A 113,045-nucleotide genomic window follows, 5' to 3' on the forward strand; every position below is an offset into this window, starting at 1 on the left:
ACAAGCTCTACGCGCTGTTCCTCGACAAGGACCGGCAATATAGCTGCGCCTACTTTACCGACCCCGATGCAGTGAGCCTGGAGCAGGCGCAGATCGACAAGAAGGCGCATATCGCCGCCAAGCTCGATCTGAAGCCCGGTCAGCAGGTGCTGGATATCGGCTGTGGCTGGGGCGGCATGGCCCTTTATCTCAACCGCGTGGCGGATGTGGACGTGCTCGGCGTCACCTTGTCCGAGGAGCAGCTCAAGGTCGCGCGGCGCAGAGCGCAGGAGGCGGGCGTCGCCGATCGCGTCCGGTTCGAGCTGATCGATTATCGCGATGTGAACGGCACGTTCGATCGCATCGTTTCGGTCGGCATGTTCGAGCATGTCGGCGTGCGCCATTATCGCGAGTTCTTCCGCACCTGCCATAACCTGCTGAAGCCGGACGGGGTGATGCTGCTGCACACCATCGGCCGCCTCAATGGCCCGTCATCGACGGATGGCTTCATGCGCAAATATATCTTCCCCGGCGGTTACGCCCCGGCGTTGTCGGAGATCATGGAAGGCAGCGAGCCCAACCGCCTGCTGCTGACCGACATCGAAGTGCTGCGCATGCATTATTACTATACGCTCGAGCATTGGTATCAGCGCACGCTTGCGGCGAAGACGGAGATCGTCGCCCTGTATGACGAGCGCTTCTTCCGCATGTGGACTTTCTATCTGGCGGCGGCAGCGTCCGGCTTCCTCTATGGCAGCCAGACGATCTACCAACTCCAGTTCGTCCGCAATCGCCACACCCTGCCGATCACGCGGGACTATATGGCGCAGGCCGAGGCGCGCTATCGCGCCAAGGGCTGATCCTTGATCGAAAATCTAGCTTTCAATAACGAAGTTTAATCGCTGTTTCAGGCGGCCAGTGTTCGATAATCTCCCCTCAATGAATTTTGATCGGGAAGGATATTGAAATGGACGCGAAAACAAGTGGTTCGCCGTCGGGTTGCCCGATGAAGACGTCCGCAGCGATGCGCTCGCTGCTGGGCCGCACCAACCGGGACTGGTGGCCCAACCAGCTCTCGCTCGAAATTCTCCAGCGAAACGGTCTCTCCACCGACCCGATGGGGGACGATTTCGACTATGCCGCAGCGTTCAAGATGCTGGATTATGAGGCCGTCAAACGCGACCTCCATGCGTTGATGACGGACAGCCAGCCCTGGTGGCCGGCGGATTACGGCCATTATGGCCCATTCTTCATCCGCATGGCGTGGCACTCGGCGGGTACCTATCGCACCGGTGACGGTCGCGGTGGCGCCAATAGCGGGCAGCAGCGCTTCGCCCCGCTCAACAGCTGGCCGGACAACGCCAATCTGGACAAGGCTCGCCGGCTGCTCTGGCCAATCAAGCAGAAATATGGCGCCAAGCTGAGCTGGGCGGACCTGATGATCCTCGCCGGCAATGTCGCGATCGAATCGATGGGCGGGCCGGTGTTTGGCTTCGGCGGCGGCCGGGCCGACGTGTTCGAGCCGGAGAAGGACATCTACTGGGGCACCGAGGAGCAGTGGGTGGGCCAGGAAGGCAACCTCACCCGCATTGACGAGGCCGAGGGCCGCGCGCTGGAAGACCCGCTCGCCGCGATCCAGATGGGCCTCATCTACGTCAACCCGGAAGGGCCGGGCGGCAATCCCGATCCGCTCCAGTCCGCACGGGACATTCGCGAGACGTTCAAGCGCATGGGCATGGACGATGAAGAGACAGCTGCCCTGACGGCCGGTGGCCACACCTTCGGCAAGGCGCACGGCGCGGGCGATGCCTCCAAGATCGGCGCCGAGCCGGAAGGCGCAGACATCGCGCAGCAGGGCCTGGGCTGGCAGTCGAGTCATGAGAGCGGCATCGGCGATCATACGATCACCAGCGGCATCGAAGGCGCGTGGACGCCGACGCCGATCAGCTGGGACATGAGCTATTTCGACATGTTGCTCGACCATGAGTATGAGCTGGTGCGCAGTCCCGCCGGCGCGAAGCAGTGGCAGCCGGTCGGCAATCCGCCCGAGACGCTGGCCCCGGCCGCGCACAATCCTGCCAAGCATGTGCCGACGATGATGACCACGGCGGACATGGCGTTCAAGATGGACCCCGCCTATCGGGTGATCATGGAGAAATTCCGGGCGAATCCGGACTATTTCGCGGATTGCTTCGCACGGGCCTGGTTCAAGCTGTGTCACCGCGACATGGGGCCGAAGGCGCGCTATCTCGGCCCGGAGGTGCCGGCGGAAGACCTGATCTGGCAGGACCCGATCCCCAAGGCCGACCATGCGCCGATCGACGCCGCCGATGTCACCGCGCTCAAGGAGAAGATCGCGGCATCGGGCCTGTCCGTGGCTGAGCTGGTCACCACCGCCTGGGCCTCGGCCTCCACCTATCGCGGCTCGGACCATCGGGGCGGCGCCAATGGCGCGCGCATCCGCCTTGCGCCGCAGAAGGACTGGGAGGTCAATGAGCCCGCGCAACTGGCCCGCGTCCTGAATGTCTACGAGGGCATAAAGGCGGACTTCGATGCGGCGGCACCGGGCGGGAAGAAGGTGAGCATTGCCGATCTGATCGTGCTGGGCGGCAGCGTCGGCATCGAGCAGGCCGCCAAGGCAGCGGGGCGCGCAGTGACCGTGCCGTTCATCCCCGGTCGTACCGATGCCGTGCAGGACTGGACCGATGCCGAGAGCTTCGCCGTGCTGGAGCCCAAGGCAGACGGCTTCCGCAACTATCTGCAGGTGCGCTTCAGCGTGCCGACCGAGGAGCTGATGATCGACCGCGCCCAGCTTCTGCGGCTGAGCGCGCCGGAGATGACGGTGCTGGTCGGCGGGCTGCGCGTGCTCGGTGCCAATCACAATGGTCGCAAGGAAGGCGTGCTGACGGATCGTCCCGGCCAGCTGACCAACGACTTCTTCGTCAACCTGCTCGACATGGGCACGGCGTGGAAGGAAGTCGATGATCGCGGGGACGAGGTGTTCGTCGGCACCTGCCGCAAGACGGACACGGAGAAATGGACCGCGACCCGCACCGATCTGGTGTTCGGATCGAACTCCCAGCTGCGGGCGCTGTCAGAGGTCTACGCGTCGTCCGACGCTGCCGACAAGTTCGTGGCCGACTTCATCGCGGCCTGGGTGAAGGTGATGAACGCCGACCGGTTCGATCTCGCGGCATAATCCCTCTTCCATGACGGATGCTTCGCCGCCCGGCTCCAGAGATGGGGCCGGGCGGTTTGATTTAGGCCAGCGCAAAGCTGCCGTGGTCTTGCTGGATGCTGGGGAATGTCGGGAGGCGATAGCTGCCCCGGCAGGAGGGGGGTGCCGGGGCAGCAGGTGCCCGCGCGGCCGTGGGGAACCGGCGAGCAATGGACGCAGGCTGCAGGCTGCGTTCCAAGGCTGACAATAATGCCACCCGTTCAAGAACGAAAATCGATTAAAGTCGTCTCAATGATCGATCTTGCCGATGACTAGTGGCGGGCTGCCAGCGGATTGGCGCGCCCGGCGTCCCTCACAGGTTGCGCGTTTTGAGCGACGCTGATAGGCGACCGGCCTGATCCTCGACCTCCAGTTCGAAAGACCCCTGTCGCCATGTCCGACACCATCAAGCGCGTTGTTCTCGCCTATTCCGGTGGCCTCGATACCAGCGTCATCCTCAAGTGGCTGCAAATCCATTATGGCTGCGAGGTCGTGACCTTCACGGCCGATCTGGGACAGGGCGAGGAGCTGGAGCCGGCCCGGCAGAAGGCGCTGAATGCCGGCGTGAAGCCCGAGCACATCTTCATCGACGATCTGCGCCAGGAATTCGTGCGGGATTATGTCTTCCCGATGATGCGCGCCAACGCCATGTATGAGGGGCTGTATCTGCTTGGCACCTCCATCGCGCGGCCGCTGATCGCCAAGCGCCAGATCGAGATCGCCAAGATGGTCGGGGCCGATGCCGTGTCCCACGGCGCGACCGGCAAGGGCAATGACCAGGTGCGGTTCGAGCTTGGCTATTATGCGCTCCAGCCGGATATCAAGGTCATTGCGCCGTGGCGCGAGTGGGATCTGACCTCGCGCACCAAGCTCATCGAATGGGCCGAGCAGCACCAGATCATGGTGCCCAAGGACAAGCGCGGCGAAGCGCCGTTCTCCACCGACGCCAACATGCTGCACACCTCCTCGGAGGGCAAAGTGCTGGAAGATCCGTGGGAGGAGGTGCCGGACTATGTCTATTCGCGCACCGTCAATCCCCAGGATGCGCCGGACACGCCGGAATATATCACCGTCGATTTCGAAAAGGGTGACGGCACGGCCCTCAATGGCCAGGCGATGAGCCCCGCGACGCTGCTCGAGGCGCTCAACGAACTGGGCCGCAAGCACGGCATTGGCCGGCTCGATCTGGTCGAGAACCGCTTCGTCGGCATGAAGTCGCGCGGCATGTACGAGACGCCGGGCGGCACGATCTATGCGCTGGCCCATCGCGGCATCGAGCAGTTGACGCTGGATCGCGGCGCCGCCCATCTCAAGGACGAACTGGCGCCGCGCTATGCGGAACTGGTCTATAACGGCTTCTGGTTCTCACCCGAGCGCGAGATGCTGCAGGCAGCAATCGACCACAGCCAGCTGAAGGTCGCGGGCACGGTCCGCCTCAAGCTCTATAAGGGCAGCTGCATCGTCGTGGGCCGCAAGTCGCCCAATTCGCTCTACAGCGAGAAGGTCGTGACGTTCGAGGATGATGCGGGCGCCTATGATCAGCGGGATGCGGCTGGCTTCATCAAGCTCAACGCCCTGCGTCTGCGCTTGCTCGGGCGCCGCGATATTTAAGGAATGTGGGCCGGCCGCGTCCGGCCCCACTTTTTTGCGCGCAAAAGCGCGTTCAGGCCGGCGTCAGCTCTGGGCCGAGCCCCAGAACAGAACGACCGCCATCACAATCACCGCAAGCACGAGCGAGATGCTCAGCACATAACGGACGATGTGCGGCGTCTGGCCGGCACGGGCGTCTTCGGTGGTCTTGTGAACCTCATCTTCCATCTGAGAACTCCTTTCAATTGAGCCAACGCGCGATGTTGGAGGGTCGTTCCTGAGCATCGGTCGCCCCGGAGTTCCCAAAAGGGCAATGCGCTGGCGCTGAGCCCCTCAAAATGCGTCGCTGCGCACCCACACGCTCACGCTTCCGCCATTCACCCGCGCGGTCAGCCGTCCCTCGTCGTCCGACCAGATTTCTTCCTCGCAATGCCCGAGATAATCGCGGAAGCCCGCGCCGGCATGGTCCGGGCCGAGATCGAAGACCTTGGTGGCATCGCCCGCATTGGTGAGCAGCACGACGCAGCCCGGCGCATCCCCGGTGCCGTGGCGGATGAAGCCGATGGCATGGGGGTCGTCGAACAGGTCGGTCTGCGGGCCATGCGCGAAACGCTGCCGCGCTTCGATCAGCTTCTCGAGGCCGTCAATCGGCGGCATCTCGACCTCATGAGTCTCGCCATCGCCGCCCGTATCCTTGTACCGCGCGCCATAGAGATCGGGATAGAACACGCACGGCACCCCGGCGTCGCGCAGCAGGATCAGCGCATAAGCCAGCGGACGGAACCAGGTCTCGACGGGTGCTTCCATGGCCTGCAGCGCCTGGGTGTCGTGGTTTGCCACGATCGTCACCGCCCGGTCCGGGGCCACCGCCACCAGCGAGCCGTCGAAGATCGTCCGCATGTCGAACGCGTCGCCCGCGCACGAGGCCTCGTGAAAGCGGTGATGCAGGGCGACGTCGAACAGGGCGAGCTGATGATCGACCCGGTCGAGATAGGTTTGCAGGGCGGTCATGTCCGGGTGCCAATATTCGGCGACCACGAACAGATCGTCCGCCACGCTCTCCCGCATATGCCCTACCCAGTCGCGGAAGAACCAGGCCGGGATATGCTTGGCGGCATCGAGGCGGAAGCCATCGACCGGAAGCTGCTCGGCCAGCCAGCGGCCCCAATATTTCAGCTCTTCATAGACGGCGTTGTTGCGGAACTCGATGTCCGATCCCATCAGATAGTCGAAGTTGCCGAGTTCCTCGTCCACCTCGGCGTTCCACTCGCCATCGCCATAGTCGTTGACGAGCTTGAAGACGCCATTTTCATTGGGCTCGTCGAGATGGTCCACGCCGCTGAAGCAGCGGGCATCCCAGATGAACTTGGAATAGGCGCCATTGCGCCCCGGGAAGGTGAAGCGCGTATAGGCGCGCGCCTCGAAAGCTTCGTCCTCGATCTCGGTGCGGTTATCCGGATTGACCCGGCGCACGCGCACCTGCTCCGTCTCATCCCCGCCCATCTTGTGATTGAAGACAACGTCGTGGATCACCCGCAATCCGGCATCGCGCAGGGCAGCGCAGGCCCGTTCGAGCGCGGCGCGATCGCCATATTTGGTCGCCACCGTGCCCTTCTGGTCGAACTCGCCGAGGTCGAACAGGTCATAGGCATCGTACCCAACCGAATAGCCGCCCGCCGCCCCCTTGCCGGCCGGTGGCAGCCAGACATCGGTGATGCCGATGCCCGCCAGGCTGGCGCTCCTGTCAGCCACCTCATCCCAATGCAGCCCTCCATCCTGCGTGTACCAATGGAAGAACTGGATCAGGGTGCGTGGCGGCATAACAGTCCGATCTTTGGCTAACGAGCCCAGGATCGGCTCCACGCCGTAACGAAGGTTGGCGGCGGACGTTCCAGCCGGCGTAAAACCGGGCGCTATGGGGCTAACGCGAACAGCAGCCCGGAGGCGCGAAAGCCTAACCCCGCGCCCGCTCCGCCGCATCGCTGGCGAGGCGGTCGGCGCGCTCGTTTTCCGGGTGGCCGGAGTGGCCCTTTACCCATTGCCAGTCGATCCGGTGGGGCGCGACGGCGGCGAGCAGTTCTTGCCAGAGGTCGGCATTCTTGACCGGTTTCTTGTCGGCGGTGCGCCAGCCATTGCGCTGCCAGCCGTGAATCCAGCGGGTGATGCCGTCCTTCACATAGTTGCTGTCCGTGGACAGGATCACATGGCACGGCCCCTTGAGGGCGTTGAGGCCGGCGATTGCGGCCATCAGCTCCATCCGGTTGTTGGTGGTGTGCGCTTCCCCGCCGGAAAGCTCCTTCTCATGGCCGTTGAAGCGCAGCACCACGCCCCAGCCGCCCGGTCCGGGATTGCCCTTGCAGGCGCCGTCGGTGAATAGCTGGACGGTTTTCACGAGGCCGAGCCGAACAGCGCCGCTGCGTCCGTTTCGGCATAAAAGTCGAGGCGCCGCAGATAGGCCAGCGGGTCCTTGCGCGTCACCAGCGCATTGGCGGGCGTGTTGATCCAGTCATAGGCGCGGGTCAGCAGGAAGCGCAGCGCGGCGCCGCGTGCGAGGACAGGCAGCGCGGCATATTCCTCCGCGGTCAGCCCATGCGTCGCGCGATATCCCGCGATCAGCGCCAAAGCCACGGCGCTGTCGAAGTCCCGCCCGTCGGGCCCGAAGCACCAGGCGCCATGCATGATGGCGAGATCATAGGCGCGGATGTCCGTGCAGCTGAAGTAGAAGTCGATCAGTCCGCCGACCTCATCGCCGCGCATCAGCACATTGTCCGGAAACAGATCGGCATGGATGACGCCACGCGCCAGCGCCTGCGGCCAATGCGCGTCGAGATAGGCGAGTTCGGTCCGTACGCGCTGTTCCAGCCCCGGCTGGATGGTATCCAGCGCGCCGCCGCACTCATTGGCGAGGCGGTGCCATCCTTCCGGGCCGAGCGTGTTGGGGCGCTCGCCGGAAAAGCCCTCGGCGGCGCGGTGAAACTGCCCCAGCGCCGCGCCTGCAGACCGGGCCTGCGGCGGGGTCGGATGCGTCACCGACACGCCGTTCAGAAACTCGATGAGGGCGGCGGGCCGCTCGCGCAGCGTCTGCAGTGCCTTGCCCTCGCGATCGTGGATGAAGCGCGGCACCGGGCAGCCGCGCGCGCCGACATGATCGAGCAGATCCATGAAGAAGGGCAGGTCCGCCACATCCACGCGCTTTTCGTAGAGCGTCAGGATGAAGCGGGCGCCGTTGCCGTCCGCGCCGGTCGTGTCGACCAGATAGTTGCTGTTCTCGACGCCCTCGGCGATGCCCTTGGCGGCGAGCAGGGTGCCGACATCGTAGCGTTCGAGGAAGAGCGCCAGCGTCTCGGCCGGCACCTGCGTGTAGACAGCCATGGCTCAGGCCGCTTCCAGGCCGCGCGGCAGCTTGAAGGTGATCGATTCGGTGGTGGTGAGCACTTCCTCCTCGGTCACGTCGAAGCGGGTGGCGAGCTTGTCGATCACGCTGCGCACCAGCACTTCGGGCGCGCTGGCCCCGGCGGTCACGCCCAGCGTCTCGACGCCGGCCAGCCAGTCGAAGTCGATTTCGTCGGCGGTTTCGATCAGGCGGGCGCGCGCGCCGCTGCGGTCGGCGACCTCGACCAACCGCATGGAGTTGGAGCTGTTCGGCGCGCCGATGACCATCACCGCCTGCGCACGACGGGCGATTTCCTTGGTCGCGGCCTGGCGGTTGGAGGTCGCATAGCAGATGTCCTCGCCCTTCGGCGCGGCAATGTCCGGAAAGCGCCGCTCCAGCGTCGCGACGATCTCCGCGGTATCGTCAACGGACAGGGTGGTCTGGGTGAGGAAGGCCAGCGACACGCCGGGGGCGGGCTGGAAGGCCTCGGCATCCGCCTGCGTCTCGATCAGCGTCATCGCGCCGTCCGGCACCTGGCCGAACGTGCCGATCACCTCGGGATGGTTGGCATGGCCGATGAACAGGATGTGGCGCCCGGCCTCCACCTGCCGCTCGGCCTGTCGATGGACCTTGGAGACCAGCGGGCAGGTCGCATCGAGATAATCGAGACCGCGCGCCTCGGCATTGGCGGGCACGACCTTGGGCACGCCATGGGCGGAAAAGACGACTGGCCGCCCATCGGGCACCTGATCCAGCTCGTCCACGAAGATGGCGCCCTTGGCGCGCAGCCCATCGACGACGAAGCGGTTGTGGACGATCTCGTGCCGGACATAGACTGGCGCGCCGAACTTCTCGAGCGCCCGCTCCACGATCATGATCGCGCGGTCGACACCGGCGCAGAAGCCGCGCGGTGCGGCGACCAGAACGGTGAGGGCGGGGCGCTGGCGAGAGGCAGGCATGTCGGGCATATGTGTCGATCCATCCATCCAGTCCCATTAGGGGCATGGCCGCCTGAGGGAAAGCCGGAAGAATGGGTAAGGGCGCAACGGTCATCTGGTTCATCCTGCGGTCATCTGGTCCGGGCGAGGTCTTTGCAGCCCGTCCGGGCGACGTGCCCTTTCGGTTGCGCGCCCGTGGGAGCGCGACTAAGAAGCGCGGACCCGATTGTGCGTGGGATATCCCGCGCGCGCCAGAATGAAGGAATTGGAGCCATCGTGCGGATCGCCGCTCTCTCGAAACCCGCCGTTCTGGCAGCTCTTGTCGCCCTGATGGCCGGCTGCGCGAAGCGCGGCGACATCGACTCCGCCGGACAAGGCATCATCCAGTTCCGCACCGCATGCCCGACCGTGGCCGTGGCCGCGCACACCGGCGACGTTACCCTGTTCGACCCGGCCGACAGCCGCGACGCGCGCGCGATCGACGTGGTCGCGACGCTCACCGATGTGCGGCCGGCTTGCACCACGGGCGAGACCGACATTTATTCCCAGGTCGGCTACAAGGTTGTTGCGGTGCGCCGCGATGCCGGCCCGGCGCGGACGGTCGATCTGCCCGTCTTCGCGGCAGTCGTGCGCGGCGCGACGGCGGTGACCGCCAAGCGCGTCACGATGGTGCGACTGAATTTCGCTGAGGGCGCGCTGCGTGCCGAGGCGACCGGCAGCACCTCTGCCTATATCGATCGCAGTGCGGCGACCCTGCCGCCCGAGATCGAGCGCATGATTACCCGCCCGCGCAAGACGGGCGACCAGGACGCCGCGCTCGATCCGCTGGCCCGCCCGGAAGTGCGCGAGGCGATCCAGCGAAGCAGCTTCGAGCTGCTCCTGGGTTTCAACCTGGCCACCGACCAGCTCCGCTATAACGTGACCCGCTGATATTTTCCGGCGGCCGGACGACCGCAGCATCCTGCAGCCGCGCCGCCGATGCTGACAGGACCGCTGACCCGATGAATATCTTCGCTCGTATTGCCGCCGCGCTGGACGGCCTTCTGGACGACATGGTGCAGGCTGGCGAATTGCCCGCCGGCCTCAATCGCGCCGCCGTGACCGTCGAGCCGCCGCGCGACCCGTCGCATGGCGACATGGCGACCAATGCCGCGATGGTGCTGGCCAAGCCCGCCGGCACCAATCCCCGCGCCCTTGCCGAGCTGATCGCCGGCCGGCTGCGGACGCTCGCGGATGTCGACGGCGTGGAGATCGCCGGCCCCGGCTTCATCAACCTGCGTCTTGTCCGCACTGCCTGGGAAGACGAGCTGGCCGCCATCCATGCAGCCGGCGCCGACTATGGCCGCTCGACCATGGGCAAGGGCGTGCGCGTCAACATCGAATATGTCTCGGCCAATCCGACCGGGCCAATGCACATGGGCCACTGCCGGGGCGCGGTCGTCGGCGATGCCCTGGCGGCGCTGCTCGAATATGCCGGACACAGCGTCATCCGCGAATATTATATCAACGATGCCGGCGCGCAGGTGCAGACGCTCGGTCGTTCGGTGCATCTGCGCTACCGGGAGGCGCTGGGCGAGGCGATCGCGATCCCCGAAGGCTTCTATCCGGGCGAATATCTGATCCCCATCGGTCAGGCGCTGGCGGCGGAATTCGGTGACCGCTACGTCGGAGCCCCGGAAGCCGACTGGCTCGACCTGTTCCGCGAGCGCGCCGTCGCCGCGATGATGGACATGATCCGCGCCGATCTGGCGCTGCTCGGCATTCATCATGATGTCTTCGCCTCCGAAGCGGCCGTGCAGCAGGCCGGCCGCGTCGATGCGGCGCTGGCCCGGCTGGAGGCGGAGGGCCTCATCTATCAGGGCGTGCTGGAGCCGCCGAAGGGTGAACTGCCTGACGATTGGGAGCCGACCGAAATGACGCTCTTCCGTGCGACGCAGTTCGGTGACGATAGCGACCGGCCGGTGCGCAAGTCCGATGGCGGTCTGACCTATTTCGGCACCGACCTCGCATATCATGCCCAGAAGGCCGAGAATGCCGACCAGCTGATCGACATCTGGGGCGCCGACCATGCCGGCACCGTCAAGCGGATCAAGGCCGCCGTGGCTGCGCTGACCGGCGGCAAGGTCCAGTTCGACGTCAAGCTGGTGCAGATGGTCCGCCTGATGCGCAGTGGCGAGCTGGTCCGCATGGGCAAGCGGCTCGGCAATTTCGTCACGCTGGCAGACGTCGTCGAGGAAGTCGGCAAGGATGTGGTGCGCTTCACCATGCTGACGCGCAAGGCCGATGCGCAGATGGATTTCGACTTCGCCAAGGTGGTGGAAGCCAGCAAGGACAATCCGGTCTTCTACGTGCAATATGCCCATGCGCGGATTTCCTCGCTGGCGCGCCGGGTGCAGGAGAGCTTCCCGGACGGTCTGCCCGCGGCGGACAGCGCGCTGTTCGGCCCGGAGGAGCTGGATCTGGTCAAGCAACTGGCCACCTTCCCCCGCGTAGTCGAGGCTGCCGCCAATGCGCGTGAGCCGCATCGCATCGCTTTCTATCTCTACGATCTTGCCGCCAGCTTCCATGGCTGGTGGAACCTCGGCAATGATCAGCCCGAGCGGCGCGTGATCGTCGCGGGCGATGCGGGCCTCACTGCGGCGCGACTGCACTTGAGCGCCGGAATCGGTCAGGTTATCAACAACGGCCTGGCCCTGATGGGCGTCAGCGCGCTTGAGGAGATGAACTGATGTCAGCCGGGGAGCCGAACAACGGTCTCAATCTTGATGACGAGGACCGGCTGCCCTGGCTGGAGCCCGCAGGAATCGAGGAAGAGACCGAAAGGGTGTCCCCGATCCGCATTGTCGGTCTGGCGGTGCTGGGCCTGGTTCTGCTCGGGGTGATTGTCGCCGGCGGCTATCTGTTCAGCAATCGTGATCGCAGCGGCAGCGATGGCTCGGCACCGCTGATCGCGGCGGAGAACAAGGATTACAAGGTTCCGGCCAACGCGTCGGACGCGCGCACCTTCGATGGGGAAGGGGACGAAGCCTTTGCAGCCAGCGAGGGCCGGGAGGCTTCGGGCCGCATCGATGCGAGCCGCGTGCCGGAAGCACCGCGTGACGATTTGAAGCAGACCGGCCCGACCGCGCCGGCTCTGGCTGTCCCGGCGGAGCGTCCGGCGGCAAAGCCCACCGTCATCGCGCCGGTCAAGACGGCCGCCACGCCCAAGCCGGCGGCGCCGGCTCCGGCGAAGGTCGAGGATGTCGATACCTTGACCGGGCCGCGCGTCCAGCTCGGCGCCTTTGCCTCGCGCGCCATCGCCGAGGAAGTCTGGAAGAAGCAGTCCGGCCGATTCGATTATCTCTCGGCCCTCAAACACAGCGTCGAGCCGGTCGAGACGGGCGGACGCACCCTGTATCGCCTGCGCGCCAGCGTCGCCTCCCCGGCGGATGCCACCGCCACCTGCGGCCGGCTGCGCGTGGCGGGCGAAAATTGCATCGTCGTCCGGTGATCTCCGCGCGATGAAGCCGGTCATCTTCGGCCTTGCCGGCGAGCGTGTCAGCGCAGACGAGCGGGCGCTGTTCCGCGCCTGCGACCCGGCAGGCTACATCCTGTTCGGCCGCAACATCGCCGACCGCGCCCAGTTGCGCGCGCTCACCGATGAGTTGCGCGAGATCGCCGGGCGGGACGATCTGTACATCATGATCGATCAGGAAGGCGGCCGCGTCGCCCGGATGCGCCCGCCGCACTGGCCGGACTGTCCCCCCGCCGCGCGCTTCGATGCCCTTTATGATCTCGCGCCCTCAAGCGCCATGGAGGCGGCGCGCTGCAACGCCCGTCTGCTCGGCACGATGCTCTCGGAAGTCGGGATCACCGCCAATGCCGCGCCTGTGCTCGATCTGCGCTATCCCGGCGCGAGCGACATTGTTGGGGATCGGTCCTTCGGCGCTGAGCCGATGCGGGTCGCGGCGCTGGGCCGGGCGACGCTGGAGGGGCTGAGGGATGGCGGCGTCGCCGGCATCGTCAAGCATATGCCGGGCCATGGTCGCGCGCTGGTCGACAGCCATCTCGCTTTGCCCACGGTTTCGGCCAGTGCCGATGAGATGGAGCGCGACCTCGCGCCATTCCGTGCACTGCGTCACGCCCCGGCGGGCATGACCGCGCATATCGTCTACACCGTCTGGGATGCGGATCGGCCGGCCAGCCTGTCGCCTTATGTGATTCGAGAGATTATTCGCGGCGCCATTGGCTTTGATGGCCTGCTGATGTCCGACGATCTCGACATGAAGGCGCTGAACGGTCCCGCCGATGAACTGGCCGAGGCGGTGGTCGCGGCCGGTTGCGATCTCGCGCTCAACTGCTGGGGGCGGATGGACGAGATGACAGCCATCGCCGCGCGCTTGCCGGACATGTCCGACGCGGCGCGTGAGCGGCTGGACCGGGCGATGGCGAGCATCGCCGCCGGCGCCGATCCGGCCTGGCCGGGCGAGAAGGCGATGGCAACGCGCGACGCGTTATTGGCGCTCGCGCCGGCATGAGCGCCAGCCCGCCCGTCCAGCCTGCCAATCAGGCGCCGACCGGGCTGTTCGATGGCGAGTGGATGGAGCCTGTCCGCCGCCTGCCGGGCGATGCCATCCTCACCGTCTCGGTGGAAAGCTGGGAGGGGCCGCTCGACCTTCTGCTGGCGCTGGCGCGGACGCAGAAGGTGGATCTGCGCGAGATTTCCATCCTCGCCCTTGTCGAGCAATATCTGCGCTTCATCGAGGAAGCCGCAGAACTGCGGCTGGAACTGGCCGCCGATTATCTGGTGATGGCGGCGTGGCTCGCCTATCTCAAATCCGGCCTGCTGCTGCCCAAGGAAGCGCAGCCCGAGCCCTCGCCCGAGGAACTGGCGCTGCGCCTGCATCTGCGGTTGCAGCGGCTGGAGGCGATGCGCGAGGCGGGCGCCCGCCTGATGGCGCGGGATCGGCTGGGCCGGGATGTCTTCCCCCGCGCGGCGCCGGAAGGATTGCACCGGCCGCGCGCAATCGTGTGGCAGGCCAGCCTGTTCGACATCATTCAGGCTTATGGGCAGGTGAAGGCGCGGACGGCGCCGCGCATCCACATCGTCCATCGCCGGCCGGTCATGACGCTGGATGAAGCCATTGAGCGGGTGTCGCGGCTGATCGGCATGGAGCTGGACTGGGCCGAGCTGGGCCGGTTCCTGCCCGAGACGGCCGATCCGCAGCTGCGCCGCTCGGCGCTGGCCAGCAGTTTCGTCGCAGCGCTGGAGCTGGCGCGGCTGGGGCGCGTCGAACTGCGGCAGGAAGAGACATTCGCGCCGCTGTACCTGCGCGCGCCAGCGGTGCCGTTATGAGCGCGCCGGCGTCCCATGCTGCGAGCGAGATGGAGCGTCTCGTGGAAGCCGTGCTGTTCGCGGCCGAGGCCCCGCTGACCGTCGCCGAGATCCAGCGGCATAGCGGGCTGGACGGCGATATCCGGGGCTGCCTGTCGGCTTTGGCCGCGCATTATGCCGGTCGCGGGATCGAACTGGTCGAGCGGGGCGGGCGCTGGCATTTCCAGACGGCGGCCGATCTCAGCCATATCCTGCGCCGCGAGCGGGAGGAGCCGCGCAAGCTCAGCCGGGCGGCGGTGGAGACGCTGGCGATCATCGCTTATCACGAACCGGTCAGCCGCGCCGAGATCGAGGCGATTCGCGGCGTGCAGGTCGGCAAGGGGACGCTGGACGTGCTGATGGAGGCGGGCTGGGTGCGCCCGGCGGGGCGGCGAGAGGTGCCGGGACGCCCGCTCACTTATGCGACGACCCCTGATTTTCTCAGCCACTTCGGCCTCTCCAGCCGGCGCGATCTGCCCGGGATCGACGATCTGCGCGCTGCCGGCCTGCTTGATCCGGTCGATCTGGCGATGGAATCGCTGGATTTGCAGGGGAGTCTTGAAAATGACCCACAAGATGAAGAAGATGAGGACTGATCGCCTTATTCGATGAGGCAAGGGCTGATGCCGGGATGGCCATTGCGCTATGGACCCGCAGGGCTTAGTTAGGGCGCATTCACAGGAGATTTCTGATGGGTTTCGGTTCCCCGATTCACTGGGTCGTACTGGTGCTGGTGATCGTGCTGCTGTTCGGCGGCGGACGTATCTCCAGCCTGATGGGCGATGTCGCCAAGGGTATTAAGAGCTTCAAGAAGGGCCTTGCGGATGATGACGGCGATACGGCGAGCGCGGCGAAGCCTGCGCAGCGCATCGATCGCCAGTCCGCAGCCGGCGAGAGCAGCGCGACGCGCGAAGAGCAGAAGCTCGAAAGCTGATCCGGGCGGTCTGATCAGGCCAACCTGGCATGTTTGACATTGCGTCCACAGAGCTGCTGCTGATCGCGGTGGTGGCGGTCCTCGTGATCGGCCCCAAGGATCTGCCGCGCGCGCTCTATAAATTCGGTCAGATCGTCGGCAAGGCGCGCGGCATGGCGCGCCATTTCCGCAGCGGCATCGACGCCATGGTGCGCGAAGCCGAGCTTGAGGAACTGCAGAAGCAGTGGGCCAAGCAGAACCAGAAGATCATGGACGAAACGCGCAATACGGAGTTCAGCGATCCGGCGAGCACACCCGCCCTGCAGGATCATAGCGCGCCGGAACTGCTGGGGGATCGTGACGATAAGGTCGCGACCGATGACGTGCCGTCCCATACCGGCGAGACGGTCGAGGATGCCGGCCCGGCGCACAAGCCCGACGCGCCCGCGAGCGAAAGCATGGCGCAGTCCAGCCTGCCGCTTGGCACTCCCGACGAGTCGAACGGACCGCGTACCGCATGAAGGACATTGACGATACCAAGGCGCCGCTGCTCGATCATCTCATCGAGCTGAGAAAGCGCCTGTTGCGCTGCGTCGCCGCGCTCTTCATTTCCGGCGCAGTCTGCTATTATTTCGCGGGCGACATTCTCGGTTTTCTCGTCGAGCCGCTCAAGCAGGGTTTCGGCAACTCCGTAGGGAAGCTCGTCTATACAAAGCTTTATGAGGCGTTCTTCGTGGAATTGAAGGTTGCCATGTTCGGCGCCTTCTTCATCTCCTTCCCGATCACCGCCAACCAGCTCTGGGCGTTCATCGCGCCGGGCCTTTATGCCAAGGAAAAGCGGGCGCTGCTGCCCTTCCTGCTGGCAACGCCGATCCTGTTCGTCGGCGGCGCGGCCTTTGCTTATTATCTGGTGATGCCGACCGCATTTCACTTCTTCCTGCGCTTTCAGGGTGATGCAGGCGGGATGCAGCTGGAAGCGCTGCCCAGCGTGGACAGCTATCTCAGCCTCGTCATGCAGTTCATCCTGGCCTTTGGCATCAGCTTCCTGCTGCCGGTGCTGGTGATGCTGCTCAATCGCGCCGGCATCGTCTCGCGCGCGCAATTGGTGGGTGCGCGGCGCTACTTCATCGTCGGTGCGGTGGCGGTGGCTGCGGTTCTCACGCCGCCCGATGTGGTCTCGCAGCTCATGCTCGCCATTCCGCTCATCATCCTCTACGAAATGACGCTGATCTTCATCTGGTTTACGGATCGGCGCGCGGCCCGCGAACAGGGCGAGGACGAGCAGGCGCTCGTCCGGTCCGAATAAGCGCGTTCCGGCCGCCTCGGGCGACAAGCTGGGCTTGCGGCGGCCATGCAATCTCCTGCCTTGCCCAGCGCGCTTCGTCGTCCTAGTCAGTCGCTATGACCGTCCATCCCAACACGATCTCCCTCATCGGTAATACGCCTCTTGTCCGGCTGGCCGGGCCGTCCGAGGCCAGCGGCGCCGAAATCTACGGCAAATGCGAGTTCATGAACCCGGGCGCCTCGGTCAAGGACCGCGCCGCCCTGTTCATCGTGGAAGATGCCGAGGAAAAGGGCTTGCTGCAGCCCGGCGGCACCATCGTCGAAGGGACGGCCGGCAACACCGGCATCGGCCTGGCGCTGGTCGCGAATGCCAAGGGCTATCGCACGATCATCGTCATGCCCGAGACGCAGAGCCGCGAGAAGATGGACACGTTGCGCGCGCTTGGTGCCGAGCTGGTGCTCGTCCCCGCTGCGCCTTATGCCAATCCCGGTCACTTCGTGCACACCTCGCGCCGTCTCGCTGAGGAAACGCCGAACGCGATCTGGGCCAATCAGTTCGACAATATCGCCAATCGCAAGGCCCATATCGTCGGCACGTCCGAGGAAATCTGGGCGCAGATGGAAGGGCGGATCGACGGCTTCACCTGCGCGGCCGGGACGGGCGGCACGCTCGCGGGCGTCGGCCTCGGCCTCAAGCAGAAGAGCGAGGCGATCACCATCGCGCTGACCGACCCTTATGGCGCGGCGCTGTATAATTATTACGCCCGTGGGGAGTTGAAGGCGGAAGGCTCCTCGGTCGCCGAGGGGATCGGGCAAGGGCGCATCACCGCCAATCTGGAAGGCGCGCCCATCGACACGCAGTTCCGCATGTCTGACGAAGAAGGCATGATGTGGGTCGAGAAGCTGATGGGCGAGGGGCTGTGCGTTGGCCTTTCCACCGGCATCAATGTGGCGGGTGCCGTGGCGCTGGGGCGCAAGCTCGGGCCGGGCAGCCGCATCGTCACCATCCTATGCGACACGGGCCTTCGCTATCTTTCCACGCTTTACAATCGGGACTGGCTGGTTTCCAAGGGATTGACGCCTTTCCCATGGTTGGCGGACTAGGGAGCGCAAGATGGCGGACAGTCGGCCCGAACGGGAAGCAGTGAGCCGCAAGAGCGACGTTCGCGCCCATCGTGAGGAACTGCAGCGCGTGCAGATCGGCCTAGTCGGGCTGGCCGCGGTTCTGCTGGTCGTTACGCTGGCGAACCTCATCGTCGATGCCGTCCGTCAGGATGGGACGAGCGATACCGCGACGATGTCGAGCGATGCGTCGTCCGCCGCCGCACAGACCGGTGGCGCCAATACGACCGGCACCCCGGCGCCGACCAACAATGAACCGCTGGCGGATCTGGGCGTCACCCCGACCACATCGGACAGCGCCGCGCCCATCCTGCCGTCACCCGTACCCGATCTGGAGCCCGATCCGCAATTGCGTCAGCGCATGGATCAGGACCGCGATCAGGCCCAATCGCAGCGCCCCGCCCAGCAGCAGACGCCCTGAGCCGTCGCCCGGTTGCCGCGATGCCCCGCACTGCCTTGCTGCTGGCGGCGACGCTTGCCCCTGCCGTCCTGTCGCTTCTGCTCGGGCTGACCGGCACCAGCCTGCGGACCGGACGGCTCGATCCGCTCGATTGGCTGTGGCCGGGAACGGCGGGGATCATTCTGGGCGCAATTCTGCTGACGCGCGCCGCCCGCGCCGGGCAGGGTGACCGCGCCGAGGCTGCTCCTGCGAGGCTGCGCTGGCCGACGGTTGCGGCTCTGTGGGTCGTTGTCCTGCTGCCGCCGTTGTGCCTGATCGGGTTGGCATCTGTTCGCCTGCCCTGGGCCGGCATGATCGCGCTCGCGGCCGGGCTGGCCATCGTCGGCAGTCTGTGGGCCTTGGTCGCAGGCCGCTCCCGCCGGGTAAGGCTGGGTTCGGCGCTGGCGCTGTGCGCAGGGGTTGTGCTTGTCGCGAACTGGGCCGTACCGGCCATGCGCAATGCTTCCCAATCGGCCGCCGCCGGGGATCGGCCCAGCGTCGCTTTGTTCTCGGCCTTGCCCTTGCATGATGTCGCCATGGGCGCCGTTCACGGATTGCCGGCGACGCAGTCGATCGGCCTGCGCTCGCCCTTGTTGCGCGCGCTTGACCTCCATGTCGCCCTGCACCCTCTGGATGCGCTCAATGACCAGAGCCTTGTCGGGCACGCGGCGGTGCTGCTGGCCCAGCCGCGCGCGATGGCGCCGGAAGAACTGGTCGCGCTGGACCGCTGGGTGCGCGCGGGTGGACGCGCGGTGGTGCTGGCCGATCCGCTATTGCTCTGGCCGGACCCGCGCCCGCTCGTCCATCCTGGGCGGCCGCCGCTCACGAGTCTGCTCGATCCGCTGCTGGCCCATTGGGGCGTGCGACTGGAGGCTGCGGAATTCAGCGCGCAATCCCATGGCGATGGCCATGGGGGCGAGGCGTCGGATCGGCGCACCTTGGCGTCAGGCGCGTTACTGCAGGTGGCAGGCGCCTCGCGCTTCGTGGTGCGCGAGCCGACGGCCGGCTGCACGCCCGCCGAGCAGGGATTCCTCGCGACCTGTCGATTGGGCAGGGGGCAGGCGTTGCTGGTGGCGGATGCGGACTGGATCGATGACCGCCTCTGGACGCTGGCCTCGCAGGATGGGGCCGACCGCGCGCTGCGCACCAGCGATGCGCCGGACGTTCTCGCCGCGTGGCTGCGCGACGAGCCGCTCTCGACCGGCACTTTCACGAGTTGGGTGAAGGACGAGGCCGCTCTGGTGCGGGGTCTCCGCTTCGCGCTGGCCGCTGCGCTTGTCCTTTCCCTCCTGCTGGCCCTGGTGGTGCGCAATCCCCGCTATTCCCAGCCCATGTTTCGGACAAATATGGGCCATAATGAGAACATAAGAAAAACGGAGGGCGTTTCTCCCTAATCTGCCCAAGATTTTCCCATCATTTCCCACTTTATCCAAGATTCTCCCTTTTCTCCCCGGGGGCGGACTGCTAATACCGCAGGCCTAGGGGCACTCGTATCTTCGCGAGTCTATCAACCGGTCAGCTTGGTGCTTTCCGGAGCGGGAAGGCCTGTGCCCCGCGCAGGGAGTTCGTTGGGGTGTCATCGGCTTATTTCATGGGGAACGGGGCCAGTGCCCTGGACGGCAAGGGGCGCTTCGCGCTGCCGATGTCGTTCCGCTCCGTCCTGAATGAGCACAGCACCCAGCCCGGCACCATGCTTGTTCGGGCAGACCCCACCCGCAAATATGTGTCGCTTTTCGGCAGCAAACAGCTCGATTTCTTTCAGAACAAGTTCGACGAGGCCGCCCGCATCGCCATGACCCGTGGCGAGGATTTCGACGCGGAAATGGCGGACGCGAACTTCTGGAGCACCATCAAGACCGTTACCATCGACTCCGGCGGCAGGTTCACCCTGCCGCCGGCTTTTCGGCGGTTGTACGGCATCACCGACGCGCTCTTCATTGTGGGGGGCGGTCGCCTCGTCCAGCTTTGGAGCCCCGAGCGCTTCCTCGCCGAGAATTCGGCGAACCTGCTTGCCATAGAGGAATGCGAAACCTTCCTCGATGAGCTCAAGGCCAAACGGGAGGAGCGCTGATGAGCGCGGCTTCCCTTGCGAACCCGCCGGCCGAGCCGCACCGCCCCGTGCTGCTCGACGAAGTGCTGGACGCGCTTGCCATTGCCCCTGGCGAGCGTCATGTCGACGGCACATTCGGTGCCGGCGGGTACAGCCGCGCCATGGCCGCGCGCGGTGCGCGGGTCTTCGCGATCGATCAGGATCCTGATGCCATTGCAGAAGGGCAGGCGGTCGTCGCAGCCAGCGAGGGCGCGATTACGCTTCTCGCCGGCAATTTCGCGCAGATGGAACGGCTGCTGGCTGAGGCCGGTGTCGACAGCGTGGATGGCGTGACGCTGGATATCGGCGTCTCCTCGATGCAGCTCGATCGCGAGCGGCGCGGCTTCTCGTTCCGCTTTCCGGACGCCCCTCTGGATATGCGGATGAGCCAGTCCGGCGAAACGGCAGCCGAATTTCTCAATCGCGTCGATGAGACCGAGCTGGCCGACATCCTCTATCATTATGGCGAGGAGCGGCAGTCGCGCCGTGTCGCGCGTGCCGTCGTGGCGGCGCGCCCGCTGGCGACCATCGGCGATCTCGTCGGCGCGGTCCACAAGGCGCTCGGCAAGCGGCCCGGCGACAAGACCGATCCGGCGACACGGACTTTCCAGGCGATCCGCATTCACCTCAATGGCGAGCTGGATGCGCTGGAGCGTGGTCTGGATGCCGCCGAGGCCGTGCTGCGCCCGGGCGGCCGGCTGGCGGTGGTGACCTTCCACAGCCTGGAAGATCGCATCGTGAAGAATTTTCTCCGTACGCGCAGCGGGCAGGAGGGTGCCGGCTCGCGCCACCGGCCGGAAGTCAAATCCGCCGTGCGTCCGACCTTCCAGAAGCCCGCGCGCGCTGTTCGCCCCGGCGATGCTGAGCTCAAGTCCAACCCCCGTGCGCGCTCCGCAACGCTGCGCAGCGCCATCCGAACTGAAGCCCCTGCCATGCACCAATCTGTGGGAGCACGATCATGATCGCCATCAAGCGCTTGCAAAGCATCATGTGGATTCTCGTGGTCGCCATGGGGGCGCTCGCCGCCTATCTGATCAGCCTGCAGGTGGCGACGGAGCGGAACGCGGTGCGGCATACGATCGACCAGATCCGCTGGACCCGCGCCGACATCCGCTATTTGGAGGCAGAATTCGGTGCGCGGGCAACCATGCGTCAGCTCCATGCTTGGAACACCAGCGATCTGCGCCTGTATGTGCCGGCGCCCGCGCAATATCTGCCCAATGAGCGCGCGCTCGCCAATCTGGACCGCATGGCGCCGGTGACCGGCGGCTACAGCCCGCCGCCCGTCATGACCGCGATGGCCCAGAATACCCCGCCTGCGCCGGTCGCGGCAGTGGTCGAAAAGCCGGCAGCGCGAAGCGGCGCTGATGTCGCTTCGGAATTTGCGTTCATTCGCACTGCCTCGGCTGCCGAGCCGCGGCCGCCCGTGGCGGAGGTTAAGGCGAAGCCGGCAACGCGCGCGCCGGCAGAAGCTGCGGCGCGCCGCACTGTCGAGCCTGATCCGGCCTCCCGTAAGGCAGCCCGGCTGGCCCTGCTCGACAAGAAGCTGCTGGGCGGCCCAGCTCTAAGTGAAGCTATGGTGCCCTGATGGCCACCATTTTGGCGCGGCCGGAGCCGCGTTCCGAGACCCGGAAACCGACAGATTTGGTCACGGTGGCCCACGGCCGCATCATGCTCCTCCTGCTTATTTTCGCCGCGATCACAATGGTGATGGCGGCGAAAATGGTCTGGATGGGCATCGACGCCGGCACCCAGGCGGAGCGCATGGCCAGCCCAATCCCGATTCCCGGTCGCGCTGACATTGTCGACCGCAATGGCGTGCCGCTGGCGCGCGATATCGATGGCTACGCCATTGCCGTGCGCCGCGACCGCCTGCTCGGCGATCCGCGCGATCTGGCCAAAAAGCTCCACGCGATCTTCCCCGATCAGTCCGAAGCGGATTTCTACGCCAAGCTGACCTCGGGCGGGCAGTGGAACTACCTCCGCACCCGTGCCGTCCCGCGCGACGTCGCCGCGGTAAATGCGCTGGGCGAGATCGGCATCGAGTTTCCGCGTGAGGCGGAGCGTCTGTATCCGCAGCGCACGCTGGCCGCGCACCTTATCGGTTTCGTCAATCGGGACGGGTTCGGTGCCATGGGTGTCGAGCGCGCGTTCGATGACCGGCTGACTGACGAAAAGACGCGCGGGCAGCCGCTGCAGCTCTCCATCGATAGCCGCGTTCAGGCCGCGCTGGAGGAAGAGCTTTCGCTCGGCATGGCGGAGCAGAGCGCCAAGGGCGCCGTTGGCATCGTGCTGGATTCGCGCAATGGCGAAGTGATCGCGATGGCGTCTCTGCCCACGTTTAATCCCAACCGCCTGGTGCCGGTCGAGGCGCCGATGGTGATGGGCCCGGACGGCCAAATGCGCCGGGGCCAGATCACCTGCGACATGTCGCCGCGCTGCAATCGCGTGGTTCAGGCGCGCTACGAGTTGGGATCGACGTTCAAGCCGCTGTCCTTCGCCATCGCCATGGATGCGGGCGTCATCGTCAGCATGAGCAAGCGCTATGATGCCACGGCGCCGCTGCCGGTCGGGCGCTTCACCATCAAGGATGACCATCCCCTGGGCCGCTGGCTGACGGTGCCGGAGGCGCTGGTCCACTCCAGCAACATTGTCACGGCCCGCATCGCCGATGAAATGGGGCAAAAGCCGCTTGAGGCTGCCTATCGCTCGCTTGAGTTCGATCGTCCGGCCACCGTGGAGCTCCGCGAACAGGCCGGCACGCTGTTCCCGTCGCGCTGGTATCGCACGACCATCATGACGACGGCCTATGGCCACGGCATCGCCGTGACGCCGATGCATCTGGCGAGCGCATATGCCGCTCTGGTGAATGGCGGCATCTGGCACCCCACCACCGTTCTCAAGCGCAAGCCGAATGAACAAGTGGCCGCCCGCCGGGTGTTCTCCGAGCAGACCAGCGCGAAGATGCGCCAGTTGCTGCGGATGATCGTGCAGACCGGCACCGGGCGCAATGCGGATGCCGAAGGCTATCGCGTCGGCGGCAAGACGGGCACGGCCGAGAAGCCCAAGGATGGCGGCTATGCCCGTCGCTCGCTGGTCTCCACCTTCGCTGCGGCTTTCCCGATGGAAGCGCCGCGCTACGTCGTCATCGTGATGATGGACGAGCCGCAGGGTAGTGCGCGCTACCCGGGCATCCGCACGGCCGCTTATACGGCGGCCCCGGTGGTGAAGTCCTTCGTGTCGCGCGCCGCGCCGCTGCTGGGCGTCTATCCCGAGGCGTTCCGCGACGTCGACATTTCTGAGCTGACCCCGTTGGTCAAAGACGAAGAGGTGGCCGAATGATGCGCCTTTCCACGCTCGTGCCCGATTCGATTGATCCGGCCAAGGATGCCGAGGTGAGCGGCTTCGCGCTGGACCATCGCAAGGTGGCGCCCGGCGCGGTGTTCGGCGCGTTTCGCGGCGCGCGGGTGAACGGCGAGGACTTCATCGACGCCGCCATCGCTGCGGGCGCCGTGGCTATCGTCGCGGCGCCGGATGCGCGCGTGGCCGGCGTCCCTCACATTGCCGCCGAGGAACCGCGCCGCCTGTTCGCGAGCCTCGCGGCGCGCTATTACGCGCCTTATCCGCAGACGCTGGTCGCGGTCACCGGCACCAACGGCAAGACCTCGACGGTCGAGCTCACCCGGCAGCTTTGGCGCATGATGGGCCATGGCGCCGCGTCCATCGGCACGCTGGGCGTGACGACCGCCGTGGATCAGGTTTCGACCGGCCTCACGACCCCGGACGTGGTGACCTTCCTCTCCAATCTCGCCGGGCTCGCCAAGGAAGGCATCGACCATGTCGCCTATGAGGCGTCGAGCCATGGGCTGGCCCAATATCGCGCCGAGGGGCCGCGCGTCGCGGCGGGCGCCTTCACCAATCTGAGCCGCGATCATCTCGATTATCACGGCACCATGGATATGTATTTCGCGGCCAAGATGCGGCTGTTCGACGAGGTTGTCGCCCACGACGGCGTCGCTGTCATCTGGGCCGATGACGAGCGCTCTGCCGAAGTGATCGAGCATGTGCGTCGCCGGGGCTTGCAGTTGATGACCGTCGGTTCGGCCGGCGAGACGCTGCGGCTGGTGACGCAAACGCCGACACATCTCGGGCAGACGCTTATGATCGAGGCCGAGGGCGGCACGCACAAGGTCGATCTGCCGCTCATCGGCGCCTATCAGGCCGCCAATGCGCTGGTTTCCGCCGGATTGGTCCTCGCAACCGGCGGCGCGCTGAAGACGGTGCTGGGCTTGCTCTCGCGCGTGCAGCCGGTGCGCGGTCGGCTGGAACGCGCCGTCATCACCACTGCCGGTGCGCCGGTTTATGTCGATTATGCCCATACGCCCGACGGGCTGCGGGCGGCCATCGAAGCGCTGCGCCCGCATGTGCGCGGTCGGCTCATCACGGTGTTCGGCGCCGGCGGGGATCGCGATGCCGGCAAGCGCCCGCTGATGGGCGGCGTTGCCAGCGACCTGAGCGATGTCGTGATCGTCACCGATGACAATCCGCGCGGGGAAGACCCACAGGTGATCCGCGCCGCGATCATGGCCGGCGCGCCGGGCGCGCGGGAGATTGGCGGGCGACGGGCTGCCATCGCTGCCGCCATCGCCGAGGCCGGGCCGGACGATATCGTGCTGCTGGCCGGCAAGGGGCATGAGCAGGGTCAGATCATCGGCGATCGCGTGCTTCCGTTCGACGATGTCACCGTGGCGCGGGAATGCGCTGCATGAGCTTGTGGACCTCCGACGAGATCGCCGCAGCGACCGGCGGGGCAGCCTCCACGGCCTTCGCGGTGAGCGGCGTCGCGTTCGACAGCCGGGAGGTCGCGCCCGGCGATCTCTTCGTCGCGCTGCATGGCGAGAGCGCGGATGGTCACGCCTATATTCCTGGGGCGCTGGCGTCCGGCGCATCGGGGCTGCTGGTGGATCGGGCGGTCGAAGGCCCCTGCGTCCGCGTCGCCGACACCGCGAAGGGCCTCGATGACCTTGGCCGTGCCTCGCGCGAACGGACGTCGGCAAAGATCATCGGCGTCACCGGCTCCGTGGGCAAGACCGGCGTCAAGGAAGCGCTGTTCGCCGCCTTCGACCGGATGAGCCAGGGCGCCGCCCATCGTTCGCTCAAGAGCTATAACAATCATGTCGGTGTGCCGCTCTCGCTGGCGCGGATGCCGCGCGAGGCGCGTTATGGCGTGTTCGAGATGGGCATGAATCACGAGGGCGAGCTGCGCGCGCTGACCGCGCTCGTCCGCCCGCATGTCGCCATCGTCACGACGATTGCGCCCGCGCACATCGAGTATTTCGGGACGGAAGAGAAGATCGCGCTGGCCAAGGCGGAGATCTTCGAAGGCCTTGTCGAAGGCGGCACGGCGGTTATCCCCGCCGACTCGCCCCATGCGCCGCTGCTGACAGACCACGCCCGTCGTCACGCCGGGCAAGTTGTCACCTTCGGGCGCGATTCCGGGGCGGATGTCCGACTGATCGACGAAATGTCCGTGGGCGCTGCCGGCACCCGCATCACCGTGCAGACCCGCGCGGCGCGCCTCAGTCTGGTGGTCGGAATGCCCGGTCGCCACTGGGTCAGCAATGCGCTGGGCGTGCTGGCCGTGGTCGAGGCGGCCGGTGGCGATCTGGCGCAGGCTGGGCTCGCGCTGGCGGAAATGACCGGGCTGCCGGGCCGGGGCGCGCGCCGCCCCATCGCAACCGCGGACGGTGGCGAGGCCTTGATCATCGATGAAGCCTATAACGCCAATCCCGCCTCCATGGCCGCCACATTGGCCCAGCTTGGCGAGGAGCGCGCGCAGCGGCGGATCGCGATACTGGGCGCGATGAAGGAGCTTGGCGACCAGTCCGCGCCGCTTCACGCGGGGCTGGCGCAGGCCATCCGCGATGCGAGGGTGGATGTGGCGCTTCTGGTCGGCGAGGAAATGGCACCGCTCGCCGATGCTCTGGCCGGCGAAATTTCCGTCGAGCATGTCGCAAATGTCGATCAGGCCGTTGAATTCGCACGCTTAACGGTCAAAAGCGGTGATGTCGTGCTGGTCAAGGGGTCCAACAGTGTCGGACTTTCGCGACTTGTCGAACAGCTCGCAGCAAGCGAGGTGGCCTGATGCTTTATTGGCTCGCTGAACAACTGAATTTCCCAGGCATCTTCAACCTGGTCCGCTACCTCACATTCCGGGCCGGCGCCGCGATCATGACGGCGCTGATCATCGGGCTGGTGATCGGTCCCCGCTTCATTGGCTGGCTGCGTGTCCGCCAGGGCAAGGGGCAGCCGATCCGTGAGGATGGGCCGCAGACGCACTTCGTCAAGCGCGGCACGCCGACCATGGGCGGGTTGATGATCCTCGCCGCCATGGCGAGCGCGGTGCTGCTGTGGATGAACGTCACCTCGGTCTATATCTGGGCCTGCCTCATCGTCACGCTGGGCTTTGGCGCCATCGGTTTCATGGACGATTATGACAAGGTGACCAAGGCGAGCCACAAGGGCCTCTCCGCCCGGGCGCGCCTGCTGGCGGAATTCGGCATCGCCGGTTTCGCCACCTGGCTGATCGTCAGCCAGAACGGCACCTTGCTGTATCTGCCTTTCTGGAGTGGCGGCGCGCTGGATCTCGGGCCGCTTTATTATCTGTTCGGCGCCTTCGTCATCGTCGCCTTCGGCAATGCGGTGAACCTCACCGACGGGCTGGACGGGCTGGCCTCCATGCCGGTGATCGTGGCGTCGATGGCCTTCATGCTCATCGTCTATCTCGTCGGCCGCGCCGATTATGCGGCCTATCTCGGCATTCCCCATGTGCCGGGCGCGGGCGATCTGGTGATCCTCTGCGGCGCGATTGTCGGGGCATGCCTTGCCTTCCTGTGGTTCAACGCGCCGCCGGCGGCGGTGTTCATGGGCGATACCGGCAGCCTCGCGCTGGGCGGCACCATCGGCGTGATCGCGGTCGCGGCCCATCACGAGATCGTGCTGGCGGTCATCGGCGGCATCTTCGTGGTGGAGGCGATGTCGGTCGTCATTCAGGTGTTCTTCTACAAGCGCACCGGCAAAAGGGTGTTCCGCATGGCGCCCATCCATCATCATTTCGAGCAGCTTGGCTGGCCCGAATCCACGGTGGTGATCCGCTTCTGGATCGTCTCCTTCGTCCTCGCGCTCGCGGGCCTAGCGACTCTGAAGCTGCGATGATCATTTCCCCCGCCTTTGCCGGCAAGCGCTATGCCGTTCTGGGGCTGGCCCGCTCCGGCCTCGCCACGGTCGATGCGCTGGCCGCCAGCGGTGCTCATGTCATCGCCTGGGACCAGCGCGAGGATGCGCGGGCACTGGTGGCCGACAAGGCTGAGCTGGGCGATCCGATGGAGATGGACCTGACCGGGCTGGACGCGCTGGTCGTATCGCCGGGCGTGCCGCTCAACCGTCATCCGGTCACATGCCGCGCGCGCGCCGCCGGCGTGCCGATCATCGGCGACATCGAGCTGTTCGCGCTGGCACGGTCGAGCCTGCCGGCGCATCGCGTGGTCGGCATCACCGGCACCAATGGCAAATCAACCACCACGGCGCTGATCGATCACATCGTGCGCACGGCGGGGCTGCCCTCGCGCATGGGCGGGAATATCGGCCTGCCCATTCTCGCGCAGGCACCGCTGCCGGAGGGCGGCGTCTATGTGCTGGAGCTTTCCAGCTATCAGATCGATCTGACCTTCAGCCTCGATTGCGACGTGGCGGTGCTGCTCAACATCACGCCCGATCATCTCGATCGCTATGATGGCTTTGAGGGTTATGTCGCGTCCAAGCAGCGCCTCTTTGCCATGCAGTCGCCCGATCATCCGGCGATCATTGCGGTGGATGACGCGGTGACGCGGCGGATCGCCGATGCTCTGCCGCAGACCGTGCCGGTGACAGCCCAGTCGATTGCGGCCGAGGACCAGTCGCGCTGGCCGGCCTTGCAGGGGCCGCACAATGCGCAGAATGTCGCGGTCGCCAAGGCCGTGGCCGATGCGCTGGGCATTGCGCCCGAGACGACGGCGCAGGCACTGGCCAGCTATGTCAGCCTGCCGCACCGCATGCAGCGCGTGGCCGAGATCGACGGCGTGCTGTTCGTCAACGACAGCAAAGCCACCAACGCCGCCTCGACCGCGCCGGCACTCGCTGCCTGGCCGCCGGTGGATGGGCGGCCGCGCATCCACTGGATATTGGGCGGTCTCGCCAAGTCGGATTCGCTCGATGAGTGCGCGGCGGGCTTCCCCAACATCGCGCGGGGCTACACCATTGGCGAGGCGGGGCCGCTGTTCGCGCGGCTGCTGGGCGAGGCATCCGTGCCCGTCACCGAATGTGAGCTGATGGTGACAGCGGTCGCCGAGGCGGCCGCGCATGCGCAGCCGGGCGATATTGTCTTGCTGTCGCCAGCCTGCGCGTCTTTCGATCAATTCCGGGATTTCGAGGCGCGGGGCGATGCCTTTGCGGCCGCCGTGGCCGCGCTTCGTGAGAAAGCGGGGGCAGTCACATGAGCGAGCGCGGGGACGAAGGCGTGGTCTTGGTCGAAGGCGAGGCGGCGAAGCCCGTTACCGCGCCGCCGCTGGATGTCGCCTTGTCCCCCTTGAGGGCGCGCCCTGGCAAGCCCATGCCGCGCGAGCGGACCGCGCTGGCGATCTGGTTCTGGGAGATCGACCGGGTGCTGCTCGGGCTGATCGTGGTGCTGATCGCGATCGGGCTGGTGGCAGTCGCGGCGGCCTCGCCCGTGGCGGCGGCCAAGCTTTCGACCCATTCGGCCTCCCTCTCGCCCCTCTATTTCTTCTACCGCCAGCTCATGTGGATCGGCCTCGGTCTGCCGCTGATGATCGTGATTTCCATGCTCCCACGCACGCAGGCCCGCCGCCTGGCCGTGGGTCTGGCGGCGCTGTTCGCGGTGATGCTGGTGCTCGTGCCGATCATCGGGACGAGCGTGAACGGCGCTTCGCGCTGGCTGGGCAGCGGCGCCTTCCGCTTCCAGCCGTCCGAGTTTCTCAAGCCCTTCTTCGTCGTTGCGATTGCGTGGCTTCTTTCCCTGCGCGCACGTGATGCGTCGCTGCCGGTCATCCCGCTGACGGGCTTGCTGACCGGCATCGTGGCGCTGCTACTCATGCGGCAACCGGACTTCGGCCAGACCGTAATTTTCGTAGCCTGCTGGGGCGCGCTGCTGCTGGTGGGCGGCGCCTCGATCAAGCTGCTCTCGGGCTTTGCGTGCGGTGGCCTCGGCCTGTTCGTGCTCACCTATCTCTTCTACGACAATGGTCGCGAGCGCATCGATTCCTTCCTCAACCCGGTTGTTGACCCGGCGGCGGGGCCGGATCAGGTGCAGCTGGCTTATGCGACGATCACGCGTGGCGGACTGACTGGCGTCGGCCCCGGCGGCGGCACCGCCAAGTTCAATCTGCCCGAGGCCCACACCGACTATATCTTCTCGGTGATCGGTGAGGAGTTCGGCCTGATCGCCTGCATCGCCATCGCGCTCGTCTATCTCGCCATCATCGTGCGGGTGCTGTTGCGGCTGCTGGATGAGGACGATCCGTTCATTGTCATGGCGACCTCCGGCCTTGTCTTCGTGATGGGCGTGCAGGCGGTCATCAACATGGGCGTGAACATTCACATCTTCCCCTCCAAGGGGATGACGCTGCCGTTCATCAGCTATGGCGGGTCCTCGATGATCGCCTTGTGCTCGGGCATCGGTCTGCTGCTGGCCTTCACCCGGCGGAACCCGTATATGTCGCGCTCCCCCTACGTCGTCACATGGAGCGGGCGATGAGCCTTTTTCGGCATTATGTTCTGGCTGCCGGCGGCACGGGCGGGCACATGGTCCCCGCCCACGCCATCGCGCAGGAGCTTATGGCGCGGGGCCACCGCGTCGCCTTGATAACTGACGAGCGTGGCGCCAAGATTCCTGGCCTGTTCGAGGATGTGCAGACGCACGTGCTGCCGGCCGGCCGCATGTCCGGCGGTATTTCCGGCTGGATCAGGGGCTTCAAGGCCATTCTTGAGGGGCGCGCCATGGCGCGGCAGCTTTACTCGACCTTCGAGCCGGCCGCCGTGGTGGGCTTTGGTGGCTATCCCGCGCTGCCGGCGATGCTCGGCGCCTTTGCGGAAGGCATACCGGCGATCGTGCATGAGCAGAATGCGGTGCTCGGCCGCGTCAACCGGCTGGTGGCCCGCAAGGTGGCCGCCATCGCGACCGCCTATCCCGATGTGAGGCGCCTCGCCAAACGCCATGCGGACAAGACCTATCTCGTCGGCAATCCGGTGCGGGAGTCCGTTCTGGCCCTGCGCGACGAGCCGTTCCCGGTGTTCTCCGATGAAAGCGTGCTGCGCCTGCTGGTCACCGGCGGCAGTCAGGGCGCGTCGATCCTCTCGCAAGTGGTGCCGGCCGGGCTCGGCATGTTGCCGATCAGCCTGCGGCGGCGGCTGCAGGTCACCCAGCAATGCCGGCCCGAGGACATCGAGCAGGTCCGCGCGCTCTATGCCGAGATGGAAATTCCCGCCGATCTGGCGACCTATATCGAGGACATGCCGACCAAGCTGGCCTGGTCGCACCTCGTGATCGGGCGCGCCGGCGCCTCGACCATTGCCGAACTTACCGCCGCGGGGCGCCCCGCCATCCTCATACCTTTGCCGAGTGCCATGGATAACCACCAAGCCTATAATGTCCTCGAGATGGTGAAGGCGGGCGGCGCCCGCGCGATCGACCAGAGCAAGTTCACGCCCGCCGAACTGGCCCGCCAGATGCAGAAGCTGGCAATGGAACCGGGCGCTCTCCAGAACGCCGCCAAGCGCGCGCATCGCTGCGGCCGCCCGGATGCGGTGAAGGACATGTGCGATCTCATCGAAAGCTTTGGCCCCGCGCCGCAGACCATCGACACCGTGCGGGCGGAAGCGCCGCGCATGGCTGGCCTCGCGGGAGCGGGCGCATGAAGGGCGTCGGCACGGATATCGGCACGATCCATTTCATTGGCATTGGCGGCATCGGCATGTCCGGCATTGCCGAGGTGATGCACAATATGGGTTACAGCGTGCAGGGCAGTGACATGTCGGAAGGCTATGTCATCCAGCATCTGCGCGATCTCGGCATCAATGTGATGATCGGCCACAAGGCCGAGAATCTCGGCGATGCCGCCGTGGTGGTGACCTCCACCGCGATCAAGCGCGGCAATCCCGAGGTGGAGCTGGCACTGGAGAACCGCGTTCCGGTCATCCGCCGCGCCGAGATGCTGGCCGAGCTGATGCGGCTCAAGTCGACCGTCGCGGTGGCCGGCACGCACGGCAAGACGACGACGACCTCGATGATCGCGGCGCTGCTCGATGCCGGCGGGATCGACCCCACCGTCATCAATGGCGGCATTATCAACAGCTATGGCTCCAATGCGCGCCTCGGCAACAGCGACTGGATGGTGGTCGAGGCCGATGAGAGCGATGGCAGCTTCCTGCGGCTGGACGGTACCTATGCCGTCGTCACCAACATCGATCCCGAGCATCTCGATCATTATGGCTCGTTCGATGCGGTGAAGGACGCGTTCGTCGAGTTTGTCGAGAATGTGCCCTTCTACGGTGCGGCCATGCTCTGTCTGGATCACCCGGAAGTGCAGGCGATCCTGCCGCGCGTGCAGGACCGGCGGATCGTGACCTATGGCTTTTCCGCACAGGCCGACCTGCGCGGCGAGAATGTCCGGCCCGTTCCCGGTGGCAATATGTTCGACGTGCAGATTCGCGAGCGTGATGGCTCGACGCGACGCATTGCCGACATCACCATGCCGATGCCGGGCCGGCACAATGTGCTGAATGCCATGGCTGCCATTGGCGTCGCCCTGCAGATGGGTATTGACGATGCAACGATCCAGACCGGCTTCGCCAGCTTCGGGGGCGTCAAGCGGCGCTTCACCAAGGTAGGCGAGATCGAGACGGGCGGCGGCAAGGCCGTCGTCATCGATGATTATGGCCACCACCCGGTCGAAATCCGCGCGGTCCTCGCAGCGGCCCGCGAGGGGGCGCAGGGGAGGGTGATCGCCGTGGTGCAGCCCCACCGCTTCACGCGGCTGCGCGATCTGATGGACGAGTTCCAGCAATCCTTCAACGATGCCGACATGGTCTATGTCTCGCCCGTCTACCCGGCAGGCGAGCAGCCGATCGAGGGCGTGGATGCCGATGCGCTGGTCGCCGGCCTCAAGCGTCGCGGCCATCGCGCGGCGCAGACCATCGGCGATGCCGATGCGCTGGCCGCAGCGCTCGCCGCGGATCTGAAGGCCGATGACATGATCGTCTGCCTCGGCGCAGGCGACATCACCAAATGGGCGGCTGGTCTGGCGCCGGCCATCGCGGCATCGGGCGAGGGGCGCGGCTGATGTGGGAGCTGATGCGCATTGGCCTGGAGATGCAGGAGCGCATGATCGAGGTGCATGGCAAGAGCCTCGACATGGCGCGCGAGATGATCGACGCCGTCGAGAGCCATGCCGCCATGGGGCCGAAGGGCATGGGGCAGGCCGCGCTCGACATGGGTGAAGCTATGAACCGCGCCGGCAAGGCACAGGCCGATCTGATCGGGCGTTGGTCCAGCTGGTGGAGCGGTCGCTCCTGATGAATCCTGCCGCTTCCGTGAACGTCGATCGACAGCTGAGCCCGGACGGCATTGCCGTGCGGGGCAAGCTGACGCGCGGTGCGCCGCTCGCGCCTTTGGTGTGGTTCAAGGCGGGCGGTGCGGCGGATTGGTTGTTCGAGCCGGCGGATGCGGATGACCTCGCGCAGTTCCTCTCGGCGCTGGATCTCTCGGTGCCGGTGATGGCGCTCGGCCTTGGGTCCAACATGATCGTTCGCGATGGCGGCGTGCCCGGCGTGGTGGTGCGGTTGGGCAAGGCCTTCGCGCGCGTCGAGCAGAGCGCGCCGCAGACGCTGCGGTGCGGCGGGGGCGCCTCCGGCATTCTGGTCTCCTCCACGGCACGCGACGCGGGTATTGGCGGGCTTGAGTTTCTCCGCTCCATCCCCGGCACAGTCGGGGGCTTCGTGCGCATGAATGGCGGGGCTTATGGCCGTGAGGTGAAGGACATCCTCGTCGAGGCCGAGGTCATTCTGCGGTCCGGCGAGCGTGTTGTGCTGCCGCTGGATGCGCTCGGCTTCACCTATCGGCATTCCACGCTGCCCGAAGGGGCGGTGGTGATTGCGGCGACATTCCGGGGCGTGCCGGCCGAGCCGGCCGCCATTCAGTCGGAGATGGACCGGATCGCGACCGCGCGGGAAGAATCGCAGCCGCTGCGCAGCAAGACGGGCGGATCGACCTTCAAGAACCCGCCGGGCGAAAAGGCCTGGGCGCTGGTCGACCGGGCCGGCTGCCGGGGCCTCAGCCTCGGCGGCGCGCAAGTGAGCGAGAAGCACACCAATTTCCTCATCAACACTGGCGGCGCGACCAGTGCGGACATCGAGTCCCTTGGCGAAGAGGTGCGCCGGCGCGTGCAGGCAGAGAGTGGCATAACCCTCGAATGGGAGATTCAGCGCGTGGGCCGTTCGGCGCAGGAGCAGGGACAATGAGCATCAAGCGTCTCAAGGTCGCCGTGCTCATGGGGGGCTGGGCCGCCGAGCGGCATGTCTCGCTGTCGAGCGCGAAAGGCATCATCCAGGCGCTGGAAGAGCGCGGCCATGAGGTCGTGCCCATCGATCTGGGCGCGACCCGAGCGGAGGGCCGTGATTTTCCGGCCAAGCTCATCGCGGCCAATCCCGACATCGTGTTCAATGCCCTGCATGGCGTGCCGGGCGAGGATGGCACCGTGCAGGGACTCATGGACATCATGGGCTTCGCCTACACGCATAGCGGTCTGGCAACCTCGGTCATCGCCATCGACAAGCAGCTCACCAAGCAGCATCTCGTGCCCCATGGCATCCCGATGCCCGGCGGTCATATCGTCGAATGCGAGAGCCTGTTCGCCGGCGATCCCTTGCCGCGCCCCTATGTGCTCAAGCCGGTCAATGAAGGCTCGTCGGTCGGCGTCGCCATCGTCACGGAAGAGGGCAATTACGGCAACCCGATCGCGCGCGATGCGGTGGGGCCGTGGCAGGATTTCGACCAACTGCTGGCCGAGCCGTTCATTCGCGGCCGTGAGCTGACCGTCGCCGTGCTCGGCGACCGGGCGCTTGCGGTGACGGAGCTGCGCCCCAAAAGCGGCTTCTACGATTATGACGCGAAATATACCGATGGCCTGACTGACCATATCTGCCCGGCGCCCGTTCCGGCCGAGATGGCCGCCGCGATGATGGACATCGCGCTGCGGGCGCATCGTCTGCTGGGCTGCAAGGGCACATCGCGCTCGGACTTCCGCTGGGATGACGAGCGCGGGCTCGATGGCCTGTATCTGCTGGAAGTGAATACGCAGCCCGGCATGACGGCGTTGAGCCTGGTGCCGGAGCAGGCGAAATATTTGGGCATGAGCTACGGCGAACTCGTAGAGAGTATCATCGCCGAGGCTCTGGCGGACCGTGGGGGGAAGCAATGAACAGCGCGACGATCAAGCGCGGATCGGCGAGCGGCGCGCGGAGCGGCCGGGCCGGCCGCAAGCCGCGGCGGGCGAAGAGCAATCTCGACAAGTTGCTCGACTATGTTCCGCTCAGTCCGGCGCAGATCAATCGGTTGATGACCTGGGGGATCGGCCTGGTCCTCTTCATCCTGCTGTGGGTCACCGCCAGCTTCATGGGCTTGCCGGCGATGCTGCGCGCCGAGGTGAACGATCTCGCCGGGCGCGCAGGCTTTGCCGTCGCCAAGATCGAGGTGCGCGGGCTCGAGCGCATGGACGAGATGCAGGTCTCCGACATCGCCGTGAAGTATGTCGAGCGTTCGATGCTGGCGGTCGATCTCGACAATCTGCGCAATGAGGTCATGCGGCTGGGCTGGGTGAAGGAGGCGCGGATTTCCCGCCGCCTGCCCGATGCGCTGATCGTCGATGTGGTCGAGCGGCAACCGGCTGCGGTCTGGCAGAATGGCGGGCAATTAATGCTGGTGGACGCCGCAGGCGTCGCGCTCGGCCCGGTCGAGGCCAATGCCTTGCCCGATCTGCCCCTGGTGGTGGGGCCGGATGCCAACAAGCGGACCAAAGCACTGGCCGAACTGATGAACGCCGCGCCGGCGCTCAAACCGATGCTCGCCGGCGCGACCTGGGTTGGCGGGCGCCGCTGGGATCTGCGCTTTCAGTCGGGTGAGCAACTGATGCTCCCCGAGGGCGATGCGGATGCTGCGGCCGCTCTGGTCAATTTCGCGCGCATGGATGGCGTGGACCGGCTGCTCGGGCGCGGCGTGCTGCGGTTCGACATGCGCGATCCCGCGCGCTTCGTGCTGCGCCTGCCGCCGGGCAAGAAAGAGGACGAAGCGCCGGCGGTGACGTCGGCGAAGGATTCGGCGGTCGTGACGTCCGGCGAGAAGGATCGATCGACGACCTCTGCATCGGGTGGGGAGGGCTAAGCATGGCAGCGCGCAATGATGGGCTGATTACCGCGATCGACATCGGCACCTGGAAGGTGTCGGCGCTGATCGCGCGCAAGCAGGAGGATGGCACGCTGGCGGTGCTGGGCACCGGTCAACGCGAGAGCCGGGGCGTGCGCCGGGGCTTCGTGGTCGACATGGAGCGCACCGAACTGGCCGTGCGCGAGACGGTCGAGCAGGCCGAGAAGGTCGCCGGCACCAACATCGAGAAGGTCATTCTGAGCTTCTCCGGCGGCAGCATCGAGAGCAAGGTCGAGCCGGTCGAGATCAATGTCGGCGGTCGGCGGATCGAGCAGGCCGATATCGAGAGCCTGTACGATCAGGCGCGCGAGCGGATCGATCCGGGCGGCCGGGTCATCCTGCAGGCGCAGCCGACGCTCTACACCATCGACGGGATGCGCGGCGTCGCGCGGCCGATGGGGCTTCATGCCGATCAGCTTGGCGTGGATATCCATGTGGTGCTGGCCGATGGCGCGCCACTGCGCAACCTCGAAACCAGCGTGCGCGGGGCCTATCTTGATGTGCAGAGCATCATCGCCGCGCCGGTCGCCACCGCGGCGGCCTGCCTGTCCGATGAAGAGCGCGATCTTGGCGTTGCGCTGGTTGAGCTCGGGGCGGGCGTCACCAATGTGTCGCTGCACATCGGCGGCATGCTGGTGGGCTTCAAATCCATTCCCATCGGCGCGGCCGACGTGACGGACGATATCGCCTCGGCCTTCGGCATTCGCCGCAGCCAGGCCGAGCGCATGAAGTGCTTTTACGGCTCGGCCATGCAGTCGCGCCGGGACTTTCGGGAGATCATCGAGATCGCGCCCGCCGCCAGCAGCGCAGAGCAGACCGAAGCGCGCCGCGTGACTCGCGCCGAGCTGGTCGGCGTCATCTGCGAGCGGCTGAACCGGCTGATGGCTGAGGTCAACAAGGCGCTGGGCGAGATGGGCTTCCACTCGCCGGTCGGGCGCCAGGTGGTGCTGACCGGCGGTGGCGCGGAGCTCAAGGGCATGGCGGACTACGCCCAGACCGCGCTGGGCCGCGCCGTTCGGATCGGCCGCCCCAAGCTGCTTGATGCCATGCCCGAGGCGCATCGTGGCCCGGCTTTCGCGACGCTCGCCGGCCTCGCGCTCTATGCGTCGAAGGAGCGACAGGATTTGCTGCAACGGCCTTTGCGCGAGCAGCGCGTCCACACGACGCGCGGCGGAGCGGTCGTCCAGCGGCTGATCGCGGCGTTGCGCGCAGGCTATTAGGGCCAGGCCGCAACATATTGTGGATGAGCGGTTAAAAAGAACGTGAATTGGCGGCTCATCTGGTGCATGAATCCCGACAAGGTGACGGTGCGGTTTGCACCCGGAGGAGATAGTTGATGAGCATTGAAATCGGTCCGCCCCATGTGGACGAGCTGAAGCCGCGGATTACCGTTATCGGCGTCGGCGGGGCGGGCGGAAATGCGATTGCCAACATGATTGGCGCGTCTGTGGATGGGGTCGACTTCATCGTCGCCAACACGGATGCTCAAGCGCTCAATGCCTCTCCCGCGGAACGTCGTATCCAGCTGGGCCCCCGCATTACCGAGGGTCTCGGCGCCGGTTCGCGCCCCGACATCGGCCGTGCCGCTGCAGAAGAAACCATTGCGGAAGTGCAGGAGGCGCTTGAGGGCGTCCACATGTGCTTCATCGCTGCCGGCATGGGCGGCGGCACCGGCACCGGCGCAGCGCCGGTCATCGCCAAGGCTGCGCGTGAAAAGGGCATTCTCACGGTCGGCGTGGTCACCAAGCCGTTTACCTTTGAAGGCTCGCGCCGCATGCGTTCGGCAGACTCGGGCATCGAGGAGCTGCAGAAGCACGTCGATACGCTGATCGTCATTCCGAACCAGAATCTGTTCCTGATCGCCAACCCGAACACGACCTTCAAGGAAGCGTTCGAGATGGCCGACGAAGTGCTCCAGCAGGGCGTGCGCGGCATTACCGATCTCATGGTCATGCCCGGCCTCATCAACCTCGACTTTGCCGACGTCCGCTCCGTGATGGAAGAGATGGGCAAGGCGATGATGGGTACCGGCGAGGCCGAAGGCGACGGGCGTGCGCTCGAAGCTGCGGAGAAGGCGATTGCCAATCCGCTGCTCGATGGCGTCTCGATGCGTGGTGCCAAGGGCGTCATCGTCTCCATCGTGGGTGGCGAAGACATGCGCCTGATGGAAGTGGACGAGGCGGCCAACCACATTCGCGAGCTGGTCGATCCCGATGCGAACATCATCTGGGGTTCGGCATTCAACGAGCAGTTGAACGGCAAGATCCGCGTCTCCGTCGTCGCGACGGGCATCGACAATGAAGCGAGTGCTGCTGCGCAGGCCCGCAGCCAGCCGTTCAAGCTGGGCGATGTGGGTGTCGCCGCCGCGCCGCGTCAGGCCGCACCTGCCGTGTCGGCCCCGGCCAATCTCGTCCGCCCGGAGGCTGCCCCCGCGCCGCGTTATGAGGAAGGGCTGGACCTTGGTGGCGTCGCGCCGGCGCGCAACGAGTCGTTCACACCGGCCCCGACCAGCGAGGCGCCTGCCAGCTTCCAGGCGCCCAAGCCGGAAGAGCCCAAGCCGGCCCCGCGTTTCGCGGCGTCGACTTTCGATGACATCACCGGCGAGGATGAGCTGGTGCTCGACAACAGCGTCTCGCCGGAGCCGCCGCTTCGGGTAGAGCCGCCGCAGCCCGCCGAGGAGCCGGCCAGCAAGGGTACGAGCGGCGGCACGCTGTTCGAGCGCATGTCGCAGCTGGCCCGTGGGCAGGCTCGGCAGGGCAATGCCGAGGAAAGCGAGAGCGAGCGGGATCGCACCGAATTCGAGGTGCCACGCTTCCTCAATCGCCAGAACAACCAGTAAAACTGTGCACGGCGGGGCGCAGCCCGTCCCGCCGGACAGAAGAGGTGTATCCGTGAAGTCGACCAGCTGCATTCTGGCCCTTTCTCTGGCCATCGCAGCGCCTGTGTTCGCGCAAAGCGGCGGAATGGTTCAGGCCACGCCACCAGCCGAGGCGGTAGCCGCGCTCAACCGCCATCTCGCGTCGCTCTCCCGTAATCCTCAGGATGTGAATGCCCTGCTCGGGGCCGGCCAGGCCGCGCTCGATCTGGGGGACATTCAGGCGGCCAATGGCTTCTTCACGCGGGCCAATATGGTGGACGGGCGCAATGGCCGCGCCCGGCTGGGGCTTGCGGTCGTGCAAATCGCCTTGAAGCAGCCGGCCGATGCCGCCGCGAACTTCGATGCTGCCTCGGCCTTGGGTGTCAGCGCCCAGGCGCATCTGCCCGAGCGCGCGCTGGCTTATGATCTCACCGGGCAGCAGGCCAAGGCGCAGCAGGATTATCGCGCCGTCCTGCAGGCCAATCCCAATGATAACACCGCACGACTCAATTATGCGGTCTCGCTGGGCGTCTCCGGCAATCTCGCGGAAGCCGAGCAGCAGCTGAAGCCCGCCCTGACCAGCGGCGACCGTGAGGCGTGGCGCATCCGGGCCTTCGTTCTCGCGATGAACGGCCAGATGGCCGAGGCGCGCTCCATTGCGCAGACAACGCTGCCGAAGGGCCTTGCCGACGCGCTCGAACCCTATCTGCAGCGCCTGCCGCTGCTGACCGCGAGCCAGAAGGTGTCTGCGGTCCATTATGGCGAGTATCCGGCGGATGTCCTCCGCTTGGCTGCACCCGAGCCGGCGCGGAACCGCGATACGCAGGTTGCTGCTACCACCGAGCGGGAGCGGGGCGGCCGACGCCAGACGGCGGCAGAACGACGGGCCGCCCAGCAGGCCGCGCGCCGCGCGTCGCAGGCTCAGGCCCAGCAACCAGCACCCGCTGCGGCAGTGGCCCAGCCGCTTCCACCGCCGCCACCGCCTGCTCCGGCAGCATCCCCACCGCCGCAACAGCCGGTGCAGACCGCCGCGCGCACCCCTGCGCCGCAGCCGACGCGCCCGGCTCCTTCACCGGCTCCGGCGACACAGCCGGCCAGTCGCGTGACCAACCCCGCGCCGACGGCCGTCGCTGCCGTGGCGCCGGCGGCACCCAGCACGCCTGCCCCGGCGGCGTCTGCGTCGCCGACACCGGCACCCGCACCTGCGCCCGTGCCGCAGCCGGTGCGGTCCCTTGGCGACACGCTGCAGGCGCTCGAAGTGCCGGAAGGCGAGCGCCGGCAGGTCGCCGTCGCGGATCTGAGCGCTGTCGCGCGGATCCAGGAGCAGCGCCGGCTCGCGGCAGCCGCGCAGCAGGCCAAGGCCAAGGCGGATGCCGAGGCGCGCGCCAAGGCGGAGGCGGAACGCAAGGCCGAGGCCGAGCGCAAGGCCAAGCTGGCGGCCAATCCTTCGCGCAACTGGGTGCAATTGGCAGCGGGGCGTGATCCGGCTGCGCTGGCCTTCGATCTGCGCCGTTTGCGCCGGACCTATGGCGATACGATTGCCGGGCAGGATGGCTGGACGGCCACCTGGGGCGAGACGCGCCGCCTGCTGATCGGCCCCTTCCGTCGCCCTGAGGATGCGCGGGCGGTGGTGACCGAATTGCGCAAGGCGGGAGGCGATGCGTTCTTCTGGCAAAGCGAAGCCGGCGAGGAAGTCAGCAAGATCGGCACGCAGTGAGCGTGCTCGCCCCCTATGCCTGTGACCCGGCGCGCAGCCAGGGTCGTCAACATGCCGAGCCGGGTGGCGAGGCGCGGGGCCCCCGCGACATTTTCCAGCGCGACCGCGACCGGATCATTCACTCGATCAGCTTTCGTCGCCTGCGCCACAAGACGCAGGTGTTCGTCGCACCCGATGGCGACCATTATCGCGTCCGCCTGACGCACAGCCTTGAGGTCGCGCAGATCGGCCGGACGATCGCCCGGGTGCTGGGGCTCAATGAAGATCTGACCGAGGCACTGTGCCTCGCCCATGATATCGGTCATCCCCCGTTCGGCCATGCTGGCGAGGATGCGCTGGAAGAGGCGCTGGCCGGGCAGGGCGGCTTCGATCACAACGCCCATTGTCTGCGCACGCTGGCTTTGCTGGAAAATGCCTATCCCCGCTTCCCCGGCCTCAATCTGAGCTGGGAGATGATGGAAGGGCTGGCCAAGCATAACGGCCCGGTGCTGGCGCCGAACTGGGCAATGCAGCAGATCGATGCCGCCTTTCCGCTGGAGCTGGAAAGCTGGCCGTCGCTGGAAGCGCAAGTCGCGGCCCTTGCCGACGATATCGCCTATGACAATCATGATATCGACGATGGCCTGCGCGCCGGCATTCTGACGCTCGAACAGCTTCTGGAAGTCCCGTTCGTCCGCCGCTGCTGGGAGCAGGTCACCGCGCGCTATCCCGATCTGCCGGCCGAGCAGCTGTTGCGGGAACTGATCCGCGACCAGATTGGCATCATGGTCAACGATCTCATCATGACCACGCGCGAAAACCTGCGCCTGCACGGGTTGGAGCAAGCCGACGTCTCAGCCGTGCGGGGCGCGGGACAGGCCATGGTCGCCTTCTCGGATGCGATGCGGGAGGACGAGCGCCAGCTCAAGCGCTTCATGTATGCCAATCTCTATCACCATCCGACCCAGCTTGCCGCCGCCGGGCGGGCGCGGGTGATCGTGACCGACCTGTTTCGCGCCTATCAGGCCGATCCTGCGCTGATGGGGACCGCCTGGGATGCCAGTTGCGGCGCCGCCGAGCCCGAGCGCAGCCGCCATATCGCGGACTATATCGCAGGCATGACCGACCGGTTCGCCGAGCGCGCGCATCAGGAGATTTTCGGGGTCTCCTAAGCGAGGACAGAGTTCGTGAGGGCGTTGTCCACTATCGATTTGGTCAGAGCGCGCGACCATCGGCTCATGTGGGGGGAAGCCGACTTCGCCACCCTCCACCATTCGTGCTGAGTAGGGTCTGATTAGGGCCGCAGGCGCGTAGCGAAGGCCCGTATCGAAGCATCTCAGTCATGGACTGCACCTTCGATACGCCGCTTCGACAGGCTCAGCAGCTACTCAGGACGAACGGAGGGGGCAGCAATAATGCCGTGTCTGAAAAGTCCGCTTGCGGGAAACGGCGTAATAGCCGCGCTTCGCCCACACCGGTTGATCACCCCGTGATCACCTGCCCCGCTTCCACCCGCAAATAGGTCGCCTGATCCAGCCCGTTGAACAGATCGGCCTCAGTCCCGGTCATCCACACCTGCCCGCCGCTGGCGCGCAACCGTTCGAACAGGGCATGGCGGCGCGTCGGATCGAGATGGGCGGCCACCTCGTCCAGCAGGATGATGAGCGGTCGCCCGCTCTGTGTGCCGACCAATTGGGCGTGGGCGAGCATGATGCTGAGCAGCAGCGCCTTTTGCTCCCCTGTCGAGCACAGCGCCGCATCCTGCTGCTTGGCTTCATGCGTGATCAGCAGGTCGGCGCGATGGGGGCCCACAAGCGTCCGCCCCGCCGCCCGGTCTCCCGTCCGCGCCGAGCGCAGCCGAGCGGCAAGGGCGCCTTCCTCAAATGGCTCGCCGGTCAGCCTCAAGGTTGGCCGGGCGAAGAGATGCTGCGCGCTGCGGGCGATCTCCTCTTCCAGTTCGGCGATCAGCGCCCGCCGTGCGGCGTCGATTGCTGCGCCATGCTCCGCCATGCGGGCTTCCAGCGCAGCGAGCCAGTCCGGGTCTGCCGGCCCCTCTTCTCCGAGCAGAGCATTGCGCGCGCGCATCGCGGCCTCATAGCGCGCGCTGTGATGGGCGTGCGACGGCGCCTGAGCGAGCACCAGCCGATCCAGGAACCGGCGCCGCCCACCGGGGCTATCGAGGAACAGGCGGTCCATCGCCGGCGTCAGCCAGCTCAGCGACACACGCGCCGAAAGCGCATTGGCCGGGGAGGCGCGCCCGTCGATCCGCACTTGCCGCTTGTCCGGCGCGTCAGGGTCCGTGCCGGTCCCCAAGGCGGCATCGCCCAATCGCGCGGCGACGGCAAAGCCACCCGGTCCGCTCTGCCGCGCCATGTCTCGCAGGGCAGCGCCGCGCAGGCCGCGCCCCGGCGCCAGCAGCGAAATCGCTTCGAGGATGTTCGTCTTCCCCGCGCCATTCTCGCCGGTCAGGACGATCATCGGCGCGTCGGGCACAATCAGGGCGTCGGCATGATTGCGGAAATTGGTGAGGGCAAGGCGGTCTATCGCCATGGCTGCTCGTAACCGGTGAGGGCTGGCACGCCAAGGGCTTCTATGGCAGATTGTGCGGATCGTGAGTCACCAGACAGGAATGCGCATATGTTCGGCAAAGCATCGAAGACAATCATGATTGCGATGCTGGGCAGCGCCCTGCTCGGCAGCGGCGCGCAGGCGGCGCTGCCGGTCGGTGCCAAGGCGCCGGATTTCGAGACGCGCGGCGCGCTCGCCGGCAAGGTGTTCAGCGTCAAGCTTTCTGATGCGCTGAAGAAAGGGCCGGTCGTGCTCTACTTCTTCCCCGCGGCCTTCACCAAGGGCTGCACGGCGGAAACCAAGGAGTTTGCCGATCAGGCGGATGCGTTCAAGAAGGCCGGTGCGACGGTGATCGGCATGTCGGCCGACCCGGTCGACGTCCTGCAGCGTTTCTCCACCGAGGCGTGCGGCAGCAAGTTCGCGGTGGCCTCGGCCGGGCCGCGTCTCATCACCAATTATGATGTGGCGCTCAAGGCCGACAATCCGGCCTTTGCGGGCAAGACGGACCGCACCTCCTATGTCATCAGCCCGGCGGGCCGGATCGTCTATGTGCATAGCGCGCTCGACTATCGCGACCATGTGAAGAACACGCTCGCCGCCGTGCAGTCCATGGCCAGCGACCACAAGCACTGATCATCCGCACCAGACCTGCCCGACGGCGCAGGGGTTTCCAGGGATTAGCCGGCAGGCCGGGCCGACGATGGCTTGCGCGGCTTGGTTCGCTGGCTCTTCTGGCGTTTCTGCTGATCGTGCTGGCCCTGCTTCGCGCGCCGCCGGAGCGGATCGAGGCCGTCGATGGGGCGCGCGTGCATGTCATGGATGGCGACAGCCTGCGGATCGGCCCGCGGATCGTGCGCATCGCGGACATCGACGCGGTCGAACTGAACCAGCGTTGCCAGGATGCGACCGGCCAGCCCTGGGACTGCGGCACGCAGGCGCGCGACGCCCTGCTGGCGCTGGTGCGTGGCGGTGGGCTCATCTGCGAGTCCCGGACGACGGACCAATATGGCCGCGCCGTGGCGACCTGCGCTACCGCCCGGATCGCGGACATCGGCGCGATGATGGTGGCGCGGGGCTGGGCGATCAGCAAGCTCGGGCGCGGCCCCGGCACCTATCGGCAGGAAGAGGAGGCCGCCCGGTCCGCGCGGCGCGGCATCTGGCGTGGCACGTTCGAGACACCCTCGGTCTGGCGCGCCGCGCATCCGCGATCCTGACGGGCCATGATCACGCGACAGCCGCTGTTGACTCTGTCCGGATTTGCTGGATGAGATTGGAGGAGCGGCCGGGCGCAGCGTCGGCCGATGCGTCAGTTTGAGCAAGCCGGCGAGGCGCCGGGTTTGGAGAGGAAAGTCATGGAGATTGCGGGCACGACGGCGTTCATCACGGGCGGAGCGAGCGGGATCGGCTTCGGCATTGCCCAGCAGCTGCTCGCCAATGGCGCCAGGCTGGTGCTGGCCGATATCCGCCAAGACCATCTCGATGAAGCCAAGGCGTTTTTCGAGGAGCGCCAGCAGGGCCGCAATGTCCACACCATGCGGCTCGACGTGTCCGACCGCGACCAGATGCGCGAGGCCGCCAAAGAATGCGAGGCCGTCATGGGCGGGCCGGAAATCCTGATCAACAATGCCGGCATTGATCCGTCCGGCCCGTTCGATCAGGCCACCTATGCCGATTGGGACTATGGCATCGGCGTCAACCTCATGGGGCCGATCAACGGCATCATGGAATTTGCGCCCGGCATGCGCCGGCGGGGCAAGGGCGGCCACATCGTCAACACCGCGTCGCTCGCCGGGCTGACGCCAATGCCGAGCTTCATGGCCATTTATGCCGTGGCGAAGGCGGGTGTCATCACCCTGTCTGAATCGATCCGCGACAGCATGGCGCAGGACAATATCGGCGTGACGGTGCTGATGCCCGGCCCGATCAAGAGCCGCATCCATGAGTCCGGCCAGAACCGGCCGGAGCGCTTCCGCTCGGGCAGCGGCCTTGCGCAGACGGAAGATCAGCTCGCCAAGCGCGTGGTGTCCGATACCTGGATGGAACCGACGGAAGTGGGCGACATGATCGTCGACGCGATCCGCAACAATACGCTGTACGTGGCGACGCACGGTAATTGGAAAGACAATGTGGAAGAGCGCTTCAAGGCGCTGATGGCCGCAATGCCGGAGGCCAAGCCGTTTGATTTCGGCGCGACCCTGGCCGTGCCGGACGAAGACTGAGGATTGATCCGCACCCGGAGCGCGCCTGCCTCTGATGCAGGGCGCGCTTCCGGCGAGCCGCTTAGCGCTGCGTGGTCGTCTGGCTGGTCGTCGCCTGGACGGTCTGCACCAGTCCCGGCGTGCTGTTCGCAGCCGCAGCGCGCGCGAGCGATCCGTCCGGATCGGGCAGGCTGGCGGCCTTGTTCAGCTCCCAAAGCAGGAACGTCGCCTTCTCGCTGAACGCGATGGGGGTCTGGTTCGCGACTTCGGCGAGCTGCGCCTTGGCCTTGGCGCAGAACTTGTCGCGCGACTGGGTGTTGGAATAGCGGTTGTAGAGCTTGGTCATATGGTCGTCATGGGCATCCTGCCACTTGCGACCGCCCTTGGCCTTGAACAGATCGACCTGCATCTGCGCGGCTTCCGAGAGCAGGCCCTTATGGACCGAGAGCATACGGTTGTAGTTGGAGACCATCGCGGCATTGTCCGGCCCCTGGCAGAGCAGCACGGCGACGTTCAGGCCCGAGCGCAGGTGCCACATGTCCTGCCCCTTGTTCTCACCGATCAGGATCGGCGGTGGCGGCGGCACTTCGATCAGCGGGACATTCTGCGGAATGGGAACGGGAATGTTCTGCAGCGGCGCTTCGGCAACCTGCTTGGCGGTGCAGCCTGCCAGGGCCAGCAGCGGCAGAGCGGACAGTGCGACTGCGGCCTTGATCCGCCGGCCCCCGATCATGCTCAATGCCATAACATTCTTCCTCCCGAGGGGGCGCCATGGGTGGCGGCCCTGTTCCCATCAAGAGGCGCTTATCCTCCTCTGATTCCACCAAGGCAAGACCCTTATGGACTCGATTCGTCGCACCGGTGGGAACCCGCGACTCGCCGAGATTCAGAGCTTTGCGGCGATGCGGTTCATCGCCGCTGAAAGTGGAATCAGTGTCGGGTGCCGGGGTGGGTGCGGGCTGCCTGTGCGCCGACCATATGCTGCAACACGATTACGCGCTGCCGCTCACGGTGCCAGTCGCGCGAGGGGTTGGCCTGAATCTGCGCAAGCAGGCTCTGCAGCTCCTGGCGGCGATGCTCGATGGTGACCGGATCCATGCGGAAATCTCCTTCGATTGTACCGCTAGGAATACGTGCGCGCTGGAGACCGGTTCCCGCTCGCAAGCCCCTTTCGGCAGCAATGCATCGCACATGAGTGCCTTTTCATCCGGGCCGGGATCACAGCAGGCGGATTGCGCCGGATCGCATTTTTTCGGATAGTCGAGAACGTTGGAAAACATCCGATAATCGGAAAGGGATCGAGGACATGAAAACAAGAAGGTCGGCGCTGCTTCTCGCGGTCGTGAGCGCATCCCTGCTCCTGTCTGCTTGCGCGACGGTGAAGGGCCTTGGCCGGGACATCGAGTCCGTGGGTCAGGCAGGCCAGGACGCGATGAAATAAGCGCTGCTGACAAAAGCCCGGCCCGCTGAGGCCAGCGCGCCGGGCTAATGCTACAGCTCTGTGTCGGCCAGGCTTAGCGGCAGACGACATCGCCCCGGTCGACCGACCGTCCGATCATCGCCCCGGCGCCCGCGCCGAGCACGGCACCCAGGATCGAGGAACGGCCGCGATCGAGCTGATCGCCAAGCAAGCCGCCCAGCGCCGCACCGACGATCAGGCCGGTGGTGCCGTCCGAGCGGCGGCAATAATAGCGATCATCATAGCCCCGATACACGCGGGTATCGCGGTGGACGCGCACTGGCTCATAGCCGCCGCGATAGTAACGGTCGGCATAATAGCCGCGATAGCGCGGGTCCGGCCGGTTGTAGTCATAGGCGTAGACGACACGCGGGGCAGGGCGGACGACAGGGCGGCGATCAATCACCACAACCCGGTCACGGCCCCGGCGGTCGTCCCGATCCCAACGGCGATTGTCATGACGGTAATTGCGCCGGTCGTCGCGATCGCGCTGCCAATGCCGGTCATGGCCGCGACCCGGGTCGGCAAAAGCGGGGGGGGCGGCAAGACCGCCCACGGTCACGGCACCCAGCGCCAGCGCCGCGATGCTGTTCTTCAGAGCCTTGTACATCTGTCTCACTCCGATCCTTATTCTGTCTCTCCCGGCAGCGGGAGATCGGATCGGACTGTATCGCGAGTCGCCTGAACCGGTGGCGACGGGCGGTTCATTTGGGGGAAAGGGATTCGCCCTGCTGAGTGCTCGATGATATTTACAGAGCTATACGGTAGCTTGAGCTTTCCATTTCTTCACTTTGGCGGGTAATTCGAATAAATACTGACCTAATGCCTTAGAAAATTCGATGACTTGCTCCGCGTCTTCCGGCGTGGCGCCTTCAAAATCATCATCCGCATGCCGCGGTTCGTTAGCACTTAGCCTTATCTCGTGCGCCCATTCGCGCATCTCGGCCGTGAGGACGCCGTCACGTGTTGCGGTTTCGATGCGTGAATACAGACTGCCATCTTTGTAGCTCATTTCTTTCAGCATGGCATCAATCGCCGAAGCTGCCAACATCAGAGCACCGTCAGGGGCATGTCTAGATTCGATGGCTTGCTGCAAAAACTTCTTTGCTCTTAGCGGGAGCACATCCGAGACGACCTCCATTTCCGGATGGATTTGGAAGATAATCGCTCCGTCTGCGGATTGACTGCTTCGGGTCCGGCCAAACATCAACGAGACGCGTCCGCACTTGGAGCACTTGACTGTGAAATACCACCAACTCTGAACTTTGTCAGAGCTGTGGAGGTCAGCTTTGCCCGTCAGCGTTAATAGAGGGTTGGCCACGCTACACTGTGGGCACCGATCCAAACCATGAACCGTGTGATCTTCAAGTGTAGGTAAGCTCACCCTCTACTCCGCCGCCACCCCAGCCCGCGAGAACATGTCCTCGCCGCTATCGCTTTCGGCCTCGCCGTCATTGGCGCGCATTTTCTTGCGGCGGTCGAAGCTGTCCCACACCTCGTTCCAGTTGCCGCGCGTGGCGCCCTTGGAATATTCGGTGGCGCGCGTTTCGAAGAAGTTGGCGTGCTCCACGCCGTTGAGCAGCGGGGTGAGCCAGGGCAGCGGGTGCTCCTCGATCATGTAGATCGGCTGGAAGCCGAGCTGGCCCAGCCGCCAGTCGGCGATGTAGCGGATGTAGCGCTTGATCTCCTTGGCGGTCATGCCGGGCACCGGGCCTTGCTCGAAGGCGAGGTCGATGAAGGCATCTTCCAGCCGCACGGTCTTCTGGCAGCAATCGATAATGTCTTCCTTCACCGCCTTGGTCAGGCAGTCGCGCTCCTTCACGAACTCGTGGAACAGGCGCACGATGCCCTCGCAGTGCAGGCTCTCGTCACGCACTGACCAGGTGACGATCTGGCCCATGCCCTTCATCTTGTTGAAGCGCGGGAAGTTCATCAGCATCGCGAAGCTGGCGAAGAGCTGCATGCCCTCGGTAAAGCCGCCGAACATGGCGAGGGTGCGGGCGATGTCCTCATCGCTGTCCACGCCGAACTGCTGCATGTAATCATGCTTGGCGCGCATCTCGTCATATTCGAGGAACATCGAATATTCGCTCTCGGGCATGCCGATGGTGTCGAGCAGGTGCGAGTAGGCCGCGATGTGGATCGTCTCCATGTTGCTGAACGCGGTCAGCATCATCTTGATCTCGGTCGGCTTGAACACGCGGCCATATTTGTCGTGGTAGCAATCCTGCACTTCCACGTCCGCCTGGGTGAAGAAGCGGAAGATCTGCGTCAGCAGGTTGCGCTCATGGTCGGAGAGCTTCTGCGCCCAGTCGCGGCAATCCTCGCCCAGAGGCACTTCCTCGGGCATCCAGTGGACCTGCTGCTGGCGCTTCCAATAGTCATAGGCCCAGGGATATTCGAAGGGCTTGTAGACCTTGGAGGCTTGGAGAAGCGACATTTTTCCGGGCTCCGCAATTGGGATGGCTGTAGGGCACAAATAACTAGATGAAGGGGGATGCTAGTCCAATCCACCACAATGTCTAGCGGTGTTGTGGCGTTCATCCACAGTAAATTTTGTGTCCCCGGCCTTGACTTTCGCCAGCGCCGCAGGCCGCCGTCGGTTCAGCCGGCCATGCGCTCCAGCCCCCAGGCGAACAGGGCGAGGATGAGCGCGAAGGAGAGCGCCATGGTGCCGGCGATGCGCTTGCCATAGACCCCCTGCGGGGTCCGCGCCTTGCGCGCGAGGATGAGCGCACCGCAGAGCGCCGCAGTGCCCGAGACGCCGGCCATGATGAGCGCCGGAAGGGTCATTTCCAGAAGATGTCGCGCCGTCCCCGGCTGAGGCGGTTGCGGAACATCTGCACATACATCCACATGCCGGAAATCGCGAAGAAGACGAGCGCGAAGCCGGAGAGGAGGGAGATGATCACGCCGACGGGGCCGAAAAACTCGCCCGAATGGAGATGATGGAACAGGCCGACCAGCTTGCGGGCGGGGCTCGGCGCGGATTGTGTGGCTGGCTGCGCGGCTGCCTGGGCGGCTTGCTGGGCGGCGGGCGGCGCGCCGGGCGCACCCGCAGACGGGCCGGCCTTCTGCGTCGCAACCGGCGCCTGCGCGGCTGGCGGTGCGCCGCGCTCCTCGGTCTCGAACACGCTCCCCCGCGCGACCATCGCGGCGAAATGGCTGCCCAAGCCGGTCAGGGCGATGAACAGCATGAACAGGCCGATGAAGACGGTGGTCCAGCGATGCCATTTACGCATGGGTGCATCCTTTCTTGCGGAAGGCAGGTGCAGCAGCGGAAGGATGGGCGCTCGCCATCACCGGCCGCGCCAGCGATCGACATAGACGGTCACCGTCTTGGTCTTGCGCGCGCCCACGCCGAAGACGACGATGCCGAGGAAATAGCCGAAATCATACCATCCGCCATTATTGGGCACGGCATAGACCGCGACATCATCCGCGATCAGCGACAGCGCCCAGGCGAAGGGGAAGATGAAGCCGTGCCACAGGCCGAGCAGGAAGCCGGGCGTATCCGGCGCGCTGCTCACCGCCGCGGCGCTCTGCCGGGCGCATCCGCCGAGGATCAGCAGCAAGGCTGCCGGCAAGGCGAGCGCGGCGCCGGTGCCGGCAGAGGGGCGGGGCATGGGGTGCGTGGTCATCGCGTCGGTCATCCGCTGCTGTGTGACCGCTCAGGCGGCCGGACGCATTGACCCGTATCAAAAGCGGCGCGCGCCGTCTCGCGCCGGATTGCGCTCGGCGCCGGCTATGAACGGCCCAGTCGTGGCTGCCATGCGCTGGATGGGGCGGGGTTTTCGGAACGCTCCGCCGCCTCGGCCGTTCTCTCTTCAGTACCATCTAGTTCATTGTATCTGCAGAGAAAAGGAGCGAGCCATGTTCGAGAAGTGGCGCATCAAGGAGCATATGGAAGTCGCGGACGCGAGCGGCCGCCATGTCGGCACCGTCGACAAGGTGGACGGCGATCTGCTGGTCCTCACCCGCACGGATTCGGCGGACAGCCGCCATCACCAGATCAACCTCGATTATGTCGACAGCATTCATGACGACCGTGTCACGCTCAAGCACGACACGCCCATGCCCGAGGGCCTGACGATTGGCGGCGGCTATGCCGATGGCACGCGCCCCGGCGTCCAGTCCGGCGGCGTGAAGACGGACAGCTATGCCGGCAGCGCGGCGACCACCAGCACGACCGGCACCAACGAGAATTCGCAGATCTTCGGCACCAGCGGACTTGGCACCGGCATGGGCGGCTCCGGCACGCCCTCAACCTGAGGCACGTTCGCCTGAACAAGTCCGCCTGAACAAGCCCGGTGGCCGGGTCCCTCCCGCCCGGCCACCAACATATGGCTGCGACGAAAGAGCGCCTGCATGCGTCCGTCCGATGCAGCGAGACGGCCCAACGTGCGTCAGGCGCGATTGATCGCGCAGCCCTTGTTCCCTGGCCTGTCGACCCTATCTGATAGGGCACAGGTTCAGTGAATGCTGCACCCAAAGGGGTAGAAAGTCGCTTCGGCGGTGATCTCCCACACACAGCCGAGCGGCTGAAAAGGGTCCGGTCTCCCATCCCCCCCACCCCCCGGGAGGCCGGACTTCTTTTCCGCTTACATCTTCCGAAAAATTGATCCCGAGGTCAGTCGCGCAGGAAGGCCTGCAGCGCCGCGAGCGTCCCCTGCGGGTCGCTTTCCTGCAGATTGTGCGTGGCATTGGGCAGCGCATGGCCTCGCACGTCCGTCGCCTCGGCCTGCCACACGCCCAATATGTCATCGAACAGGCGCGGATAGAGCCCCTTGCCGGCCCAGATGGCGAGCAGCGGGCAGGTGATCTTCTTGCCCGCCGCCAGATCGGCATGGTCCAGATCCAGATCGACCGAGGCCGAGGCACGATAATCCTCGCACATCGCATGGAGCATGGCCGGGTCGAGCCGGTGGCGATCATATTCCCGCTCGATCTCGCTGGCCGCATTGGCGGCGGCGGCCTGATAGCGCGCCAGCGTCTCCTCCTCCGGAATGGGCGCGGGCCGCAGGAAGCTGAACCAATGATAATAGCCACGCACGAAGCCGAGCGTGACATGGCTGTAGAGATAATGCTCCGGCAATATGTCCAGCACGGCCAGCTTGCGGACCTTCTCGGGATGATCCAGCGCCATCCGCCGCCCGACCCGCGCGCCCCGATCATGGCCGACGAGCAGGAAGCGCTCATGGCCCAGCTGCGCCATCACCTCCACGCCATCCTGCGCCATCGCCCGCTTGGAATAAGCCGAATGATCCGCGCCGCCCTCCGGCTTGCTGCTATCCCCATAGCCGCGCAGATCGGCCAGCACGACGGTATAATCCCGCGCCAGTGCCGGGGCGACGAGATGCCAGGTGACGAGCGACTCCGGTGCACCATGGAGCATGAGCAAGGGCGGCCCCGATCCGCCCGTGACAACATTGATCTCCGCGCCACTGGTCTTGATCCGCTCGTTGCGAAAGCCGGGGTAGAGCTTCTGCCAGAGCGGCGGGGCGGGGGACTGCGCCTGCGCGGCGGCGGGGGCGAGGGTGGCAGCGCCGACAGCGGCGGTTTGCTTGATGAAATCGCGTCGGCTGTTCATTGGCGGCCTCTCCGGTTAAGCGGGGCGCACCGTGAGGAGCGGAGGGGCATCGGTCAAGTTTCGGAATTGCTGGTAAGCCGGGATACATGGTACCGGCCAACGTAATGAAAGACAGCACGCTGGCGCTCCGGCGTCCAGTCATGCGAACTGGCGCGGACGGGCTCAAGCGCGTTCTAGCGTCGATTGCTGGCGCAAGCAGTTCCAGAAATTGACACCCAATTCGCAGAAAGCCGAGTAGTTCTTGACTATTCCTCAATGCTCTGAAAGCATTGCGATATGTGCGTGAAGCGCTAGCCGGGGTCCGGAAATTACATTGCAGGTAAGACGCGGTGTCGTGCCACCCTTCGCAAACGAACCCCTGACCATCGGACCTCGGCGACCCTGAGTATGTGGCAAATTCTCGAAAAAGAAATTGAGCGAAAAGCTCGAAACATACTTGCAAAAGAGCGTCGATCAGAGGCTTCAGCGAAAAAGCATTCCGAACGATTTACGCATAGAACCGGTATAGTTTCTATACCATCTCCTTATCGGCGCCCGTCGTATTGGGATTATGATAAACATTTTGATCCTATTTACTGCATAGATCATGCAAGATTCTTAGCAAAGAGAATTTGGTCGAAAATTAATAGCAAACAATACGAGCCTAAACCTGCTATTCTGTTTGAAATTGATAAGCCTGATGGCGGATCTCGGGAGATAATGTCGTTTGCTATACCGGATTCTGCAGTCGCGAATGTCTTTCACAGAAGGATTACAGACAGAAATAAGGGTATTTTTTCTGCCTATTCATTTGCATATCGACCAGATAAGACTGTAATTGAGGCAATTATCCACTTAAATAGGATGATGCAACCATCAAAAACATTTATACTTAAGTATGATTATAGTAAATATTTTGACACTATAGATCATGACTATCTCAAAAAACTGATTGATAAACAAAACTTCGTAATTACGAATGCAGAGAGAATTGCTATCTCTGCATTTCTCAAGCACCGATATGCTGAATACCCTAGCTGGCAAACAATGCAATATCGGAAGAGGACGTTAGGGGTGCCGCAAGGTAGCTCTTTATCGTTGTTCCTGTCAAATATTGCGGCTCATGAGCTTGATATGACGCTCGAACGTCTTAAGGGCTGGTTCGTTCGATTTGCAGACGACGTGATCGCTGTTGCCCATTCCTATTCAGATGCTAGAAATATAGAATTGGAATTTCGTTCACATTGTGAGCGATCAGGCGTTAAAATTAACCTCGAGAAATCGTCTGGGATAACTCTCTTAGAAAAGAGGTCATCAGATGATCGCCGACAATTTTTTCTAGATGTCGATGATGGTAGCCATCTTAAAAAGATCAGCCATGTAGATTTTTTAGGTCATCAAGTATCATCTGATGAAATAAATTTAACACGCAAAGCCATAAAAAGAATTAAAAGAAAGATAAGTCAGATAATATATATACATCTTCTGCAATATTCAAATCAGGGTCATCCGATTAATCCAGATAGAATCGGAGGTGACCATCTAGATTGGGACCTTATTACTTGCATAAATGAGATAAGAATATACATATACGGAGGGCTAAAGGAAAGAGATCTCGATAAATTTATTGAGGAAGATCAAAAATTACCTATCGTTCGCGGATTGATGGCATTCTATCCTTTGATCACCCACGTCGAGAAGTTGGCTGCCCTTGATGGATGGCTGGTCAATGTAGTTTCGCGCGCTGTTAGGGAAAGAAATAAAGCAATTCTAGGGCAGGGTCTCGATCCATATGTTTTGAACGTGCAGAGCCTGCTAGCCGGATCTTGGTATGGCTCAGATATACCTAATGAAAGTCGCATGCCGAGCTTTGTGAAAGGATGGCGGGCTGCCCGAAAATTCTATAAACGGTATGGACTCAGTGAAGTGCGAGCACCGAGTTACTACGCTCTTTTGAGCGCATACAGTTAGTTAATCATGGTTGCTCTAAGTCACTCCGCTGCCTCGCTCACCGCCTTCTTCCCCAGCAACGGCGCCAGATACCGCCCCGTATAACTCCGCTTCTCCTTCACTACCTGCTCGGGCGTGCCGGTCGCGACGATCTCGCCGCCCTTCACGCCGCCTTCCGGCCCCAGGTCGATGATCCAGTCGGCGGTCTTGATGACATCGAGATTATGCTCGATCACCACCACGCTGTTGCCCTGTTCGACCAGCGCGTGGAGCACTTCGAGCAGTTTGCGCACATCCTCGAAGTGCAGGCCGGTGGTGGGCTCATCGAGGATGTAGAGCGTGTTGCCGGTGGCGCGGCGGCTCAGCTCCTTGGCGAGCTTCACGCGCTGGGCCTCGCCGCCCGAGAGGGTCGTCGCCTGCTGGCCGACCTTCACATAGCCCAGGCCCACTTCCGCCAGCATGGCCATGCGGTCGCGGATCGGTGGCACGGCCTTGAAGAACTCGACGGCGTCTTCCACCGTCATGTCCAGCACGTCGGCGATGCTGTGGCCCTTGAACTTCACCTCCAGCGTCTCGCGGTTGTAGCGCTTGCCGTGGCATTCCTCGCAGGTGACGTAGACGTCCGGCAGGAAGTGCATCTCGATCTTGATGACGCCATCGCCCTGGCAGGCCTCGCAGCGGCCGCCCTTCACGTTGAAGGAGAAGCGGCCGGGCTTGTAGCCGCGCGCCTGGCTTTCCGGCAGGCCGGCGAACCAGTCGCGGATGTTGGTGAAGGCCCCGGTATAGGTCGCCGGGTTGGAGCGCGGGGTGCGGCCGATGGGCGACTGATCGATGTCGATCACCTTGTCGAGATGCTCCAGCCCCTCGATCTTGTCATGCGCGCCGGCGATAACACGGGCGCCATTCAGCGCGCGGGCGCTGGCGGCATAGAGCGTATCGATGGTGAAGCTGGACTTGCCCGAGCCGGAGACGCCGGTGATGCAGGTGAAGGTGCCGAGCGGGATGGAGGCGCTGACGCCCTTGAGATTGTTCGCGCGGGCATTCTTCACGGTCAGCTTCTTGCCGCTGCCCTTGCGGCGCTTGGCGGCGACGGGGATTTCCCGCGTGCCGTTGAGATAATCGGCGGTGAGCGAGCCCTGCGTCGCCAGCACATCGGCCAGCGTGCCCTGCGCGACGATCTCGCCGCCATGCACGCCGGCGCCCGGCCCCATGTCGACGATATGGTCGGCCGCGCGGATGGCGTCCTCATCATGCTCCACGACGATGACGGTGTTGCCGAGATCGCGCAGGCGCTTGAGCGTCACGAGCAGCATGTCGTTGTCGCGCTGATGGAGGCCGATGCTCGGCTCATCCAGCACATAGAGCACGCCAGAGAGGCCCGAGCCGATCTGGCTGGCGAGGCGAATGCGCTGGCTCTCGCCGCCCGAGAGCGTGCCGCTGGTGCGGTCCAGATTGAGATAATCGAGGCCGACATTGTTGAGGAAGCCGAGCCGCTCGATAATCTCCTTGAGGATGGCCTTGGCGATCTGGTTCTGCTGGTCGGTCAGCTGCTGGGGCAGGGCAGTGAACCAGGCCAGCGCATCCACCACGCTCATGCGGGTGGGGGTAGCGATGTCCTGCATCGCGACCTTCACGGCCAGCGCCTCGGGCTTGAGGCGCGCGCCGCCGCAGGTCTCGCAGGGCTGCGCGGTCTGGAACTTGCCCAGCTCCTCGCGCATCCAGGCGCTGTCCGTCTGCAGCATCCGGCGGTTGAGATTGCCGATCACGCCCTCGAACGGTTTGGAGACACTGTAGCTCTTGCGCCCATCCTGGAAGGTGAGGGTGACCGGCTTGCCGCCCGTGCCGTGCAGGATGATGAGGCGCACCTCACCCGGCAGTTCGCTCCACGGCGTCTCCAGGCTGAAGCCGAAGGCCTTGGCGAGGGAGGCGAGCACCTGCATGTAATAGGGGCTCGGCGGATTGGACTTGGCCCAGGGCACGATCGCGCCCTTTTTGAGGGTCAGCGCCTCATTGGGGACGACGAGCTGCTCGTCAAACTCCAGCTTCTCGCCCAGGCCATCGCAGGCCGGGCAAGCGCCCTGCGGCGCGTTGAACGAGAACAGGCGCGGCTCGATCTCCTGAATGGTGAAGCCGCTGACCGGGCATGCGAATTTTTCGCTGAAGATGATGCGGTTGGCCGGAATGCCGGCGTTTTTCATGCCTTTTTTCAGCCCCTCCCCTTCAGGGGAGGGGTTGGGGTGGGGCTGCTGCGTCGCGCCCGTGACTTCCGATGACGGCATTGAGCCGCCATCTCCAGCACCCACCCCTTGCCCCTCCCTTGAAAGGGAGGGGTTAAGGAGAGACGCCACCGTCCCCTCAGCCAAATCCACATAAGCCAGCCCCTCAGCCAGCTTGAGCGCCGTCTCGAAGCTCTCCGCCAGCCGCTGCGCCATATCCTCGCGGACAACCACGCGGTCCACCACCACCTCGATGTCGTGCTTATACTTCTTGTCGAGCGCGGGGGCTTCCTCGATGGGGTAGAACTCGCCATCGATGCGCACGCGGGTGAAGCCGGCGCGCTGCCATTCGGCCAGCTCCTTGCGATACTCGCCCTTGCGGCCCCGCACGACCGGGGCGAGCAGATAGACCCGCGTCCCCTCCGGAAGCGCCAGCACGCGGTCGACCATCTGGCTCACCGTCTGCGCGCTGATCGGCAGGCCGGTGGCGGGAGAGTAAGGCACGCCCACGCGCGCCCACAGCAGGCGCATATAGTCGTAGATCTCGGTCACGGTCGCGACCGTGGAGCGCGGGTTGCGGCTCGTGGTCTTCTGCTCGATGGAGATGGCCGGCGAGAGGCCGTCGATATGCTCGACATCCGGCTTCTGCATCATCTCCAGGAACTGGCGCGCATAAGCGGAGAGGGACTCCACATAGCGCCGCTGGCCCTCGGCATAGATGGTGTCGAAGGCGAGGCTCGACTTGCCGCTGCCCGAGAGGCCCGTGATGACGACCAGCGCATCGCGCGGCAGATCCACGTCAATGCCCTTGAGATTGTGCTCGCGCGCGCCGCGCACCGAAATATGGGTAAGGCTCATGAGCGGTGTTCTATCTCTGTTCCTGAAGGGAATCCAGCGGCAAGGTTCAGCCAGAGGCACAGATAGGATCGCCCGAGGCCAGATGCGAGATGGCCCGACGGACATTCGCGCGATTGCGCGTGCATCGAGTCTTGATCTTAATCATTGTACCAGCAGGCCGTGGCGTGGAATGCCCGGCCCGACAGACGACGGAGAACGACATGACCCTGGCACGTTACGCACGACTGGCGACCCTTGCAGGCGCCGTGATGGTCTCAGCCACCGTCGCGCTGGCGCAGGACACCCCGCAGGAGCAGGAAGAGCGGCGTGTGCTCCATGCCGAGCAGGCAAAGCTGGCGGCGCAGCAGATGAGCGATTTCGAGGCGCAGAAGAAGGCCATTGCCGACGAGCAGGCCGCACGCGAACAGACCTATCGGGACGCGCTGGCGGCGCGGGATGCAGAAATCGCCGCAGAACAGGCGCAGGCCGCCGAGGCGCGGGCGAAGTGGGAAGCGGATGTCGCGGCCTGTCTGGCCGGCGACAAGACCAAATGCGCGCCACTTCCGCCGAAGACCAGAAAGTAGGAGGCCATCTCCTGCGCGACAGCTCCTGGCAAACGTTAGGGGCTGACGTTGTGGACCAGATGCTCAAGCTCGGCGGGGTCTGGATAGACGCCCGCCAGCACGTGATCGAAATGGGTGCGCACCATATCGTTGCATGAACAGGCGCGCTGACGCAGCCGATCCGCATCCAGCACGACGAGCGAGCCGCGCCGGGTCTGGACGAGCCCGTCGGTCTTGAAACTCTTGATCAGGCGGCTGGCATAGCTGCGCGCAATGCCGAGAAGGGACCCGAATTCCTCCTGCGTCATCATCACTTGATTGTTGCCGGTGCGATCGACAGCGGCCGTCAGCCATTTGGCCGCCCGCATCTCCAGGCTGTGGACGGCGTTACACGCGACCGACTGGAAAATCTGGGCGAGCAGACAGTCCGCATAGCGGCTGAGCAGATCGCGAATGGCGGGAGAACTCGCTTTCAGCGTCTCCAGCGTCGCAGAATCGAACCGGGCGAAATAGCCGCCATGCATTACGCAGGAGCGGGAATAGGCCGCTAGCCGCCCGCTGCTGACGATGCCACCCACAGCGCCCTCACGTCCGACCATCGCGATCTCGACCGACGAGCCGTCGTCCATCAGCACGTGGAATGTCGCGACCGCATCGCCAAGGGGGAAATAAGCGGCGACCACGGTATCGCCGGGGTCGTACAGGGTCGCGCCCGTCGGTAGCCGCTCGACGCGCGCTACCTTGGCCATCAAGGCCAGATCGGCAGGGTTCAGCGCTGCCACCAGATTGTTATGATCGATGCCGGGCGAGACGATGTCGTGCATGCGATGCATAACGATCAGCCCCCGCCGCAGTTCCCGTCTATGTTCAAAAGTGAACAGACATCCATCAACTCACCGCGCATAGAGGCACCGCAGAGCCGCGTTCATGATAGTAAACGGGCCGCAAAGGGTCAGTAACAGGGGCAGGCCGGCGCCTCTCGTTGAATGTTCGAGGAACCGGGGATGCTGAATGTTCTTTTGCTTGAAGATGAAATGCTTATCGCGCTCGACCTTGAGTTGACGTTGCGCGAATTGGGGGCGGATGAAGTCTATCCCGTCTCCACAGTGAGCCAGGCGATTACAGCTCTGGAAAGCGGCAATATCACCGGTGCAATCGTCGATTATAATCTCGGCGGCGAAACCTCGGAGCCGGTTTTGATGGAACTGGAGGCCCGCAATATCCCGTTCGTGGTGATGAGCGGCTATCCGGACAGCAGCTATCTGGGCGATGGCACCAGGGATTGGCCAATGCTTCCCAAGCCGGCGGGGCTGAGCGCTCTGCGCGAGGTTCTTGCCAGCATGAAAGCCTCGAAAAGCTAGGCGGAACGCGCTATCGCCGTGACGCGAGGCTGGCGAAGCAGGGCGCATTCCGAGCGTGGCTAATACTTGACCATGCTAATGATTGTGCTACTATCGGCCTCCTCAGGAGCAGGATAGACTGATGACGATCACGGCCACCCCCATCACCCCCCGTTTCGGCGCCGAAATTTCCGGCGTGGACATCAGCAAGCCGCTCGATGCGGATACGATCGCCGAGCTGATCGCTCAGCAGGATCGCTGGGGCGTGACCGTCTACCGGAACACCGGGCTGGACGATGAGGGGCAGATCGCCTTCGCGCGCAATTTCGGCCATCTGGAGAGCCTGCCGCCCCGCGAGGGCCGCCCGCGCATCTTCCTGTTCAACGCCGGCAATCTCAATGCGCAGGGCGAGATCAACTGGGATCCGGGCGCCACGACCTATCGCAAGGGCGATCAGATTTGGCACACGGACAGCAGCTTCATGGACCTGCGCACGTCCTATTCCATGCTCCGCGCCGTGGAAGTGCCGCCGTCCGGCGGGCCGACCTGGTTTGCCGATGCACGCTCGGCCTATGACGACCTGCCGCAGGACGTGAAGGACAAGATCGAAAATCTGGAATGCGAGCATAGCCTCTGGTGGTCGCGCAAGCAGGGCGGTGCCGAGATCAGCCGCGAGGATATCGAGGCGCGTCACCGCCCGGTCCACAAGCTGGTGCATGTCCACAAGGGTTCGGGCCGCAAGATGATCTACGCCGGCGCGCACTGCTATCGCGTCGTCGGCTGGGGCTGGGAAGAGAGCCGCGAACTCATCGATTATCTCAACAACTTCGCGACGCAGGACCAATATGCCATCAGCGTCGATTACGCCGTTGGCGACATGGTGATCTGGGACAATCTCGCGGTGTTCCACAAGGGCGGCCAGTTCGACTGGAACGAGCGTCGCGACATGCGCCGCGCCACCGTGCGGGAAGCGCCGGCACCCGAGGTCGAGGACGATCCGTTCGGCGAGCTGTTCCGGACTGCGCCCCCGATTTCGCCCAAGGGCGCCGCGGCGGCTTGATCCTGACTTTGCAGGCTTTCCCGCAGCCGTGGGCATTCGTCGCATGCATCGGTCTGCTTGCCTTGTGGCGCCAAGCGGCTACTATCGGGGGAACGAGGGCAAAGAAACACAGGCCGGTGGCTGGCGGGGACCGCGACCGGACTCGGCTTTCTTCGTTTAATGTTGCGCTGCAACATCATTTGTTTGACGGATGCTTCGTCAAATAGCTACAGAATTACAACGGCTTTGCGAATTTTCCGGCAAACTGAATGCCGCTCAGGAAAATTCCTGTTGCGTCGCACAAGATAATCTGATTCCATGTGAACGTTGCACAACGGAGGCTTAAGCTGCCGGTAACCAGGCAGGGCATAGTCTCCGAAACGTAAATGATGGAGGCAGCATTGGGTCAGCATTCCAAGCCGACTGACGGGGCCGTAACCCTCGCGGAACTGCGCGAGTTCGCCTCCTTCCCGGCTGCAACGCAGCGTTACATCCGCCGCTCTCTCGATGTCGCCTTCCATCGCGGCGCGCCCATGGAAACCTGGGGACGCGACGTGGTCGAGGCGGCGAGCATCAAGGCGCAGAGCCGGCTCTATGGCAGGCTGGACGAGATCAAGGCGCGGGTGCCCGATGATAGCGGCCTGGATCAGGTCGAGCCGTTCATGGCACCACTGGTCACCGTCTCCGCCTTCGACCTTGGCCAGAACCGGCTGAACAGTTTCTCGGCCTATCGTTTCCTCTACGAGCGTCTCATCGGCGCAGGGTCGCGCCCCTGGCTGCCCGGCGCCTTCTGCGCCGCCGCCAGCCTGCCGCACCTCCACCCCGAACGTCGCCGGGCGCTGCTCCAGTCGATCAGCGAAGCCGCCGCCACGGCCGCGGGCTGGTCGAGCCGCGAGCCGAGCTTCTACCCGGAATGGGTGGAAAAGGTAGATGTGAGCAAGGAGCCGCATTGAGGGCGAGGGTGCCCTAACGGCGCTCAGGGTTCATTACGTCACCCCGGACTTGATCCGGGGTCCCGCTACCTTCTGGACCAAAGGGCGCAAACGCGTTCCGGCAGTCCCCAACCCACGCATCACAAAGAGCTGGACCCCGGATCAAGTCCGGGGTGACGGAGTGGCGTGGGGTAGGGCGGCCTTATTCTCCCGCGACGTGGACGGCCCCTCATTCCGCCGCCAGCAAATCCTCAGCCGCCTGCAGGTCCACCGACACCAACCGGCTCACACCCTGCTCGATCATCGTCACCCCGAACAGCCGGTGCATCCGGCTCATGGTAACGGCATTGTGCGTGACGATCAGATAGCGGGTCGCGGTATCCTGCACCATCCGTTCCAACAGCCCGCAGAAGCGCTCGATATTGGCGTCGTCCAGCGGCGCATCGACCTCGTCGAGCACGCAAATCGGTGCTGGATTGGTTAGAAAGAGCCCGAAGATAAGCGCCACTGCGGTGAGAGCCTGTTCGCCACCCGAAAGAAGGGTAAGCGTCGTCAGCCGCTTGCCCGGCGGCTGGGCGAGGATCTCAAGCCCGGCCTCCAGCGGATCATCGCTCTCGATCAGTTCCAGATGCGCGCTTCCGCCCTGGAAGAGTGTGCTGAACAGGCGTTGGAAATGGCCGTTCACGGCCTCGAAGGCCGCGAGCAGCCGTTGCCGCCCTTCGCGGTTGAGATGGCCGATGGAGCCGCGCAGCTGGTTGATCGCGGTAGTGAGTTCCTCGCTTTCGGCGCGACTTCTGGTCTGCGTCTCCTCCAGCTCGGCCAGCTCCGAGGCGGCGACGAGATTGACCGGGCCGATCCGCTCGCGGTCCAGCACCAGCTTGTCATAGCGGGCCTGCTCTTCGGATGCGGCGACGACCTCCTCGCTCGCGAAGCCGAGCTTGCTCGGCAGCACGGGCGGCGGGCACGAGAAGCGCTCGCCGCAGGCCTGGCCGATTTCGCGGCGGCGCGCGACGGCATGTTCGGCGCGCGCCTGCGCTCCGGCTCGCGCCTCGCGGGCGGTGGAGAGAGCCTCATTGGCATTGGCGAGCGCCTTTTCGGCGGTGGCCAATGTGGCCTCGGCGGCGGCTTCCTCGCTACGGCTCTGCTCGACAGCGGCCTGATGGTCGCGAGCGGCCTGCGTCAGGGCGTCGAGTTCCGTCGCCAGCGCTGATGGCCGATCGCGCAGCCCGTCCAGTTCGCTGGCCTGCGCTTCGGCGCGGGTCTTCATCTCGGCCACGCGACGCACGGCATCGCCGGCGCGCGCCTTCCAGCCCGCCACGTCGCTGCGGATCGCCTTCACGCGCTCCTCATCGGCGGCCAGCGCCCGCTCGGCCATGGCCCGCTCGGCCTGCACCTGGCCGATCGCGGCCCGGCACCGCTCCGCGCCGGACTTGAGCAGATCGACCCGCGCGGCGGTGTCGTCACCGGCGGGGAGGGCATTATGAGCGGCCTGCGCGCTTTCCAACTCGCGCTCTGCGATGGTGAGATCGGCAGAGGCTTCCTGATGGCGTCGGTCGAGATCCGCGCGCTGGCCAGCAAGGCGCTCCAATGCGGTCGCCACTTCGCCGAGCGTGCGCTCCGCCCCGCGCAGGGCCGTATCGGCAGCGCTCATCGCCTCGCGGGCAGCGCGCTCGTCGGTGCCGGCCTCGCGCAGCGATGTCTCGGCGGCGCCCAAGGCCTGTTCGGCAGCGCTGACCGTGGCAGCGACGGCAGGCCGCTCCTGCTCGATGGCCGCAAGGCGGTTGATGCGGATCAGCCGCTCGGCTGCTGCACCGCCGCCTTCCTGCGCCACAAAGCCGTCCCAGCGCCGCAATTGTCCGTCGCGCGTCACAAGGCGCTGGCCGACCGCAAGCGGCTGGCCGTCATCTTGCTCGACCACGGCGATTTGCGCGAGGCGGCGGGCGAGTGCCTCGGGCGCGCGCACATGGGAGGCGAGGGCATCACATCCATCCGGCAAAGCGGGGTCGCGCGCATCGATGGCGGCGCCGCTCCAGCGGGCCAGACCTTGCGCCCCCAGCGCGGCCTGCAAATCGTCGCCCAGCGCGGCGGCGAGCGCGTGCTCATAGCCGGGGTCGACGCGCAGCGCATCGATGGCGCGATCGCTGCTGCCCTGCGTCTCCAGCCCGCGGGCCAGTGCCTTGGCTTCGCTGTCCAGCGCGGCGACGGTGGCGCGGGCGGCGGCGAGCGCGCGCTGTTGCTCGGCGACGGCCTGGGTATGCGTCTCGCGCGCCTGCGCGGCGGCGGCGATGCGCGCCTCGGCATCGGTGCGGGCGGTGAGGGCATCGGCCTTGGCTTGCTCGGCCGCGCGCTGGCGGGTGGCAAGCGGCGCGGCATCGGGCAGGGCGGTGAGGGCAGAGGCGATCCGCTCGGCCTCGCTGCGGGCGCGGGCGAGCTTCTGCCGCGCGGCGTTCAGGCCGGCCTCGGCGACCCGCCGCTCGGCCTGCTCGCCGGCCAGTCGCGCCATGGCTTGCGCCAGCGCAACCTCGGCATCGCGGCTGGCCGTCTCGGCCTCCGCGAGGCGCGTGACGAACGCCGGCAGTGTCGTTTTGGCCGCCTTGATCCGCTCGGCGAGCGTCGCATCCTCGGCCTGCAGCGCCTCGATGGCATTGGCGGCATCGGCGGCCAGCGCGCCCTCGCGCTGCTGGTCCTCGCTCACACGCGCGAGCTGGCTTTCCAGCTCGGCGATCCGGCGCAGCAGGGTATCGCGCTCGCCAGTCAGCCGCTCCAGCGCGAAGCGGGCCTCCGTTGCCGCCTCTCGGGCCTCATTGGCGGCCGTGCGCGCGCGTGCCAGTGTCTCGATGGCGGCCTGCTGATGAGCGGCGGCGCCCAGCTGCGCGTCCTGCGCCACCCGCACCAGCGCCTCGGCCTTCTCGGCATCCTGCGCGGCGCGGTCGGCTTCGGTCGCGGCCTCGCGATGGCGGGCGAAGAACACGCGTCCCTCGGCCAGCACGATCTTTTCGCTCAATTCCGTGTAGCGCTCGGCGGCTCGCGCTTGTCGACGGAGCGCATTGGCGCGCACGTCCATCTCGGCAAGGATTTCATCCAGCCGGGCGAGATTGGCCGCGCTCGCGCGCAATTTCTGCTCGGCATCCTTGCGGCGCACGTGCAGGCCGGCGATGCCCGCCGCTTCTTCCAGCATCGCGCGGCGCTCAGCGGGCTTAGCGGCGATGACCGCGGCGATCTTGCCCTGGCTGACCAGTGCCGGACTGTGGGGGCCGGTGGCGGCATCGGCGAAGAGCAATGCGACATCCTTGGCGCGCACGTCCCGCCCATTGGCGCGATAGGCGCTGCCCGCGCCGCGCTCGATGCGCCGCATGACTTCCAGCTCGCCATCGCTGCCCATGTCGATCGCCGGCAGCACGGTGCCCGGCGGTACGCTGGCGAACAGGCCGACTTCGGCAAAATCGCGGGCCGGGCGGGTGGCGGTGCCGGCGAAGATAACATCGTCCATGCCGCCGCCGCGCATGGATTTGGGGCTGGATTCGCCCATCACCCAGCGGATCGCCTCCAGCAGATTGGATTTGCCGCAGCCATTGGGGCCGACGATGCCGGTCAGCCCCGGCTCGATCCGCAACTCGGTCGGCTCGACGAAGCTCTTGAAGCCGGTCAGCTTGAGGCGGCGAATCTGCATGGCTTAGCGGGCAGGGCGGCCCAGCCGGACTGACCCAGCCTGCGAGGCGGTGCGCCGTCCGACGCCCGCTCCGATGCTATGGCCCCCCAGCCTCGCCAATCAGGCGCCTGCGTTCTTCAGCTGCTCGACGAGCTGCGGCCAGGTCGACACATTGTCGAGCTTGCTGCCGTTCATGATGAAGCTCGGCGTGCCGGTGATGGAATATTGCGCCGTGTCGCGCTCCACATTCGCGGCGAGCGTTTCGGCGGTCTTCGGGTCGGCAAGGCACTGGCGGGCCTTGGCCTCGGGCACGCCGCGCTCCATGGCGAACTCGATCAGCCCGGCCGCCTCGGCCATGCGCTGGAAGCGCTGATCCGGCGCGGCCGACATCGCGTTCTTATACGCATCCTCGCCGGCGGACTGCAGCTTCTCGATGATCGCCTGCTGATTGGTGAAGAACTGGTGGGTCAGCGGGAAGAAGGCTTCCGGCCCGGTGCAGCGGGCCAGCATGGCCATGCTGATGTCCAGCGGGTTCATCACGAAGTTGCGGAACTCGAAGCTCACCTTGCCCGTGTTCACATAATCGCGCTCGAGCACATCCTTGGATTCCTCGGAGAAGTGCGCGCAGTGCGGGCAGGTGTTGGATGCGAACTCGATGATCTTGATCGGCGCATCCGGGTTGCCCATGCGGATGCCGCCCTCGGGCGTGGCGACGACCTGCTGCGCCCATGTGGCCCCCGCCGGCGCGGCTTTGCCTTCCACCTTGCCGATGGGCGCGCTCGAGTTGCTGTCCTGAGAGCCGCAGGCAGCGAGAGCCAGCAGAGCGAGGGCGAGCGGGGCGGTAGCAAGGCGTTTCATGGGACGGACGGGCCTCATCGATCGGGGGACGGAAAGTGGCTGTGCGGGCCGGTCTAGCTCACTTGCCGGACGCGGGCAATGGCGGCAACAGGGGGCGCAGCGCGTCCCACGTATGCACATTCTCCAGCGGTTTGCCGTTGAGCAGGAAGAAGGGCGTGCCGGTAAATTCCTTGAAGGTGCCGGCGCTGGAGGTCAGCCCGAGCACCCTCTTGAGCATCGCCTCGTCGGCCAGGCATTTGCCCTGCGCCGCTGGCGTCAGGCCGCGCCTGGCGAGGAGCGGGCCAAGGCCGGTGCCCTCGGCAATGGCGGTCAGCTGCGCGGCGCGATTGGCGGCCGGCGGCTTGCCTTCCTGCGCCTGGGCAAAGCTCTGCGCGCGGGTCATCCAGGCCTGATAATCGGCGAACATCGCTTCATGATTGCCAACGAACCGCGTCGCGCCGCCGCAGCGCGCGAGCAGCGCCGCCGTCAGGTCGAAGGGATCGCGCACGAAATTGCGCAGCTCCAGCGAGACCAGGCCGCGCCGGATCCACTGGGCCTTGAGCGCGGGCGTTCCGGTCGCCTGAAAATCCGCGCAATGCGAGCAGGTGTAGCTCAGATATTCGACCAGCTTGGTGGGCGCCGCCGGATTGCCGACCACGAAGGCGCCGTTCGCACCCAGCGTCACCGTCTGGCTCCAGTCGCGCGCCGCGCTGCGCTGCGCACTGGCGGGGGCTGACAGCAGAGCGAACGCAAGGGCGAGTGCCAAGGCAGCAAACATGGCGATCTGTCGGGAGACGGACGAAGCTGGCGAGATGACGGTCATGGGCATGGTCCCGTGGTGGAAATTTGGCTTAGCTGATCTTGGGGGGGCGCACAGGGTTGGAGAAGCTGCGCGCCATCGATTCGAGCACGGTGCGCAGTTCCGGGTCGCTCACTTCGCGCAGGCCCTCGCCCAGCTCTTGGGGGATGGGGCGCAGCATCGTGGGCGGCGGACGATGCACCGGCTCGCGCGGGATGACCTGGCCCTGCTTGATGGCGACGCGGGAGACGGCCTCATAGCCGAAGAAGCGGTTCACCCGCTCGATGATCTCCGGCACGATATGCTGGACCATTGGCGCATGGCCGCTGGCGACCGTCAGCTGCAGCGTCCCGCCCGAGCGCTTGCCGGTCGGGAAGCGGATCGAGTCGGGGCTGGTCAGCTCCGCATAGCGCTTGCCGACAATCTCGGCCCAGCGCGTGACGATGCTCGACTGGATGAAGCCGAACTTGCGGAAGGCGGCCCGGCCAATGTCCGGCATGAGATCGGAAATCGCGCGGGGCGCGTTGATTCGCGGGCGTTCCTGCGGCGGCATCTCGGCCTTGCCGGCCCCATTGGCCTTGCGCGCGGCCGGGCGTTTGGCCCGGCTGGCCTTTGTGGGCGCCTGCGCATCTGGGGTGGCTTCTGTCATGGCTGCGTCCATGCCATAGGCACGCCATGGCCGTCGATGGATTAATCGCAAAGCGGGGGATGGAAGAGGCGGTCGCTCCGGCGCTGCTGGCGCATTATCGCCGCCATGCGCGCGCACTGCCCTGGCGCAGCCCGCCCGGTGCGCCGCCCCCGGACCCCTACCGCGTCTGGCTCTCCGAAATCATGCTGCAGCAGACGACGGTGACAGCTGTCGCGCCTTATTATGAGCGCTTTCTGGCGCGTTGGCCGACGGTCGAGGCGCTGGCGGCTGCGGAGGATGGCGATTTGATGGCCGCCTGGGCAGGTCTCGGCTATTATGCCCGCGCCCGCAATCTGCTGGCCTGCGCGCGCTATGTCGCAGGGGCGCTGGGCGGGCGTTTCCCCTCGGACGAAGCGGGATTGCGTGCGCTGCCGGGAGTCGGGGCCTATACGGCGGCGGCCGTCGCTGCCATTGCCTTCGAGCAGCGCGCCGTCGTGGTGGATGGCAATGTCGAGCGGGTGGTGAGCCGGCTGTTCGCGGTGGAGACGCCGCTGCCGGCGGCCAAGCCGATCCTGCGGGCGCTGGCCGACCGCATCACGCCGCAGGACCATGCCGGCGATTTCGCGCAGGCCATGATGGATCTGGGCGCGACGGTCTGCACCCCGCGCAATCCCGCCTGCCTCGCCTGTCCGCTCTCGGAGCTTTGTGCCGCGCGGGCAACGGGCGATTCGGCCCGCTATCCGCTCAAGGCCGCGAAGAAGGCGCGCCCGACGCGCAGCGGCACCGCCTGGTGGGTCGAGACCCGCAATGCTGTCTGGCTGGTCCGGCGGCCGGACAAGGGCCTGCTCGGCGGAATGCTGGCGCTGCCGACCAGCGACTGGAGCGAAGCGCCAGAGGCTCTGCCGCATGCGCCTCTGGCGGGCAGCTGGCAGATACTCAACCAGCCGGTGCGCCATGTGTTCACCCATTTCGCGCTCGATCTGCGCGTGGCCATGCTGCGGATCGAGAATGGGGCCGATCCCGCCGTGCTTGCCAGCGCCCTGGGGCCGGGCCAATTGTGGCCCCTCGACACGCTGGCCGATGCGGGGCTGCCCACCGTCTTTGCCCGGGCGGCGCAAGCGGCACTGGACGCCAGAGAGCAGGAGAATGCGCATCATGACCCGGCCTGATCTGCCCGCGCGGCAGGCAATCACCTTCACCGGCGGCACGCTCGACCGCGCTGATCAGCTGCGCGTGCACCCCGACCGGCTGGCCGGGGCCTGGGCCGATCCGCGCGCGCGCATCGTGCAACTCGATGGGCTGGACCCGGTGATCGAGCCGGACGGCACGCTCGCCAGCGAGCCGGTGCCGCCCGGCGCTGTGCTGGCCGACCACGCCCTGCTCGGGCTGCGCGAGGACGGCACGCCGGTTTTCGTCCCGCTGCTTGTCGAGCACAGCGTCGAGCCCCCGAGCTTTCCCGCGAAAGTGTGGGACATCATCCCGCAGCTCACCATGGCCGAAGCCGCGCATTATGCGGCGGCGCGCAGCCTGGTGGACTGGCATGATCGCCACCGTTTCTGCGCACGCTGCGGCGGCGATACCCATCCGATCAAGGCCGGATGGGCGCGCCAGTGCAGCCGGTGCAGCGCGGAGCATTTCCCGCGCACCGATCCGGTGGTCATCATGCTGGCGGAATATCGCGGCAAGGTGCTCATCGGGCGCAATCCGCGCTTTCCTGCCGGCCGCTTTTCCGCACTGGCCGGCTTTGTCGAGCCGGGCGAAACCATCGAGGAAGCGGTGCGGCGGGAGCTGTGGGAAGAATGCGGCGTGCGCACCGGGCAGGTCGACTATCTGTTCAGTCAGCCCTGGCCGTTCCCCTCCCAGCTCATGGTCGCCTGCATCGCGCAGGCCGATGATGACGCGTTGACGCTGGATGAGGAGGAAATCGCCGAAGCCATCTGGGTGAGCACTGATGATGTCCGCGCGGCGCTGGCCGGGGAAGAGGGCGCCAGGTTCCTGCCGCCATCCTCTATCGCGGTTGCCCATCACATGCTGCGCTACTGGTTGGAAAGCAGGCAGACGGAACAGACGCCCGTCGCCTAATCGCGGTGCCGCAGCATCCAGTCACCTGATTGCTCGCTCTGCGCCTGACGCAAGGCCGCCTCTCGGCCCAATCCGCCAAAGCGCGGCAAAATGATGCCGAGGCGGGTGCGCTCGGCATCATTGCGGTGCGGCGCCGGCGCGGCGGCGTCCTTATCGGAAGGTTCGAACAATGAAAACGCCGCCGACATGCCGTTTCGTCCGGGTCAGACGGCCGAAACGCTGAGCGTGCGCGGTTCTGCCGGGGGCAGGCCTTCGCTCTTCGCCTGCGCCAGCAGCTCTTTCTTGCGGGCGAGCATCCGGTCGCGCAGTTCGACGAGGTCGACGTCGGTCTTGCGGCACTGGGCGAACATGCCCTTGGAGGGCTGTTCCTCCTCCTTGACGTGATGCTCGATCTCTTCCGAGAGCACCTTCACCTTGGCATCGTAGAAATCTTCCTGCGGAGAGCCGGCCTCGATCTCGTTGATCAGCACCTTGGCGCCGTCATGCTCGACATAGGCCTCATCCATGAGATCATCTTCGATCTTGCCGCGAAAGGCCGGATAGAAGATCTCTTCTTCCAGCATGGTGTGGATCTTGAGTTCGGTGCAGATTTCCCGGGCCAGCGATTCCTTGCGGCCGGCCGCATTGGCCTTCTCGAACTTCTCGAACAGATCCTCGACCGTGCGATGATCCGCTTTGAGCAGGGCAATCGCGTCGGTGAATGTTTCAGTCGCCATGAGATGCTCCTGTGGGTTGATGTTATCAACAAAAGGATCGGCAAGGCCTGGTGGTTCCCTATAAATAATGTTGCTGTCCTCGGTTCGTCGCAAAGCGGGGCGGCTGGTCGGAAGGCACCTGACGCAGCCGCATTGCGTCGCCTCGCCGCGGGAGCTAAAGCGCGGCCTTTCATCAGACATCATTCGGACCGCGTCTTTCATGCTCAGCCTTAACGAAGCTCTCGATCGCGCCCGGTCGCTGGTCACCGCGGCCCGCAAGGCGGGCGCGGATGCGGCCGACGCCGTTTATGGCTGCGATGCCTCGTCCGGCGTGACGGTGCGGCTGGGCGCGCTGGAGGATGTCGAGCAATCCGAGTCCGAGCATTTCGGCCTGCGCGTGTTTGTCGGCCAACGCTCGGCCAGCGTCTCCTCATCGGACCTGACGCCCCGCACGCTCGAAACCCTGGTCGAGCGCGCCGTGGCCATGGCCCGCGAGGCGCCGGAAGATGCCTATGCGGGCCTCGCGCCCGAGCAGATGCTGATGCGGCGCCGGCTGCCCTCGCTCGATATCGAGGATGATGAGGAGCCGACGCCGGCCCAACTGCGCGAGAGGGCGCTGGCGGCGGAAGATTCGGCGCGCAGCGTGCTGGGCGTCACCAACAGCGAAGGCGCCGGTGCAGGCTTCTCCCGCGCGCAGGCGGCGCTGGCCACCAGCCACGGCTTCTCGGGCGCTTATGCCGGGACCAGCCATTCGCTCTACGCCAGCGTGCTGGCGGGTGAGGGCGCCGCGATGCAGCGGGACTTTGCCAGTCACAGCGCCCGGCATCTCGATGATCTGGAAGGGCCGGACAGCATCGGCCAGCGCGCCGGCGCGCGCGCGGTCTCGCGGCTCAACGCGCGCCGGGTGCCGAGCGGTACGATGCCGGTGATCTTCGATCCGCGCGTGGGTAACAGCCTGATCGGGCATCTGCTCGGCGCCATCGCCGGGCCATCGGTCACCCGCAAGGCGACGTTCCTGCTCGACAGCCTTGGCCAGCGCATTCTGCCCGAGGGGCTCAGCGTCATTGATGATCCGCTGCGCGAGCGGGGCCTGCGCTCGCGTCCGTTCGACGGCGAAGGGCTGCCGACCGCGCGGCGGCGCCTCATTGATGACGGCGTGCTGACCGGCTGGATGCTCGACACCGCCTCGGCCCGCCAACTCGGCCTTGATCCCACCGGCCATGCCACGCGGGGCGGTGGCTCGCCGGGGGTCGGCGCGAGCAATGTGCATCTGGAAGGCGGCACGGCCGGCGTGCGCGATCTGTTCGCGGACGTGAAGCGCGGCGTGTTCATCACCGAACTGATCGGCCAGGGCGTCAACGGCGTCACCGGCGATTACAGTCGGGGCGCCTCCGGCTTCCTGATCGAGAATGGCACGGTGAGCCACGCCGTGTCTGAAATCACCATCGCGGGCAATCTCAAGGAGATGTTCGGGCGGATCATCGCTGCGAACGATCTCACCTTCCGCCGCGCGATCAACGTGCCCACCCTGCGCATCGACGGGATGACCGTTGCCGGGGAGTGAGCCCCCCTCTCTGGATCTTCTGGCCGATATTCTGGCCATAGCCGACGCTGCCGGCCTGCTGGCCATGCGTTTCTGGGAAGCCGGCGCGCCCATGCACGGCCATTGGGAGAAGCGGCCCGGCGAGCCGGTGAGCGAAGCCGATCTCGCCGCCGATGCGCTGCTGCGCACACAGCTTGGCGCGCTTCTGCCGGATGCCGCCTGGCTCTCGGAGGAAAGCGCGGAGACGCCCGGACGCGCTGAGGCTCGGCGCGCGTGGATCATCGATCCGATCGACGGCACCCGCGATTTCGTGCGGGGCCGGGCCGGGTGGGCGGTTTCGGTCGCGCTGGTCGAGGATGGCGTCCCGACTGTCGCGGTGCTGAGCGCGCCGGCGCGTAACGAGCGCTGGTGGGCGGTGCGGGGCGCTGGTGCGTGGCGGGAGCGCACGGGGGCACAGCCGGAGCGGCTCGCCGTGGGCGACCACGCCACGCTCTCGGGCGCCCGCGTGCCGCTCGATCATCTGGGCGGCATCGATATCGACTACCGCATGGTCGCCAAGCCCAACAGCATTGCCCTGCGCATGGCGATGGTAGCCGCGAATGAAGCCGATCTTGTGGCCGGCCTGCGACGCGGGGCGGAATGGGATCTGGCGGCCGCGACCCTCATCGCGCAGGAAGCCGGCGCCCGCGTTACCGATGCGCTGGGCGAACCCATCATCTTCAACAAGCCCGACCCCTATGTGACGGGGATGCTCTGCGCCGTTCCCGCCTTGCACGATGCGGGCCTTGGGCGGCTGCGCGCGCGGGCGCTCAGGCTGCTCAAGCAGGGATGATCGGCTTGTCTGGGCGCGGCTGCGCTCAGGCCTTGAGCCGGACGACCTGCCGCAGCCGCGATTCGCGCGCCAGACCCAGATAGGCCTCCACCAGACGATCGTGCATCAGGCGCTGTGCGGGCTCCGCGGCGACTTGCGCCAGACGGCGATGTTCATTGGCGCGGTTGCGATAATAAGCGTGACGTGACGGAATCATGCATGTCCTCCCGCCTGCCTCTTCAGCAGATCGCGCCCATGCAGAAATTGATCGGGATCAAGCCTCCGAAATGCGCGCGCCCTGGCGTGGCCGGTTCCAGAGCGATGGATCACGCGGCGCGGGCGGGTAGAGGCTGGTGCGCCGACCAGCCTGCGTGCCGGCGCGGAGCAGCCAGCCCAGCTTCTCCGCCTTGCTGGTGAACAGGCGCCGACGCAGCGCCTCCTGCGGGTCGGCGGCGACCTTCCGGGCAATGCCGCCATAAATGCCCGCGGCTGCCAGCACCGCCCATGCCGAGCGGAACGGCAGCTTTGGGGTGCCATGCCGGGCGCTGTCTTCATAGCGCGCCGCCATCGCCGCCACGCGCCCCGTGACCGCCGCGAGGGCTGGGCGCTGCTCCGCCGCCATAGGGTCGGCCGGGTCGATGCCAGCCTCGATGAGCCAGTCCGCGGGTAGATAGCAGCGCCCGCCTGCCGCATCCTCGGCGACATCGCGGGAGATATTGGCGAGCTGGAAGGCCAGCCCCAGATCGCAGGCGCGGTCCAGCGTCGCCTCGTCATCGGGCGCGACACCCATCACAATGGCCATCATGCAGCCGACCGCACCGGCGACATGGTAGCAATAGCGCAGCAGATCGTCCTCGGTCTGCGGTCGCCAGCCCTGCGCATCGAGCGCGAAGCCTTCGATGAGATCGTCCATATAGCGGCGCGGAATGGCACATTCGGCCGCGACCAGCGCCCCGCCGGCAAAGGCAGGATCGTCCAGCCCGGCCCGCCCCGCGAGAGCGCGCTCGGTTCGCGCGCGAATGTCCGCGAGCCGGGCCATGGGGTCGCCGGTCGCCTGCATGGTCCCGCCATGATCCTGCCCGTCGGCTATGTCGTCGCAGGCGCGACACCAGCCATAGAGCAACCACGCTCGCTCGCGCGTCTCCCGGTCGAACAGCCGCGAGGCCGTGCGAAAGCTCTTCGACCCCCGCGCAATGCTCTCCTGCGCGAGACCGACAAGGGCAGGGCGTTGCTCCAGCATCTAGCCCCTCCCCTTCAGGGGAGGGGATGGGGTGGGGGACGGCGCTGCCCAACGGGCTGGTGCTGAATTCAAACGCGTCAGTATTGCCTCCAGAACCTCGGTCAGATTGATGCGCACATCTTCGTTAGTGAACCGCAGAACGCGATGACCTTCCGCGGTTAACGCAGCATCCCTGCGCGTATCTTCTTCCGGATCGTGCGTATCGCCATCCACCTCGACGATCAGCTTTTTGGCGGGGCAGAAGAAATCCACAATGAACGGCCCCAGCACATGCTGCCGACGAAATTTGTGCCCGCCAAGCTGGGACCGACTCAGATGTCGCCAGAGAATGATCTCGCATGGCGTCGCCTCGTGCCGCATCGCTTTTGCGTGGATCAGAAGGCGTGCATCTTGCGTCACGGGCGCTCCCCACCCCAACCCCTCCCCTGAAGGGGAGGGGCTCATGTTTCCCCTCAAAGCCGGTCAACCTTCATCGCGAAGATCGTTTCATGCGGCGTATAGGCGGCCATCGCGTCCAGCAGGTCGTCCAGCGTCTCGCGGGCGATGAGGATGTTGGCGTGGGGCGGGCGGATGAAGCCGGTTTCGATCATCTGGCGATTGAAGCCGATCAGCTGATCGTAAAAGCCGCCGGTGTTCAGCAGCCCGACCGGCTTGTCATGATAACCAAGCTGCGCCCAGCTCACGGCTTCCCACAGCTCGTCCATCGTGCCGACGCCCCCCGGCAGGGTCACGAACCCATCGGAAAGCGTGGTGAACAGCGCCTTGCGGCTGTGCATATCCGGCACGACGTGCAGCTCGGTGAGGCCGCGATGGGCGACCTCGGCATTCACCAGCGCCTCGGGGATCACGCCGATCACCTCGCCGCCGGCCGCCAGCGCGGAATCCGCAATGGCGCCCATCAGTCCGACCTTGCCGCCGCCATAGACGACGCCGATGCCGCGCCGGGCCAGCCCGGCGCCGACGGCGCGGGCCGTCTCCATGTAGATCGGGTCGGGTGGGGTGGCGGAGCCGCAATAGACGGCCAGCCGGTTGAACGATGTCATGCCAGATCCTCGAGCATCAGGGCCGCCGTCGCGCGGGCCGAGCCGACGACGCCAGGAATGCCGGCGCCCGGATGTGTGCCGGCGCCGACAAAATAGAGATTGTTGATCACATCATCGCGATTGTGGGTGCGGAACCAGGCGCTCTGGGTGAGCAGCGGCTCCAGGCTGAAGGCGCTGCCCAGATGCGCGTTGAGATCATGGGTGAAGTCGCTCGGCGCATAGGAGAACTGCACCTTGATGCGCGAGCGGATGTCCGGGATCAGCCGCCGCTCGATCTCGTCGAGAATGCGCCCGGTAAGGATCGGCCCCACCTCGTTCCAGTCCACCGGCAGCTTGCCCTGATGGGGCACCGGCGCCAGCGCATAGAAGGTCGAGTGGCCCGGCGGCGCCAGATCGGGGTCGGTGACGGTCGGGTGATGCAGGTAGAGCGAGAAATCCTGCGAGAGTACGCCATGGTCGAAGATGTCGGTCAGCAGCTCCTTATAGCGCGGGCCGAACAGGATCATGTGATGCGGGATACCCGGCCAGGTCCCCTCGATGCCGAAGTGGACGACGAACAGGCTCGGGCTCCAGCGCTTGCGGAACAGCTTGGCGCCCTGCCGCTGGCCGCGCGGATGGTCGGCCAGCAGGTCGGCATAGCTGTGCATGATGTCCGCGTTGCTCGCCACCGCATCGGCCTCGATATGCAGGCCCGAGCGGGTGACCACGCCGGTCGCGCGGTCGCCCACAGTCTCGATCTTGGCGACCGGATCGCCGAGGATCAGCGTGCCGCCCAGTCGCTCGAAATGCGTGACCATGCCGCGCACCAGCGCATGGGTGCCGCCCTTGGCGAACCAGACGCCGCCCTGCTTCTCCAGCTTGTGAATCAGCGCGTAGATGGCGCTGGTCGTCATCGGGTTGCCGCCGACCAGCAGCGTGTGGAAGCTCAGCGCCTGCCGCAGCTTCTCGTTCTTCACGAAGCTCGAAACCATGGAATAGACCGAGCGCCACGCCTGATGCTGGGCGAGGTCCGGCGCGGCCTTGAGCATCGACTTGAAGTCGAGGAAGGCGACATGCCCCAGCTTCTCATAGCCCTCGCGATAGACCTCGGCGCTATAGGCGAGGAAGCGCTGGTAGCCGGCGATGTCGGCGGGATCGAGCTTGGCGATCTCGCGGTTGAGCGCGGCATCGTCATTGCCATAATCGAAGGTCGTGCCGTCCTGCCAGTGCAGGCGGTAGAAGGGGCTGACCGGCAGCAGCGTCACGTCTTGCGCCATGTCGTGGCCGGTCAGGCGCCACAGCTGGGCGAGGCAATCCGGGTCGGTGATGACGGTCGGCCCGGCATCGAAGGTGAAGCCCTCCTTCTGCCACATATAGGCGCGGCCGCCGGGCAGTTCGCGCCCTTCGACGATGGTGGTGGCGATGCCCGCCGATTGCAGGCGCAGGCCGAGGGCAAGGCCCGCAAAACCGGCGCCGATGACGATGGCTGTCTTCATCCGCGTGTCGCTCCAAGGGCTGAAATGGCTCGGCTGACGGGAACAGGAGGCTTCCCGGTCAGAACGCGCAGCTTGTCGAAAAGGGTGCTCTGCCCGGCATAAAAGCGGGCGATGAGGGATGGGTCAAGCCGGTAGAAGCGCGCCAGCACCCGCCAGCGCTCCTGCGGCTCGGCGGCGCGGAAGAGCAGCCGCGAGAGCATCCGGTAATAAGCCTGGCCCCGCCAGTGCGCGGCGCCGCGCGCGCGCATCGCCTCATGCAGGGCCGGGCCGGAGAGATCGTCCATCGCCGCAATGGCGAGCGCGTTGCGCACCGCATCCGGCAGCGAATAGCCGGTGAGCGCGTGAAAAAAGCCACCGCGCAGTCCGGCCTTGGCGACGCCGGGGGACTCGGCCTCCCACAGCCGCGCGAAATCGCCGCCCATGCACACGGGCAGCACGCCGGTCTCGCTATGGCCGCGCGCTGCGCCCTCCCAGCCCTGCGCTTGGGCATAAGCCGCAATTCTCGCCGCGAGCACGGGCTCATCCAGCGCCCGGCCATCGGCATAATAAGTGTCTTCGATGAACAGCTCGGTGGGGGAGAGGGGCAGGGTGTAGACGAAGCGATAGCCGTCCTGCTGATCGACGGTTGCGTCCATGATGATCGGTTCGGCAAGGCCGTGGGGGGTATGACACAGCCAACTCGCCCCGACGAATTTCTGATAGCCTAGCTCCAGCGCGCTCATGTCGCCCGGCCCGCGCGCATCGATGACGCCGCGCGCGTCGATCACGCGTCCATCGGCCAAAGTGACGCTGTTCGGCGTGAGTGCGGTTGCCGCCCGGTCGAACAGCAGGTCACCCTCCGGCATAGCGCGGTGCAGGCGCATCCCCAGCCGCTCGCTGGTCAGCGTCGCATAGCTGCTCGGCAGGCGCCTCACCTGACCCGGGAAGCGCACGTCATAGCCGCCCCAGCCATGCACGATCAGCGGCTCGATCAGCCAGCGATCGGCATACGCGACATCCTCGGCGAAGCAGGACCAGAGCTGATTGCCGCCGGCGCGCGCGGCTTCCTCGATCACCACGACGCGCAGCTCAGGTCGCCGTGCGCGCAGGGCCAGCGCGATCAGGCTGCCGGCAAGGCCGCCGCCGACAATGGCAAGATCGATAGGTCGTGCGCCTGTCATCCGCGCAGCCCTAGCCGAGGGGGAGGCGCTTGGCTATCGGCCAGTGATGGGTGAACGATGCCCGAAGGGGCGGCGGAACTTATCTCTGCGCTTGGCGAGCGACCGGCGCGAACGCTTTACCGATTATCGTTTCCCTCGCAGGCGGGGCTCCCTATAGCATCGCCATGCAGCCCGCGATGCTGATCCTTGCGTCCATTCTGGCGATGTCCGGCATCATTGCGGTGCGTTACCTGCTTTCCAGTGGCGGGTTCGCGCTGGCGACCCGGATGACACGCCCCGGCCATTATGCCGGGCTGCGCCGGCAGATCGGTGCGGAAATCCGCTGGTCGCTCCTTTCGGCGCTGATCTTCGGCCTGCCCGCAGGGATCGTCGCCTGGGGCTGGCAGAGCCACGGCTGGACGCTGATCTACACGGATGTCGATGCCTACCCGCTCTGGTATCTGCCGATCTCGGTGCTGCTCTATCTCGCCGCGCACGATAGCTGGTTCTACTGGACGCACCGGCTGCTCCACCGCCCGGCCTGGTTTCGCGTCGCCCATGCCGTGCATCACGCCAGCCGGCCGCCCACGGCCTGGGCGGCGATGAGCTTCCATCCGTGGGAAGCTGTGACCGGTGCAGTCGTCATCCCGTTTCTCGTCTTCGTTATTCCCATTCATGTTGCGGCACTGGGGGTGGTGCTAACGGTGATGACTGTCATGGGCGTCACCAATCATATGGGCTGGGAGATGTTCCCGCGCTGGCTGGTCAACGGCCCGGCGGGGCGCTGGCTGATCACCGCGTCTCACCATGAGAAGCATCATGAGCAATATCGCTGCAATTACGGCCTCTATTTCCGCGTGTGGGACCGGCTGTGCGGCACGGATCGCGGCCTGTCCCCCCGGTTCGCGCCGGCGCCGGCCGGAGGCTCCGCCACCATGCCGCACAATGATGACCCCGCACCGGCAAGGGATAATGCTGCATGATGTTCTTTGACGGTGCCGACCTTGGTCTGGCGCGTCGTATCGCAAGGCCACTGATGTTGGCCGGCCTGCTGCTCTCGCTCGGCACGCCGACCCTGGCGCTGGGTGAAGATGGCGCGGCCACCGTGCGCACCGCCGATGCGGTCGTTCCGGCAGCGGCGGGCCTTGCACCGACCACGGGCCAGATCGACGTGCGGTTTGAGGGCTTGCGGTCCAGTCGCGGCATGCTGCGCGCCTGCCTGACCAAGGACCGCTCCCATTTCCCCAAATGCGAGAAGGACCCGCTCGCCCTCACGGCCAGCGTTGCGGCGGGCGACCATGCCGAACTTCTGTTCGCACGCGTGCCGCCCGGCGACTATGCGCTGCTCGTCTTCCACGATGAGAACAGCAACAGCCGGCTGGACACGATGCTGGGCATCCCGCGCGAGGGGGTCGGCTTTTCGCGCAACCCCCGGCTGCGCTTCGGCGCGCCGGGCTTTGAGTCCGTCGTCCTCACCGTCACCCCCGGCGCGGCGAAGCGGACGGCGGTGAAGCTGCAATATTTCCTGTAACGCCTCGCGCGATCAGGGCGTAACGGTCGGACCCTGCTGCTGGGCCTCACGCTGCGCCTTGAGGCGCGCCGCCTCCTCATCGGCCTTGGCCTGCGCTTCGATCTGTGCGGATTCGGCATCGAGATTACCGAGCCGCTCCTCGCGCGCCTTGGCGACGGCATCGGCCCAGGTGCCGGACCCGAGCATCTTCTGGCGCTCCTCGCGCGCCGCACGCGCGATCTGTGTGAAGCAGCCGGTGAAGCCAGCCGAGCCGGTGGGCGAGCAACTGTCGGTGCCGGACGCGCCGACATATTCGATCGAGCGGGCGCGATTGGCCCAGCTTTGCACGGCCGGGCTGTTCGGGTCGGTGCGCAGTTCCTTGGGGATGCGGTAGCGATCATTGTCGGGCATCCGCGCACAGACGACGATCTCGTCGCCCTCGCTCGCCGGGCAAGGGTCTTCGCCATAGACGAACACCTGCTTCACCTTCGCGACATCCTCCGGCCCGGCGGCGGCAGCGGGAGCGGCCGGGGCGGCCTGCGCGAAGGCGGGTGCCGCAAGAGCGAGGCTGAGGGGGAGTGCAAGGACGAGGGCACGCATCGACAGGTTCCTTCTTAAATCCGCTTCGAGAGGGCAATGGCAGCGCGGCAGCCAAGCCGGATTGCCCCGAAAAGCAAGGGATAGGCAGGCGCGGACTCTGCGCCATGGGCAATCGCGGCATCGCGATGCTCGACTTCTTCGGCCTGGAAGTCCGTGATCGCTTCGGTCAGCGCCGGGTCGTCCTCGCCGATCTCCTTGAGCTGATGCCCGTAATGATCGTCGATCTCGGTCTCGATGGCGGCGGTGCAGGCCATCGCCGCGCGAGGGCCGATGAGCGCGGTCGCGGCGCCGAGCGCAAAGCCGGCGACATGCCAGAAAGGCTGCATCAGCGTGGGGCGCACGCCGCGCTCCACCATCATCGCGTCGAAATGCGCGCGGTGGCGCTCTTCCTGCGCCGCCATGCCGGCAATCTCGCGGCTGATCGGGTGACGGTCGCCCAGCACGGCGAGCTGGCCGGCATAAATCCGCACTGCGCCATATTCGCCGGCCTGATCGACCCGCAACATCGAGGCGCGATCGGCACGACGCTGGCCGGGACGGGGCGAGACGCGCGTGCTGTCGGTCATGACCGGCTCCATTTGAGAACCAGAATGAGGATCAGCAGTGCGCCGCCGAGCGAGAGGATCGCATTATAGCCAGCGAGCGAAATGCCAAACATCGACCAAGGCGCGACATCGCAGCGCACCAGCGTGGCCGACATGATCGAATCCAGCATCGACTGGCCGGAAGACGTGTCCATGGTCGCCGTGCAACTGGTCAGGCCCTGCCACCAGCCATATTCGACCCCGGCGTGAAATGCGCCGATGGCGCCGCTGGTCGCGATGGCCAGCGCCGCGAGCATGGTGAACATCGCGCTCATCGGCGCGGTGCGGCGCAGGGCAATCGCGGCGAGCGCGGCGATGATCGCGCCCAGATGCGGCCAGCGCTGCCACATGCACATTTCGCACGGAAACAACCCTCCGACATGCTGCGAGACCAGCGCGCCGCCCAGCAGCAGGGTCGGCAGCATCACCGCCACGAACCGGGCGAGCGACAGGGAGGCGTCACGCGACATCGGTCTGTTTACCGCCGCGCCTTCGTCGCCGGGGCTGCCGCCATTTGCGGCGTTCCGTTCAGGCGGCCGAGAGTCTGCAGCGCGTAATGGAGCTGGAAGTCCTCAACACCCTGCTTCTTGAGATCCTCCGCCGTTGCGGTGAAGCGCGGATCGGGGTTGCTGTCCGCCTCCAGCTCCGAGCGATCCAGCTTGGCCTCGTTGATGAGGTGACGGCGCAGGTCGCTTTCGCGATATTTCGGCCGCTTGGCGTAATCCGGGTCGGAGAGCTGCGGCACCAGAATGTCCGGCTCGATGCCGCCTTCCTGCACCGAGCGGCCCGATGGCGTGTAATAGCGCGCCGTGGTGAGCCGCAGCGCGGTATCCTGCGAGAGCGGCAGCAGCGTCTGCACGCTGCCCTTGCCGAAGCTGCGCTCGCCCATGATGAGCGCGCGCTTCTGGTCCTGCAGGGCGCCAGCCACAATCTCGGAGGCGGAAGCCGACCCCGCATCGATCAGCACGACGACGGGCAGGCCCTGCGCATCATCGCCGGGCCGGGCATAATAAGGCCGCGTGTCGCCGCGCTGGCGGCCGCGCTGCGAGACGATCTCGCCGCGCTCGAGGAAGGCGTCCGAGACGCGCACGGCTTCATCCAGCAGGCCGCCGGGGTTGGAGCGCAGGTCGATCACATAGCCGATCGGCTTGTGGCCAAGCGACTTGTCGATGCCGCGAATGGCGCTCTGCACGTCAGCGCCGGTGTCGGCGGAGAAGCTGACGATCTTGATGACGCCGACATCGCCCTTCACCTGCCATTTGACCGGCTTGATATCGATGATGGCGCGGGTCAGCTCCACGTCGAACGGCTCGGTGCGGCCCTCGCGGGCGATGGTGAGCTTCACCTTGGTGTTCGGCGCGCCGCGCATCTTCTCGACTGCCTCGTCGAGCGTGCCGCCATAAATCAGCTTGCCGTCGATATGCGTGATATAGTCGCCGGCCTTGATGCCCGCGCGCGCGGCGGGGGTATCGTCGGTCGGCGCGATCACCTTCACTACGCCCTCGTCCATCGTGACGGAGAGACCCAGGCCGCCATAGCTGCCCTCGGTCTGGGTGCGCAAATTCTCGAAGGAGCGGACGTCCAGATAGGCGCTGTGCGGATCGAGGCTGGAGAGCATCCCCTCGATGGCGCCCTTGATCAGCGTCGCATCATCGACCTGCTCGACATAATTGGCGCGCACCCGCTGGAACACGTCCATGAACAGATCGAGCTGTTTGTAAGTCTCACCCTCGGTCTCCGTAACGGCAGAGGTCGACGCGGGAATGAGCGCGATGGCGCCCAGGATCGCGGCGGAACGGAGAAACAGGGTGCGGCGGGCATTGGCCATGGAGACGCTTTCGACAAAAATGCTGTCCTGACCTATAGCAGGAACAACGGTTCTGCCTAGGTCGCACACCAGCGTAGCGAAGATAGCGTTACGCGCTGCTGAACGGGGCTAGCGGACAAGGGAAGCAATATCGACAGCGCGGTCCTGCTGGCGCAGCTCGATGATGAGGCGGGCCGGGTCGCTGCCGGTCGCGCCGACCGGGTCGCCCTGGCGCAGGGTATCTCCCGGCGCCACGCTCAGCCGGTCGAGGCCGGCCAGCAGGCTCGTCCAGCCGCCGCGATGCTCCAGAATGACGATCTTGCCATAGCCGCGAAACGGCCCGGCAAAGGCGACTCGCCCTGCCGCCGGCGCGATGACCGCGGCCCCGGCTGCGGTCGCCATGGTGATGCCCCGCGCGCGCACGCCGCCTGCGCTCAATTCCCCGAAGCCGGTGACGATGTCGCCGATGGCGGGCAGGCGATAGGGCGGGGCCGGGGTCTGGCCTGCGGCGACGCTCGGTCGCTCAGGGGCCGGTGCGGCGCTGTTTTGCGGACGGGCCGGCCGCGGCATCGGGCCGGGCAGGCGCAGCAACGCCTCCTGCACCTGCGCCGCATCGCCGATCCGGTCCATCAGATCGCTGATATCGCGGGCCTGCTCGCCCATGGCCAGGGCGCGCTCGGTCTGCAGGCTGGCCTCCGCGCGCAATTGCCGGGAGGCGCCGCGCTGGCGCTGCTCAAGCGTGCTGAGCGCGGCCTGCTGCGTCTTCAGCCCGGCGCGGGTGCGGACGAGGGATTGCGCCGCCGCCTCCGCGCTGCGCTGCAGATCGGCACTGCGCGCAATGGCGCCCCGCAGATCCTGCGTGGAGGCGGTGATGGTCGGCAATATCTGAGCGAGCGCGATGCGGCGATGCACCGCCTCGCTGATCGTGCCGGGCGCGACCAGTGCAAGCACGGGCGAGCGCCGGGCCAGTTGCTGCAGGGCAGCGGTTAGTCGCACGATCGGCTGTTGGCGGGTGGCGAGCTGGCGCCGCTGCTCGCGCTGGCGCGTGATGATGATCGCCATGCGTGCCTCGCCCGCGCGCAGATCGGCCTCGCTCTGCTGGATGCGGGCGGCGAGCGCGGCGATCTCGTTGCGGGTCTTGTCGGCTGCTGCGGAGGACGCGCGGGCACGGGCCTCCAGCGCTTCGCCACGCTTGCGGGCTTCCTCGCCCTGCGCGCGGGCGCGAGCCAGCGCGGCCTGCTGTCGGGCGATCTCCGCCTGAGCGGCCTGCGGCGCCGGATTGCGCTGGGCAGAGAGAGCCAGCGGTGCCGCGATGGCGGTGACGAGCAGGGCAGCGGTGGCCAGCATGACGGGCAGTGACGGCCGCAGTGCCAGTGGCCGGGGCAGTCGTGTCCAGCTCGCCGCCACCACGCCTTATCCCTCCCGGTGATAGGGGTGGTTGGTGAGGATGCTGGTGGCGCGCCAGAGCTGTTCGGCCAGCATCGCCCGCGCCATCATGTGCGGCCAGGTCATTGCCCCGAAGGCGATCAGCAGGTCCGCGCTGGCCCGGTCCGCGGTCTCGAACCCGTCCGCCGCGCCGATCATGAAGCGGCATTCGCGTACGCCATCGTCCCGCCAGCGGCCGATCTGCTCGGCAAAGGCCATGGAGGTCAGCTGCTTGCCGGTTTCATCGAGCATCACCATGACCGACTGGGCGGGCAGCGGTGGCGGCGCCTTGCCGCCACGATCCGGCAGTTCGGTGACCTTGGTGGGCAGCGTCACACGCTTGAGATAGCGCTCGACCAGATCGGCCTCTGGCGAGCGGCCGATGCGTCCCCGTGCGACGATGTGCAGCAGCATTCGGCCCCCGGGGTACGCCCAAAAAGATCAGGTGAAGGAGATCAGGCCTCGCCGGCGGCCAGCGGCGCGTCCGAGAAGCCCCACATGCGCTCGAGATTGTAGAAGCTGCGGACCTCCGGGCGGAAGACATGCACGACGACGTCGCCCGCGTCGATCAGCACCCAGTCGGCGACGGGCAGGCCTTCGATGCGGACATTGCGGCCCATCGTCTGCTTGATCCGCTCGGCCAGCTTCTGGGCAATGGCGGCCACCTGCCGGGACGAACGACCCGACGCGATCACGATGTGATCGGCAATGCTGCTCTTGCCGGCAAGCGGAATGCTCACGACTTCCTGCGCCTGATCATCGTCCAGCGATTCCAGAACGATCGCCAGGAGGCGATCCGAGGATGCATCGATGCCGGGTTGGGACAGTCCTCCAGCGGGGGCAGGACGGGCGGGCATGGGTAACGGGTCGGGCAATGTCACTCCTGTGGGATGCGGCGACCGGTCACGCCGTCGATCGGCGCAACATCAGCAAAGCTACGGTGCCAAAGAGGCGCCTTCTGCCGAAGCAGCGTGGCTGATCTGGGATCGGGGCGAAAGCGCAAAAGCACGAGCGCCGGCAGTCTCCATGTCGTCCAGCTTTTGCTCTGACTGGCGGGTCGGACGAAACGCCGCAACCAGGCCATGGCCGGGGAGCCTACAGCCGCCCGACTATAGCCGGGTCGGGCGATAACAGCAATGGCCGTTGTTCGCGCAATATCGCGCCAGCCTTTCCACTGGTGGAACTGGGCCAGATTGTCCTCGCCCATCAGCCAGATGAACCGGCGGTGCGGGTAGCGGCGCGTCAGCCGGCGCAGCGTGTCGAGCGTGTAGCGAGTGTGCATCTCCCGCTCGATGGCGGTGACGCGGATGGGCGCGCGGCGGGCGGCCGCCTTGCCGCTGGCGACGCGCGCGTTCAGCGGTGCCATGCCGGCGCGCGGCTTGAGCGGATTGCCCGGCGAGACCAGCCACCAGACGTCATCCAGCCCCAGCGCGCCGTGCGCGAACAAGGAGATCGCGCGATGGCCGCCATGGGCGGGGTTGAACGATCCGCCGAGCAAGCCGACCGGCACGCGCTTGCCCCGCGTCATGCGGGCCGGCTCCCGCAAGTCTGCGGATGGTCGGGTGCGGGCGCGCAACAGCTCATGGCCTGTCGCTAGAGGCCGGGCGGGATCAGGTCAAACCGGCAATGGCTTGGATGAACCACGGAAACGTTAACGCCGCGAAAAGCATCATTGCTCCAGGTCCCTCATTATGCTCAATAAATCGCTCGGCAGCGCAGGGGGAACGCGGTGTCGACTCGGGGGGGAAGATGGGTGGGACACTCGCTTTGAGCGAGCTGCTGTGCAGCGAGCTTCTATTGTTTGCAGCTTTGGGGCTTATCATCGGTGGGCTGGACGATCTGGCCATCGACCTCATTTATCTGGCGCGGCGCGGCTGGCGGTCGCTGACCGTCTACACCCGGGTGGCGCGGATGACGTCCCGGGATTTGCCGCCGGCTGGCTCTGCCGGGCCGATCGCGGTGTTTATTCCCGCCTGGGACGAGTCCGACGTGATCCGTCCCATGCTTACCGGCTGCCTCGACAAATGGGCCGGCGAGGACGTGCAGATTTTCGTCGGCGCCTATCCTAATGATCCGGCGACCTTGTGGGCGGTCTGCACGCTGATCACCGAGCGGGGCGGCGGGCGCGTGACCTTGGTGGTCAATGATCGGCCCGGTCCCACCACCAAGGCCGATTGCCTGAACCAGCTGTGGGTCGCCATGCAGCGCTGGGAAGCCGAGCAGGGGCGCCGCGTGCTCACCGTCGTGCTGCACGATGCCGAGGATGTCGTGCATCCCGATGCGCTGCGGGTGATCGGCTATCTCGCGCCGCGCTTCGCGCTCGTCCAGCTCCCGGTCCTGCCGCTCAAATCGGCGCGCTCGCAATGGGTTGCGGGGCATTATCTCGATGAGTTCGCGGTCGCGCACGGCGCCTCGCTGACGGTGCGGGAAGCGCTGGGTGCAGCCATGCCATCGGCCGGCGTCGGCTGCGGGTTCAGCCGCGATGCGCTCGCCGCCGTGGCGGTGGAGCGGGGCGGGCGCCCGTTCGATGAAGCCAGCCTCACCGAGGATTATGAGCTGGGCCTGCGCATTGGCGATGCCGGGGGGCGCGGAATCTTGGTGCGGATGCGCGATGCCAGGGGCGAGCTGATCGCCACGCGCGAATATTTCCCAGATAGCTGGGGCGCCGCCGTTCGACAAAAGGCGCGCTGGACAGTGGGCATCGCCTTGGCCGGCTGGGATCGGCTCGGCTGGTCTGGCCCCTGGCTCGAGCGCTGGATGCGCCTGCGCGATCGACGCGCGGCGCTGGCAGCGATCGTCCTGGTCGCGGCTTATGCCGGGCTGGGGCTGGCCCTGTTCATCCACATCACGCGCAGCCTGATGGGCCTGCCACCAATGGTCTGGCCCGAGCCCTTGCCCTGGTTGATGCGCGCGACAGCAGTGCTGCTCGCCTGGCGGCTCATCATGCGCATGCTGTTCGTCTGGCGAGCCTATGGCTGGGGGCAAGCGCTCCTCTCCGTGCCGCGCACGATCACTGGCAATATCGTTGCCATTCTTGCCGCAGGGCGCGCCATTTCGATCTATGTGCGGCATCTGCGCGGGCGGGCGCTGGTGTGGGACAAGACGCGCCATCGCTTCCCTGACGCGGCCACGGGAGCCTCGGCATGAGCGCCGGTGGCGGGCGGCCGCTGCGGTTCCTGGGCGCGGTCCTGGGCTGCTGGGTCTGCGTGCGCGGCGTGATGCTGGGCTGGCCCGTGATGGCGGGAGGCGAGCGCGGGGCGACGGACGTTGCGGCCTTGCCTGCGGCGGAGGCGCCGAGTGGCGGGGTGCGGGCTGACGATAGCGACGGGCAGCGCAGCGCGGGATTGTCGGGCGATGCCCCCGCTGTCGCCGGCCGACCGGCAGGCAGTGCGGCGCGGCCTCACCATGCCGTGCCCTCATACCGGACGCCCGTCGCGCTTTGGGCGCAGGCCCCTCAAACGGACATGCCACAGCCAAGGTCGGACGCTCCGCGCAATGCGCCGGCTTCGGCAGCGACGCTTTCGCAAGGGACCGTGCTCGGCGAGCCGTCGATCGGCACCCTGCGAGAAGCGCGCAAGAGCGGCCGCTTGTCCGGCCAGGCATGGCTGTTCTGGCGCCCCGATGCCGGCGGCTCGCGCGCTTTTGCGCCGCTGCTCGGCGGCTCGCAAATGGGCGTCCGGCTCGATTATCGCGTCAGCAGCAACGAGATGGGCGTGTTCAGCCTCTACGGACGGGCCAGCCGCGCGATCGAACGGCCGTTCGCGGAGGAGGGAGCATTCGGCCTCGCCTGGCGCCCGGCCGGACTGCCCGCTGCGTTGCCAGTCTCGCTGATGGTGGAGCGCCGCCAGCGTCTGGGGACAGGCGGTCGCAACGGGTTCGCCCTGCTGGCGGCCGGCGGCCTCAACACCACCGAGATCCAGCCGCGCGTCGAGGCGGACGGCTATGCACAGGCCGGATTTGTCGGCTTGCCCGGCAGCGATGGCTTTGCGGACGGCAAGGCTGCGCTCTCTTACCGGCTGTTTCCGCCCGGACGCGGGCTCGCACTGGCAGTCGGTGGCGCGCTCTCCGGCAGCGTCCAGCCCGGTGCGCGGCGGCTGGACATCGGGCCGCAACTCCGCGCGCGGCTGCCATGGGCCCGGCCGGGGCTGAGCCTCTCGGCGGAATGGCGCTTCCGCATCGCGGGCAATGCACGCCCGGCAAGCGGCCCTGCGATCACCCTCGCGACGGATTTTTGAGCATCGGGCGGCAAGCCCCTTTTTGATCGGGCGCTTTGCGACTACCGAGGGCGACATGGACATCTATCTGCCGATCGCCAACCTGTCGGTGAACGCCCTGGTCATCATCGGCCTGGGCGGCCTTGTCGGCCTGCTCTCGGGCATGTTCGGCGTGGGCGGCGGATTTCTCACCACGCCCTTGCTGATCTTCTACGGCATCCCGCCGACCGTCTCCGCCGCATCCTCCGCCACGCAGGTGATGGGCGCGAGCGTTTCCAGCGTGTTCAGCCATCTCGGCCGCAAGACGGTCGATCTCAAGATGAGCGCCGTCCTCGTCGTCGGCGGTGCCATCGGCGCGGCGCTGGGCGCGGTGATCTATCGCGTGCTGGAGCGGATGGGCCAGATCGATACCACCATTGCCGTGCTCTACGTGCTGATGCTCGGCTCGATCGGCATGCTGATGGCGCGGGAATCGATCCATGCGCTGGTGATGGCGCGGCGCGGGCAGCGGCAGGCCGCGCGCAAGCGGCGGCACCACCCGCTGGTGGCGGCGCTGCCGCTGCGCTGGCGTTTCTATGCTTCGGGCCTTTACATTTCGCCGCTGGCGCCGCTGCTGCTCGGCATCTTCTCGGGCATCATGACCATGTTGATGGGCGTGGGCGGCGGCTTCATCCTCGTGCCCGCGATGCTCTACATTCTTGGCATGTCGACGCAGATCGTCATCGGCACGTCGCTGTTCCAGATCCTGTTCGTGACGATGTTCACGACGATGGTCCACGCCACCACCACCCATGCGGTGGACCTCGTCCTCGCCTTCCTGCTGCTCATCGGCAGCGTGACCGGCGCGCAGATCGGCAGCCGCATCTCGATGCGAGCGCGGCCGGAATATCTGCGCGTCGCGCTGGCCTTCATCGCTTTGGTCATCGCCATCCGCATGGCGCTGGGCCTTGGCTGGCGGCCGGACGAGATCTACTCGGTGGTTGTCCAGTGATCGCCCGCATCGCCCCCTGGGTGGTGGCGCTGGCGCTGCTGGGCGGCGCCCCGGCGAGCGCGCAGCGGGCCGCGCCGCAGCTGGTGCCGGATGTCTCTCAACGCACCGTCGAGATCCAGTTCAGCTTCACCGGCGCGGAATTGCTGCTGTTCGGCGCGATCCTCTATCCCGGTGGGCGCGTACCGGAGGAGCCGGTCGACATCATCGTCGTGCTCAAGGGCCCGAGCCAGGCGATCACCGTGCGCGAGAAGCGCAAGCTCGCCGGCATGTGGGTCAATGCCGACAGCATCGCCTTCCGCTCGGCGCCGAGCTTCTATGCCGTGGCGTCCTCGCGCCCCATCGACCAGATCGTCGATGAACGTACGGCCGCGATCTACGAGCTGGGGCTGAGCAAGCTGCAGCTCTCGCCCGCGTCCTTCAGCGATACCGAGGAGATCGGCCGGTTCGCCAGCGGCCTCAATGATCTGCGCGCGCGCAGCGGGCTGTATCTGGAGGCGCCCAAGGCGGTCGAGATCACCGATGGCGTGCTGTACCGCGCGCGCCTGCCGCTCTCCGCCCGGGTGGTCACCGGCACCTACACCGCCGAGACGTTTCTGGTGCAGAATGGCCGCGTGCTCGCCGCCGCGGTGCGCGAGATCGAGGTCCACAAGACCGGCTTTGAGCGCGACATCGGCGTCTTCGCGCAGGAGCATGGCGTGGCTTATGGTCTGGTCGCCGTCTTCTCGGCGCTCGCTATGGGCATGTTCGCCGGCTTCGTCGCGGGTCGCGTGAAAATGCGCTGAGCCCAAGCGGCGCCCACGGCGCAGGCATTTGTTTACGCATATTCGATACGCCCTGCATCCTGGCCACAGGTGGGAGCGACGCGGTGAACTATTTTTCTGGCAGGGATCTGGATGGCCAGCCGGTGCCGGTCGATGCCGTGGCGCAGCCCGGCGTGCGGCCGCATTTCTCGGATATCGAGATCGGCGTCATCTCCGCGATATCCGGCGGCTCGGCCAAGATCCTGCTCGACATCGCCGCCATGGAGCGACTGGCCGGGGAGAGCGACCCCAGCATCGCCATGGGCGGGCAGGTCGGCAGCCAGCTCAAGATGCGGGTCGGCGCCTGCTGGATCGTCGCGACGGTGCGCACGCTGGCGCTCGATTCCCGCTCCGCGACGCACATCCTCGCCGATATCGACTTTGTGGGGGAGGGCGATCAGGAGCAACTGACCGGGCGCATCTTCCGCTTCCGCCGTGGCGTCACGCGCTTCCCGGTGCCCGGCACGCCCATCTATCCCGTCTCCAGCCCGGATATGCTGGAAATCTATTCCGCCCATGATCAGGCGCGGATCGAGATCGGCACGGTGTACCCCACCGCGAACACCCGCGCCTCGCTGCTGGTCGATGCGCTGCTCGGCAAGCATTTCGCGTTGCTCGGCTCCACCGGTACCGGCAAGTCCACTTCCGCCGCGCTCATCCTGCACCGCATCTGCGACATGGCGCCGCAGGGCCATATCGTGATGATCGATCCGCATGGCGAATATGGCGCCGCCTTCGCCGGCAATGGCGCGGTCTACGATACCAGCAATCTCGAACTGCCCTATTGGCTGATGAACTTCGAGGAGCATTGCGAAGTGCTCGTCACTTCCAAGGGCCCCGAGCGCGCGCAGGATTGCGATATTCTCGCCAAGTGCCTGCTCGCCGCGCGCGGCCGCAGCCGGTTGGCGGAAGGCATCGGGCGGCTGACGGTCGATTCTCCGGTGCCCTATCTGCTCTCCGATCTCGCGGCGATCCTCGCCAATGAGATGGGCAAGCTCGACAAGAGCACTAACTCGCTGCCCTATCTGCGCCTGCGCACCCGGCTGGACGAGATCAAGGCGGACCCGCGCTTCAGCTTCATGTTTTCCGGCATGCTGGTGGCGGATTCGATGCAGAATTTCCTCGCCAAGCTGTTCCGCCTGCCGGCGATGGGCAAGCCGATTTCCATTGTCGATACCTCGGCCATGCCGTCCGAGATCACCCATGTCGTCGTCTCCGTGCTGGCGCGGCTGATCTTCGATTTCGCCATCTGGGCGCGCGACGAGGAGCAGAAGCCGATCCTGCTCGTCTGCGAGGAAGCCCATCGCTACATCCCCTCCAGCAACATCGAGGCCGGGCAGAGCGTGCGCAAGATCCTCGAGCGGATCGCCAAGGAAGGGCGCAAATATGGCGTGTCGCTGGGGCTGATCACGCAGCGCCCGTCCGATCTTGCCGAGGGCGTGCTCTCGCAATGCGGCACGCTGATCGCCATGCGCCTCAACAACGAGCGCGATCAGCAGTTCGTGAAGGCAGCGATGCCGGAGGGCTCGCGCGGCTTTCTCGATTCGATCCCGGCCCTGCGCAACCGCGAGTGCATCGTCTGCGGCGAGGGCGTCACCGTGCCGATCCGCGTCGCCTTCGATGATCTCGAAGCCGCCCGCCGCCCGGCATCGGCGGACCCGGTCTTCTCCGACCTGTGGCGCCAGACCGGCGGCGAGGAGGAAATCCTCGAGCGCACCATCAACCGCTGGCGTAATCAGGGCCGTTGAGAGGGCGCGCAACTCCCAGTTAAACCAGTGCTCCTGCGAAGGCAGGAGCCCAGGGCGGCGATGGCCGTCCGTTGGGCCCTGGGTTCCTGCCTTCGCAGGAACACAAAAAGGGGTGTCTTAGCTCCCCAATCCCTCCTCAATCGCGTGCATATCCTCGTCGGAAAAGCCGAAATGGTGGCCCACCTCATGGACGATGACATGGGCGATCAGCGCGTCCAGCGCGACGCCGCTGTCCACCCATTCTTCCAGCAGCGGGCGGCGGTAGAGGCGGATGATCGGCGGCAGATCGCCGGATGACCAGATGCTCTGCTCGGTCAGGGCATGGCCCTGATAAAGCCCGGTCAGCTCCCAAGGGTCTTCGATGCCCAGCTCATCGAGCACATCCTGCTCGGCGAACTCCTCGATCTGGATCGCAATGCCATCGAGATGCTGGCGGAACAGCTCGGGCATCGCCGCAATGGCCTGACGCGCCAGGCGCTCCAGCACGGCGGCGTCCGGCGCGTGGCGCAGGGGTTCAGTCACGCGCGAGCGGATCCAGCGCCGAGCGCCCGCGACGGACGGCCGCCGGGCGCGCGCTGCTGTCCGGCCCCATGGCCTGCAGCGCGGCGATGCGCTTCTCGGTCTTGGGGTGGGTCGAAAACAGCTCGGAGACGCTGGTCGGCACAATGTAAAGCTGCGCTGCCGCCGGATTCTGCGCCACCGCCTGTGTCGGCCGGCGCTGCGCCGCGCCGGCGATCTTGGCGAGGGCAGACGCCAGCGCATGGGGATTGCCACTGATTTCCGCACCGGCCTTGTCCGCGCCATATTCGCGCGTGCGGCTGATCGCCATCTGCACGATCATCGCCGCAAAGGGCGCGACCAGCACGGCGAGGATCGCCGCGAGCGGATTGCCGCCATTGCCATTGCCGCCCCGGAAGAACAGCGCGAAATTGGCGATCATCGAGATGGCGCCGGCAATGGTCGCGACCATGGTCATCACCAGCGTATCGCGATTGCGCACATGGCCCAGTTCATGCGCCATCACCGCCGCGACTTCATCCCGGTCCAGCATGTGCAGCAGGCCGGTGGTGGCAGCAACGGCGGCATTCTGCGGATTGCGCCCGGTCGCGAAAGCATTGGGGCTGGCATCTTCCACGATATAGACGCGCGGCATCGGCAGGCCGGCATTGCGGGCCAGATCGCGCACCATGCCATAGAAATCCGGCGCGGAGGCCATGTCGACCTCCCGCGCATTGTGCATGCGCAGGACGATCTTGTCGGCATTCCAGTATGTGAACAGGTTCATGCCCGCCGCGACCAGCAGCGCGATCATCGCGCCGCCCGCACCGCCGAACATATAACCCAGAGCCATGAACAGCGCGGTGAGCGCTGCCAGCAGCATGGCCGTCTTCATCATATTCAACGTCTTCAACTCCCTGAGGAAAAACCCGGAAAAGACCTTGCCAATATGTAGGTGGACGGGTGTTTGCCCGCAATGGGAGCCGAGGTGGATTTGGCGCTCAGCCGTGCTGGAGATCGCAGTCGATGGGCAGCGCCGCGCCGGAGATGGAGCGCCCGGCCGGTGTCGTGAGGAACAGCGCCAGATCGGCGACATGTTCGGGCGGCACGATGCGCTTGAGCGACTGCGAGGCAAGGCCGAGCGCGGTTTCCTCCGCCACGCTGCGCCCGCTGACGGTCGCGCGACCCGCGATCACCCGGTCGAACCGCTCGCCTCCAACCGCGCCGGGCAGGATCGCGTTGGCGGTCACGTCGAACGGGCCGAGTTCCATCGCGAGTGTCTTGGTGAAGCCAATGAGGCCCCATTTGCTCGTCGCATAGGCGATGCGGTTGGGGTAGCCATAGCGCCCGGCGGCGGACGACAGGGTGATGATCGTCCCGGCGCTGGCCTTGAGCAATGGAATCGCCCGCTGGGTGACCTCGAACGTGCCGGTGAGGTTGATGTCCATCACCGCGCGCCAGTCAGCGCTGGGCAGCTCTTCCGCTGGTGCGGTCGGTCCGCCGATGCCGACATTGTTCACCAGCACGTCAAGCCCGCCCAGATGTGCGGAGACAGATTCAAACAAGCCGTCGATCTCCGCGACCTGAGACACATCGCACCGCGCGCCGGCCATGCCGGGGTGCGCGGCAAGGGCCTTGTCGATGCCATCCTGGTCCACATCGCCGATCAGCACGCGATGCCCCTCGGCATGGAAGCGCCTGGCGATGGCGAGGCCGATGCCGCCTGCGCCGCCGGTGACCAGAACGCGCATCATATCGTTGCCCTCACCCTGCGCTGTGAACCGGCGCGCTGCCCGGCATCCCCAGGCTCGCCTCCCGCCAGCGCGCCCAGCGATAATAGGCCCAGCCGAGCAGCAAGGAGACGGCCGCGGAGGCATTGAAGCTCCACCACAGCCCATCCGCGCCCAGATAGGGATAGCTGGCGAAGTAGAAGCCGATCCGCACCAGAAACAGTGAGAAGGTGAGGATGAACAGCGGCGCCAGCACCACGCCATTGGCGCGCATCGTGCCGAACATGACCGTGGTCACGCTGAACAGCAGGAAGCTCCAGTTGACGATGTTCATCATATGGCGGCCGATCTCGATGGCATCGCCGCCGCCTTCGAGGAACAGGGCGAGGATGGGCCGCGTGAACAGCATGACGAGCATGATGAGGCTGCCGGTCATCGCCAGATTGACGCCGACGGCAACCAGCGTGGTGCGCTCCACCCGGTCCCACTTGCCCGCACCGATATTTTGGGCGGCAATGGCGGAAACCGCGCCGCCCACCGCCATGGCCGGCATCTGGATATAGTTCCACAATTGCTGGGCGGCGGCGAAGGCGGCTACGGTGGTGGTGCCCTCGCGGTTGACGAAGCCGATGACGACCAGCGTGGAGAGCGAGAAGATCACCATCTGCAGCCCCATCGGCACGCCGCGCCCGGCGACGATCCGCAGCAGCGCCCAATCGGGCTTGAGATAGCCCCACTCAGCCCCGCGCAACCGCAGCGGCAGGTCGCGCCAGTAGATATAGGCGATCATCGCCGAGAGCCCGCCGTAATTGGCGACGGCGGTGGCGAAGGCCGAGCCGGCGATCCCCATTTCCGGCGCCGGACCAAGGCCGAGGATGAACACCGGGTTGAGCAGGATATCCAGCAAGACGGTGAGGATCATGAACCACAAGGGCGTCATGGAATCGCCGCTGCCGCGCAGGCCCATCATCAGCATCACGAACATCATCGCGCCGGGCAGGCCGAGGAAGACGAAGTGCAGATAGGCGCGGGCGAGGCGGAAGACCTCCGGCGGCGTGGAGAGCAAGGCGAGGATGCGGTCCGACCAAAGGAAGCCGCCAATGGCGATGACGAACGCCATGCCGAGGCAGAAGCCGATCGCCGACCCGAAGGCATGGCGCGCGGCCGTCAGGTCGCCGCGCCCGAAGGCCTGCCCGACGACCACATTGGCCGCCATGCCGAAGCCAAAAATCAGCGAGAACATCAGGAACATGATGATGTTCGCATTGGCGGTGGCGGCGAGCGCCGCTTCGCCCAGGAAATGCGCTACCCAGATCGAGTTGATCGAGCCGTTGAGCGTGTGGAGGATGTTGGAGGCGAGCGTGGGCAGGGTGAAGAGCACCAGCGTGCCGAAGATCGGCCCGCTCGTCAGATCCCGCCCGCCACGGATGTGCCGCGGACCGGGCACGAGGCCACTATCCTCGACCAGCGCCTCCGTCTCGGGGTCTGCGGCTGGGCGCCGCTCCCCCGAATCGTCCCATGATGGAGTCTCGCTCATCGGTTCGTGCCCACGTCCTTATCCAAGACGCGTCAGAGCAGCCTCCAGACGCTGGAATTCCGCGACTTTCTCGGCATGGTCGGCACGCGCCTTCTCGACCGCTTCGGGCTTGGCCTTCTCGACAAATGCCGGGTTGGCAAGGCGCCCCTCGAGCGACTTGGCCTCCTTCTGCGCGGCATGAAGGGACTTTGTCAACCGAGCGCGTTCGGCCTCGATGTCGATGACGCCCTCGAGCGGGAGGACGACGGTCGCTTCGTCCACGACCACCTGTGCCGCGCCGCCGCTCGCCTCACCGTCGAACTGCCAGGTCTCGATGCGCGCGAGGCGGGAGAGGGCAGGGGTGAGCCGTTCGACCCGGCCGCGCGTCTGCGGATTGGCCTCGTTCACGATGGCGGTGAGCTTGGCGCCCGGCGGCACGCCCAGTTCGGCGCGGGCGGTGCGGATTTCGCTCACCATGCGGATCAGCCAGTCGATCTCCGCGCTGGCCTGCGCATCCACCTGCGCGGCGGGCGCCGGCCATTGCGCCACGATCAGGTCATAGGGCCGCGCGCCCTGCGCGTGCCACAGCTCCTCGGTGATGAACGGCATGAACGGGTGGAGCATGACGAGAATCTGGTCGATCACCCAGCCGGCGACAGCCTTGGTCTCCTTAATCTCCCTCTCCCCTTCAGGGGAGAGGGTCGGGGAGAGGGGGGGAACCGACAGGCCGTCCTGAGGCCCCCCTCCCAACCCTCCCCCCTGAAGGGGAGAGGGCTTTGAAGAGAGGATCGGCTTCACCAGCTCCAGATACCAGTCGCAGAACTGATCCCACACGAAATGGTAGATGGCATTGGCGGCGGCATCGAAGCGCAGGTCGGCCAGCGCCTTGTCCAGCTCGGCGACGGTGCTGACGACTTCGCCGATGATCCACTTGTTCACCGCCAGCGTGGCGGCGGGCGCGGCAACGCTCTCGCTCGCGCCGATGCCGTTCGACTGGGCGAAGCGCACCGCGTTCCACAGCTTGGTGGCGAAGTTGCGATAGCCCTCGACACGCTTCTCATCCATCTTCACGTCGCGGCCCTGGCTCTCCATGGCCGCCATGAAGAAGCGCAGCGCATCGGCGCCATATTGGTCGATGAGCCCGAGCGGATCGACCACATTGCCCTTGGACTTGGACATTTTCTGCCCATCCGCCGCGCGCACGAGGCCATGGAGGTAGAGCCGCTTCCACGGCACGTCCTTCATGAAATGAATGCCCTGCATCGCCATGCGCGCATCCCAGAAGAACAGGATGTCGAAGCCGGAGATGAGGAGGTCGTTGGGGTAATGGCGCTCTACTAAGCCCCTCCCCTTCAGGGGAGGGGTTGGGGTGGGGCTGGGCGCAGCATCGGATCGCTGCGCGACACCCACCCCCGTCCCCTCCCTTGAAAGGGAGGGGTGATTTTGTTCTTCCGGCCAACCCAGCGTCGCGAACGGCCACAGCGCGGAGGAGAACCACGTGTCGAGCACATCTTCATCGCGGGTAAGCTTGCGATTGCCCGCCTTGGTCTGCGCCTCTTCCTCGGTCTCGGCGACGAAGACATTGCCATCCTCGTCAAACCAAGCCGGAATCCGGTGCCCCCACCACAGCTGCCGGCTCACACACCAGGGCTGAATGTTCTCCATCCAGTTAAAGTACGTCTTCTCCCAGCTCTTCGGGACGATCTCGATGGCGCCCGAGCGCACCGCCTCGATGGCGGGCTTGGCCAGCGTCGCGGCGTCGACATACCATTGGTCGGTCAGCCAGGGCTCGATGACCACGCCGGAGCGGTCGCCATAGGGCGTCTGGATCGTGCGCGGTTCGGCGTCGTGTTCGGTCTCGTTGCCTTCTTTGTCGCGGGTGACGTGGGGGATGAGGAGCCCCAGCGCCTTCAGCTGCTCCACCACCAGCTTGCGCGCCTCGAAGCGCTCCAGCCCGATGAAGTCGGCGGGGACGAGGCCGTCGGCCGTCTGGACGACATTCGCGTGCGCATCGAGCATGTTGAGCATCTGCGCGGGCGCGATGCCGGCGCGCTTGCCGACCTCGAAGTCGTTGAAATCATGGCCCGGCGTGATCTTCACCGCGCCCGAGCCCAGTTCCGGGTCGGCATGGTCGTCGGCAACGATGGGGATGCGACGCCCGGTGATCGGCAGGATGACATGCTTGCCGATGACAGAGGCATAGCGCGCGTCCTGCGGGTTCACCGCCACGGCCATATCCGCCAGCATCGTCTCGGGGCGGGTGGTCGCCACCTCGATGTAGTCCTGGCCCTCAACGCCCGGCCCATCGAGGAGCACGCTGTCGGCCAGCGGGTATTTGAAGTGCCAGAATCCGCCCTTCACCTCGCGCGTCTCGACCTCAAGGTCGCTGATCGCGGTCTTGAGGCCCGGGTCCCAGTTCACCAGCCTTTTGTCGCGATAGAGCAGGCCCTGATTGTAGAGATCGACGAACACCTTCACCACGGCGCGGGTGAAATGCGGGTCCATGGTGAATTGCTCGCGGCTCCAGTCCATCGAACAGCCCAGGCGCCGGAGCTGGCCGGTGATCGTCCCGCCGCTCTCATGCTTCCATTCCCACACCTTCTCGACGAAGCCATCGCGGGTATAATCGGTGCGCTTCTCGCCCTTCGCGTTCATCTGCCGCTCGACGACCATCTGCGTGGCGATGCCGGCATGGTCGGTGCCGACCACCCACAGCGCATCCTTCCCGCGCAGCCGCTCGTAGCGGATCACGATGTCCTGCAGCGTGTTGTCGAGCGCATGGCCGATGTGCAGGCTGCCGGTGACGTTCGGCGGCGGATTGACGATGGTGAAGGGCTGCGCATCCGGCCGCGCCGGTCGGAACTGGCCGGTCTGCTCCCAATGCGGATACCATTTCGCCTCGATCGCGGCGGGATCGAAGGTCTTCGCAAGCTCGGTGATGGGCGTGTTCGTCATGGCTGGGGCCTTAATCAGTCTTGCCGCGCCGCGCCAGTGGGTGCGCGGGGGGAGAGGAGGGCGGCGTTGCGCCACCTGGCGTACATTGTTCTCCCGCGAACGCGGGAGTCCAGGGCGGGGAAGGGCGGTGCCATGCGCCTTGGACTCCTGCCTGCGCAGGAGCATTGCTTGTTCCATCCGAAAGGGAATGCAGTCGTCCGGTGACGCTCAGATGCTTATCTGATGTCGTGCGCCGGAACTGCCGCTCTCAAATCTGCCGAACCGCTGCGATGGAGGGCCGCGGCCCGGCCATCATACTCGGCCGGTGATCCGGTCGATCTCGCGCTTCACCATCGTTTCGACCATGCCGGGCAAGTTCTCGTCCAGCCATTCCTTGAGCATGGGGCGCAGCATCTCGCGCACCAGGCCTTCGACCGTGTTGGGCTGGCTGTCTTCCGGGCTGATGAGCAGGCGGGACAGATTGACGAGCGAATCGCGGGCGGCGCGGGCCTTCTCGTCCGAGACGAGCGTGGAGGCCGGCGCGGAAACAGCGGGTGCGCCATCGGCGGACGCCGCTGCCGCGCGAGGCTTGGCGGCGGCTCTGCTTTTAGACTCGGCGCTCTTTGGCTCGGCTTTCTGCTCCACAGCGGCTGGGGCGGGCTTGGCGGGGGCGCTCATCATCGGCTCCTCATGCGAGTCGTCGCTCTCGGCCCCGTCGGCATTGTCGCCGGGCAGCGCGTCCGTCAGCTCCAGAATCTGGTCATCCAGGCTGGCGATCACGCTCGCCATGGCGGCCCGGCGCGGCACGCGCGGCGTCGCGGAAAGGCCGTCCTCCTCGGCGATGATCCGTTTGATGGAAGAGAGAATTTCCTCCATCGACGGCTCGTTCTGCATCGCCCCCATCATGGTTCCTGCGCTCAGTTGGTGTCTGAAGCGTTTACTGTCGCGTTTTGGGCGGCAGAGTCAACCGTGCGGGACGAAATGGGCGCCGGCTTGGCGTCATCGTCCCAGTCGAACCACTTGCCCTTCACGCGCTGGAAGTTGTCGGCCGGGTTGATGACCTGCTCGGGCGCGATGCCGAAGTCAGTCGGGTTGATCCGGCCCATCGCGGCCAGCAGCGAGAAGGCCGCGACATAGGCATTGCGCTCTGCCGTCACGAGCTGGACGCTGGCGATGAAGCTCTCCTGCTCGGCGTTCAGGATATCGAGGATGGTGCGGGTGCCCACGCTGTTTTCGGCGCGCACGCCGCGCAGCGAGAGGCCGCTGGCATCCACCGCCACGCGGTTGGAGGCGATCACTTCATTGCTCGCCTGCCAGCTCGAATAGAGCGAGCGGGTCTGCGCGATCACGCTGCGCTCGACACCGGTCTCGGTTTCCATCGCCTGCTGCTGATAGGCCTGGCTCTGGCGGACCTGCGCGCCGGGCCGGCCGCCCTGATAGAGCGGCAGGGAAAGGCGTGCGCCGACGATCACCTGGCCGCTGTCCTGCGCCTCATTGGCGCCGCCGCGGGAGGCGAGATCGGTATAATGCTGGCCGCTGGCGAAGGCGGAGACCGTCGGCAGCCGCTGGCCCTTGGCGACGCGCACGTCATAGGCCGCGGCTTCGCGGATGTTGCGGGCCGCCAGCAGATCGGGATTCTGGGCCATGGCGACATCGACGGCTTCGTCGGGCGTCGCGGGCAGGCCGGGCAATTGCGGCGGGGTCTGCAGGTCGACCGGCTCGTGGCCGACCAGCTGGATATAGCGCTCGCGCGCCTCGATCAGCGAGGCTTCGGCCGTCTGCATGTCCGCGCGGGCCAGCGAAAGGCGCGACTCGGACTGGGCGACGTCCGTGCGGGTGAGATCGCCGACCTGGAAGCGATTGTTGGTCGCCCGCAGATTGACCTCGAGCACCTGCACATTGTTGCGGCTGAGGCCTACGACGGACTCCGCGCGGATGACGTCCATATAGGCCGCCACCACCTGCGAGAAGATGGAGAGCTCCGTGGCGCGCAGATCATATTGCCCGGCCTCGATCCGCTCGCGGGCGCCGGCCAGCGCATTGCGCACCCGGCCGCCGGAATAGACCGGCACGCTCACGCTCAGCAGCGTCGTAAGCGAGCGGGAGGGCGCCAGCGGATTGAGCGGGCGCTCATGGGCGAACTCGTTGTAGGTGGAGGAGACGCCCACGTCCGGCAGGCCATTGGCCTTCTGGATGTTGAAATTCTCGTCCGTCGCTCGCTGGCCCGCCCGCGCCGCCGTCAGCGTCGGGTTGTCCCGATAGGCCGCGGCCAGTGCTTCCTGCAGCGTCTCGGCCTGGGCGGGGAGGGTGCTGGTGCTCAGCAGAGCGGCGAGCATCGCGAGGGGCTTGGTCCGGCGGATGAGCATAAGCGGTCGAGGCTTCCGGGTCAGAATGTGAAGGTCTTGGGCCGGGCGAAACCGGGCAGGGGCACGGCCTCCCAATCCACGAAGGCACGGGCGCCAAAGCCGCCGGTGGTGCGCGTGCCGATGCACAGGCGCGTCACGCCGCGCTCCAGCCGGGCGAACACCGCGCGGCCACCGATGCGCAATTGCGCCACGAGCGCCTCGTCCAGCTCCTCGATGGCGCCATCGACGAACAGCAGGTCATAAGGCGCGCCCTGCGCGAAGCCGGCGGCGAGCGGTCCCTGCTGCAGCGTGACGCCGGCGTGACCGGCCAGCGCAGCCTTGGCGTGGGCGAACAGCGCGTCGTCTTCCTCGATCGCGACCACAATGCAGCCAAGCCGCGCCAGCAGCGCCGCCGCATAGCCGGTCGCCGCGCCGACCAGCAGCACCTTCTCGCCCGCGCGCGGGGCGGCTTCGACCAGCAGCCGGGCGGTGGCAAGCGGCGGGTTGAGCGCCCGGCCATTGGCCAGCGGCACGGCCCGATCGATATAGGCCGCGCTGCGCCGCTCCTGCGGCACATAAAGTTCGCGCGGTTCGGCGAGGATCGCTTCGAGGATCACAGGATCGTTGACGTCGCTGGTGCGCAACTGGCTTTCCACCATCGCACGGCGCATCGCCTTGAAAGTCTGCTCGGTCATAAGCTCCCTGATGACATGGCTGTATTGTATGGGCAATACAGTAATTGGCTTTGCCAGCCTCTCTAGCTTTTTTGCACCGCACAGTGAAAAGTTTTTTAATGCCCCTACGCAGTCTGCGCACCTGTCCCGTCCGTCACGGCGCAAAGCAAGTTGCGTTGCCGAATGAATTGAGCTAGCCGCGCTCCCTCGACCACCCCCGAGGCCCGATGGCGGAATGGTGACGCAGCGGACTGCAAATCCGTATACGCCGGTTCGATTCCGGCTCGGGCCTCCAGCACTTCACACACACATGCCCCAAACGGGCCTCAGTGGAAGTCGCGCGATTTTGGTAGAATTCTGACATTGCGGGGATGGCCATTGAGGCGGGGGCGCTGGGGGTTGCGGATTTCGTCGCCGCGCGCGGTTTGCGGGGCCATGGGGGGATGATCGGCGAGGTCATCGAGCATGGCCGTGCGATCGATCACCCGCCGGACCATCAGGTGGACCACGCCTTCCTTGCTCTTCTGGATTTCACCCTCGATCAGCATCAGGCGCGCGGCCATCACGGCGCGGCGCTGCTTGTCGAGATCGCGTGCCCAGAGCAGCGCGTTGACGATCCCCGTTTCATCCTCGATCGTGATGAACACGGCATTGCCCTTGCCGGGCCGCTGCCGGGTGAGGACCACGCCGGCGACGCGCGCCCTGCGGCCATCGGGCAGTGCATTGGCGGCCGCGCAGGATCGCACGCCTTCGCGGGTCAGCGCAGCGCGCAGAAACTGCATCGGATGCCCCTTCAATGACAGGCGCGCGGTCTGGTAATCGGCTACCACTTCCTCGGAGAGCGGCATGGCGGGCAGGCGCGGATCGGCTTCGCGGCCCAGTTCCGGCGCATCGGCAAAGGCGAACAGCGGTAGCTGAGTGGGCGGCGTGCGCCGCACTTCCCACAGAGCATCGCGGCGCGACTCCGCAAGCGTGCCAAAAGCATCGGCATCGGCCAGCTTGCGCAAGGCCGGGGGAGGCAGGCTGGCCCGCCGGGCGAGATCTTCGATGGAGACGAACGCGCCGTCCTGCCGGGCCTGTGCGATCGTGTCGGCCCATCCCTGCCGGAAGCCGTCGATGCGTGAAAATCCCAGCCGCAGCGCCAGCGCACTGCCGGCCGGTCCTTCCAGCGTGCTATCCCACTCGCTGGCATTCACGTTGATCGCACGGACCTCCACGCCATGCTCCTGCGCATCGCGCACCAGCTGCGCGGGCGCATAAAAGCCCATTGGCTGGCTGTTGAGCAGGGCGCAGGTGAACGCGGCGGGGTGGCGGCATTTCAACCATGATGAGACGTAAGCGAGCCATCCAAAGGCCTGGGCATGGCTTTCGGGAAAGCCATATTCGCCAAAGCCCTCGATCTGTTGATAGCAGCGTTCGGCAAAGTCCCGCTCATAGCCGCGCGCCACCATGCCTTCGACCAGCAGGCTCTGGTAATTATGCACCGTCCCGTGATGGCGGAAGGTGGCCATGGCGCGCCGCAACCCATCGGCCTGGGGCGGCGTGAACTTGGCGGCGACGATGGCCAGCTTCATCGCCTGTTCCTGGAACAGCGGCACGCCCAATGTCTTGCCCAATACCTCGCGCAGCTCGTTGGGATCGTTCGGCGGGGCAGGGCTGGGGAAGACCACGGCCTCCTCCTTGTTGCGACGACGCAAATAGGGATGGACCATGCCGCCCTGGATCGGCCCGGGACGGACGATCGCCACCTGAATGACCAGATCATACAGCTCCTTCGGCCTCATCCTTGGCAGCATGGCGATCTGCGCGCGACTTTCGACCTGAAAGGTGCCGATGCTGTCACCGCGCTGAAGCATCGCGTAGGTCGCCTTGTCCTCGCGCGGCACCGTGGCCAGCGTCAGGTCCGCCAGGCCGTGCGTGCGCAGCAGGTCGAAGCTCTTGCGGATGCAGGTCAGCATCCCGAGCGCCAGCACATCCACCTTCATCAGGCCCAGCGCGTCGATATCGTCCTTGTCCCATTCGATGAAGGTGCGATCGGGCATGGCGCCATTGTGAATGGGCACCAGTTCGTCGAGCCGGCTCTCGGTCAGCACGAATCCGCCGACATGCTGAGAGAGATGGCGGGGATATTCGAGCAGGCGCTCAACCAGCATGCGCAGCCGGCCGACTTCGGGATTGTCAGGATCAAATCCTGCCTCCTCGATCCGCGGGGAGGGCACCCGACTACCGCCGGGCGAGCCCCAGATGGTCGAGGCGATCCGCGCGGTCACGTCCTCGGTCAGGCCCAGCGCCTTGCCCACTTCGCGGATCGCGCTGCGTGGACGGTAATGGATCACCGTGGCGGCAATGCCGGCCCGCTCGCGGCCATAGCGAGCATAGATATACTGCATGATTTCCTCGCGGCGCTCATGCTCGAAATCCACGTCGATATCGGGCGGTTCATGGCGCTCTTCCGAGAGGAAGCGCGAGAACAGCAGCTTCTCCCGCACCGGATCAATCGGGGTGATGCCGAGGAAATAGCAGACCAGAGAATTGGCCGCGCTGCCCCGGCCCTGGCACAGGATCGGCTGCTCGAGGCTGCGGGCGTGGCGCACGATATCGTGCACGGTGAGGAAGTAATAAGCGTAGTTCCGCTTGCGGATCAGCGCATATTCCTCATCCAGCACCTTTTGGTATTTTTCGGGCAGGCCATCGGGGAAATATTCGCGGCCACCCTCCTGCACCAGATGTTCCAGCCAGGCCTGCGGTTGCCAGCCTTCGGGCACCGGTTCGTGCGGATATTCATAGCGCAGGTCATCGAGCGTGAAGGCGATGCGCGAGAGAATGTCGGTGCTGGCCGTCACGGCTTGCGGGCACGTGCGGAACAGGCGGGCCATTTCGGCAGGCGGCTTGAGATGCCGTTCGGCATTGGCGAGCAGGCGTCGACCCGCCGCAGCGATGGTCGTGCCTTCGCGAATGCAGGTCAGGATATCGTGCAGCGGTCGCGCGTCGGGATGATCGTAGAGCGCGTCGCACGTGGCAAGCAGAGGCACGCCGCAAGCCGCGCCGAGAGCCTGGGCTTGCGCCAGTCGTCGCGCATCCGCGCCGCTGCGCTGCATGGTCGCCGCCAGCCACACCGCGCCGGGACGCGCCTCCGTCAGCCGCTCCAACAGGCTCCGGTCACGCCCGGTGGCGATCAGCAACAGGTCGTCGGCATGATCGAGCAGATCCGGCAGATTGAGCGTGCAATCACCTTTTTCCGCGCGGCGGTTACCCAGCGTCAGCAGTCGTGTCAGTCGTCCCCAGCCATGGCGGGTGGCAGGATAGGCGACGATATCCGGCGTCCCATCCGCAAAGACCAGCCGCGCGCCGACGACAAGGCGGAAACCGGTGGCAGGCCCGCCGATCTCCCGCCAGGCCACATGCGCGCGCACGACGCCTGCCACCGTGTTGCGATCCGCAATGCCCAACCCGGCCATGCCCAGATGATGGGCCTGCGCCACCATATGCGCGGGATGCGAAGCGCCGCGCAGGAAGCTGTAATTGGTGGCCGCGACCAGCTCTGCGAAAGGGGGCGGGTCGTTCATGCGAACAGCCCGTGGAGATACCAGTTCGGATCGGGCTTTTCATCATAAAGCCCGTGGCGGAAGATCCAGTAGCGTCGCCCGCGCACGTCCTCGATCCGGTAATAGTCCCGCGTCAGCCCTGCCTTGCCGGGGGCTTCGCCGCCCTTGCGCCGCCACCATTCGGAGGCGATCCGCTCGGGGCCTTCGTAGAGCCGCACCTCGTGCAGCCTGCGTTTCCAGCGGAAGCGATGCGGCGGGCCGTCCGGCACTTGCGCGATCACCTCCACCGGCTGCGGCGGATCGAACAGGAACAGCGGCCGCAAGGGCGGCTCGCCCACCGGCGGCGTGGGCCATGGAAGGGGGGCGCGGGCATGGATCGCCGGCAAGGCCAGCTGCGCCTGTTCGGGAATATGGCTGTCCTGCGGCTCAAGGCGACACAGGCTGGCCGGCCCCAGGCGGGTGCTCAACCGGTCGATCAGATCGGCCAGCGCGCCGGCATCCTGCTCGCTGCCATCCAGAGCCGGCTGGCTGGTGCCGAGCGGCTCGGTGACGGGCAGGAACAAGGTGATGCGGTCATAGCCGAAACCGGGGTCGAGCGGGTCGGCCAGCGTCCCGATGCGTTCGTCGAACAGGCGCAGCACCGGCGCCGGATCGCGCGTGGGCAGACCGGTCTCGATCGCCAGCCGATGGCGCGCGCCATCGCTGCGGAACAATGTCAGGACAAAGCGCCGGCCACCCAGTCCGCGCTCATCGAGTGTCCGGGCCGCCTCGCGCAGCAGGTCGAGAAAACAGGCGGCGATGCTGGCCTGCAAGGCAACCGGCTCGGCAAAACGGCGCTCGAAATGGAGCGGCTGGGGCTGTGCGAGCGGATCGATCGGCGCCTGCTCCTCGCCCAGCAGGCGGCGCAAGGCAGTCACCGCGTCCGCCCCGAATCGCGCGGCGATGCTGGCGGCGGCCCGCGACGCCAGATCGCCGATGGTCTTTAGCCCGGCGCGGCGCAAGGCGAGCGTCGCCTCTTCGTCCAGCCCCAGCGCCAGCACGGGCAGCGCCCGCAGCGCCTCCCGCTCGCTGGTGACGGGCAGGCGGGCATGACGGGCCAGCGCCTGCGCGCCCTGCGCGGTGGAGGCTGTGGCCATGCGCACGCTCATGCCAATCGCGGCGAAGGCATCCTCGGCCTGCGCGGCCAGGCCTGCCTCGCCGCCGAACAGATGGTCGCTTCCCGCAATATCCAGCGTTATCCCATCGGGCGGGGCGAGGGTGACATGCGGCGACCAGGCGATGCAATGCCGGGCCAGCCGCTGCAGCCAGTGACGGTCGGCCTCTTCGTCCATGTCGGCCACGATGAGGTCGGGCTGCAGCGCGCGGGCATCGGCCAGCGTCTGGCCCGGCAAGATGCCGAGCGCGTGGGCCTGCGCATCGACGGCGCACAGCCGCAATGCGCCCTTGATCTTGGCGACGAGAACCAGCGGCCCGTTAGGCTGCCCGCCGGTCCCCGCGCTGTCGATCCCCTGCTGAATCCGCAGCCTTTCTGTGGGCAGGAGCGGAAACCACAGCGCCAGATAGCGCCGCTTCACGGAACAAGCGTCGGTCACGGTCCCACTCCAGCCGCCAGGAAAGGCCGCAAGGGCCGGAACGTTGGCGCAGCAAGGTCACATCGAAGGTCGGCAGTCCGGGCGCATTGCCCGGCAGCGCGAGCGAAGGTGCGGCGGCCACCTGCCAGCGGGTCTGACCCGCGCTGGGCACGGGCGGCGCGTCAGGGCGCAGCAGCAGCAGCGTCACGCCGGATTTCTCTGCCGCCAGAGTCAGGCGGCGGCTGGCGGTCAGGTCCAGTGCGGGCATCGGCCCCCAGCCTTCCACCACGACCGCGCTCAGGCCAGAGCAGCGCAAGGCATCCACGGCGGCACGCAGCAGGTCCATGCCGTCCCTGACGGTGCCGATCAGCCCCAGGCCGGGGGCGCCGCCCAGTTCGGCCCAGCCATGGCCCTGCGCTACGCCGCCTTTTCGGCTCGCCTGTCGCTCGCGGAGCCACAGCACCTTGCCGTCGGCCTCGCTCAGACCTGTCGCCAGCGAGACGACGAAACCCGCCGCTGCCGCGACATCGTCCACCTCTGCCGCATAGACTTCATGTACTCGCCCGCGCGCCAGCCCGCCGCCCAGCAGCGTATCGATCGCGGCGATGCCGAACGCCTTTCGGGAGGGGGCATCCGGCATCGCGTGATCGCACAAAAGGGCAGGGGCGAGTCTCATATGTTCCTATTATGTTCCTATTCTGAGCAGGGTCAAGGGATCGTTCCGGCAGCTTGTCCCATCGCGACCCAAGCCATTGGAGTGGAACGATCATTGGCCCGCCAGCCTCCGTCAGAAGGTCACAAGGGCGGTTTCGCTCACCGGGCATTTCGCTTGACAAGGCGGCCCTGCAGGACGGAATAAACTACAACGACGTATCACGATTTATCCGCTGCATGCGGATGTGCGTCATGAGGGGGAGGTCACAGGGGATGCGGTTCAGCTCAGCCGTCGGCAAAGCGCTCATGCTTGCTCTGCTCGGATCGCTCGCCCAAACGGCTGTGGCGGCCGAGAATTGCCCGTCGCCGGGCATGACCAAGGCCGATTTCGAGCGCTATTTCCTCTGTTTCAATGCGCGCGATTATGCCTGCTTCACCAGCTATTACGACGCCGATGTCGTCCTGGTGAAAGGCGGGAAGTGGCCCGATCTCAAGGGGCGCGATGCCATCATCGCCTTTTATCGCGACGTCGATGCCCGTGGGCTGAAGGAGCATGTCACCCCGCACGCCATCGAGGTGCAGCCACAGGGCGCGACGGTCGATCTGGAAGCGCATTTTCAGGCCACCAGCGACTGGCCCGACTTTGGCTCACGGCCCTTGAAGGCGGGCGATGACTGGCGGTTGCGCGGCGTGCTGCTCTACGAGATTCCATGCGGCAAGATCACCCGCATCCGGCCCCGCCCGCGTCCCGTGCAGCCATGATCGCGCGTCCCATCCGGGGGCTGGCCGCGATGGCCGCGCTCCTGCTCGCCGCCCCGGCAATGGCTGCCGGACCTGCTGCCCCGGCGGCCTGTGATCGCACCTGTCTCACCGAGATCATGGACCAATATCTGGCCGCCATGGTCGCGCGCGCGCCCGCTCGGGCGCCGATGGCAGCGCAATATCGTGCGACGGAAGATGCGCAGGAGGTCCGTCTTGGCGCGGGCCTGTGGCAGACGGGGACCGGCCTCGGCACCTATCGCATCGACCTCGCCGATCCGGTGAGCGGCACCGTCGGCTATATCGGCGAGGTGCTGGAAGGGGAGGGCAAGGTCACCATCGCGCTGCGCCTCAAGGTGGCGGATCGCAAGATCACCGAGGTGGAGACGATTCTCGGGCGCGGGCGGGTGCCCGGCTCGTCGATCGTGCCGGCGCCGCGCGCGTCGTTCCGCAATATCGTTCCGCCCGCCGAGCGGCTGACCCGCCAGCAGATGATCGAGACGGCCAATGCCAATTTCGACGCGCTGCTCGCGGCCGATGGCTCTCTTTATGCGGACGATTGCCAGCGGATCGAGAACCGCATGGCGATGAGCGGCAATGCTGAGCTGAACTATCCCATCGGCACGATAACCGGCGTGCCCAAGCCGCATTTCGGCAGCATGGGCTGCGGCCAGCAGATCAGCCTGCATCTCTTCGACCAGCTCGACGCGGTCGAGCCGCGCCGCTTCCTCCTGCTCGATGAGGAGAAGCAGCTCGTCTTCGGCGTCTATGTCATGCGCTGGTACAAGAAGGGCCGGTGCAACGAGATCCCCGGCTATGGCACGATCTGCCATGACAAGCCCCGCCAGCCGGTCTCATTGCTCAATGCGGAAATCCTCGGCGTGCGCGGCGGCAAGATTCACGAAGTCGAGGCGATCTTCAAATTCGCCGCTTATGAGGCCGACAGCGGCTGGCAGGGCGATCTGCGTGATGCCGGGTCCGGCGGGGAGAACTGAGCGATGATCCGCTTTGCATGGCGTGCCGCCGCCCTCGCGCTGCTGCTCTCCCCCGGCTTGCCGACGCTGGCACGGGAGGTCGCGCCTGCGTGCGACCGCGCCTGTCTCTATGCGCATGTGGACCGCTATCTTGCCGCCGTCGAGCAGGGCACGCCAGCCGGTCTCGACCTCGCACCGGACTTTCGCGCCACCGAGAATGGCGTGCCGGTGGCGCCGGGCGAGGGGCTCTGGCAGACGACGGATGGCTATAGCAGCTACCAGGCGCGCGCCGCCGATGTGCACGCCGGGCAAGTCGCGGTGCTGGGAGAAGTGAAGGAGGGCGACAAGACCGTCGGCTATGCCACGCGCCTCAAGATCGTCGCCGGGCGGATCGCGGAAGCCGAGACGGTGATCGGCCGGTCATTCGCGCCGCAGCATCCCTCCATGCCGACCGAGGTCAGAGCAGGCCTGCGCACCATCGTGCCCAAGCGCGAGCGCCTGTCCCGCGCCGAAATGATCGCACTGGCCGAGCGGAACTTCGATAATATGCTGCGCAACAAAGGCGATCATTTCGCGCCGGATTGCCAGCGGATCGAAAACCGGATGCCGATGAGCGGCAATCCGCAACTGGCCTATCCCATCACGCCCATTCCCGGCAAACCGCTGCCGCATTTCGGCAGCATGAGCTGTCAGGCGCAGGTGGAGGCGCATCTGTTCGACACGCTCGATAAGGTCGAGCCGCGCCGCTATCTGGTGGTGGATGAGGAACAGCAGGTGCTGTTCGGCGTGTTTTCCCTGCGCTTCTACGGGCGGACCGAATGCAACGACATTCCGGGCTATGGTCGCACCTGCCCTGCTAAACCAAGGGGGCCGATGTCGCTGCTCAGCGGCGAGATGCTGGGGATGCGGGGCGGCAAGGTGCGTGAAGTCGAGCTGATCTTCACGCGCCTGCCTTATGAGGCCGGGCAGGGCTGGGCGCCCTGAGCGGCCGGGCGGCAGGACAATCGGACCTGCCCACCCCGCCACGCCCGTCAGCGTGGCTTGACGCTGTTCTCCACCTTGACGCCGAAGTGATCCGCCAGATCCTTGCCGGTGAAGCCATGGGTCGATGAATCCGGGTCGAGCGGCAGCATCTGGCTGTCCCATGCGTCATAGGCCGCCTTCACCTGCGCCATTTTCTCCGGCATCCGGTCCTTCAGGTTGGCCCGCTCCATCGGATCGTCGACCACGTTGAAGAGGAAGCTGTTCTGGAGGATTTTCAGATACTTCCAGTCGCCCATGCGGCAGGCCTGCTGGTCCAGATTCTTGTAGCGCCAGCACAAGGTCCGCTCGCTCTTGCTGGAGGGGTCGGCGAGATAAGGCAGCAGATTGATGCCGTCGCTGGGATAGGCCGGGTCCGGCGCGCCGCCGGCGGCGGCGAGCAGGGTCGGCAGCCAGTCCATGGACATCATCACCTGATCGCTGGTCACCCCGGCGGGCACATAGGCCGGCCAGCGCACGATCGCGGGGATGCGAAGGCCACCCTCCAGCAACTCGGTCTTGCGACCCGTGAACGGCCAGGTGTCGGCGAAGCGCTCGCCGCCATTATCGCTGGTGAAGATCACGATGGTATCGTCCGCGATACCAAGGTCGTCGAGCCGCTGCAAAATGCGCCCGACCTGCATGTCCAGCCGCGTCACCATCTGGGCATAGATGCGCTGGGAGCCGCCGTCATAATGCATCAGCGCCGTCGGCTTGCCATCGGCATCCAGCCTGGTGGCCTCGGCCTCGTCGCCCGGCCCCTCCCAGGGCCAGTGCGGCGCGTTGACGTGCAGGGAGATGAAAAAGGGCTTGTCACCCTGGGCTGCGGTGCTGATCGTCTCCAGCGCACGCTCGGCCAGAAGATCGGTGAGATAGCCCTTCTCGAAGACCTCGCGGTCATCGTCCCACAGGTCGTGACGCCCGGCATATTTATGCGTGAAATAGTCCACGCCGCCGCCCCGGAATCCCCAGAAATGGTCATAGCCGCTCTTAAGCGGGCCATATTTGGGCAGGGCGCCCAGATGCCATTTGCCGATCAGCGTCGTCCCATAACCCACCGCCCGCAGCAGCGACGGGAGAGTGGGATGCTCGGGCGGCAGGCCGACAGGGCGCTGAGCGAGCGGCTCCTCAAGGCCGATGGGCAGGCGGTTCTGATAACGCCCGGTGATAAGGCCCGTGCGCGTCGCCGAGCAGACGGCGGAATTGGCATAGCCTTGCAGGAAGCGCATCCCGTCGGCCGCGAGGCTGTCGATCGCCGGGGTTTCATAGTCCCGCCGGCCGTAGCAGGAGAGGTCGGCATAGCCCATGTCATCGGCCATGATGAACAGGATGTTCGGCTGCTTGCGTCGATTGCCCGATGCCTTCTTAGGCTGCGCGGCCCGTGCCGTCGAACCGGCCCCCACCATGCCGGCGCCGATGACGCCCAAAGATTGGCCGAGCACGCTGCGGCGAGTCACATCAAGGTCGGTCAACTTGGGTCTCCGTCTGACTTTCGCTCATGTGGCAGCGATTGAACGGGCGAGGCAACAGATGTACGGGCAATGGCATTTATAATGCACAGGTTATGGCTGAATGATGAGTGCCCTGCAAAGCCTGCCATTTACCCTGCGCCAGCTGGTGATCTTCGAGACGCTTGCCGAGACGCGCAGTTTTGCCGGCAGCGCCGAATTGCTGGGCATTTCCCAGGCGTCGGTCAGCAGCCAGTTCAAGGCGCTGGAAGCGCAGCTCGGGGTCGCGCTGATGGCCCGCAGCGCGGGGCGGCGGCCAGAACTCACGCCGGAGGGCGAGCGCTTCCTCGCCGACCTGCGGATATTTTCCAGCGCGGCCGATCAACTGGCGGCACACCGCCTGCGCAGGCCCGGCCCCCGCGAGATCGTGCGCTTTCGCATCCTGCTGGGGCAGGGCCTCGCCGATCATTATGTGCGGCCAAGGCTGGACAGGTTTCTGGCGGCCCATCCCCACATCGTTCTGGAGTTCGATACTCGCATTCCGAGCCATGAATCGACGCTCGCGGCGAGCAGTGGCACCTATGACTTCGTGCTGATCCACCAGCCTGCCGATGAGCCCGTGGCGGAAGCGATGCGGTCGCTGGGGCGGGTGTCGGGCGGCATCTTCGGCAACCGCAAACTGGCCGCCGGCCGCGAGGTGCCGCTCTCTCCCGAAGAGGTGGCGCGCTTGCCGTTCGCCTTGCCGTCCGGGCGGGACGATGGGGCGGAGCAGCGCTTGCGCCGCAAGCTGGCATCCTTTGGCGTGCAGCCCACCAGCATCGTGGCGCGGGTACAGTTTTTCGATGTGATCATCGCCATGGTGGCGCGCGGCCAGGCGGTCGCCAACCTCCCTGCCGCGATGATCCCGCCGGATATGCGGGGCCGGATCGTGCGGCTCTTTCCCCTGCATGACTGGCGGCTCGTCTTCCATCGGCGGGATGCCGAGGCGCAGGCGGACCGGGATGCGGTCGAGCGGCTGTTGCTGGAGAGTGTCGTCAAGAACCGCGCCTATGGCCTGATGCCGGATTGAGGCGCGGCGTCGCGGACAAGCGAACGCCGCGCTGCCGGTGGGTTCGGCAGCGCGGCGTTCCTGCGGTCAGATCACGTCGACGAGAACGATTTCGCTGTCCTCGATGGCCGTGATGCGCAGCACCTCCACATCGCTGATCGCGGCGCCGTCACGGGCATTCACTCGCACGTCCTCGATCTGCACCGCGCCGGTGGCGGGCACCAGATAGGCCTTGCGGTCCTTGCCGAGCGGATAGTCCGCCGTCTCGCCGGCACGCAGGGTCGCGCCCAGTACCCGGCCATCGGTGCGGATCGGCAGGGCGTCCTCATCCTCGGCATGGCCAGAGGCCAGGGTGACGAACTTGCCCGAGCGCTCGCCCTTGGGGAAAGGCTTGGCGCCCCATTGCGGCGGCTCGCCCTCGCGGGTGGGGATGATCCAGATCTGGAAGATCCGCGTGGTCACATCCTCGAGATTATATTCCGAGTGGCGGATGCCGGTGCCGGCGCTCATCACCTGCACGTCGCCCGCTTCCGTGCGGCCGACATTGCCGAGGCTGTCCTGATGGGTGATCGCGCCCTCGCGAACATAGGTGATGATCTCCATGTCGCGGTGCGGATGGGGCGGGAAGCCTGTCTGCGGCGCGATGGCATCGTCGTTCCACACCCGCAGGCTGCCGAAGTGGACCCGGGCAGGATCATGGTAGCCGGCAAAGGAGAAGTGGTGATGGGCATCCAGCCAGCCATGGTTGGCGGCGCCGAGGCTGTCGAAGGGGCGAAGGTCGATCATCATGTGTCTCCTTGTCAGAGGGAAGGTCGCGGACGTTCTGTCCGGCGTTGGAGACCGATTTAGGGCTTGTGAGCTTTGCTGTTCAGTAGGATAAAATAGACTATTATGTTCGAGAAAGTTGAATAGTGAGCGCGCCCGGCACGCCAACGCTCGACCAGTTGCGCATCTTCCTCGCGGTGGTGGACGGCGGCAGTTTCGCGGCGGCGGGGCGACGGCTCAATCGCGCGGTCTCCGTCATCAGCTATGGCATCGCCAATCTGGAGGCGCAGCTTGGCCTGACGCTGTTCGAGCGGGAGGGGACGCGCAAGCCGGAGCTGACCGTCGCTGGCCGGGCGCTGCTCGCCGATGCCCGTGCCGTCGCCCATGGCGTGGATGGGCTGCGCGCCCGCGTCAAAGGCCTGCTCGATGGGCTGGAGGCGGAAGTGGATCTGGCCGTCGACGTGATGCTGCCGGCCGAGCGGCTGGGCGCGGTGCTGCGCGCCTTCGCGCGCGAATACCCCACCGTCCAGCTCCGCCTGCATGTCGAAGCGCTTGGCGCGGTCCTCGCCATGGTGCGGGAGGGGCGGGCGATGATCGGCATTTCCGGCCCGCTCGCCATTGGCGCCGATGGGGTGGAATGTGTCGCGGCGGGCTCGGTGCCGCTGGTGCCGGTCGCCGCGCCCGATCATCCGCTGGGGCAAATGGCGCAGATCCCGCCGGGCGCCGGGCGTGATTACACCCAGCTCGTGCTCACCGACCGCTCCCGCGCCACCGACGGGCAGGATTATTCGGTGCTGAGCCCCAAGACCTGGCGGCTGGCCGATCTCGGCGCCAAGCACGCCCTGCTGTGTGAGGGTGTCGGCTGGGGCAATATGCCGCTGCCGATGGTGGAGA

The 113,045-nt window shown here is 66.1% G+C and carries 110 protein-coding genes and 1 tRNA gene (2 of these 111 cut by a window edge); 61 read left to right on the plus strand and 50 right to left on the minus strand.

The annotated features are described in order from the left end of the window. The 3 genes from M2331_RS02590 to M2331_RS02600 form a co-directional block, all read left to right on the plus strand. Nucleotides 1-839 carry the 3' portion of an SAM-dependent methyltransferase gene (locus tag M2331_RS02590; RefSeq protein ID WP_181558840.1) on the plus strand. Its footprint begins 397 nt before the window's first position, so 839 of the gene's 1,236 nt are visible here — the last part of the coding sequence; the start codon falls outside the window, past its left edge; its stop codon occupies nt 837-839. 107 nt (nt 840-946) lie between these two features. Beyond that, nucleotides 947-3,178 (plus strand): catalase/peroxidase HPI, encoded by a 2,232-nt coding sequence (gene katG / locus M2331_RS02595; RefSeq protein ID WP_181558841.1) that lies wholly within the window; start codon nt 947-949, stop codon nt 3,176-3,178. Nucleotides 3,179-3,589: 411 nt separating this feature from the next. Then, nucleotides 3,590-4,807, plus strand: a complete 1,218-nt coding sequence (locus M2331_RS02600) for an argininosuccinate synthase (RefSeq protein ID WP_181558842.1) — start codon at nt 3,590-3,592, stop codon at nt 4,805-4,807. A gap of 63 nt (nt 4,808-4,870) precedes the next feature. Here M2331_RS02600 and M2331_RS02605 read toward each other — a convergent pair whose 3' ends face one another. The 5 genes from M2331_RS02605 to ispH all read right to left on the minus strand — a co-directional run bounded on the left by M2331_RS02605 (nt 4,871) and on the right by ispH (nt 9,118). Further along, nucleotides 4,871-5,014 carry a hypothetical protein gene (locus M2331_RS02605; protein ID WP_181558843.1) on the minus strand — a complete coding sequence of 48 codons (144 nt, stop codon included), beginning with the start codon at nt 5,012-5,014 and terminating at the stop codon, nt 4,871-4,873. Between the two features lie 105 nt (nt 5,015-5,119). Continuing rightward, nucleotides 5,120-6,607: an alpha-amylase gene (gene amyA, locus M2331_RS02610; protein ID WP_181558844.1), complete on the minus strand. Its 1,488-nt coding sequence runs from the start codon at nt 6,605-6,607 to the stop codon at nt 5,120-5,122. 133 nt (nt 6,608-6,740) lie between these two features. Continuing rightward, on the minus strand, nt 6,741-7,178 hold the full coding sequence (gene rnhA, locus M2331_RS02615; protein ID WP_181558845.1) for a ribonuclease HI: 438 nt from the start codon (nt 7,176-7,178) through the stop codon (nt 6,741-6,743). Continuing rightward, on the minus strand, nt 7,175-8,158 hold the full coding sequence (gene thrB, locus M2331_RS02620; RefSeq protein WP_181558846.1) for a homoserine kinase: 984 nt from the start codon (nt 8,156-8,158) through the stop codon (nt 7,175-7,177). Before thrB ends, rnhA begins: the two co-directional genes overlap by 4 nt. A 3-nt stretch (nt 8,159-8,161) precedes the next feature. Further along, nucleotides 8,162-9,118 carry a 4-hydroxy-3-methylbut-2-enyl diphosphate reductase gene (gene ispH / locus M2331_RS02625; protein ID WP_413714902.1) on the minus strand — a complete coding sequence of 319 codons (957 nt, stop codon included), beginning with the start codon at nt 9,116-9,118 and terminating at the stop codon, nt 8,162-8,164. A gap of 255 nt (nt 9,119-9,373) precedes the next feature. Here ispH and M2331_RS02630 point away from each other — a divergent pair, with 255 nt between their 5' ends. The 31 genes from M2331_RS02630 to M2331_RS02780 all read left to right on the plus strand — a co-directional run bounded on the left by M2331_RS02630 (nt 9,374) and on the right by M2331_RS02780 (nt 41,551). Then, nucleotides 9,374-10,027, plus strand: a complete 654-nt coding sequence (locus M2331_RS02630) for a hypothetical protein (RefSeq protein ID WP_264592259.1) — start codon at nt 9,374-9,376, stop codon at nt 10,025-10,027. Between the two features lie 71 nt (nt 10,028-10,098). Continuing rightward, the gene (gene argS / locus M2331_RS02635; RefSeq protein ID WP_181558848.1) at nt 10,099-11,826 is read left to right on the plus strand and encodes an arginine--tRNA ligase; all 1,728 of its coding nucleotides are present in this window, start codon (nt 10,099-10,101) and stop codon (nt 11,824-11,826) included. Further along, entirely contained in the window at nt 11,826-12,587 is a 762-nt protein-coding gene (locus M2331_RS02640; RefSeq protein ID WP_181558849.1) for an SPOR domain-containing protein, read from the plus strand. Before argS ends, M2331_RS02640 begins: the two co-directional genes overlap by 1 nt. A gap of 10 nt (nt 12,588-12,597) precedes the next feature. Then, a complete protein-coding gene (gene nagZ, locus M2331_RS02645; RefSeq protein WP_181558850.1) occupies nt 12,598-13,614 on the plus strand; it encodes a beta-N-acetylhexosaminidase in 1,017 nt (338 codons plus the stop codon). Between the two features lie 62 nt (nt 13,615-13,676). Then, entirely contained in the window at nt 13,677-14,432 is a 756-nt protein-coding gene (locus M2331_RS02650; protein ID WP_181561322.1) for a segregation and condensation protein A, read from the plus strand. Continuing rightward, nucleotides 14,429-15,046 carry an SMC-Scp complex subunit ScpB gene (scpB, locus tag M2331_RS02655; protein WP_264592260.1) on the plus strand — a complete coding sequence of 206 codons (618 nt, stop codon included), beginning with the start codon at nt 14,429-14,431 and terminating at the stop codon, nt 15,044-15,046. Before M2331_RS02650 ends, scpB begins: the two co-directional genes overlap by 4 nt. A 95-nt stretch (nt 15,047-15,141) precedes the next feature. Continuing rightward, nucleotides 15,142-15,384, plus strand: a complete 243-nt coding sequence (locus M2331_RS02660; protein WP_181558851.1) for a twin-arginine translocase TatA/TatE family subunit — start codon at nt 15,142-15,144, stop codon at nt 15,382-15,384. 29 nt (nt 15,385-15,413) lie between these two features. Next, entirely contained in the window at nt 15,414-15,884 is a 471-nt protein-coding gene (gene tatB / locus M2331_RS02665) for a Sec-independent protein translocase protein TatB (RefSeq protein WP_181558852.1), read from the plus strand. Then, nucleotides 15,881-16,669: a twin-arginine translocase subunit TatC gene (tatC, locus tag M2331_RS02670; protein ID WP_181558853.1), complete on the plus strand. Its 789-nt coding sequence runs from the start codon at nt 15,881-15,883 to the stop codon at nt 16,667-16,669. Before tatB ends, tatC begins: the two co-directional genes overlap by 4 nt. 95 nt (nt 16,670-16,764) lie before the next feature. Further along, nucleotides 16,765-17,751 carry a cysteine synthase A gene (locus M2331_RS02675; protein ID WP_181558854.1) on the plus strand — a complete coding sequence of 329 codons (987 nt, stop codon included), beginning with the start codon at nt 16,765-16,767 and terminating at the stop codon, nt 17,749-17,751. 10 nt (nt 17,752-17,761) lie between these two features. After that, the gene (locus M2331_RS02680) at nt 17,762-18,190 is read left to right on the plus strand and encodes a hypothetical protein (RefSeq protein ID WP_264572193.1); all 429 of its coding nucleotides are present in this window, start codon (nt 17,762-17,764) and stop codon (nt 18,188-18,190) included. 20 nt (nt 18,191-18,210) lie between these two features. Then, nucleotides 18,211-19,602 carry a hypothetical protein gene (locus tag M2331_RS02685; RefSeq protein WP_181558855.1) on the plus strand — a complete coding sequence of 464 codons (1,392 nt, stop codon included), beginning with the start codon at nt 18,211-18,213 and terminating at the stop codon, nt 19,600-19,602. Between the two features lie 179 nt (nt 19,603-19,781). After that, nucleotides 19,782-20,279, plus strand: a complete 498-nt coding sequence (locus M2331_RS02690) for a division/cell wall cluster transcriptional repressor MraZ (RefSeq protein ID WP_181558856.1) — start codon at nt 19,782-19,784, stop codon at nt 20,277-20,279. Further along, nucleotides 20,279-21,259 (plus strand): 16S rRNA (cytosine(1402)-N(4))-methyltransferase RsmH, encoded by a 981-nt coding sequence (rsmH, locus tag M2331_RS02695; RefSeq protein ID WP_181558857.1) that lies wholly within the window; start codon nt 20,279-20,281, stop codon nt 21,257-21,259. The genes M2331_RS02690 and rsmH overlap by 1 nt, the downstream gene beginning before the upstream one ends. Next, the gene (locus M2331_RS02700; protein WP_181558858.1) at nt 21,256-21,885 is read left to right on the plus strand and encodes a colicin transporter; all 630 of its coding nucleotides are present in this window, start codon (nt 21,256-21,258) and stop codon (nt 21,883-21,885) included. Before rsmH ends, M2331_RS02700 begins: the two co-directional genes overlap by 4 nt. Beyond that, entirely contained in the window at nt 21,885-23,639 is a 1,755-nt protein-coding gene (locus tag M2331_RS02705; protein WP_181558859.1) for a peptidoglycan D,D-transpeptidase FtsI family protein, read from the plus strand. The genes M2331_RS02700 and M2331_RS02705 overlap by 1 nt, the downstream gene beginning before the upstream one ends. Then, the gene (locus tag M2331_RS02710) at nt 23,639-25,066 is read left to right on the plus strand and encodes a UDP-N-acetylmuramoyl-L-alanyl-D-glutamate--2,6-diaminopimelate ligase (RefSeq protein ID WP_181561324.1); all 1,428 of its coding nucleotides are present in this window, start codon (nt 23,639-23,641) and stop codon (nt 25,064-25,066) included. Before M2331_RS02705 ends, M2331_RS02710 begins: the two co-directional genes overlap by 1 nt. Continuing rightward, nucleotides 25,063-26,442, plus strand: a complete 1,380-nt coding sequence (locus tag M2331_RS02715; protein WP_264592261.1) for a UDP-N-acetylmuramoyl-tripeptide--D-alanyl-D-alanine ligase — start codon at nt 25,063-25,065, stop codon at nt 26,440-26,442. The genes M2331_RS02710 and M2331_RS02715 overlap by 4 nt, the downstream gene beginning before the upstream one ends. Continuing rightward, nucleotides 26,442-27,512, plus strand: a complete 1,071-nt coding sequence (gene mraY / locus M2331_RS02720; RefSeq protein ID WP_181558861.1) for a phospho-N-acetylmuramoyl-pentapeptide-transferase — start codon at nt 26,442-26,444, stop codon at nt 27,510-27,512. The genes M2331_RS02715 and mraY overlap by 1 nt, the downstream gene beginning before the upstream one ends. Beyond that, entirely contained in the window at nt 27,509-28,831 is a 1,323-nt protein-coding gene (gene murD / locus M2331_RS02725) for a UDP-N-acetylmuramoyl-L-alanine--D-glutamate ligase (protein ID WP_181558862.1), read from the plus strand. The genes mraY and murD overlap by 4 nt, the downstream gene beginning before the upstream one ends. Nucleotides 28,832-28,944: 113 nt before the next feature. Beyond that, nucleotides 28,945-30,105, plus strand: a complete 1,161-nt coding sequence (gene ftsW / locus M2331_RS02730) for a putative lipid II flippase FtsW (protein WP_264592434.1) — start codon at nt 28,945-28,947, stop codon at nt 30,103-30,105. Beyond that, nucleotides 30,102-31,265: an undecaprenyldiphospho-muramoylpentapeptide beta-N-acetylglucosaminyltransferase gene (murG, locus tag M2331_RS02735; protein WP_181558864.1), complete on the plus strand. Its 1,164-nt coding sequence runs from the start codon at nt 30,102-30,104 to the stop codon at nt 31,263-31,265. Before ftsW ends, murG begins: the two co-directional genes overlap by 4 nt. Further along, complete coding sequence (gene murC, locus M2331_RS02740) at nt 31,262-32,689, plus strand: UDP-N-acetylmuramate--L-alanine ligase (RefSeq protein WP_181558865.1); 1,428 nt, start codon at nt 31,262-31,264, stop codon at nt 32,687-32,689. Before murG ends, murC begins: the two co-directional genes overlap by 4 nt. Then, nucleotides 32,689-32,922: a hypothetical protein gene (locus M2331_RS02745; protein WP_181558866.1), complete on the plus strand. Its 234-nt coding sequence runs from the start codon at nt 32,689-32,691 to the stop codon at nt 32,920-32,922. The genes murC and M2331_RS02745 overlap by 1 nt, the downstream gene beginning before the upstream one ends. Continuing rightward, nucleotides 32,922-33,866 carry a UDP-N-acetylmuramate dehydrogenase gene (murB, locus tag M2331_RS02750; protein WP_181558867.1) on the plus strand — a complete coding sequence of 315 codons (945 nt, stop codon included), beginning with the start codon at nt 32,922-32,924 and terminating at the stop codon, nt 33,864-33,866. The genes M2331_RS02745 and murB overlap by 1 nt, the downstream gene beginning before the upstream one ends. Then, nucleotides 33,863-34,825, plus strand: coding sequence for a D-alanine--D-alanine ligase (locus tag M2331_RS02755; protein ID WP_181558868.1), 963 nt, complete (start codon nt 33,863-33,865; stop codon nt 34,823-34,825). The genes murB and M2331_RS02755 overlap by 4 nt, the downstream gene beginning before the upstream one ends. Next, complete coding sequence (locus M2331_RS02760) at nt 34,822-35,784, plus strand: cell division protein FtsQ/DivIB (protein WP_181558869.1); 963 nt, start codon at nt 34,822-34,824, stop codon at nt 35,782-35,784. The genes M2331_RS02755 and M2331_RS02760 overlap by 4 nt, the downstream gene beginning before the upstream one ends. A gap of 2 nt (nt 35,785-35,786) precedes the next feature. After that, entirely contained in the window at nt 35,787-37,046 is a 1,260-nt protein-coding gene (gene ftsA / locus M2331_RS02765; protein ID WP_181558870.1) for a cell division protein FtsA, read from the plus strand. Between the two features lie 116 nt (nt 37,047-37,162). Beyond that, nucleotides 37,163-38,665, plus strand: a complete 1,503-nt coding sequence (gene ftsZ / locus M2331_RS02770) for a cell division protein FtsZ (protein WP_181558871.1) — start codon at nt 37,163-37,165, stop codon at nt 38,663-38,665. Nucleotides 38,666-38,717: 52 nt separating this feature from the next. Further along, entirely contained in the window at nt 38,718-40,400 is a 1,683-nt protein-coding gene (locus M2331_RS02775; RefSeq protein ID WP_181558872.1) for an SPOR domain-containing protein, read from the plus strand. Next, nucleotides 40,397-41,551, plus strand: a complete 1,155-nt coding sequence (locus tag M2331_RS02780) for a deoxyguanosinetriphosphate triphosphohydrolase (protein WP_181558873.1) — start codon at nt 40,397-40,399, stop codon at nt 41,549-41,551. Before M2331_RS02775 ends, M2331_RS02780 begins: the two co-directional genes overlap by 4 nt. Nucleotides 41,552-41,861: 310 nt before the next feature. Here M2331_RS02780 and recF read toward each other — a convergent pair whose 3' ends face one another. Next, a complete protein-coding gene (recF, locus tag M2331_RS02785; protein ID WP_181558874.1) occupies nt 41,862-42,929 on the minus strand; it encodes a DNA replication/repair protein RecF in 1,068 nt (355 codons plus the stop codon). Between the two features lie 114 nt (nt 42,930-43,043). Here recF and M2331_RS02790 point away from each other — a divergent pair, with 114 nt between their 5' ends. The 3 genes from M2331_RS02790 to M2331_RS02800 all read left to right on the plus strand — a co-directional run bounded on the left by M2331_RS02790 (nt 43,044) and on the right by M2331_RS02800 (nt 45,166). After that, nucleotides 43,044-43,580, plus strand: a complete 537-nt coding sequence (locus M2331_RS02790) for a peroxiredoxin (RefSeq protein ID WP_264592262.1) — start codon at nt 43,044-43,046, stop codon at nt 43,578-43,580. Nucleotides 43,581-43,696: 116 nt separating this feature from the next. Then, nucleotides 43,697-44,161: a thermonuclease family protein gene (locus M2331_RS02795; protein WP_264592263.1), complete on the plus strand. Its 465-nt coding sequence runs from the start codon at nt 43,697-43,699 to the stop codon at nt 44,159-44,161. A 138-nt stretch (nt 44,162-44,299) separates the two neighbouring features. Continuing rightward, nucleotides 44,300-45,166, plus strand: a complete 867-nt coding sequence (locus M2331_RS02800; protein ID WP_181558876.1) for an SDR family NAD(P)-dependent oxidoreductase — start codon at nt 44,300-44,302, stop codon at nt 45,164-45,166. Nucleotides 45,167-45,227: 61 nt separating this feature from the next. Here the strand turns inward: M2331_RS02800 and M2331_RS02805 are convergent, their stop codons facing one another. Both M2331_RS02805 and M2331_RS02810 read right to left on the minus strand, forming a co-directional pair. Then, entirely contained in the window at nt 45,228-45,890 is a 663-nt protein-coding gene (locus M2331_RS02805) for a hypothetical protein (RefSeq protein ID WP_181558877.1), read from the minus strand. Nucleotides 45,891-46,075: 185 nt separating this feature from the next. Next, the gene (locus M2331_RS02810) at nt 46,076-46,243 is read right to left on the minus strand and encodes a hypothetical protein (protein ID WP_181558878.1); all 168 of its coding nucleotides are present in this window, start codon (nt 46,241-46,243) and stop codon (nt 46,076-46,078) included. A 208-nt stretch (nt 46,244-46,451) separates the two neighbouring features. Here M2331_RS02810 and M2331_RS02815 point away from each other — a divergent pair, with 208 nt between their 5' ends. Further along, nucleotides 46,452-46,586, plus strand: a complete 135-nt coding sequence (locus M2331_RS02815; protein WP_181558879.1) for an entericidin A/B family lipoprotein — start codon at nt 46,452-46,454, stop codon at nt 46,584-46,586. A 73-nt stretch (nt 46,587-46,659) separates the two neighbouring features. Here M2331_RS02815 and M2331_RS02820 read toward each other — a convergent pair whose 3' ends face one another. The 6 genes from M2331_RS02820 to M2331_RS02845 all read right to left on the minus strand — a co-directional run bounded on the left by M2331_RS02820 (nt 46,660) and on the right by M2331_RS02845 (nt 50,257). Then, a complete protein-coding gene (locus M2331_RS02820; RefSeq protein ID WP_181558880.1) occupies nt 46,660-47,214 on the minus strand; it encodes a glycine zipper 2TM domain-containing protein in 555 nt (184 codons plus the stop codon). 147 nt (nt 47,215-47,361) lie between these two features. Beyond that, nucleotides 47,362-47,811, minus strand: coding sequence for a DUF4145 domain-containing protein (locus tag M2331_RS02825; RefSeq protein WP_181558881.1), 450 nt, complete (start codon nt 47,809-47,811; stop codon nt 47,362-47,364). 180 nt (nt 47,812-47,991) lie between these two features. After that, nucleotides 47,992-49,044, minus strand: coding sequence for a ribonucleotide-diphosphate reductase subunit beta (locus M2331_RS02830; protein WP_181558882.1), 1,053 nt, complete (start codon nt 49,042-49,044; stop codon nt 47,992-47,994). A 164-nt stretch (nt 49,045-49,208) separates the two neighbouring features. Further along, nucleotides 49,209-49,397 (minus strand): hypothetical protein, encoded by a 189-nt coding sequence (locus tag M2331_RS02835; protein WP_181558883.1) that lies wholly within the window; start codon nt 49,395-49,397, stop codon nt 49,209-49,211. Beyond that, nucleotides 49,394-49,846 (minus strand): PepSY domain-containing protein, encoded by a 453-nt coding sequence (locus M2331_RS02840; protein ID WP_181558884.1) that lies wholly within the window; start codon nt 49,844-49,846, stop codon nt 49,394-49,396. Before M2331_RS02840 ends, M2331_RS02835 begins: the two co-directional genes overlap by 4 nt. A 57-nt stretch (nt 49,847-49,903) precedes the next feature. After that, a complete protein-coding gene (locus M2331_RS02845) occupies nt 49,904-50,257 on the minus strand; it encodes a hypothetical protein (RefSeq protein ID WP_413716064.1) in 354 nt (117 codons plus the stop codon). 220 nt (nt 50,258-50,477) lie between these two features. Between M2331_RS02845 and M2331_RS02850 the strand changes: the two genes are divergently transcribed. Then, nucleotides 50,478-50,876, plus strand: coding sequence for a DUF2171 domain-containing protein (locus M2331_RS02850; RefSeq protein WP_220128504.1), 399 nt, complete (start codon nt 50,478-50,480; stop codon nt 50,874-50,876). A 358-nt stretch (nt 50,877-51,234) separates the two neighbouring features. On the opposite strand, the gene M2331_RS02855 is transcribed toward M2331_RS02850, so the two are convergent. Beyond that, complete coding sequence (locus tag M2331_RS02855; RefSeq protein WP_181558885.1) at nt 51,235-52,194, minus strand: alpha/beta fold hydrolase; 960 nt, start codon at nt 52,192-52,194, stop codon at nt 51,235-51,237. Nucleotides 52,195-52,581: 387 nt separating this feature from the next. Here M2331_RS02855 and M2331_RS02860 point away from each other — a divergent pair, with 387 nt between their 5' ends. Further along, nucleotides 52,582-54,144, plus strand: coding sequence for a reverse transcriptase domain-containing protein (locus M2331_RS02860; RefSeq protein WP_181558886.1), 1,563 nt, complete (start codon nt 52,582-52,584; stop codon nt 54,142-54,144). Between the two features lie 20 nt (nt 54,145-54,164). Here the strand turns inward: M2331_RS02860 and uvrA are convergent, their stop codons facing one another. After that, nucleotides 54,165-57,197: an excinuclease ABC subunit UvrA gene (gene uvrA / locus M2331_RS02865; RefSeq protein ID WP_181558887.1), complete on the minus strand. Its 3,033-nt coding sequence runs from the start codon at nt 57,195-57,197 to the stop codon at nt 54,165-54,167. 200 nt (nt 57,198-57,397) lie between these two features. Between uvrA and M2331_RS02870 the strand changes: the two genes are divergently transcribed. Further along, complete coding sequence (locus M2331_RS02870; protein WP_181558888.1) at nt 57,398-57,760, plus strand: hypothetical protein; 363 nt, start codon at nt 57,398-57,400, stop codon at nt 57,758-57,760. Nucleotides 57,761-57,795: 35 nt separating this feature from the next. On the opposite strand, the gene M2331_RS02875 is transcribed toward M2331_RS02870, so the two are convergent. Continuing rightward, the gene (locus M2331_RS02875; protein WP_181558889.1) at nt 57,796-58,572 is read right to left on the minus strand and encodes a Crp/Fnr family transcriptional regulator; all 777 of its coding nucleotides are present in this window, start codon (nt 58,570-58,572) and stop codon (nt 57,796-57,798) included. A 171-nt stretch (nt 58,573-58,743) separates the two neighbouring features. On the opposite strand from M2331_RS02875, the gene M2331_RS02880 reads away from it, so the two are divergent. The 3 genes from M2331_RS02880 (at nt 58,744) to M2331_RS02890 (ending at nt 61,071) form a co-directional block, all read left to right on the plus strand. Further along, on the plus strand, nt 58,744-59,100 hold the full coding sequence (locus M2331_RS02880; protein ID WP_181558890.1) for a hypothetical protein: 357 nt from the start codon (nt 58,744-58,746) through the stop codon (nt 59,098-59,100). 121 nt (nt 59,101-59,221) lie between these two features. Continuing rightward, on the plus strand, nt 59,222-60,139 hold the full coding sequence (locus M2331_RS02885) for a TauD/TfdA dioxygenase family protein (RefSeq protein ID WP_181558891.1): 918 nt from the start codon (nt 59,222-59,224) through the stop codon (nt 60,137-60,139). 368 nt (nt 60,140-60,507) lie between these two features. Next, complete coding sequence (locus M2331_RS02890) at nt 60,508-61,071, plus strand: hypothetical protein (protein ID WP_413715159.1); 564 nt, start codon at nt 60,508-60,510, stop codon at nt 61,069-61,071. A gap of 208 nt (nt 61,072-61,279) precedes the next feature. On the opposite strand, the gene smc is transcribed toward M2331_RS02890, so the two are convergent. From smc to M2331_RS02910, 4 genes are all read right to left on the minus strand, one after another. Further along, nucleotides 61,280-64,720, minus strand: a complete 3,441-nt coding sequence (smc, locus tag M2331_RS02895; RefSeq protein ID WP_181558893.1) for a chromosome segregation protein SMC — start codon at nt 64,718-64,720, stop codon at nt 61,280-61,282. 99 nt (nt 64,721-64,819) lie between these two features. Further along, a complete protein-coding gene (locus M2331_RS02900) occupies nt 64,820-65,557 on the minus strand; it encodes a DsbA family protein (RefSeq protein WP_264592264.1) in 738 nt (245 codons plus the stop codon). A 58-nt stretch (nt 65,558-65,615) separates the two neighbouring features. Next, nucleotides 65,616-66,359 carry a DsbA family protein gene (locus M2331_RS02905; RefSeq protein ID WP_181558895.1) on the minus strand — a complete coding sequence of 248 codons (744 nt, stop codon included), beginning with the start codon at nt 66,357-66,359 and terminating at the stop codon, nt 65,616-65,618. A 28-nt stretch (nt 66,360-66,387) separates the two neighbouring features. Beyond that, nucleotides 66,388-66,984 (minus strand): DUF721 domain-containing protein, encoded by a 597-nt coding sequence (locus M2331_RS02910; RefSeq protein ID WP_413714801.1) that lies wholly within the window; start codon nt 66,982-66,984, stop codon nt 66,388-66,390. A gap of 26 nt (nt 66,985-67,010) precedes the next feature. On the opposite strand from M2331_RS02910, the gene mutY reads away from it, so the two are divergent. Together mutY and nudC are read left to right on the plus strand one after the other, a co-directional pair. Beyond that, complete coding sequence (gene mutY / locus M2331_RS02915; RefSeq protein ID WP_181558897.1) at nt 67,011-68,132, plus strand: A/G-specific adenine glycosylase; 1,122 nt, start codon at nt 67,011-67,013, stop codon at nt 68,130-68,132. Then, the gene (gene nudC, locus M2331_RS02920) at nt 68,119-69,045 is read left to right on the plus strand and encodes an NAD(+) diphosphatase (RefSeq protein WP_181558898.1); all 927 of its coding nucleotides are present in this window, start codon (nt 68,119-68,121) and stop codon (nt 69,043-69,045) included. The genes mutY and nudC overlap by 14 nt, the downstream gene beginning before the upstream one ends. On the opposite strand, the gene M2331_RS02925 is transcribed toward nudC, so the two are convergent. Together M2331_RS02925 and M2331_RS02930 are read right to left on the minus strand one after the other, a co-directional pair. Then, nucleotides 69,042-69,215, minus strand: coding sequence for a hypothetical protein (locus M2331_RS02925; protein ID WP_181558899.1), 174 nt, complete (start codon nt 69,213-69,215; stop codon nt 69,042-69,044). The two genes, nudC and M2331_RS02925, sit on opposite strands and share 4 nt — an antisense overlap. 33 nt (nt 69,216-69,248) lie before the next feature. Further along, a complete protein-coding gene (locus M2331_RS02930) occupies nt 69,249-69,761 on the minus strand; it encodes a hemerythrin domain-containing protein (protein ID WP_181558900.1) in 513 nt (170 codons plus the stop codon). A gap of 199 nt (nt 69,762-69,960) precedes the next feature. Between M2331_RS02930 and M2331_RS02935 the strand changes: the two genes are divergently transcribed. Together M2331_RS02935 and M2331_RS02940 are read left to right on the plus strand one after the other, a co-directional pair. Next, complete coding sequence (locus M2331_RS02935; RefSeq protein WP_181558901.1) at nt 69,961-71,304, plus strand: TldD/PmbA family protein; 1,344 nt, start codon at nt 69,961-69,963, stop codon at nt 71,302-71,304. Beyond that, nucleotides 71,291-72,115, plus strand: coding sequence for a 3'(2'),5'-bisphosphate nucleotidase CysQ (locus M2331_RS02940; RefSeq protein ID WP_181558902.1), 825 nt, complete (start codon nt 71,291-71,293; stop codon nt 72,113-72,115). Before M2331_RS02935 ends, M2331_RS02940 begins: the two co-directional genes overlap by 14 nt. Before the next feature lie 25 nt (nt 72,116-72,140). Here the strand turns inward: M2331_RS02940 and M2331_RS02945 are convergent, their stop codons facing one another. The 6 genes from M2331_RS02945 to crtY are packed head-to-tail and all read right to left on the minus strand — an operon-like array spanning nt 72,141 to nt 77,012. Then, on the minus strand, nt 72,141-72,311 hold the full coding sequence (locus M2331_RS02945; RefSeq protein WP_181558903.1) for a hypothetical protein: 171 nt from the start codon (nt 72,309-72,311) through the stop codon (nt 72,141-72,143). A 57-nt stretch (nt 72,312-72,368) separates the two neighbouring features. After that, a complete protein-coding gene (locus tag M2331_RS02950) occupies nt 72,369-73,334 on the minus strand; it encodes a phytoene/squalene synthase family protein (RefSeq protein ID WP_181558904.1) in 966 nt (321 codons plus the stop codon). Further along, the gene (locus tag M2331_RS02955; protein WP_264592265.1) at nt 73,335-73,733 is read right to left on the minus strand and encodes an endonuclease domain-containing protein; all 399 of its coding nucleotides are present in this window, start codon (nt 73,731-73,733) and stop codon (nt 73,335-73,337) included. Between the two features lie 53 nt (nt 73,734-73,786). Beyond that, nucleotides 73,787-74,377: a TIGR00730 family Rossman fold protein gene (locus tag M2331_RS02960; protein WP_181558905.1), complete on the minus strand. Its 591-nt coding sequence runs from the start codon at nt 74,375-74,377 to the stop codon at nt 73,787-73,789. Then, complete coding sequence (locus M2331_RS02965) at nt 74,374-75,852, minus strand: phytoene desaturase (protein ID WP_181558906.1); 1,479 nt, start codon at nt 75,850-75,852, stop codon at nt 74,374-74,376. Before M2331_RS02965 ends, M2331_RS02960 begins: the two co-directional genes overlap by 4 nt. Continuing rightward, nucleotides 75,849-77,012 carry a lycopene beta-cyclase CrtY gene (gene crtY / locus M2331_RS02970; RefSeq protein ID WP_181558907.1) on the minus strand — a complete coding sequence of 388 codons (1,164 nt, stop codon included), beginning with the start codon at nt 77,010-77,012 and terminating at the stop codon, nt 75,849-75,851. Before crtY ends, M2331_RS02965 begins: the two co-directional genes overlap by 4 nt. Before the next feature lie 164 nt (nt 77,013-77,176). Here crtY and M2331_RS02975 point away from each other — a divergent pair, with 164 nt between their 5' ends. Then, nucleotides 77,177-77,974 (plus strand): sterol desaturase family protein, encoded by a 798-nt coding sequence (locus M2331_RS02975; RefSeq protein ID WP_181558908.1) that lies wholly within the window; start codon nt 77,177-77,179, stop codon nt 77,972-77,974. Then, the gene (locus M2331_RS02980; RefSeq protein ID WP_264592266.1) at nt 77,971-78,522 is read left to right on the plus strand and encodes a DUF2141 domain-containing protein; all 552 of its coding nucleotides are present in this window, start codon (nt 77,971-77,973) and stop codon (nt 78,520-78,522) included. The genes M2331_RS02975 and M2331_RS02980 overlap by 4 nt, the downstream gene beginning before the upstream one ends. Nucleotides 78,523-78,534: 12 nt before the next feature. Here the strand turns inward: M2331_RS02980 and M2331_RS02985 are convergent, their stop codons facing one another. The 8 genes from M2331_RS02985 to M2331_RS03020 form a co-directional block, all read right to left on the minus strand. Beyond that, a complete protein-coding gene (locus M2331_RS02985; protein ID WP_181558909.1) occupies nt 78,535-79,101 on the minus strand; it encodes a hypothetical protein in 567 nt (188 codons plus the stop codon). A 14-nt stretch (nt 79,102-79,115) separates the two neighbouring features. Next, the gene (locus M2331_RS02990) at nt 79,116-79,667 is read right to left on the minus strand and encodes a demethoxyubiquinone hydroxylase family protein (RefSeq protein ID WP_181558910.1); all 552 of its coding nucleotides are present in this window, start codon (nt 79,665-79,667) and stop codon (nt 79,116-79,118) included. Continuing rightward, the gene (locus M2331_RS02995) at nt 79,664-80,155 is read right to left on the minus strand and encodes a disulfide bond formation protein B (protein ID WP_181558911.1); all 492 of its coding nucleotides are present in this window, start codon (nt 80,153-80,155) and stop codon (nt 79,664-79,666) included. Before M2331_RS02995 ends, M2331_RS02990 begins: the two co-directional genes overlap by 4 nt. A gap of 8 nt (nt 80,156-80,163) precedes the next feature. Further along, complete coding sequence (locus tag M2331_RS03000) at nt 80,164-81,513, minus strand: S41 family peptidase (protein ID WP_181558912.1); 1,350 nt, start codon at nt 81,511-81,513, stop codon at nt 80,164-80,166. 108 nt (nt 81,514-81,621) lie between these two features. Beyond that, complete coding sequence (locus tag M2331_RS03005) at nt 81,622-82,902, minus strand: murein hydrolase activator EnvC family protein (RefSeq protein ID WP_264592267.1); 1,281 nt, start codon at nt 82,900-82,902, stop codon at nt 81,622-81,624. Between the two features lie 3 nt (nt 82,903-82,905). After that, complete coding sequence (locus M2331_RS03010; protein WP_181558913.1) at nt 82,906-83,331, minus strand: 23S rRNA (pseudouridine(1915)-N(3))-methyltransferase RlmH; 426 nt, start codon at nt 83,329-83,331, stop codon at nt 82,906-82,908. A 41-nt stretch (nt 83,332-83,372) separates the two neighbouring features. Next, nucleotides 83,373-83,774: a ribosome silencing factor gene (gene rsfS / locus M2331_RS03015; protein ID WP_181561330.1), complete on the minus strand. Its 402-nt coding sequence runs from the start codon at nt 83,772-83,774 to the stop codon at nt 83,373-83,375. A 20-nt stretch (nt 83,775-83,794) separates the two neighbouring features. Continuing rightward, nucleotides 83,795-84,445 (minus strand): nicotinate-nucleotide adenylyltransferase, encoded by a 651-nt coding sequence (locus M2331_RS03020; RefSeq protein WP_181558914.1) that lies wholly within the window; start codon nt 84,443-84,445, stop codon nt 83,795-83,797. Between the two features lie 221 nt (nt 84,446-84,666). Here M2331_RS03020 and M2331_RS03025 point away from each other — a divergent pair, with 221 nt between their 5' ends. The 5 genes from M2331_RS03025 (at nt 84,667) to M2331_RS03045 (ending at nt 90,670) form a co-directional block, all read left to right on the plus strand. Then, nucleotides 84,667-86,064, plus strand: a complete 1,398-nt coding sequence (locus tag M2331_RS03025; protein ID WP_181558915.1) for a glycosyl transferase family protein — start codon at nt 84,667-84,669, stop codon at nt 86,062-86,064. After that, nucleotides 86,061-87,152: a hypothetical protein gene (locus tag M2331_RS03030; protein ID WP_181558916.1), complete on the plus strand. Its 1,092-nt coding sequence runs from the start codon at nt 86,061-86,063 to the stop codon at nt 87,150-87,152. The genes M2331_RS03025 and M2331_RS03030 overlap by 4 nt, the downstream gene beginning before the upstream one ends. 55 nt (nt 87,153-87,207) lie before the next feature. Next, on the plus strand, nt 87,208-88,122 hold the full coding sequence (locus M2331_RS03035) for a sulfite exporter TauE/SafE family protein (RefSeq protein ID WP_181558917.1): 915 nt from the start codon (nt 87,208-87,210) through the stop codon (nt 88,120-88,122). Then, the gene (locus tag M2331_RS03040) at nt 88,119-88,904 is read left to right on the plus strand and encodes a TIGR02186 family protein (protein WP_181558918.1); all 786 of its coding nucleotides are present in this window, start codon (nt 88,119-88,121) and stop codon (nt 88,902-88,904) included. Before M2331_RS03035 ends, M2331_RS03040 begins: the two co-directional genes overlap by 4 nt. 239 nt (nt 88,905-89,143) lie before the next feature. Beyond that, complete coding sequence (locus tag M2331_RS03045; RefSeq protein ID WP_181561331.1) at nt 89,144-90,670, plus strand: ATP-binding protein; 1,527 nt, start codon at nt 89,144-89,146, stop codon at nt 90,668-90,670. A 117-nt stretch (nt 90,671-90,787) separates the two neighbouring features. On the opposite strand, the gene M2331_RS03050 is transcribed toward M2331_RS03045, so the two are convergent. The 8 genes from M2331_RS03050 to M2331_RS03085 form a co-directional block, all read right to left on the minus strand. Next, the gene (locus M2331_RS03050) at nt 90,788-91,192 is read right to left on the minus strand and encodes a metallopeptidase family protein (protein WP_319800979.1); all 405 of its coding nucleotides are present in this window, start codon (nt 91,190-91,192) and stop codon (nt 90,788-90,790) included. Next, a complete protein-coding gene (htpX, locus tag M2331_RS03055) occupies nt 91,185-92,063 on the minus strand; it encodes a zinc metalloprotease HtpX (protein ID WP_413716079.1) in 879 nt (292 codons plus the stop codon). Before htpX ends, M2331_RS03050 begins: the two co-directional genes overlap by 8 nt. A gap of 106 nt (nt 92,064-92,169) precedes the next feature. Then, nucleotides 92,170-92,922, minus strand: a complete 753-nt coding sequence (locus M2331_RS03060) for an SDR family oxidoreductase (protein WP_181558920.1) — start codon at nt 92,920-92,922, stop codon at nt 92,170-92,172. 10 nt (nt 92,923-92,932) lie between these two features. Next, nucleotides 92,933-94,435: an MATE family efflux transporter gene (locus M2331_RS03065; RefSeq protein WP_181558921.1), complete on the minus strand. Its 1,503-nt coding sequence runs from the start codon at nt 94,433-94,435 to the stop codon at nt 92,933-92,935. A gap of 18 nt (nt 94,436-94,453) precedes the next feature. Further along, on the minus strand, nt 94,454-97,369 hold the full coding sequence (locus M2331_RS03070; protein ID WP_181558922.1) for a valine--tRNA ligase: 2,916 nt from the start codon (nt 97,367-97,369) through the stop codon (nt 94,454-94,456). Nucleotides 97,370-97,660: 291 nt separating this feature from the next. Then, nucleotides 97,661-98,242, minus strand: coding sequence for a DUF2497 domain-containing protein (locus M2331_RS03075; protein WP_264592268.1), 582 nt, complete (start codon nt 98,240-98,242; stop codon nt 97,661-97,663). Nucleotides 98,243-98,265: 23 nt separating this feature from the next. Next, a complete protein-coding gene (locus tag M2331_RS03080) occupies nt 98,266-99,714 on the minus strand; it encodes a TolC family outer membrane protein (protein ID WP_181558923.1) in 1,449 nt (482 codons plus the stop codon). A 20-nt stretch (nt 99,715-99,734) separates the two neighbouring features. Next, complete coding sequence (locus tag M2331_RS03085; protein ID WP_181558924.1) at nt 99,735-100,388, minus strand: protein-L-isoaspartate O-methyltransferase family protein; 654 nt, start codon at nt 100,386-100,388, stop codon at nt 99,735-99,737. 200 nt (nt 100,389-100,588) lie between these two features. On the opposite strand from M2331_RS03085, the gene M2331_RS03090 reads away from it, so the two are divergent. Next, nucleotides 100,589-100,662, plus strand: a tRNA-Cys gene (locus M2331_RS03090). 31 nt (nt 100,663-100,693) lie between these two features. Here the strand turns inward: M2331_RS03090 and M2331_RS03095 are convergent. From M2331_RS03095 to M2331_RS03105, 3 genes are read right to left on the minus strand one after another with little or no spacing between them, the layout of a single operon-like run. Then, entirely contained in the window at nt 100,694-103,933 is a 3,240-nt protein-coding gene (locus tag M2331_RS03095; protein ID WP_181558925.1) for an error-prone DNA polymerase, read from the minus strand. Further along, nucleotides 103,930-105,504 (minus strand): Y-family DNA polymerase, encoded by a 1,575-nt coding sequence (locus M2331_RS03100; protein ID WP_264586733.1) that lies wholly within the window; start codon nt 105,502-105,504, stop codon nt 103,930-103,932. Before M2331_RS03100 ends, M2331_RS03095 begins: the two co-directional genes overlap by 4 nt. Beyond that, complete coding sequence (locus M2331_RS03105) at nt 105,386-106,159, minus strand: ImuA family protein (RefSeq protein WP_181558926.1); 774 nt, start codon at nt 106,157-106,159, stop codon at nt 105,386-105,388. The genes M2331_RS03100 and M2331_RS03105 overlap by 119 nt, the downstream gene beginning before the upstream one ends. 251 nt (nt 106,160-106,410) lie before the next feature. Here M2331_RS03105 and M2331_RS03110 point away from each other — a divergent pair, with 251 nt between their 5' ends. From M2331_RS03110 to M2331_RS03120, 3 genes are read left to right on the plus strand one after another with little or no spacing between them, the layout of a single operon-like run. Then, nucleotides 106,411-106,899 (plus strand): nuclear transport factor 2 family protein, encoded by a 489-nt coding sequence (locus M2331_RS03110; RefSeq protein WP_181558927.1) that lies wholly within the window; start codon nt 106,411-106,413, stop codon nt 106,897-106,899. Continuing rightward, nucleotides 106,896-107,891: a hypothetical protein gene (locus M2331_RS03115; RefSeq protein ID WP_181558928.1), complete on the plus strand. Its 996-nt coding sequence runs from the start codon at nt 106,896-106,898 to the stop codon at nt 107,889-107,891. The genes M2331_RS03110 and M2331_RS03115 overlap by 4 nt, the downstream gene beginning before the upstream one ends. 3 nt (nt 107,892-107,894) lie before the next feature. Continuing rightward, complete coding sequence (locus M2331_RS03120; protein WP_181558929.1) at nt 107,895-108,854, plus strand: hypothetical protein; 960 nt, start codon at nt 107,895-107,897, stop codon at nt 108,852-108,854. A 47-nt stretch (nt 108,855-108,901) separates the two neighbouring features. Here M2331_RS03120 and M2331_RS03125 read toward each other — a convergent pair whose 3' ends face one another. Then, a complete protein-coding gene (locus tag M2331_RS03125; RefSeq protein WP_264592269.1) occupies nt 108,902-110,362 on the minus strand; it encodes a sulfatase-like hydrolase/transferase in 1,461 nt (486 codons plus the stop codon). A 100-nt stretch (nt 110,363-110,462) separates the two neighbouring features. Between M2331_RS03125 and M2331_RS03130 the strand changes: the two genes are divergently transcribed. Then, nucleotides 110,463-111,407, plus strand: a complete 945-nt coding sequence (locus M2331_RS03130) for a LysR family transcriptional regulator (RefSeq protein WP_181558930.1) — start codon at nt 110,463-110,465, stop codon at nt 111,405-111,407. Nucleotides 111,408-111,473: 66 nt separating this feature from the next. On the opposite strand, the gene M2331_RS03135 is transcribed toward M2331_RS03130, so the two are convergent. Next, on the minus strand, nt 111,474-112,172 hold the full coding sequence (locus M2331_RS03135) for a pirin family protein (RefSeq protein WP_181561336.1): 699 nt from the start codon (nt 112,170-112,172) through the stop codon (nt 111,474-111,476). A gap of 125 nt (nt 112,173-112,297) precedes the next feature. Here M2331_RS03135 and M2331_RS03140 point away from each other — a divergent pair, with 125 nt between their 5' ends. Next, nucleotides 112,298-113,045: the 5' portion of a LysR family transcriptional regulator gene (locus M2331_RS03140; protein WP_181558931.1), read on the plus strand. It continues 182 nt past the right edge of the window; only the first 748 of its 930 coding nucleotides appear in the window; its start codon is at nt 112,298-112,300; its stop codon lies off the right edge, out of view.

It is taken from the genome of Sphingobium sp. B10D7B, assembly GCF_025961955.1.
GTDB lineage: Bacteria > Pseudomonadota > Alphaproteobacteria > Sphingomonadales > Sphingomonadaceae > Sphingobium.

Coding starts and splice junctions, on each gene's coding strand:
- katG (WP_181558841.1), top strand. CDS start 947: ATGGACGCGAAAACAAGTGGTTCGCCGTCGGGTTGCCCGATGAAGACG.
- M2331_RS02600 (WP_181558842.1), top strand. CDS start 3,590: ATGTCCGACACCATCAAGCGCGTTGTTCTCGCCTATTCCGGTGGCCTC.
- M2331_RS02605 (WP_181558843.1), bottom strand. CDS start 5,014: ATGGAAGATGAGGTTCACAAGACCACCGAAGACGCCCGTGCCGGCCAG.
- amyA (WP_181558844.1), bottom strand. CDS start 6,607: ATGCCGCCACGCACCCTGATCCAGTTCTTCCATTGGTACACGCAGGAT.
- thrB (WP_181558846.1), bottom strand. CDS start 8,158: ATGGCTGTCTACACGCAGGTGCCGGCCGAGACGCTGGCGCTCTTCCTC.
- ispH (WP_413714902.1), bottom strand. CDS start 9,118: ATGCCTGCCTCTCGCCAGCGCCCCGCCCTCACCGTTCTGGTCGCCGCA.
- argS (WP_181558848.1), top strand. CDS start 10,099: ATGAATATCTTCGCTCGTATTGCCGCCGCGCTGGACGGCCTTCTGGAC.
- M2331_RS02640 (WP_181558849.1), top strand. CDS start 11,826: ATGTCAGCCGGGGAGCCGAACAACGGTCTCAATCTTGATGACGAGGAC.
- nagZ (WP_181558850.1), top strand. CDS start 12,598: ATGAAGCCGGTCATCTTCGGCCTTGCCGGCGAGCGTGTCAGCGCAGAC.
- M2331_RS02650 (WP_181561322.1), top strand. CDS start 13,677: ATGGAGCCTGTCCGCCGCCTGCCGGGCGATGCCATCCTCACCGTCTCG.
- scpB (WP_264592260.1), top strand. CDS start 14,429: ATGAGCGCGCCGGCGTCCCATGCTGCGAGCGAGATGGAGCGTCTCGTG.
- M2331_RS02660 (WP_181558851.1), top strand. CDS start 15,142: ATGGGTTTCGGTTCCCCGATTCACTGGGTCGTACTGGTGCTGGTGATC.
- tatB (WP_181558852.1), top strand. CDS start 15,414: ATGTTTGACATTGCGTCCACAGAGCTGCTGCTGATCGCGGTGGTGGCG.
- tatC (WP_181558853.1), top strand. CDS start 15,881: ATGAAGGACATTGACGATACCAAGGCGCCGCTGCTCGATCATCTCATC.
- M2331_RS02675 (WP_181558854.1), top strand. CDS start 16,765: ATGACCGTCCATCCCAACACGATCTCCCTCATCGGTAATACGCCTCTT.
- M2331_RS02680 (WP_264572193.1), top strand. CDS start 17,762: ATGGCGGACAGTCGGCCCGAACGGGAAGCAGTGAGCCGCAAGAGCGAC.
- M2331_RS02685 (WP_181558855.1), top strand. CDS start 18,211: ATGCCCCGCACTGCCTTGCTGCTGGCGGCGACGCTTGCCCCTGCCGTC.
- rsmH (WP_181558857.1), top strand. CDS start 20,279: ATGAGCGCGGCTTCCCTTGCGAACCCGCCGGCCGAGCCGCACCGCCCC.
- M2331_RS02700 (WP_181558858.1), top strand. CDS start 21,256: ATGATCGCCATCAAGCGCTTGCAAAGCATCATGTGGATTCTCGTGGTC.
- M2331_RS02705 (WP_181558859.1), top strand. CDS start 21,885: ATGGCCACCATTTTGGCGCGGCCGGAGCCGCGTTCCGAGACCCGGAAA.
- M2331_RS02710 (WP_181561324.1), top strand. CDS start 23,639: ATGCGCCTTTCCACGCTCGTGCCCGATTCGATTGATCCGGCCAAGGAT.
- M2331_RS02715 (WP_264592261.1), top strand. CDS start 25,063: ATGAGCTTGTGGACCTCCGACGAGATCGCCGCAGCGACCGGCGGGGCA.
- mraY (WP_181558861.1), top strand. CDS start 26,442: ATGCTTTATTGGCTCGCTGAACAACTGAATTTCCCAGGCATCTTCAAC.
- murD (WP_181558862.1), top strand. CDS start 27,509: ATGATCATTTCCCCCGCCTTTGCCGGCAAGCGCTATGCCGTTCTGGGG.
- ftsW (WP_264592434.1), top strand. CDS start 28,945: ATGCCGCGCGAGCGGACCGCGCTGGCGATCTGGTTCTGGGAGATCGAC.
- murG (WP_181558864.1), top strand. CDS start 30,102: ATGAGCCTTTTTCGGCATTATGTTCTGGCTGCCGGCGGCACGGGCGGG.
- murC (WP_181558865.1), top strand. CDS start 31,262: ATGAAGGGCGTCGGCACGGATATCGGCACGATCCATTTCATTGGCATT.
- M2331_RS02745 (WP_181558866.1), top strand. CDS start 32,689: ATGTGGGAGCTGATGCGCATTGGCCTGGAGATGCAGGAGCGCATGATC.
- murB (WP_181558867.1), top strand. CDS start 32,922: ATGAATCCTGCCGCTTCCGTGAACGTCGATCGACAGCTGAGCCCGGAC.
- M2331_RS02755 (WP_181558868.1), top strand. CDS start 33,863: ATGAGCATCAAGCGTCTCAAGGTCGCCGTGCTCATGGGGGGCTGGGCC.
- M2331_RS02760 (WP_181558869.1), top strand. CDS start 34,822: ATGAACAGCGCGACGATCAAGCGCGGATCGGCGAGCGGCGCGCGGAGC.
- ftsA (WP_181558870.1), top strand. CDS start 35,787: ATGGCAGCGCGCAATGATGGGCTGATTACCGCGATCGACATCGGCACC.
- ftsZ (WP_181558871.1), top strand. CDS start 37,163: ATGAGCATTGAAATCGGTCCGCCCCATGTGGACGAGCTGAAGCCGCGG.
- recF (WP_181558874.1), bottom strand. CDS start 42,929: ATGGCGATAGACCGCCTTGCCCTCACCAATTTCCGCAATCATGCCGAC.
- M2331_RS02790 (WP_264592262.1), top strand. CDS start 43,044: ATGATTGCGATGCTGGGCAGCGCCCTGCTCGGCAGCGGCGCGCAGGCG.
- M2331_RS02800 (WP_181558876.1), top strand. CDS start 44,300: ATGGAGATTGCGGGCACGACGGCGTTCATCACGGGCGGAGCGAGCGGG.
- M2331_RS02805 (WP_181558877.1), bottom strand. CDS start 45,890: ATGGCATTGAGCATGATCGGGGGCCGGCGGATCAAGGCCGCAGTCGCA.
- M2331_RS02810 (WP_181558878.1), bottom strand. CDS start 46,243: ATGGATCCGGTCACCATCGAGCATCGCCGCCAGGAGCTGCAGAGCCTG.
- M2331_RS02815 (WP_181558879.1), top strand. CDS start 46,452: ATGAAAACAAGAAGGTCGGCGCTGCTTCTCGCGGTCGTGAGCGCATCC.
- M2331_RS02820 (WP_181558880.1), bottom strand. CDS start 47,214: ATGTACAAGGCTCTGAAGAACAGCATCGCGGCGCTGGCGCTGGGTGCC.
- M2331_RS02825 (WP_181558881.1), bottom strand. CDS start 47,811: ATGTTTGGCCGGACCCGAAGCAGTCAATCCGCAGACGGAGCGATTATC.
- M2331_RS02830 (WP_181558882.1), bottom strand. CDS start 49,044: ATGTCGCTTCTCCAAGCCTCCAAGGTCTACAAGCCCTTCGAATATCCC.
- M2331_RS02835 (WP_181558883.1), bottom strand. CDS start 49,397: ATGACCCTTCCGGCGCTCATCATGGCCGGCGTCTCGGGCACTGCGGCG.
- M2331_RS02840 (WP_181558884.1), bottom strand. CDS start 49,846: ATGCGTAAATGGCATCGCTGGACCACCGTCTTCATCGGCCTGTTCATG.
- M2331_RS02845 (WP_413716064.1), bottom strand. CDS start 50,257: ATGACCGACGCGATGACCACGCACCCCATGCCCCGCCCCTCTGCCGGC.
- M2331_RS02850 (WP_220128504.1), top strand. CDS start 50,478: ATGTTCGAGAAGTGGCGCATCAAGGAGCATATGGAAGTCGCGGACGCG.
- M2331_RS02855 (WP_181558885.1), bottom strand. CDS start 52,194: ATGAACAGCCGACGCGATTTCATCAAGCAAACCGCCGCTGTCGGCGCT.
- M2331_RS02860 (WP_181558886.1), top strand. CDS start 52,582: ATGTGGCAAATTCTCGAAAAAGAAATTGAGCGAAAAGCTCGAAACATA.
- uvrA (WP_181558887.1), bottom strand. CDS start 57,197: ATGAGCCTTACCCATATTTCGGTGCGCGGCGCGCGCGAGCACAATCTC.
- M2331_RS02870 (WP_181558888.1), top strand. CDS start 57,398: ATGACCCTGGCACGTTACGCACGACTGGCGACCCTTGCAGGCGCCGTG.
- M2331_RS02875 (WP_181558889.1), bottom strand. CDS start 58,572: ATGCATCGCATGCACGACATCGTCTCGCCCGGCATCGATCATAACAAT.
- M2331_RS02880 (WP_181558890.1), top strand. CDS start 58,744: ATGCTGAATGTTCTTTTGCTTGAAGATGAAATGCTTATCGCGCTCGAC.
- M2331_RS02885 (WP_181558891.1), top strand. CDS start 59,222: ATGACGATCACGGCCACCCCCATCACCCCCCGTTTCGGCGCCGAAATT.
- M2331_RS02890 (WP_413715159.1), top strand. CDS start 60,508: ATGGAGGCAGCATTGGGTCAGCATTCCAAGCCGACTGACGGGGCCGTA.
- smc (WP_181558893.1), bottom strand. CDS start 64,720: ATGCAGATTCGCCGCCTCAAGCTGACCGGCTTCAAGAGCTTCGTCGAG.
- M2331_RS02900 (WP_264592264.1), bottom strand. CDS start 65,557: ATGAAACGCCTTGCTACCGCCCCGCTCGCCCTCGCTCTGCTGGCTCTC.
- M2331_RS02905 (WP_181558895.1), bottom strand. CDS start 66,359: ATGACCGTCATCTCGCCAGCTTCGTCCGTCTCCCGACAGATCGCCATG.
- M2331_RS02910 (WP_413714801.1), bottom strand. CDS start 66,984: ATGACAGAAGCCACCCCAGATGCGCAGGCGCCCACAAAGGCCAGCCGG.
- mutY (WP_181558897.1), top strand. CDS start 67,011: ATGGCCGTCGATGGATTAATCGCAAAGCGGGGGATGGAAGAGGCGGTC.
- nudC (WP_181558898.1), top strand. CDS start 68,119: ATGACCCGGCCTGATCTGCCCGCGCGGCAGGCAATCACCTTCACCGGC.
- M2331_RS02930 (WP_181558900.1), bottom strand. CDS start 69,761: ATGGCGACTGAAACATTCACCGACGCGATTGCCCTGCTCAAAGCGGAT.
- M2331_RS02935 (WP_181558901.1), top strand. CDS start 69,961: ATGCTCAGCCTTAACGAAGCTCTCGATCGCGCCCGGTCGCTGGTCACC.
- M2331_RS02945 (WP_181558903.1), bottom strand. CDS start 72,311: ATGATTCCGTCACGTCACGCTTATTATCGCAACCGCGCCAATGAACAT.
- M2331_RS02950 (WP_181558904.1), bottom strand. CDS start 73,334: ATGCTGGAGCAACGCCCTGCCCTTGTCGGTCTCGCGCAGGAGAGCATT.
- M2331_RS02960 (WP_181558905.1), bottom strand. CDS start 74,377: ATGACATCGTTCAACCGGCTGGCCGTCTATTGCGGCTCCGCCACCCCA.
- M2331_RS02965 (WP_181558906.1), bottom strand. CDS start 75,852: ATGAAGACAGCCATCGTCATCGGCGCCGGTTTTGCGGGCCTTGCCCTC.
- crtY (WP_181558907.1), bottom strand. CDS start 77,012: ATGACAGGCGCACGACCTATCGATCTTGCCATTGTCGGCGGCGGCCTT.
- M2331_RS02975 (WP_181558908.1), top strand. CDS start 77,177: ATGCAGCCCGCGATGCTGATCCTTGCGTCCATTCTGGCGATGTCCGGC.
- M2331_RS02980 (WP_264592266.1), top strand. CDS start 77,971: ATGATGTTCTTTGACGGTGCCGACCTTGGTCTGGCGCGTCGTATCGCA.
- M2331_RS02985 (WP_181558909.1), bottom strand. CDS start 79,101: ATGCGTGCCCTCGTCCTTGCACTCCCCCTCAGCCTCGCTCTTGCGGCA.
- M2331_RS02990 (WP_181558910.1), bottom strand. CDS start 79,667: ATGACCGACAGCACGCGCGTCTCGCCCCGTCCCGGCCAGCGTCGTGCC.
- M2331_RS02995 (WP_181558911.1), bottom strand. CDS start 80,155: ATGTCGCGTGACGCCTCCCTGTCGCTCGCCCGGTTCGTGGCGGTGATG.
- M2331_RS03000 (WP_181558912.1), bottom strand. CDS start 81,513: ATGGCCAATGCCCGCCGCACCCTGTTTCTCCGTTCCGCCGCGATCCTG.
- M2331_RS03010 (WP_181558913.1), bottom strand. CDS start 83,331: ATGCTGCTGCACATCGTCGCACGGGGACGCATCGGCCGCTCGCCAGAG.
- rsfS (WP_181561330.1), bottom strand. CDS start 83,774: ATGCCCGCCCGTCCTGCCCCCGCTGGAGGACTGTCCCAACCCGGCATC.
- M2331_RS03020 (WP_181558914.1), bottom strand. CDS start 84,445: ATGACGCGGGGCAAGCGCGTGCCGGTCGGCTTGCTCGGCGGATCGTTC.
- M2331_RS03025 (WP_181558915.1), top strand. CDS start 84,667: ATGGGTGGGACACTCGCTTTGAGCGAGCTGCTGTGCAGCGAGCTTCTA.
- M2331_RS03030 (WP_181558916.1), top strand. CDS start 86,061: ATGAGCGCCGGTGGCGGGCGGCCGCTGCGGTTCCTGGGCGCGGTCCTG.
- M2331_RS03035 (WP_181558917.1), top strand. CDS start 87,208: ATGGACATCTATCTGCCGATCGCCAACCTGTCGGTGAACGCCCTGGTC.
- M2331_RS03045 (WP_181561331.1), top strand. CDS start 89,144: ATGGAGCGACTGGCCGGGGAGAGCGACCCCAGCATCGCCATGGGCGGG.
- htpX (WP_413716079.1), bottom strand. CDS start 92,063: ATGAAGACGGCCATGCTGCTGGCAGCGCTCACCGCGCTGTTCATGGCT.
- M2331_RS03060 (WP_181558920.1), bottom strand. CDS start 92,922: ATGATGCGCGTTCTGGTCACCGGCGGCGCAGGCGGCATCGGCCTCGCC.
- M2331_RS03065 (WP_181558921.1), bottom strand. CDS start 94,435: ATGAGCGAGACTCCATCATGGGACGATTCGGGGGAGCGGCGCCCAGCC.
- M2331_RS03070 (WP_181558922.1), bottom strand. CDS start 97,369: ATGACGAACACGCCCATCACCGAGCTTGCGAAGACCTTCGATCCCGCC.
- M2331_RS03075 (WP_264592268.1), bottom strand. CDS start 98,242: ATGCAGAACGAGCCGTCGATGGAGGAAATTCTCTCTTCCATCAAACGG.
- M2331_RS03080 (WP_181558923.1), bottom strand. CDS start 99,714: ATGCTCATCCGCCGGACCAAGCCCCTCGCGATGCTCGCCGCTCTGCTG.
- M2331_RS03085 (WP_181558924.1), bottom strand. CDS start 100,388: ATGACCGAGCAGACTTTCAAGGCGATGCGCCGTGCGATGGTGGAAAGC.
- M2331_RS03095 (WP_181558925.1), bottom strand. CDS start 103,933: ATGAACGACCCGCCCCCTTTCGCAGAGCTGGTCGCGGCCACCAATTAC.
- M2331_RS03105 (WP_181558926.1), bottom strand. CDS start 106,159: ATGAGACTCGCCCCTGCCCTTTTGTGCGATCACGCGATGCCGGATGCC.
- M2331_RS03110 (WP_181558927.1), top strand. CDS start 106,411: ATGCGGTTCAGCTCAGCCGTCGGCAAAGCGCTCATGCTTGCTCTGCTC.
- M2331_RS03115 (WP_181558928.1), top strand. CDS start 106,896: ATGATCGCGCGTCCCATCCGGGGGCTGGCCGCGATGGCCGCGCTCCTG.
- M2331_RS03120 (WP_181558929.1), top strand. CDS start 107,895: ATGATCCGCTTTGCATGGCGTGCCGCCGCCCTCGCGCTGCTGCTCTCC.
- M2331_RS03130 (WP_181558930.1), top strand. CDS start 110,463: ATGATGAGTGCCCTGCAAAGCCTGCCATTTACCCTGCGCCAGCTGGTG.
- M2331_RS03135 (WP_181561336.1), bottom strand. CDS start 112,172: ATGATCGACCTTCGCCCCTTCGACAGCCTCGGCGCCGCCAACCATGGC.